We start from the raw sequence: 114,289 nt of genomic DNA on the forward strand, positions 1-114,289 counted from the left end.
CCGGCACGCGCGGGAGCGAGGGGACGCTGTCCACGCGGTGTTCCAGGACGGCAGCCGTTGGACCTACGCCGAAACCTGGCGTGCGGCGAACGCGGTGGCCCGCCGGCTGGCCGCACTCGGCGTCCAGCCCGGCGACCGGGTGTTGTCCTGGCTCCCGAACGGCCCGGACGCGCTGCGCGTCTGGTACGGCGCCAACCTGCTCGGCGCGATCTACATGCCGCTCAACCCCGCCTACCGCGGCGGCCTGCTCCAGCACGCGATCCGGTTGTCCGGGGCCCGCGTGATGGTCGCCCACCCCGACCTGGTCCCGCGTCTGGCCACGCTGGACGGTGGTCAGCTGGACCACGTCGTACCGCTGACCAGTCGCGAATGGACGGACGACGGGCCGGAGGTGGTCCCCGAAGCGCCGGTCCAGCCGTGGGATCCCTACGCGATCATCCTGACGTCGGGCACCACCGGCCCGTCGAAGGGTGTGGTGTGTTCCTACACGCACGTCGCGACGACCGCGGCCGCGGCGTTCGACGAGCGGTTCGGCGAGCAAGACCGCTACATGATCAACCTGCCGCTGTTCCACGCCGGCGGCACGATCGGCTGCTACGCCGCGCTGCTGAAGGGCGCGTCGATCGCGGTCGTCGACCGGTTCGACACCGCCCGGTTCTGGGACGTGGTGCGCACCACCGGGACCACGCACGTGACCCTGCTCGGCGTGATGGCGACGTTCCTCGCCAAACAGCCGTCCGCCCCCGGCGACCGGGACCACCCGCTGCGGCACGTGTTCATGGTGCCGCTCAACGACGACGTGGCCGGTTTCGCCGCTCGCTTCGGGGTGCGCGTGACCGCCCTGTTCAACATGACCGAGACCTCGATCCCGATCATCTCCGAGGACGATCCGAAGACCCCGGCGACCTGTGGCCGGGTCCGCCGGGGCGTGCAGGCGCGGCTCGTCGACCAGTTCGACCGCGAGGTCCCCGACGGCGAGACCGGCGAGCTGGTGCTGCGCACCGACCGGCCCTGGGCGATGAACTCCGGCTACTGGGGCATGCCGGAGGCGACGGCTCGGGCCTGGCGGAACGGGTGGTTCCACACCGGCGACGCCTTCCGCCGCAGCCCCGACGGCGAGTACTTCTTCGTCGACCGGGTCAAGGACGCGATCCGGAGGCGTGGAGAGAACATCTCCTCCTTCGACGTGGAGGCGGAGATCGTGGCTCATCCGGCGGTGCGGGAGGCGGCGGTCGTCGCGGTGCCCAGCCCGCACGGGGAGGACGACGTGCTGGCCGTGGTGGCGCCGGTGGACGGGGCCACCATTGATCCGGCCGAGCTGCTGGGGTTCCTGTCCGACCGGATGGCGCACTTCATGGTGCCGCGCTACATCCGGCTGCTCGACGAGCTGCCCAAGACGCCGACGAGCAAGATCGAGAAGCACCGCCTGCGAGCGGCCGGAGTCACTGCCGACACCTGGGACCGGGAAGCGGCCGGAGTGCGTGTCAGGCAGGAGCGAATCGGGGGGCATCAGACCGCGGCCTCGTGAGCGCTTCGGGGCGGTACTCCATGACCTCGAGGCCGTGTCCGTTCGACCGGGAGTTCCCCGGCCGCGGTCAGTGTCGCGCCCTGCGAACCGCATTTCGGTTCCTTGACGGGCGTCATCGCTGCGATATTCTGGCCCGGAGGTCCGTGGAGGGAGTTCCGGGTGAGCGGCTTCCGGCTCAGTGGCGAGCAGCGCGAGTACGTGCGCTGGGTGCGCGAAGTCGCCGGGGGGCTGCCCTCGGCGGGGGGCCGGCCCGGCCGGGTGGACCGGGCCCTCATCCGATCCCTCGGGGAGCGCGGCCTGCTCCGCGGGCTGTTCGGGCCCGGTGAGCCGCCGGCCGATGCCGCGGCCATGCGGTTGTGCCTGCTGCGCGAGACGATCGCCCAGCTCAGCACCGACGCGGAGACCGCGCTCGCGCTGCAGGGGCTCGGCAGCTACCCGATCCTGCAGTCCGGGTCACCCGAACTGGTGCGCCGCTGGATCCCCGCGGTGATCTCCGGGGAGGCGGTCGCCGCGTTCGCCCTCACCGAGGCGGGCGCCGGATCGGACGCCGCGGCGCTTCAGCTGCGTGCCGAGCGCGACGGCGACGCGTGGGTGCTCACCGGCGAGAAGCTGTGGATCTCCAACGCCCCGGACGCCGACATCTACACCGTGTTCGCGCGCACCACGCCCGACGCCGGCGCGCGCGGCGTCACCGCGTTCGCTGTCGCGGGTGCGAGCGCTGGGCTGTCCGGGGAACCGCTGGACATGCTGTCCCCGCACCCGATCGGGCGCCTGGTGTTCGACGGGGTGCGCGTCGGCGCGGAGGCGGTGCTGGGCGAGGTCGACCGCGGGTTCGCCGTCGCCATGCGCACGCTCGACCTGTTCCGCCCCAGCGTCGGCGCCTTCGCCGTGGGCATGGCCCAGGCCGCGCTCGACGCGACGCTGACCCACGTGCGCGAACGTCAGGTGTACGGGGCGCCGCTGGCAGCACAGCAAGCCGTGGCACACCGCGTCGCCGACATGGCGACCGAGCTGGAAGCGGCCCGGCTGCTCGTCTACACCGCGGCCACCGCCTACGACGACGGCGCCGAACCGGACCAGCAGCCGCGGCGCTCAGCGATGGCGAAGCTGTACGCCACCGAAGCCGCGCAGAGGATCATCGACGGGTGCGTCCAGCTGCACGGCGCGGCGGCCCTGCGGCGGGGACATCCGCTGGAACACCTCTACCGCGACGTGCGGGCGCTGCGCATCTACGAAGGCGCCTCCGAAGTGCAGCGTTCCATCATCGCCCGCAACCTGATCGGCAGGGAGTACACCCGATGACCTACCGCTTCCACGCCTCCCCGCGGCTCACCGAGCACTGGCGGCACTTCCGGTTCGCCAAGGCCGACGGTGTGGCCACCGTGACCCTGGACCGGCCGGAAAAGCTCAACCCGCTGACCTTCGAAAGCTACGCCGACCTGCGCGACCTGCTCGCCGAGCTGCCGCACCACCAGGACGTGCGCGCGCTGGTCATCCGCGGTGAGGGCAAGGGGTTCTGCGGCGGTGGCGACGTCAACGAGATCATCGGCGAACTGATCAAAATGGAGCCGCGTGACCTGATGCGGTTCACGAAGATGACCGGCGCGGTCATCCGCGCGATGCGGGAGTGCCCGATTCCGATCATCACCGCGATCCACGGCATCGCGGCCGGCGCGGGCGCGGTGGTGGCACTGGCGTCGGACTTCCGGATCGTGAGCCGCTCCGGGCGCTTCGCCTTCCTGTTCACCAAGGTCGGCCTGTCCGGCGGGGACATGGGCGCGGCGTACCTGCTCCCGCGCGTGGTCGGGCTCGGGCGGGCCACGGAGCTGCTCATGCTCGGCGACACGATCGACGCCGAAACCGCGGACCGCTACGGGCTGGTGTCGCGGCTGGTCGCCGACGACGAGCTGGACACCACGGTCGCCGACCTGGCCCGCCGGCTCGCCGACGGCCCCACGCTCGCTCTCGCCCAGACGAAGTCGTTGCTCACGGCCGAACTGGACATGTCCATGCCGGCGTCGATGGAACTGGACGCGATGACCCAGGCCCTGCTCATGACCACGCGCGACCACGCCGAGTTCCACGCCGCGTTCACCGAACGCCGCGCGCCGCGCTGGGAGGGCCGTTGACCGCGCGGGTCGCGCTGGTGACCGGAGCGGGCCGCGGCATCGGCCGCGAGATCGCCCGGCGGCTCAGCGGCGAGGGTATGCGTGTGGCCCTGGTGGCCCGCGACCGCGACCAGCTCGACGAGACGGCGAGCGGCTGCGCCGGGGCGACGATGGTGCTGCCGGCCGACGTCACCGAGCCGGAGGCGGCCGAGCGCGTGCACACCGAGATCGAGCGGACGTGGGGGCCGGTCGAGGTCCTCGTCGCGAACGCCGGCGCCGGCCATTCGGCGCGCCTGGAGCGCACGACCGACGCGGACTGGCAGCGCATGCTCGACCTGAACCTGACCGCGCCGTTCCGTTTCGTGCGGCGCGCGGTGCCGGCGATGCGGGACGCCGGCTGGGGACGGATCGTGGTGACGGCGTCCAGCGCCGCGCACATCGGCGATCCCTACATCGCCGCCTACACCGCGAGCAAGCACGGGGTGCTGGGCCTGGTCCGGTCCGCGGCGGCGGAGCTGGCGCGCACCGGCGTGACGGTCAACGCGGTGTGCCCGGGCTATGTGGACACCCCGATGACGGAGGCCACGATCGCGAACATCGTCGCCACCTCGGGGCGCAGCCCGGAACAGGCCCGGGAGGCGCTGGAACGCAAGCAGCCGATTGGCCGGCTGATCACGCCCGCCGAGGTCGCCGACGCGGTGTGGTTCTGCGTCGTCAACGGCGCGGTGACCGGGCAGGCGATCAATGTGGACGGAGGTGCCGTGCAGTGAGCGTCGAACGGGTCAACCCGCCGGAACTGGCTCAGCCACGGGGTTTCTCGCACGCGGTGGTCGGCACCGGGACGACGATCTTCCTGGCCGGGCAGACCGCGTTGGACCACAGTGGACGGATCGTCGGCGGGGACGTCGTGGCGCAGTTCGAGCAGGCGTTGTCCAACCTGCTCACCGCGCTGCGAGCGGCCGGCGGCGAGCCGCGGCAGCTGGCGAGCCTGACGGTGTACGTCACCGACATGGACGAATACCGGGCGCACGCGGCGGAGATCGGCCGCGTCTGGAGGCGCCTGGCCGGCCGCGACTACCCGGCGATGGCCGGCATCGGCGTGGCGCGGCTGTGGGATGCCGAGGCGCTGGTCGAGGTGCAGGGTTTCGCCGTGGTGTGACCACCCGGCGGCGCGGCGGGCCACGTGCAGCCGGTCCGGTCTGCCACGATGACTCCGTGGACGAAGAAGTCATTCCCATTCTGCGCGTCGAGGACGCCGCGGCGGCGGTCGCCTGGTATGAGCGGCTGGGCTTCGCCAAGCAGTGGGAACACCGCTTCGAGCCGGGACTTCCGGCGTTCGTCGAGGTCGCCCGCGGCGGAATGCGGTTGTTCTTGTCCGAGCACACGGGCGATGCCCGTCCGGACACGCTGGTCTACCTGCGCGTCCGGGATGTCGACGCCATCGCCGCCGAGTTCGGCGTGCGGGCGGAGGACGTTCCGTGGGCGCGGGAAATCGAGCTGCGCGACCCGGACGGCAACCGGCTGCGGATCGGCACCCCGGTGGAGTGACCGGAGAAGAACCGCCCCGGCTCACCACGACTACCGCGCGAGCAGGGGCTCCACGTAGTCGTGCGCCGGTCCGGCTAGCCGGCGTCGTAGCTCGAAGAACGTGTCCGCCGCGCGGAGGCCGATCCAGCCGGCCGGAAGCACCTCCAGCGGGAGCCCCGGCTCGAGGTAGGGCAGCCGCCGCCAGTCGGTCAGCGCGTGGACGTAGTCGGCGAACGCCTGGGCCCCGTCGAGGCGGCGGCGTCGCCGGTAGCGGGCCAGCACCGGCTCGTGGCGGGCCAGGAACGTCTCGTACAGCTCGTGCAGCCGCCGCAGGTCCCACCACTCCCGCACCCGCTCCGCGGTCCCGGCGAACCCCACGTGGTCGGCGTGGAACAGCTCGACGTAGGGATCCAGGCCCTGCCGCACCAGCGCCTCCCGCGTCTCGCCGAGCAGGTGCGCCGGCGCGATCCACACCCCCGACGACACCGTGCCGAACCCGAGCCAGGACAGCCGCGAGCGCAGCTGGTGCCGTTTGTCGCGCTCGGACTCCGGCACGCTGAACACCGCCATCAGCCAGCCCTCACCGGCGTCGGCCCGGCGGCGCTCGAAGATGCGGCGGTCGCCCTCGTCCAGGATCTCGCGCGCGGTGGCGGACAGCTCGTACCCGGCGGCCCCGCCGACCTTCGCCGCCGTCAGCAGCCCGCGCCGCTTGAGCCGGAAGACCGCGGACCGCACGGCCGGCTCGTCCACCCCGCAGTGCGCCAGCAGCTGGATCAGCGCGGCGACGCTCATCCAGCCGCCCGCCTCGCGGGCGTAGAGCCCGTAGACGGTGACGATCAGCGCGCGCGGCTGCTGCCCACGCCCGTTGTTCTCGTCCGCACCGGTGGCCACGGCAGTCACTTTAACCTGCACCGCGGCGGCCTCCCCGGCTACATCATTTCTATCGCTGTCTTGACTACCGTCACCAAAAGAGAATGATTGGGGTATGACTCTCCAGGGTTCCGCGCACGCCGACACGTTCTGCCGGGACAACCTGCCGCCCCGGCACCTGTGGCCGGAGTTCCTGGAGGAACTGCCCGAGCTGCGTTACCCGCCGCGGCTCAACTGCGGCGTCGAACTCCTCGACGCGGTCATCGAGCGGTTCGGGCCGGACCGCCCGTGCCTGCTCACGCCGGACGGCGAAACCTGGACCTACGGCCAGTTGCGGGACCAGGTCGATCGCCTCGCGTGGGTGCTCACCGAGCAGCTCGGCGTGATCCCCGGGCACCGGGTCCTGCTGCGCGGCCCGAACACCCCTGCGCTGGCCGCCTGCTGGCTGGCCGTGATGAAGGCCGGCGCCGTCGCGGTGGCGACGATGCCCCTGCTGCGGGCCGGGGAGCTGACCGCGATCGCCCGGATCGGCGCGATCAACCTCGCGCTGTGCGACGCGCGGTTCGACGACGAACTCGCCGCGGCCGACCTGGGTGGCGCGCCGGTGGTCCGCTACGGGGGAGCGGGACCGGACGACCTGATGGCCCGCGCGCGGGCCGTGCCGGGCGGGTTCACCGCGGTCGACACCGCCGCCGACGACGTCGCGCTGCTGGCGTTCACGTCGGGCACCACGGGACGGCCGAAGGCGACCATGCATTTCCACCGCGACGTCCTCGCCATCACCGACACCTTCTCCCGGCACGTCCTGCGGCCGCGCCCGGACGACGTCTTCACCGGAACCCCGCCGCTGGCCTTCACCTTCGGCCTCGGCGGCCTGCTGGTGTTCCCGCTGCGCGCCGGCGCCGCCACGCTCCTGATCGAAAAGGCGACCCCGGACCAGCTCGCCGACGCCATCGAGGCCCACGACGTGTCCGTGTGCTTCACCGCCCCCACCGCTTACCGCGCGATGCTGCGGTCGAACCGGGTCCGCGCACTGGGCAAGCTGCGCCGCGCGGTGTCGGCGGGGGAGCACCTGCCGGAGGCGACGTGGCGCGCGGTGCACGAGGCGACCGGCCTGCGCCTGATCGACGGCATCGGTTCGACCGAGATGCTGCACATCTTCGTCTCCGCCGCCGACGACGACATCCGGCCCGGCGCCACCGGCCGCGCCGTGCCCGGATACCGCGCCGCCGTGCTCGGCGAACACGGCGAACCGCTGCCGCCCGGCACCCCGGGGCGGCTGGCGGTGAAAGGACCCACCGGCTGCCGGTACCTCGCCGACGACCGCCAGGCCGCCTACGTCCACGACGGCTGGAACATCACCGGCGACACCTTCGTCGCCGACGAGGACGGCTACCTCTACTTCGTGGCCCGCAACGACGACATGATCGTCTCCTCCGGCTACAACATCGCCGGGCCGGAGGTCGAAGAAGCCCTGCTCGCGCACGAGGCCGTCCTCGAATGCGGCGTCGTCGGCGTGCCCGACCCCGAACGCGGCCAGCTCGTCAAGGCCTTCGTCGTGCCGGCGCCCGGGTTCGAGGCGGACGAGGCCCTGGCCGCCGAGCTGCAGAGCTTCGTTAAGGCGCGGATCGCGCCGTACAAGTACCCGCGCGCGGTCGAGTTCGTCCCGGATCTGCCACGCAGCAACACCGGAAAGCTGCAGCGCTACAAGCTGCGCGAGCGGGACCGGGCGGAGGCGCGCTGATGCGGATCGCGGTGATCGGCGGCGGGCCGGGCGGGCTGTACTTCGCCGCGCTGGCCAAACAGCTGGCCCCGGGCGACGAGATCGACGTGTGGGAACGCAACGCCGCCGACGACACCTTCGGGTTCGGGGTGGTGTTCTCGGACGAGACGCTCGGCGGCATCGAGCACGCCGACGAGGCGGTTTACCGGCGGATGGCGCGCGAATTCGCCCGCTGGGACGACATCGACGTGCACTTCCGCGGCCAGGTGCTCACCAGCGGCGGCCACGGCTTCGCCGCGATGAGCCGCAAACGGCTGCTGCAGATCCTGCAGCAGCGGTGCGCCGGGCTGGGCGTGCGGCTGCACTTCGCCACGCACGCCCCGGATGTGGACCGCCTCGCGGCCGAATACGACCTCGTCGTCGCCGCCGACGGGGTGAACTCGGCGGTGCGCGCCCGCCACGCCGAGGTGTTCGGTCCGTCCCTGGACGTCCGCTCGTGCCGCTACATGTGGCTGGGCACGGACAAGGTGTTCGACGCGTTCAAGTTCTACATCGAACAGACGCCCTACGGCGTGATGCAGATCCACGGCTACCCGTTCGACGCGCACGGCAGCACCTTCATCGTGGAGATGGCCGAGGAGGTGTGGCAGCGGGCCGGCTTCGCCGCGTTCGCCGACCGCGAGTTCGCGCCGGGGGAGTCGGACGAGAAGTCGATCGAGCTGGTGCGGGAACTGTTCGCCGACGTGCTGGACGGCGCGGCGCTGCTGGCGAACAATTCCCGGTGGATCACCTTCACCACGGTGCGCAACGAGCGGTGGCGGCACGGGAACGTCATCCTCCTCGGGGATGCCGCGCACACCGCGCACTTCTCGATCGGCTCGGGCACCAAGCTCGCGATGGAGGACGCGCTGGCGCTCGCCGCGTCCCTGCACGAGCAGTCCGATGTGGAGCGGGCGCTGATCGCCTACGAGGCGGAGCGCAAGCCGGTCGTCGAGTCGACCCAGCGCGCCGCGCAGGCCAGCCTGGAGTGGTTCGAGAACCTGGGCCAGTACGTGCACCAGGAGCCGGTGCAGTTCGCGTTCAACATCATGACCCGCAGCCGCCGCGTCACCTACGACAACCTCCGCGTCCGCGACCCCGGGTTCGTCGACCGCGCCGACCACTGGTTCGCCGGGCACGAGCAGCGGCGCGGCCACGGCGACGGCGACGTGCGGCCGCCGATGTTCCAGCCGTTCCGGCTGCGCGGGCTGGAGCTGCGCAACCGCGTGGTGGTGTCCCCGATGGACATGTACCGCGCGTGCGACGGGATGCCCGGCGACTTCCACCTGGTGCACCTCGGCGGCAAGGCGCTCGGCGGCGCGGGCCTGGTGATGACCGAGATGGTGTGCGTGTCCGACACCGGCCGGATCACGCCCGGCTGCACCGGGATCTACACCGGCGAGCAGGCCAGGGCGTGGCGGCGGATCACCGAGTTCGTGCACACCGAGACCACCGCGAAGATCGGCATCCAGATCGGGCACTCCGGGCGCAAGGGCTCCACCCGGCTGATGTGGGAGGGCATCGACCAGCCGCTGCCGGAGGGCAACTGGCCGGTCGTCGCCCCGTCGCCCCTGCCCTACCGGGAGGGCGTGAACCAGGTGCCGCGCGAACTGGACTCCGACGATCTCGCCGTGATCCGGCGGCAGTTCACCGACGCCGCGGCGCGGGCCGCCGACGCCGGGTTCGACCTGCTCGAACTGCACTGCGCGCACGGGTACCTGTTGTCGTCGTTCATCTCGCCGCTGACCAACCACCGCACCGACGGCTACGGCGGGTCGTTGGAGGCACGGCTGCGGTTCCCGCTCGAGGTGTTCCGCGCGATGCGGCGGGTGTGGCCGGCGGACCGGCCGATGAGCGTCCGGATCTCGGCCACCGACTGGTGCGACGACGGCATCACCGCCGAGGATTCGGTGCGGATCGCCCGCGCGTTCGCCGCCGCCGGGGCGGACGTGATCGACGTGTCCACCGGGCAGGTGGATCCCGCCGAGAAGCCCGCGTTCGGCCGGTCCTACCAGACGCCGTTCGCCGACCGCATCCGCAACGAAACCGGCATCGCGACCATGGCGGTCGGCGTCATCTCCTCCTACGACGACGTGAACTCCATCCTGCTCGCCGGCCGCGCTGACCTGTGCCTGCTGGGCCGCGCGCACCTGTACGACCCGAACTGGACCCTGCACGCCGCCGCGGAGCAGGGGTACACCGGCCCGGGGGCCGAGTGGCCGCTGCCGTGGCGGGCCGGGTCGCGGCGCCCGCAGACCGGCCGCACCGAGGGCCCCAAGCCGCGGCTGGAGCTGATCCGCCACGGGGAGCGGGGGACCGCGCACCGGCGCTGGCGGCCGTAACGGAAACCGATGAGGTCACTGGTGTTCGAGTGCTGGAACTCGACCTGCTCACCGGCTCCCGCGGATTGGCTGCGGTCGTGTCCGTCAGGAGCGGCCGCGTGGCCCGGTCCGTCGCCCCGGGGGCATGCTGGCCGCATGGATGTCTCGCCCAGCGACGACGCGGCGCGGCTGTTCGCGGCCCTGCCGGGGCAGTGGACGATCACCAGGAACCTCCCCGGCGTGGGACGGATGACCGGATCGGCCCGCTTCCACGCGGCCGGGCCGGATCTGCTGCACTACCGGGAGGACGGGCGGCTCACCCTGGACGGCGGGCAGACGCTCGAGGTCTACCGCGAGTACCACTACCGGCTGGAGCCGGGGTTGATCCGCATCTGCTTCGCCGAGCCCGGGCCGCCTCGGACGTTGCACGTGCTCCGGTTCGACGGAGTCGCCGCGTCCGATGTGCACCTCTGCGGCCAGGACACCTACGCCGGCCACTACGAGTTCCCTGAGGACAACCGCTTCACCGTGGGCATGCGGGTCACCGGGCCGCAGAAGGACTACGTCATCGAGACCACCTACGAGCGCGTGTGCTGACGGTTCCCGCGTACCGGCAGCATCGTGCGTCGACGCCTGCCGCGCCGATGTGCCTCCGGGGCCCTCGATCAGCAGTCATGAGGCGTCCGTTTCACGCGCCTTCCAGCGTGGTCAGTGCAGTGCAAGAGGTGCCTTCGGCGCGGGGGGAGGGGCGCTGCGCCGAAGGCGCGAACGCGGTGCTCCATCGCGCTATGAGGTGGACTGCTCACCGGCGGCGAGTCGGAGCGCGCGGGTCGGATCTGGCTGGCCGATCAGTTCCTGCACTACGCGGCCATCGTCGCAATCCGCAGACCATCGACCAGCTTCACCCAATGCTGGTGAACGAGCCTTGTGTCTTCGGCGACGAGTGGAGCCTGGCGCTCTCGAAGAGCGGGGTGACCTGCGTCGTGCGCACGCTGAGCACCGAACGCGGCGACGTGGAGTTCGCCTCGAACCCGTTGACGCTCCGGCAAGCGGGGCTGGGTGGACAGAGTGTTCTCCCGCCCTGCCCGAGACCGAACGTACCCGGCACCTCGTCGTCGAGCTCAAGCGCCCGATGCGACTCACTATGAGCGAGTTCGGGCAGGTCAACAACTACGCGTTCGCCATCCGGAGGTCGGGCGCGCCGCACGACTGGGACTTCTGGCTGATCGGTACCGAGGTCGTGACATGAGGATGTTGCGTCGGGCGCCTCTGGGGCGATTGGGCGACGCCCGCGACGAGTCAGGCGCGCTCCGTCGGCGGGTCGACATATACGTCGTACTCGAGCTCGCCGTTGCCGCCGTACGGCGTGAGGTCGGTGATCCCTGCCGACCGGAGCACGTCGACGTCGATGAAGCTGTTGCCCGTGCAGGAACGCGAGTTCTGGACCAGCACCTCGACGGCGGCATCGCCCATGATCTCGGGTTTCCGTGACTTCTCCATCGCGGCGTCGCCGCCGAGGAGGTTCTGCACCGCCGCGGTCGCGATCAGCGTCTCGGGCCAGAGCGTGTTCGAGGCAACGCCCTCTGCGCGGTACTCCTCCGCCCAGCAGAGGCCGAGCAGCGACATGCCGTACTTCGCCAGCGTGTAGCCGGGGTGCGCGGCGAGCCACTTCGGCTTCATGTTGAGCGGCGGCGACAGGGTCAGGATGTGCGGGTTGGTGCCCTTGACCAGGTGGGGGAGCGCCTTGGAGGTCAGCAGGAACGTGCCGCGGTGCTCGATCGACATCATCAGGTCGAATCGCTTCACCGGCAGCTCGGTGGTCTTGGCCAGGTTGATGGCCGAGGCGTTGTTGATCACGATGTCGATGCCGCCGAAGCGCTCGACGGTCGCGGCGACGGCGCTTTCCACGGAGGTCTCATCGCGCACGTCGCCCACGATCGGCAGGGCCTGGCCCCCGGCCGCCTCGATGTCTGCAGCAGCGGTGTGGATGGTGCCGGGAAGGCGCGGGTCGGGGGTGTCGGTCTTCGCGAGGAGGGCCACGTTCGCCCCTTCGCGCGCGGCGGCGATGGCGATAGCCAGACCGATGCCCCGGCTGCCGCCGGACATCAGGATGGTGCGGCCCTCGAGACGCTTCCGGGTGGTCATGCGGTTGCCTCCATGGTGGTGAGCTTGTCGCTGCGGTGCAGGGCCTCGACAACCCCGGCGTACCGCGTGTTCTTGATGGCGCCGAGGACGGGGCCACGCAGCGGCGCCAGTTCGGCTGCACGCGCGACGGCGGTGTCGAGGAGCTCCTCGACCGGCACAATGGCGTCGACGAGGCCGGCCTCGAGCGCCGACTCGGCGTCGAACCGGTGCGCGAGGATCATCGCGCGGTGGGCGACCTGCGGCGCGAGACGCGCCATGGCGAGCGCGGCGAGGCCGGGTGTGAACGGGACCTTGATCGCGGCCTCGGGCAGGCACAGGAATCCGCGCTCGGTGCGCGCGATCCGCTCGTCGAACGCGAGCGCGAAGAGCAGCGCACCGGCGTAGCAGTGGCCGTTGAGCGCGCCGACGGTGGGCACCTCGGAGACCAGGAAGCGCGCGACGAGCCGCTGGTACGCCGGGGTGTACTCCGCCTCGCCGAAGAGCTCGGGCACGAGGCCGTTGGAGAAGAACTTCCCCTGTGCGGTGATGACGAGAGCGGCGGCGCCGTCGCTGCTCTCCACCTCGGTCAGTGCGGCGTCGAGGGCCGCGATCCGCTCGAAGGTGAAGCGGTGGTCGTCGTCGGGTGTGTCACTGATGTCGAGGACGAAGACGTCCCCACGGCGGGTCAGCTCGGTCACGCCGCCGAGCATTGCATCTTTTCGACAGTCGCGCCAGATGTGTAATGATGGTGACATGGCCGAGCTTCTCCTGCGCCCCGTGTCCGCCCGCTCCGCGGTGCTGACGACGCTGCTGGCGCTGCATCCGCCACGGCTCACCGCGGCCGAGCTGGTCGCGAACATGGAACGTCTCGGGTTCACCGAGACGGCGACGCGCGCCGCCCTCTCCCGGATGGTCGCGCGCGGGGACCTGGTGCGCGACGCCACGGCGTACACGTTGAGCGAGCGTCTGCTGGAGCGTCAGCGCGAGGTCGACGCGGTCCACCATCCCCAGACCCGGGAATGGCGTGGCAGCTGGGAGATGGCGATCGTGACCACCGCGGGACGCAGTGCCGCCGACCGCGCCGCCCTGCGCACCCAGCTGCAGTCGCTGCGGGTGGCCGAGCTGCGCGAGGGCGTGTGGACCCGGCCGGCCAACCTGCTCCGCGGGTGGCCGGAGGAGCTGACCGCGATCTCGGAGTGCTTCGAGGCCCGTCCCCTCGGCGACCCCGCCGCCTTGGCCGCTGATCTCTGGGACCTCGAGAGCTGGGCGGCCCACGGCCATCGGCTGCTCAAGGCCCTGCCGGGCACGTCCGATCCCGCCGATCGCTTCACGCTCGTCGCAGCGATGGTGCGCCACCTGCAGTCCGACCCACTGCTCCCCCCGGAGCTGTCCCCCGCCGACTGGCCGGGCGACGCTCTCCGCGCGGCGTACGACGAGTACCGGACGCAAACCTGGGGCCCAGTGCCTGGCGGGACGGGAGTCACGTGAGTGAGCTCGCACGGCTCGTCGTGGTGGACGTCGATCGCGGCGTTGATCAGGTGAGACCGACGGCGAAGTTGTCCTCCGCGGGATGTGCGGTGCCACCGGCCCGGCGCTCATGATCCGCGATCCTCGCCCACTGCGCGGCTGTTCGCGCCCACCGCGCCCACCACGCCGCCCGTGACGGCCACGACCGCGGCCAGGGCGATCAGTCCGCCGCCGAGTGAGGACGCCACGGCCACGGCCCCGACCAGGAGCGGGGCGCCCGCGTCGCCGAGTTCGCGGCCGACCTCGGCGGCGCCCATGGTCTGGCCGAGTCGTTCCGGTGGGGTGGTGGCGGCCAGGTGCGCGAACCCGAGTGGGGTGGCGAGCCCGACGCCGGTGCCGATGACCACCGCCGCGCCGAGCACACCGCCCAGGCCGGGTACCAGTGCCGCGACGGTCAGGCCCGCCGCCGTCGCCCCGAGACCGAGGGCCATGCCCGTCCGGTCGCGGAGGCGGCCGGCGTCCCGGGCGCGTCCGGCCCAGGGCTGCACCAGCGCCGAGCACACCGCCAGCACCGACACCGCCGCCCCGGTCGCCAGCGGGCCGAGCCCGGCCGCCGCCCCGGTCACCGGCAGGAAACCGACACCCACGGCCAGCGCCCCGGTCGCCGCGGCCAGCGTCGCGGTCGGGCCGAGGAAACTGGCCCGGCCCAGCCGCCGCGCCAGGTCGACCACCGTCTGGCGCTCTCGCGGCAACGGCGGCACCGCCGGAACGGCCAGCGCCGCCCAGAGCGCGGCCAGCGCCGCGAGCCCGGCGAGCACCCCGAACAGCAGCCCGAACCCGCCGACCGTGATCAGCACCCCACCCAGCACCGGTCCGAGGGTGTAGCCCAGGCCCTTCCAGGCGCCGTATCCGCCGAACGCCCGGCCCTGCCGCGCCGCCGGGGACAGCCGGGCGACCAGCGCCCCGGCGGCGGGGGAGAAGGCCGCCGCGGCGGCGCCCTGCCCACAACGCCCCGACCCGCCGCAACTCCCGCCACACCGCGACGCGGTGCCGCGAGGGCGAGGCCGGGATCCGCACCACCAACACCACCCAGCGACCCGGCTGCGAGCCCGTCACACGCACGAATGTAGCACCTGTTACAAGGTCCTCGGCAGTGCGCAGGCCCGGTCACCGCTCGCCGAGGTCCTGCTCCCCGCGGGTGGCGTTCGTGGTGGTGCGGCTGCCGGACAGGTGCCGTGCGCTGTTGACGAGCCCGACCATGCTGAACGCCTGCGGCGTGTTGCCCAGCTGCCGCGCGTGGGTGGTGTCGTACTCCTCGCTGAGCAGGCCCACGTCGTTGCGGAGCTCGAGCAGCCGCTCGAACAGCTCCTCGGCCGCGGCGGTCTCGCCCGCGCCGTGCAGGGCGTCGGCGAGCCAGAAGCTGCAGGCGAGGAAGCTGCCCTCGCCGCCGGGCAGGCCGTCCACCCGGCCGTCGGCGTCCGGGTCGTACCGCAGCAGCAGCCCGTCGCGGCACAGTTCCCGGCGCACGGCCGCCACGGTGCCGCGCACGCGCGGATCGGTCCAGGGCAGGAAACCCACGCGCGGGATCAGCAGAAGCGCCGCGTCCAGCCCGCGGGAGCCGTAGAACTGGGTGAAGGTCGCGCGCTCGCGGTCGTAGCCGTGCTCGCACACCTCGGCGTGGATCCGGTCGCGCAGCGCCCGCCACCGGCGCACCGGGCCGTCGAGGTGGTGCCGTTCCACGGTGCGCACGGCCCGGTCGACCCCGGCCCAGGCCATCACCTTGGAGTGCACGAAGTGCCGCCGCGGACCCCGCACCTCCCACAGGCTGTTGTCGGGCCGGTCCCAGTGCCCTTCCAGGAAATCCAGCAGGGCGCGCTGCACGTCCCACGCGACGTGCTCGGTCGGCAGGCCCGCTTCCCGGGCCAGGTGCAGTCCGTCGAGCACCTCGCCCCACACATCGAGCTGGAACTGGCCCGCGGCCGCGTTGCCCGCGCGCACCGGTGCCGACTTCGCGTACCCGGACAGCCAGTCCAGCTCGGTCTCCGGGAGCCGTCGTGTGCCGTCCAGCCCGTACATGATCTGCAGTTTGGCCGGATCGCCCGCGATGGCGCGGACGAGCCATTCCCGCCAGGCGCGCGCCTCCGCGGTGAACCCGGTGCCCAGCAGCGCCTGCAGGGTGAACGTCGCGTCGCGCAGCCAGCAGTAGCGGTAGTCCCAGTTGCGGGGCCCGCCGAGCTGTTCGGGCAGGGACGTGGTCGCGGCCGCCACGATCCCGCCGGTGGGGTCGTAGGTGAGCGCCTTGAGCGTGAGCAGGGCGCGCCGGACGGCCGGCGCCCATCGGCCCCGGTAGGTGCAGCGGGAGATCCAGCCCGCCCAGAACCGCTCGGTGCCGGCCAGCGCGGTGTCCGGGTCCACGCGCCGCGGGGCGGGCAGGTGCGAGGGCCGGTGGGTGAGCACGAACGGCACCCGCTCCCCGGCGGTGACCGTGAACTCGCCGCTGATCACACCGTCGCGTTCGGACACCGGCGCGGGGGTGCGCACCCAGACCGCGTCCGGTCCGGCGACCGCGGCCAGCCGGTCCTGATCGCGGCGCACCCACGGCGTGATCGAGCCGTAGTCGAACCGCAGGCGCAGCGTCGAGCGCATCGGCACGCGCCCGGACACGCCCTCCACGATCCGGACCACGTCCGGTGCTTCGGCGCGCGGCGGCATGAAGTCGGTGACCCGGACCGTGCCGTCCGGGGTGTCCCACTCACTGTCCAGCACCAGGGAGTCGCCGCGGTAGGCGCGCCGGGTCGCCTCGACGGCCGACGCGGGGCCGAGCTGCCACTGCCCGGCGCGTTCGTCGTCGAGCAGGGCGGCGAAACAGGCGGGGGAGTCGAAGCGGGGCAGGCACAGCCAGTCGATGCCGCCGTGGCGGGACACCAGTGCGGCGGTGTGCAGGTCCCCGAGCAGGGCGTAGTCCTCGATCGGTGCCATCGCGCTCACCCCTCGCCGGTGAGGGTGACGACCACCTTCACGTCGTCCTCGCCGCCGGTGAACGCCTCGGGCGCGCGGGCCAGCGGCACCCGGCGCGTGATCAGGCCGTCCAGCCAGTCCGAGTCCGCCTTGGCCAGCGCGTCCGCGGCCTGGTGGTAGTGGCGCAGGTTGGCGTTGACCGAACCGAGGACGACGTCGTTCTCCAGCACGATCTCGCGGTTGACCGCGCCCGCGTCCACCGCCAGCGTCCGGCCGGCGGCGGACACCCCGGTCAGGCACACGATCCCGTAGGCGGCGGTGTGCCGCATGACGTCGAACACGACAGTGCCCGCTCCGGTCGCCTCGATCACGACGTCCGGTTCGAGGCGCTCGGCGACCTGGTCGGCGGGGTCGGCGTGGTAGGTCGCGCCCAGCGCCTCGGCCAGCCGCGGTTTCGGACCCGTGGTGAGGCGGTCCAGGACGTGCACGTCGAGCCCGCGCTGCACCCCGAGCAGGGCGGCTAGCAGCCCGATCGGCCCGGCGCCGGTCACCAGCGCCCGCCTCGGCGCGAACCAGGCGCGGGCGCCCACGCGCTCGACCTGTTCCCACGCCTTGGCGACGACCGTCGTCGGTTCCATCAGCATCCCGGACCGTTCCAGGCGCGCGTCCACCGGCACCGCGTAGTCCTCTTCGACCGTCCACAGTTCACTGCCGTAGCCGTGTCGTTGCTTGATGCCGCGTTCGGTGTAGCGGCCGTTGCGGCACATGTCGAACTCGCCGCGCGCGCACGCGCCGCACGGCACCGGATCGGGCCGGCGCACCACACCGGCCACGAGGTCGCCGGGCTGGAACCGGCTGCCGGGCGGCGCCTGCCGCACCTGGCCGAGCGATTCGTGGCCGAGCACCAGCCGGTCGGTTCCTTCGGGCGGCCGGCCGTAGGAGCCGCGCGCGATCTCCTTGTCGGTTCCGCACACGCCCAGTGCCAGACCCTGGACGAGCAGGTCGCCGGGTCCGGGTTCGGGGTCGGGCACGTCCGCCACCCGCAGGGAGCCGGGACGGCTGGGCACGACGGTGAGGGCACGCACGGGTCAGTCCTTTCGGTAGGGTTGCAGGTCCGCGGTCCGCAGGGCCATCCCGTGCCCCGGAACTCCCGGGTCGGGCCGCACCCGGCCGCCGGCGGGGTCGAGGGCGCCGTCGAGGAAGGCCGATTCGATGCGGTCGTGGTCGGCGAACCACTCCAGGTGGCGCACGTTCGGGGTGGCGACCGCGACGTGGGCGGAGAGGTTCGGTGCGCAGTGCGCCGACACCTCCAGCCCGGCCGCCGCGGCCACCGCGGCGGCTCGCCGCCATTCGGTGTAGCCGCCGCAGCGGGTGACGTCGATCTGCAGGCAGTCCACCGCGCCGGCGGCCACCATCCGTCCGAAGTAGACGAGGTCGTAGCCGTACTCGCCGGCGGCGATGTCCGCCGTGGCCGTGCGCCGCAGTTCGGCGAGCCCGTCCAGGTCGTCGCTGGACACCGGCTCTTCGAACCAGAGCACGTCGTGCTCGGTCAGCATGCGCGCCACCCGCCGGGCCTGCCCACGGGTGTAGCCGCCGTTGGCGTCGACGTAGAGCTCGGCGCCGCCGATCACCTCGCGGGCCGAGGCGACCCGGGCGAGGTCGCGCTCGATCGTGTGGCCCCGGTCCTGCCCGATCTTGATCTTCGCCCGCGGGATGCGCCGCTGGTGCACCCACTGCCGCAGCTGGTCGCGCAGCTCGCCGGTGCTCTGGTTGGTGAAGCCGCCGCTGCCGTAGAGGGCCGCCTCCTCGTGCGCGCGCCCGAGGAGGCGGCTCACCGCGACGCCGAGCACGCGGGCGGCGGCGTCCCACAGGGCGATGTCGACCGCGGACAGGGCGCACGACACCAGCCCGGGACGGCCGAGGTTGCGGATCCGCCGCTGCATCGCCGACCAGCGCGCCGGCACGTCGAGCACGTCCTGGCCGAGGATCGCCGGGGCGAGCGTGTGGTGGATCAGCGGCACGCAGGAGGCGTCGGCGTAGGTCCAGCCGAGCCCGGTGGCGCCCGCCGCGGTGACGTGCACGGCCACCATCGTCGTGCTGTCCCAGGTCAGCGTTCCGTCGGATTCCGGGGCGGGGGTGGGGATCCGGAAGGCCCGCGCCTGGACGGACTCGATCGGGGTGGTGGTCACGGCCGCAGTTCCTGTGCCTTGGTCTTCACGCCCTGGGCGATCAGGTGGAACGCCTCGGGATCGCCCTTGAGCACCGCCTCGGTGACGGAGCGGACCTGCTCGAGCGTCGCGTGCGGCGGGATCGGCGGCACCTCGGGATCGCAGCGCACGTCGAGCAGGACCGGGCCCTGGGCGGCCAGCGCGTGGTCCCACGCGGGGCCGAGCCGTTCCGGGTCGTCGACCGGGACGCCGTCCAGGCCCAGGCCGCGGGCGAACGCCGCGTAGTCGACGTCGGGCAGCGACTGGGACTCCTCGAACTTCGGCGCGCCGCCCATCGCGCGCAGCTCCCACGTGACCTGGTTGAGGTCGTTGTTGTGGAACACGCACACGACCAGCCGCGGATCCGGCCACAACTGCCGGTAGCGGGAGATGGTGATGAGCTCGGCCAAGCCGTTCATCTGCATGGCGCCGTCCCCGACCAGCGCGATCACCGGCCGGTCCGGGCAGGCGAACTTGGCGCCGATCGCGTACGGCACGCCCGGCCCCATCGTCGCCAGGGTGCCCGACAGCGAGCCGCGCATCTCCTCCCGCATCCGCAGGTTGCGCGCGTACCAGTTGGCGGCGGAGCCGGAGTCAGACGTGACGATGGCGTTGCCCGGGATGCGCTGCGACAGCTCGCTGACCACCCGCATCGGGTTCACTGGCCGGGCCGCCACCCGAGCCTGCCGCTCGACGGTCTCCCACCAGGACCGCACGTTGTTCTCGATCGTCTCGCGCCAGGAGCGGCCGGTCTGGCGGTGCACCAGGGGGAGCAGGGCCTGCAGGGTGGCACGGGCATCGCCGACCAGGTTGACCTCGGTGGGGTAGCGCAGGCCGATGAACCGGCCGTCGATGTCGATCTGCACCGCCCGCGCCTGCCCGAACTCCGGCAGGAACTGGGTGTAGGGGAAGTTGGAGCCGACGATCAGCAGCGTGTCGCAGTCCCGCATCATCTCGTAGCTCGGGCGCGTGCCCAGCAGCCCGATCGACCCGGTCACGTACGGCAGGTCGTCGGGCAGGACGTCCTTGCCCAGCAACGCCTTCGCCACGCCGGCGCCGGTCAGCTCGGCGATCTCGCGGACCTCGGCGGCGGCGTTGCGCGCGCCCTGCCCGGCCAGGATCGCCACACGCTGCCCCGAGTTGATCACGTCGGCGGCCCGGCGCACCTCGTCCTCGTCGGGCAGCGGAGCGCTGCGCGGCAGGCCCGGCGGGCTGGACGGGACCTGCTTGAACGCGTGCTTCGGCGGCGTGTAGGGCTCTTCCTGCAGATCCGCGGGAACGATCAGCGCGGTCGGGCAGCGCTGGGCGTGGGCGGTGCGGATGGCGCGGTCGAGCGCGTTGGGCAGCTGCTCGGCGACGTTGACCTCGACCAGGTACTCGCCGGCGACGTCCTTGAACAACGATTGCAGGTCCACTTCCTGCTGGTAGGACCCGCCCATCGCGCTGCGCGCGGTCTGCCCGACGATCGCCACCACCGGGACGTGGTCGAGCTTGGCGTCGTACAGCCCGTTGAGGAGGTGGATGGCGCCCGGCCCCGAGGTCGCCATGCACACCCCGACGTGCCCGCTGAACTTGGCGTACCCCACCGCCTCGAACGCGGCCATCTCCTCGTGACGGGCCTGGACGAAGCGAGGCTTGTTGTCCGCCTTGCCGAACGCGGCGACGATGCCGTTGATCCCGTCGCCGGGGTAGGCGAACACCTGCTCGACGTCCCACTCCCGCAGGCGCTGCAGCAGGTAGTCGCCGACCGTTCCGGACATGCTGTCCTCCTCACCGCACGGGCGCGCCGCCCGTGCCTCGCCGGTGCGCGGCGGCGAGCAGCTCAGCCAGGTGCACGCCCTCGTGACCGCCGCTGTCGAGTTGGTGGATCTGGGTGCGGCAGCTGAAACCGTCGGCGAGCACGACGGCACGGGGGTCCGCTGCCCGCAGCGCGGGCAGTAGCACCCGCTCGGCGCACGCCTCGCTCACCTCGAGGTGCCCCCGCTCGAACCCGAAGTTGCCGGCCAGCCCGCAGCAGCCCGAGTCCAGGCGCCGCACGGTCGCGCCGGAGCGGCGCAGCAGCTCCTCGTCGGCGTCCCAGCCCAGCACCGCGTGCTGGTGGCAGTGCACCTGCGCCAGCGCCTCCGTCCCGGCCAGCGACGGGGGCCGGTAGCCGGGGGAGTGCGCGGTGAGCAGTTCGGCGAGAGTCACGGTCTGCCCGCGCAGGCGGCGCACATCGTGGTCGCCGGGGAACAGTTCCGGCGCGTCCCCGCGGAACACTGCGGTGCAGCTGGGTTCCAGGCCCAGCACGAGCCCGCCCCGGCGCAGGTGCGGCGCGAGCGCGCGCACCGTGCGGCGCAGCACCCGTTTCGCCGTGGCCAGCTGACCGGTGGAGATCCAGGTCAGGCCGCAGCACAGCGCCTCCTGCGGCACCTCCACCCGCCAGCCAGCCGCTTCGGCCAGCTCCACGGCGGCGCGCCCGGCGGCGGGGTGGAAGTGGTTGGTGAACGTGTCCGGCCACAGCAGCACCGTGCCGCGCGCACCGCTGCCCCGCGGGCCGCGGCGGGCGAACCACCGTTGAAGGCTCTCCGCGGCGAACCGGGGCAGTTCCCGGTTCTCGACACCGGCCGCGGCGGTGGCCAGCCGGGACAGCCCCGGAGTGTGCGTCACCGCGTTGACCACCGGGGCCAGCCGGGCGCGGGAGACCGCCTGGGCGAGCAGCGGCAGCCAGCCCAGGGAGAAGTCCGAGCGGGGCCGCCGCCACGGGCGGTGCTGGTAGTGGTGGGCGAGGAATTCCGCCTTGTAGGTCGCCATGTCGACGTTGGCCGGGCAGTCGGTCTTGCACCCCTTGCAGGCCAGGCACAGGTCGAGCGCCTGCCGGACCTCCGCCGAGCGCCAGCCGCCGGTGAGCGGGCCGTCGCCGTGACCGTCGAGCATTTCGAACAGCAGCCGGGTCCGGCCGCGCGTCGAGTGCTCCTCCTCGCCGGTGACCTGGTAGGACGGGCACATCACCTGGCCGCCCTCGGTGACCCGCTGCCGGCACCGGCCGACACCCACGCAGCGGTTGGCGGCCTCGGCGAACGAGCCCCCGTCGTGGGGGTAGCGGAAGTACAGGTGCTGCGGATCGGCGGGTGACCAGTCGCCGCCCAGCCGCAGGTCGGCGTCCAGCGGGCGCGGCGCGACCACCTTGCCGGGGTTCATCCGGTCGTCCGGATCGAAGATCGCCTTGAGCTGCCCGAACGCGCGCACCAGGTCCGCGCCGAACATGCGCGGCAGCAGTTCGCCGCGCGTCTGCCCGTCGCCGTGCTCGCCGGACAGCGAGCCGCCGAACTCGGCCACCAGATCGGCGGCGCGTTCCAGGAACTTCCGGTAGGTCGCGACCCCGCCCGCGCTGTAGAGGTCGAAGGGGATGCGGGTGTGCACGCACCCCTGACCGAAGTGGCCGTAGAGACTGGGCCCGGTGTCGCTCGCGTATCCGAACTCCTGGTAAAGAGCGGACAGGCGGCGCAGGTAGTCGCCGAGCCGGCCGGGCGCGACGGCGGAGTCCTCCCAGCCCTCGAACGTGTCGGGCCTGCCGGGCAGGTGCGCGGTGGCGCCCAGGCCTGCCTCGCGGACCCGCCACAGCTCGGCTTCGCGGTCCGGGTCGTCCAGGACGGCGACGTCTGCGTGGTGGTCGGAGTCGCGCAGGGCGTCGAGCAGGCCGTGCGCATCGGCCTCGGCCTTCTCGGGGGTGTCCGCGGCGAACTGCACCATCAGGAAGGCGCGGCCGCCGGGCAGGTGCGTGAGCGCCTCGGGGTTGAGGTGCTTGATCCGTTCGTCGCGGATGAGCTTGGCGTCCAGGCCCTCCAGGGCGACTGGCTGGTGCGGCAGGATCGCGGGCACGGCGTCGGCGGCCTTGTCCACGGTGGGGTAGCCGAGCACGACCAGGGTGCGGTGGCCCAGGACGGGCACCAGTTCCAGTTTCGCGCGCAGCACGGTCACCAGAGTGGATTCGCTGCCGACCAGCAGCCCGGCGACGTCGAAACCGTGTTCGGGCAGCAGGGAGTCGAGGTTGTACCCGGAGACCCGGCGCGGGATGTCCGGGAATCCGGCGCGGATGCGGTCCTGGTAGGTGTCGCGCAGCCGCCGGAGCAGGCGGTGGATCTCGGCGCGCCGGTCGCCCCGGCGCTCGATGCGGCGGTACTCCTCGTCGCTGGTGGGCCCGCACCAGAAGCGCGTGCCGTCGTAGCAGAGCACTTCCAGCGCGGCGATGTTGTCGACGACCTTGCCGGTGCGCTGCGCGGTGGCGCCGCAGGAGTTGTTGCCGATCATCCCGCCGATCGTGCAGTTCATGTGCGTCGCCGGCTCGGGGCCGAACCGCAGTCCGGTGGGGGCGAGCCGGCGGTTGAGCTCGTCGAGCACGATGCCCGGCTCGACCACGCACGTGCGGGCCGCGGTGTCGACGGACTCGACGCGGTGGCAGTACTTGGACCAGTCGAGCACGACGGCGGTGTTGGTGCATTGCCCGGCCAGGCTCGTGCCCCCGCCGCGGGAGAGCACCGGCGCGCCGTGGTCGCGCGCCACCGCGACCGCCTCGGCCGCGTCCTCCGGCGTGCGGGGCACGACGACACCGATGGGCACCTGCCGGAAGTTGGACGCGTCGGTCGAGTAGGCCGCCCTGGTGCCCGCGTCGAAGCGCACCTCGCCGTCGACGCGGGCGCGCAGCGCGCTCTCCAGGCCGGCGACGTCCACCTCGGCCGGAGCCGGCCGGAGCACCGGGTCCGGGAGGTCTGTGGTCATGGCCCCTCCCCGTGGCGGGCGATTGGTGTCACCTGTCCCTGGGGTTAGCCTGGTTTGCGTGACGCAAACGTCGATCGGCAAGATTGCGTCGGCTCAACAGCGGTTCACCGCGCTCGGACCAGAATCGATCACATGCTTGACGCAAACGATGTGGGCGATCACCGGGCGAGACCGGAGGTGGCAGCGGTGGCGTCGGGTCCGGAGAGCGTCTCCGGTTTCGAGATCGAGGCGCTGCGCCGTGCGGGCGCGGTGGTGGTCCGGGTCGCCGGCGAGGTGGACCTGGCGGCCGTGCCGTGGTTGCGGCGCTTCCTCGCACGAGCCCTCGCGGACCGGCCCGCGCTACTGGTCGTCGATCTCAGCGGAGTCGAGTTCCTCGGCATCCGGGCGGTTTCCGAACTGGTGCGGGCCCGCCGTGCGGCGGGCGAGGCCACGCAGGTGCGCGTCGTGGCGCCCGGTGGTGCCAGCCTCCGGCCGCTGACGCTGGCCGGGGTGACGCGGGAGGTGTCGGTGACGGCGACGCTGGCACAGGCGCTCGCGGATCGGTGACGCGGTTTGCGGGGACAGTGGCCGACCCGGCCCGTACGCTGGTTGCGTGACGCAAACGAACGCGGCGGTGACGGAGACCGAGACCGCCCTCGCCGTTCTGCGGTCGATGGTCGGCATCGCCGACACGACCGTCGAGCGGGGGACCGCGGGGCTGACCCTCACGCAGTTCCGGGCACTGCGCGTGATCGCCGAGCGCACCCCGGTCACGATGGGCCGGGTGGCCGCCGAACTCGGCATGAACCCGTCGTCGGTGACCCGCGCGTGTGACCGCCTCGAGGCGTCGAAGCTGCTGCACCGGGCCCCGAACCCGCTGAACAAGCGGGAAACCCTGCTCGCGCCGACGGCGCGCGGCCGCCGGCTGGTCGACCGCGTCGACCACGACCGCAGGTCCGTTCTGAGCGAGGTGCTCGACCGCATGGAGCCCCGGGCGCGCGAGCGGCTGGCGCTGGTGTTCGGCGCCTTCGCCGACGCGGCCGAGGCCGTCCTCCATTCCGGGGACAACGCCGACCGCGGCTGATTGCGCTGTGCAAACGAAGTGTTTCCCCGCGGGGCGGCGGGGGTAACCGCCTGCGGTGCGACGAGACGCGATCGCCGATCCGTGGGGTGCCCGCACGCCCTACGGACCGGGACAGTCCTGGCCCGTGCGGGTGGACTCCCACCTCGCCGACGGCCTGACCGAGGACGACGTCGACCGGTGGGTCCCGACGGCGGCGGTCCTGCACTCCAACGGTGACGGCCTCGAACTGGCCGTCAAGGACGGGCGCCTCGTCGGCGTCCGCGGGCGCGCCGGGGACCGGGTCAACCACGGTCGCGTCGATCCCAAGGACCTCTACGGCTGGCAGGCCAACGCCTCGCCGGACCGGCTCACCACGCCGCTGGTCCGCCGCGACGGCCGGCTCGTCGAGGCGAGCTGGGACGAGGCGATGAAGCTGGTCACCGACCGCAGCCGCGCCCTGCTGGACGAGCACGGCCCCAGCTCGATCGGCTTCTACACCAGCGGCCAGCTCTTCTGCGAGGAGTACTACACCCTCGCCGCCATCGCCCACGGCGCGATCGGCACCAACCACCTCGACGGCAACACCCGGCTGTGCACCGCCACCGCCGCCGCCGCGCTCAAGGAAACCTTCGGCTGCGACGGCCAGCCCGGCTCCTACACCGACGTCGACCACGCCGACGTCATCGCCCTCTACGGCCACAACGTCGCCGAGACGCAGAGCGTGCTGTGGACCCGCATGCTCGACCGGCTCGCCGGGCCCAACCCGCCGTCGCTGGTGTGCGTCGACCCGCGGGACACCCCGGTCGCCCGCGCGGCCACGGTGCACCTGGCGCCGTTGCCGGGCACCAACGTCGCCCTGATGAACGCGTTGCTGCACGAGATCATCGCCCGCGACTGGGTCGACCACGACTACGTCGACCGGTGCACCGTGGGCTTCGACCAGCTCGCCGCGCTCGTCGCGGACTACCCGCCCGAACGCGCGGCCGAGATCTGTCGCGTCCCCGCCGCGCGCATCCGCGAGGCCGCCGCTCTGCTGGGCGGGGCGCAGCGGCTGCTGTCCACCGTGCTGCAGGGCTTCTACCAGTCCCACCAGGCCACCGCCGCGGCCGTGCAGGTGAACAACGTCAACCTCGTCCGCGGCATGCTCGGCCGTCCCGGGTGCGGGGTCCTGCAGATGAACGGGCAGCCCACGGCCGAGAACACCCGCGAGTGCGGCGCCGACGGCGACCTCACCGGGTTCCGCAACTGGGCCAACGACGCGCACGTGGCGGAACTGGCGAACCTGTGGAACCTCGAGGTGAAGCAGATCCCGCACTACGCCCCGCCCACCCACGCGATGCAGATCTTCCGCTACGCCGAAAACGGCAGCCTGCGCCTGCTGTGGGTGTCGGCCACCAACCCCGCGGTCTCCCTGCCCGACCTCGCGCGCATCCGCTCCATCCTGTCCCAGGACCGGTTGTTCCTCGTGGTCCAGGACGCGTTCCTCACGGAGACCGCGGCGCTGGCCGATGTGGTGCTGCCCGCGGCGATGTGGGGCGAGAAGACGGGCGTGTTCACCAACGCCGACCGCACCGTGCACCTGTCGGAGAAGGCCGTCGACCCGCCCGGGCAGGCGCGGCCGGACCTCGAGGTCTTCCTCGACTACGCCCGGCGCATGGACTTCCGCGACCGCGACGGGCAGCCGTTCCCGCCGTGGCACGACGCGGAGTCGGCGTTCGAGGCGTGGAAGCGGGCCAGCGCCGGCCGGCCCTGCGACTACACCGGGCTCAGCTACGGCAAGCTGCGTGAGCGCGCGATCCAATGGCCGTGCGACGCCGAGCACCCCGACGGCACCGAACGGCTCTACGCCGACGGGAAGTTCTTCGCCGAGGCCGGCTACTGCGAGGACTACGGGCGCGACCTGGTCACCGGCGCCCCCGCCGATGAGAGCGAGTACCGGGCGTTCAACCCGGACGGCAAGGCCATGCTCAAGGCGGCGGAGTACCTGCCGCCGCACGAGAAGCCGTCCGCCGAGCACCCGTTCGCGTTGATCACCGGGCGGACGATCTACCAGTTCCACACCCGCACCAAGACCGGCCGCGTGCCCGAGCTGCGCGACGCGGCTCCCGAGGTGTGGGTCGAGATGTCCGAACAGGACGCGAAGGCCCACGATCTGTCCGAAGGGGACCTCGCCGAGATCACGACTCCGCGGGGCGCGGTCCATGCCCGGGTGCGGATCGGCGGCATCCGCGACGGTGTGCTCTTCCTGCCGTTCCACTACGGGTACTGGGACACCGGCGACCCGTCCGGACGCGACGGGCACCGGGCGGCCAACGAGCTCACCGTCACCGACTGGGACCCGGTGTCCAAGCAGCCGCTGTTCAAGACCGCGGCCGCCGCGATCAGCCGCGCGAAGGGGGACCGGTGAAGATCGCCCTCGCCCTGCGCGAACTGCACCGCTCCGAGAAAGCGCTGGCGCGTGACCTGCTCAAGGTGTCCGACCGGCACCACGCCGAACCCGAGATCCACCACGTCGCCCGCGACCTGGCCGGCTGGTCCCGTGACCACGTCCGGGCACTCGCCGACGCCGGCCGCGCCTACGACCTGGACCTGGACGCCGACGTCGCCGAGCGGTCGGGCCCGCTCGCGCCCGTGCGCACCGCCGTGAGCGAGTTGCTCAGCTCCCGTCCCGAGCCGGGTGTGCTGTTGCTGGCCGACCTGCGCCGGTTGCACCGCGCGTGCGCCGGGGTGTCGCTGGACTGGGAACTGCTGGCGCAGGGAGCGCAGGCCGTCAAGGACGACGAGCTGCTGTCCCTGGCGAGCCGCTGCCACCCCCACACGCTGCGCCAGCTGAAGTGGACCAACGCGATGCTCAAGCAGCTCGCGCCGCAGGTACTGGCCGGCTGACACTCCAGCGACCCGGCCGACCTCTGGCAGGACGGGCGCAGCCGGGGTTCGGCGTTGGGCGATGGACCATGATCGCGGACTGGCGGGCCGGTGGGTGACGAGGACCAGCGGGTGTTCGCGGACGCGACCTACGGCCCCCCCCGGACGTCACTGCCCCTGGCAGGCCGCACCGATGTCGCCGGCGGCAAGGGCCGCCCGGCGTGCTCGGCCCAGCCGTCGATGGCGCTCGACGCCCGCACCGTCAGCGTCGAGGCCTTCCGCGGCGGCACCAGCTCGTCGAGCTCGCCGGCGGTGAACCCGGCACCGCCCTCGGCCTGTGGCTCGAGACCCCGGTCATTCGTCCACCCTCCCGATCATGCCGGGGAGGGTGCCCCGCGGCCGGGACCGGCCGCGTCCGTACTACTACGCATCCGCGGTACCCATCGTCGTCAGCTGGACGTTGTCGTGGCCGTCGGCGGCCGGTCCGGCGCACGGCGGAGCGCTCCGTACCGGGTGTGCGTACTTGCACGGACGCGGTCGTGGCAGGTGCGGGTCATCGTGACCGGCATGACGAAACAGGTTGTGGTGACCGAGCGGCGCAGGCTCACGGCGATCCGGGCGGCGTGGTTGTTCGACGGTGTGGGTTCGGCGCTGGTGGCGAATCCGATGGTGGTGCTCGACGGCGCCGCGATCGTGGGGGTGGAGTTCGGCGGGACGGCGCCGGCGGGGGCCGATGTCGTGGACCTGGCGGGCGCGACGCTGCTGCCGGGGCTGGTCGACACGCACGTTCACCTGGCGTTCGACGCGAGCCTCGATCCGGTCGCGCGGTTGGCCGCGCGGGACGACGAGGCGGCACTGGCCGCGATGGCCGAGGCCGGGCGCGCGTCGCTGCGCGCGGGGGTGACGACCGTCCGGGACCTGGGCGACCGGAACTACCTGTCGCTGCTGCTGCGGGATCGGGCGGACCAGCCGACGCTGGTCGCCGCGGGGCCGCCGATCACCAGCCCCAGCGGGCATTGCCATTTCCTCGGCGGCGTCGCTGAGGCGAGCGCGGCCGGGGTGCGGGCGGCGGTGCGCCGGCACGCCGAGCGCGGCGTCGACGTCATCAAGATCATGGCCAGTGGCGGGACGATGACGCCGGGCACGCGCCAGGAGTGCGCGCAGTTCGATCGGGAGGTGCTGCGGGCGGCGGTTGACGAGGCGCACCGGCACGGGCTGCCGGTGACGGCCCACGCGCACGGCACGCCCGCGATCGCGGACGCCCTCGCCGCGGGAGTGGACGGCATGGAGCACGTGACGTTCTGGTCCGCCGAGGGCATCGATCACCGCGACGACTTGCTGCGCGCGATCGTCGATCAGGGGGTGGCCGTCGGCGCGACGGTCGGGATGGTGCCGGTCGAGGGCGTGGCCGCGCCCGCCCAGGTTGCCCAGCGTCTGCCGGGCATCATCGAAAACCACCGGCGTCTGCACCATCTGGGTGCGCGGTTCGTCGCGGGCACCGACGCCGGGATCGGGCCGGTGAAGCCGCACGGGGTGCTGTCGTGGGCGCCGCCGATGCTGCGCCAGGTCGGTCTGTCGGCCGCCGAGTCGCTGCGTGCGATCACCTCGGTCGCGGCGGGAGTCTGCGGTCTGGCCCACCGCAAGGGCCGGATCGCGCCGGGCTACGACGCCGACCTGCTGGTCGTCGACGGCGACCCGCTCGCCGACCCTGCCGCGCTGCGCCGGGTGCGTGCTGTGTGCGCACGTGGCAGGTGGGTCGTGTGAGCTTCTGACCAGGTCTTGCGCTGATCCGGTCTTGCGCTGATCCGGCCGCCGGCCCGTATCGTTGCCGGTTATGCAGCTCGGGGAGGGCTTCGTCGGCCGCGGCGAGGAGTTGACCTTTCTGCGCGCCCGCCTGACCGAAGCACGGGCCGGGCACGGCCGGCTCGTGCTCGTGACCGGCGAGCCGGGCATCGGCAAGACCAGTCTGGCCCGGCGGCTCGCCGACGAGGCGGGCGTGCCGGTCGGCTGGGGGCGCGCCAGCGAGGACGAGGGGAGCCCCCCGTACTGGATCTTCCAGCAGCTGACCCGTTCGCTTCACCGCCGGTTCCCGATCGGCGGCACGGACGGGTCCGCGGAGGTGCGGTTCGCCGCGTTCGAGGCCTTCAGCGACGACCTGCGGGAGGTCGCCGCGCCGCGTGGCCTGCTGGCGGTGCTGGACGACCTGCAGTGGGCCGATGCGGCGTCACTGGCGTTGCTCGTGCACCTGGCTCGCGCTCTCGAGCGGGTGCCGCTGATGATCGTGGCGACCTACCGCGACACCGAGACGACCGGCCGCACCGCGTTGACCGCGGCACTCTCGGCGCTGGCACGTGAACCGGTCCTGAGCAGGATCCGGCTGGTCGGCCTGACCGAGCCCGAGGTCGCCGAGCAGCTCGCCCAGGTGCGCGACAGGCCGGTCACGGCCGAGATCGCGGCGCTGGTCAGCCGCCGGTCGGGTGGCAACCCCTTCTTCGTGGCCGAACTGGCCCGGCTGGTGGACACCGCCGGGAGCACGTTGCCCGACGGGGTGGTCGACACGGTCCGCGCGCGGCTGGCCCGGCTGAGCGAGCCGTGCCGCGAGCTCGTCGCGACCGCGGCGGTGCTCGGCAGCCAAATCGACCCGGCCGCACTGGCCGACGTGCTCGGCCGGCCGGTCGGCGACATCCTCACCGACCTCGACGAGGCCACGAACGCCGGCGTCATGACGGCGGGCCGGTTCGGGCACGACCTGATCCGCGAGTCCGCGCGGCTGAGCCTGCCCACCGCGGCGCGGCTCACCGCGCACGCCCGGATGGCGGCGTGGCTGGAGCGGCGCGACGGCACCCGGGTGTCGGAGATCGCCCACCACTGGCTGGAATCGCTGCCCGTCGGCGATCCGGTGCGGGCCGCTGACTGGGCGGAGCGGGCCGCCGACCAGGCAATGTCCCAGCTCGCGTGGGAGCGCGCGGTGGACCTCTACCGGCGCGCCCTCGACGCCGCGCCCGCATCCGCGGCCGACCGGGCGCGCCTGCGACGCCAGGAAGGGATCGCGCACCTGCGCGGCGGCGATATCAAGCACGGTTCCCAGGCTCTGGCGGCCGCCGCCGACGCGGCACGGGAAACCGGTGACACGGCCGCGCTGGGCGAGGTGGCGCTCGCCATCGAAGGTTTGTCCGACCCGTGGGGGACCTTCAGCGGCGCGAAGATCGCCGGCGAGGTGCTCGCGGCGACGCCACCCGGGGACGATCCGCTGCGGGCGCGACTGCTCGCGCTGCGTGCCGGGGAGGCGGGATTCCTCGGCGGCGACGACGCCGAGAGAGAATCCGCCGAGGCGCTGGCGATCGCGGAACGGCTGGGCGATCGCGAGGTTCTGCGTTCGGCGTTGCGCGCCCGCCAGATGGTCCGATCCTCGCCCGACGGTGTCCACGAGCGGTACGACCTCGCGCAGCGCATGCTCGCGCTCGGCGAGGAAGACGACGACCCGGACGCCATGCTGTGGGGCCGGTTGTGGCGGTTCGACGCGCTGCTGATGCTCGGCCGTCTCGACGAAGCCGAAGGCGAACTCCCGCCGATCCGGGCACTGGCCGAACGCCTCAACCGTCCGGTCGCGCGCTGGCACGCGCTGCGCAGCACCGGCGCGCTCGCCGTGGCCCGGGGCCGGTTCGCCGAGGCGATCGAGGTGACCAGGCAGAGCATCGCGATCGTCGCGGGTCGGGCACAGGTCTCGCTGGAGGGTGTGCCCTACACCGTGCTGGCCGCCATCGAGGCGCTCACCGGGCGCACGGATCTGGTGACACGGCCCATGCTGGAGGTGTTCACCCGCAGCGCGCCCCGGTTCACCGTGCACATCCAGGCCTCCTACCTGCTGCTGGCCGGGGAACGGGAACGGGCACGCGAGCTCTACGCCGCCGTTCCGTGTGCCGACCCGGTGCCGGTGCCCGCGACGCTGCCCGCGGCCGCCGTCGCCATCGAGCTGGGCGCGGAGTTCGGCCCCCCGGCGTCGGTTGCGAAGGCCGCGGCGATCCTGCGTCCGCACGCCGGCCTGTTCGTCACCGGCGGTGCGGGCACGATCCTGGTGACCGGCTCGGTCCGCAGGTACCTCGGGCTCGCCGCCGCGGCCACGGGACAGCTCGACGACGCGGTCCGCGAACTCCGCCTCGCCGTGGCGGCCAACGACGAGGCGGGCACGCCGCCATTCGCCGCGCTGGCACGCTTCCAGCTGGCCGACGCCCTCGCGCGCCGTCGCCGGCCCGGCGACGCCGACGAAGCCCAAGCCCTCGCCATGTCCGCGTCGTCGGCGGCGGCCCGGCTCGGGATGTCCCCGTTGCGGCGCGATGCGGACGCGCTGGCGGCCTCACTGCGCGGCGACACACCGGGCCCGCTCACGCCCCGTGAGCGCGAAGTCGCCGCACATCTCGCCGACGGCCTGACGAACAAGCAGATCGCCGCCCTCCTCCACATTTCCGAGCGCACCGCGGAAAGCCACGTCCAGCACATCCTCACCAAGCTCGGATTCACCAACCGAGCCCAGATCGCCGCCTGGGCGGCCACGAAACGCTAGCCGGATGAAGCGTCCAGGTCGAGCGGTAGGTCGGGCGAGGACGGCGTCACCCTGCAGGTGATGTGCTCCAGCACGTGCGTTCCACCCCAGGAACGGGGTTGGCGTGCAGCATGAAGGCGCTGTCGACGTGGTCCTCGCGCGGTTCGCCGATCCAGTGGTCCCGGTCCCGGCCGGGTGGCTGCACGTCGAACGGTTCGCCCCGACACCTGGGGAAATCCTGCAGCCGCGCTCACAGCGACCGACTCGTCCTGGACCTGTAATTCGCTTGTCCTCGTCGGGCCGGCGGAACTCGGTTGCACCGCCTGTTGCAGGACTCGGCGATCGGATCGGTCCGATCACCCTCTACGACGTCGGCGGCAGTGGCCGCTGCCTCGGCGCGCCGGTGAGCACCGAGGCTGCCTTCAGGATCTGGTTCGCCAGCCGCAACTCACGCACCTCGCGTGCCCGCTCAGCGATCGGCGCGAACCTGCGATGCGGGTCCGGTTCGCGTCTGCGGGTTGTCGCGACGGGCACACCTCGGCGGGTTCTCGAACTGAGCGGTCTCGCCGACACGCTGCCGGTCTTTCACGACCTGCGGCACGCGCTACCGCCTGGCACCTGATGTGCGAGATCTTGCGCACGCCCTGCGCTGCCTGGCGTTGAGTTGCGGTTTCGGCGGTTGGCCAGCAGGGTAGTCGCGAACGGCCGCCTTGAGCAGACAGGGCGGAGTTGGGATGACGACGTGCCTATGACTGTTGAGCCACCGCTGACGTTGGACCTCGAACCCGGCCCTGTGCCGCCGCTGGTGGCGGTGCGGCAGTGGGCGGCGAGAGCGTTGTCCGACCTGGGGGAGGATCACCTGGTCGCGGTGCAGTTGATCGCTACCGAGTTGCTGACCAATGCCTACGAGCACGCCGGCGGCGCTCACCAGCTGCGGCTCCGGCGGGACCGGGAGCCCTGCCGGATCGTGATCGAGGTGGACGACGGCAGCACCGTGCAACCCGCCGTCGTGCGGGAGGCTGATCCGCGGGCGCCGGGTGGGCGTGGGCTGGCGATCATGGACAAGCTGACCGGCGACTGGGGCAGCCGGCCCCGCCCAGGCGGAGGCAAGACGGTGTGGGCGACGATCGACTGCACCAGCTACCCCTGGGAGCCCTGCCCCTGACCTGATACTCGGCAGCCTCGGGAGCCACGCGATCAGCGTCGCCGGCTCGTGGTGAGCCGTCGCTGCCCATTTTGGCGGTTCGCACGTCTTGTCTTTTTCGCCCCTTGCGGTCGTCGTTGCCGCTGCCCGGATCAGGTGCGCAGGGTCTGGGACGGCAGTTGTCCGTAGCGTTCCCGGTAGGCCGCCGCGAAGCGGGGCACGTGCCCGAATCCCCACCGGAAGGCGATGTCGGCGACCGAGAGGCCGTCGCCGGGGACTGCCTTTTGCAGGTCTTGGTGCGCGCGAGAGAGCCGAACCCGGCGGAGGTACTCCATCGGGGTGAGCCCGAGGTGTTCAGAGAAGGCCGCCTGGAGGGACCGGACGCTGGTTCCGGCGACCCGGGCAAGGTCGGAGACGGTGTGGGCGGCGGCCGGGTCGGCGTCGATCACGTCGATCACCCGCGACAGCATGCGGGGCCGGGCTGGGCGGGCGGCGTCGTGGAGCAGGCGGTCGGAGAAGTTGTTGGGCTGGGCGGTGAGCAGCTGGCCGACGACCAGCTCTTCCAGCGGGCGCAGGACGAGGTCGGGGGCGCCGGAGTCGACGGCGTCGCGCAGGAGCAGCACCGCCCGAAGCCAGTTGCGGCCGGGGGAGCCGGTGAGATCGAATCCGACGGCGAAGTGCACCGCCTCGTCGGGCGGGACGCCGAGCGCCGCTTCGACGGTGCGCTCGACCACGTGCCGGCTGACCTTGACCGCGAGCTGGGCGCAGTCGGCGCTCCATTGCATGCTCGATTCCTCCGTGGGGGTGAGTACCGCCGCCCGCCCGGAGCTGGACTCGATTTCGTCGGGTCCGCACTGCGACCGGGTGTGGCCGCGGAGCGGGACGTTGATCTCGTAGTAGGAGCGCAGCCGGCCGGGGCGGACGACGACCTCGGTGCCGTGCCGGATGTCGGCGACGGTGATCGAGTCGGTGCGGCGCGCCCGGAGCGCGACGTCGAGGTCCTGGCCCGGGCCGACGACCTGGAGGGTGTGCGGGCTGAACACCTGCGAGATCTCCTGCTGGGCCTCTTCCCGGTCCGCGGTGCGCACGACGTCGGTCGACCACCTCGGCGAAGTGCCGGGCAGCGGTCGGTTCGGTGTCGCAGTCATGGTGATCACCTGACGCAGTCGTCGTTGTCCACGTGGTGACGGGGCGTGGTTCAGAGTGCCCCGGAGAGGAAGGCGTCCGCAAGCGCGGCGAAGGCGGCGGCGTGTTCGATTTGGACCCAGTGCCCGCAGCGCGCGAACACGTGCAGCTGGCTGTTCGGGATCAGGTCCAGCAGCCGATGGCTGGTGGAGAGCGGGATGACCTGGTCGTCCCGGCCGTGCACGAGGAGCGTTTCGTGCGGGAGCGCGGCGATGGCGTCCTCCGGGACGGCCATGGCCGCCACCTTGTCCTGCCGCGGCGGCGGGAACATGGCCGCGTACGCTTCGTGCACGCCGGGGCGGGTCGCGGCGCGGTAGCGCAGTTCGGCGAGTTCGTCGGTGGCGAACCGCGGGTCGTGGGCGAACACGTCGAGCAGGCGCCGCATGTTCTCCACGGACGGCTCGAAGCCCCAGACCGCCTCCAGTCCCGGGGTGATCGGAAAGTGCACGCCGACGCTGCCCATCAGCACGAGCCGGTGCACGCGGTCCGGATACCGGGTGGCCAGCCGCAGCGCCAGCGAGCCGCCGAAGCTGTTGCCGACCACCGACACCCGGTCGAGACCGAGCGCGTCGAGGAAGCCGACCAGGTGATCCAGCCAGCTCTCGGCGTCGTAGACGGCCGCTTCGGGTCGTTCGGTATAGCCGAAGCCGAGGACGTCCGGGGCGAGCACGCGGTGCCGCTTCGCGAGTTCGGGAAGGACTAGCCGCCAGTTCGCCCACGCGGAGACACCGGGGCCGGAGCCGTGGATCAGCAGCACCGGATCGCCGGATCCCTGGTCGTGGTAGTTCGTCGCGACGCCGCGGACGTCGATCGTCAGGCCGAGCTCGGGTGATTCTCCTGTCATCGCAACTCCCTCGTCGCTTCACCAGCGGTCGCTTGCTGCGAATCTGACACGCACGCGAACCGCCGGGCAACGGGTCGCGTGCTGTTCGACACAAATGCTTGCGCGAACCGGATGGGCCTCGCGCGCAACGGATCGAATCCGGCCTGGGCACCCGCTTACAGTCCGTCGGACAGTGCGAACGAATCGACTCGACGACGAGGCGGCGGTGCCGATGAACGACCAACCTGAGGTTTCCGGCGCGGTGCGGATCCTTCCCGCCGACGTGCGGCTCACCGTCCGCAACGGAGAAACGATCGTCGATGCGGTCCGCCGGGCCGGGTACCGGACGCGTTACTGCTGCCGGCGAGGCGGCTGCCGGGCGTGCAAGGCCGATCTGGTCGAGGGGCAGGTCCGCTATCCCGTCCCGATCGCCGAGTCCGTACTGAGCGCGGAAGAGCGCGCCGCGGGCAAATGCCTACCCTGCCGGGCACAGCCCGCTGGTGAGGTGGTCATCCGACTGTCCGAAAAGGACACCTTGACGCGGGTCTTTGGAACTTTCCGGCCCGCCAGCTGAAACCGGGAGCGAATATGGGTGTGATCAGACTCGGGTACGTCCACGTGCGAGTCACCGACTTGGCGGGCTCGGCCGAGCACTACCGCGAGACCCTCGGCATGGACCAGGTCGCCGAACAGGACGGGCGGCTCTACCTCAAGTCCTGGGACGAGCACGACCACCATTCGGTCGTGCTCGAGGAAGGCGGTGTCGGCCTGGTCAAACTGGGCTACAAGGTCGAGAAATCCAGCGACCTCGACGAATTCGAACGCCGGGCGGCGTCGTTCGGCGTCCGGGTGGAACGAATGAGCAAGGGGGACAACGAGGGCGTCGGCGACGGGCTGCGCCTGACCTTGCCCTCGGACCACACCCTGGAGCTGTACAGCGACGTCGAGTACCTCGGCAACGCGACCGGGAACTGGAATCCCGACCCCTGGCCGCGTTCGGGATTGCGCGGCATCGGCGTGCCGCGGCTGGACCACACGCTGATCACGACCGAAGACCCGGCTTTGCTGGAGCGGTTCTTTTCCGAGGTGCTCGGGTTCCGGGCCGCGGAACGGCTGGTCGCCGGCCCGGACGACGACCAGCTGGTCGGATCGTGGATGTTCTGCGGCGAACAACCCCACGACATCGCGTTCGTCAAGGGGGAGCAGGGAAAACTGCACCACTTCGCGTACCACGTCGACGACTGGAGCACCCTGCTGCGCGCCGGTGACCTGTTCTCGATGCACGACGTGCCTGTGGATTTCGGCCCGGCCCGGCACGGCATCACCCGCGGCGAAACGATCTACTTCTTCGACCCGTCGGGCAACCGAAACGAGGTTTTCGCCGGCGGCTACCGCACCGGCCCGGACTTCCGCACGATCACTTGGACGATGGACAACGCCGCGAGGGGGATCAACTACACCCATCGCGAACTCGACCCCGACTTCCTCAACGTTGTCACGTGACCGGCGACCGGACGGGAGAAACGACATGACCACCATGCGCGCTCCGGACAAAACCCGTCGGCTCCGGACGGTTCTCGGCGAGTTTTCCACCGGAGTCACTGTCGTCACCTACCGCGACGCCGACGGTCAACCTCGAGGCGCGACCATGAACTCGTTCACGTCGGTGTCGATGGATCCGCCCTTGGTGCTCGTGTCCGTGGCGCGCCAGGCCCGGGCGTGCGCAGGCCTGGCGGACAACGAGTTCACCGTCAATGTCCTCGCCGCCAACCAGCTCGACGTCGCCCTGCACTTCGCCGGAAAACCGCGGAACGGCCCGATTTCCTGGCACGAACCCGAATCCGGCCCGCCGCGGCTGACCGGCGTCGCGGCATGGCTGCAATGCCGGCCGTGGCGCACCTACGACGGAGGCGACCACGTGCTGGTGCTCGGCCGGGTCGAATGCCACGACGCGCGCCGGCTGGAACCGCTGATCTTCCATCGCGGCGAGTTCCGCCGCTCCGGCCTCAAACTGCTGCAGTTGCCGCGAACTGTGAACTTCGACGGCACCGCGGCCGGCGTGTGGGTCGGCCGGGTGCATGAGCTGCATGCCTTGTCCGACGCGGGAAACAGCGGCGAGCCGCTCGACATCTGATTTTCGAAAGAACTGGAGAACACCGTGAAAGTCACGTACTTCCAGCAGGTTCCCTACCGCCATCTGGCCGACGACTTCGAGCAACGGTTCGAATCCGTCATCACCACTCCGTATCACGAAGTCACCGAGCCGCAGCACGTCGCCGCGGCGTTCCGCGAGGCGATGGACGAGCTGATGCACGCCGCCCGCGCGGGATTCGACGGGCTGGCGGTCACCGAGCACGGCCAGAGTTCCTACGACATGGCACCCAACCCGGACATCATCGAATCCGCTCTCGCCTACGCCACGGAAGTCGAGAACATCGACACCGCGATCTACCCGGTCGGCCGATCGCTGGGCAAGAGCCGGGAACCGCTGCGCGCCGCCGAGGAACTGGCCATGATCGACTGCCTGTCGAACGGCCGCCTGGTCAGCGGGTTTCCCGTCGGCCTCGCCTACGACGCCAACCTCAACAACGGCGTGCCACCGGCGCAGACCCGGCAGCGGTTCGACGAAAACCTCGAGCTGGTGCTGAAAGCGTGGACCCACCGCGGCGGCGCTTTCCCGTGGAACGGCAAATTCGGGCAGTATCCGGGAGTCAACATCTGGCCGCGGCCGCTGCAGCAGGCGCCGCACCCGCCGGTGTGGATCACCGGGATCGGCAACCCGCGCACCATGCAGATGACGCTCGAGCGGGAATTCGGCTTCAACTACTTCGGCTGGTTCGGCCTGAAGGTCACCGGCCGGCGGATCTTCGACCGGTTCTGGGAAATCGCCGACCGGCTCGGCAAGGACGCCAACCCGTACCGGCTCGGCTTCATGCAGACGATCTGCGTCGCCGACACCGACGCGAAGGCCGAAGCCCGTTACGCCAAGCACGCCGAGTACTTCTTCCGCAAGGGCATCGGTTCCATCCCCATGGAGCGCCTCGCGCTGCCCGGCGGCATCGACATCCGCGGGGTGGAAGCGATCATGCGCGACCCGGGCGACTTCGGCATCTACGGCAAGATGCGCACCGCGAGTTTCGCCGAGCTGGTCGACGCCGGCTCGGTGATCTGCGGCTCGCCGGACACCGTCGCCGAGCAGTTGCTCGCCTATGCCCGCGAGTACCGCATCGGCAACCTGCACGCGATGCTGCAGTTCGGCTCCATGCCACACGAACTGGCCAAGGACAACATCGACCTGTTCGCCAGCGCGGTCATGCCGCGCCTGCAGCAACTGTGGACCGACGAGCGCTACCAGCACCACTGGTGGCCCGAACGACTCGGCGGCACGCCGCTGGCCGATTCCGCCCGCCTGACAGGAGCCCTCGCATGACCAGCACCCTCGACCTCACCGAGAAGACCGTCGACGTCTGGGACGGCGAGATCAAGCTGCGCGTCAAAGTCGCCGGCCAAGGCCCCGGCCTGGTCTACCTGCACCCGGCCGCGGGGCTGGCATGGGACCCGTTCCTGGACCGCCTCGCCCAGGACTTCACCATCTACGCCCCCGAATTCCCCGGCACCTCGCCCGCCGACCCCTACGCCGTCCACAAGATCGACGACCTGTGGCAAGTCGTGCTCATCTACGAAGAGGCGATCCGCAAACTGGAAATCGGCACCCCTGTCCTCATCGGGCAGTCCTTCGGCGGAATGCTCGCGGCTGAACTGGCCGCCGCCTACCCCGACCGGTTCTCGCGGCTGGTCCTGCTCGACCCGATCGGGCTCTGGCGCGACGAGCACCCGGTCGCGAACTGGATCGCCGCCCCGCCTGCCGCGCTCCCGGAACTGCTGTTCGCCGACCCCGGAGGGGAGGCGGCGAAGGCGATGCTGACGCCGCCGGAAGACCCCGAGGACGCGATCGCCGTGGGCGCGGGTCTGGTCTGGGCGCTGGGCTGCACCGGCAAGTTCGTCTGGCCCATTCCCGACAAGGGCCTGGAACGGCGCCTGCACCGGATCAGCGTGCCCACCCAGATCGTCTGGGGCGAGCACGACAAGCTCGTCCCGGCCGTCTACGCCGACGAATTCGCCGCCCGGATCACCGGAAGCAAGGTCGCGATCGTGCCCGGCGCGGGGCACATCCCCCAAGTCGAAGCCACCGACGCCACCTTCGCGCTAGTCAACGGATTCCTGCATTGACCCAACCGGCGCTCTGAGCGGGGCCGCTGAAGCGCACGGAGCATGGTCCGCGACGACTGTGCTCTGTGCGCCCCCGGGCATGAGGAACCGGCGTTCGGCACCTGATGGAGCACCTAGCCGGTGAGGGTATCCGTCGACGGACACGCAGAGGATCCGTCGGCAGGACGGTCGCCAAGCATCGGGTCAGCTGACCGCGCACGCGACGCCGCGGCGGTTGTCCGATCCGCGCGACCCACATGCACCGAACGAAACGCCCCTGGTCGGAATAGAACAACACCCACCGGGCACAGCACTCTTGACCAGCGGGGTCATGGCTGCACCCGCGTGCGCAAAGACGAACCGTCGGCAGTCACGGCGTCAGGGCAAACGCTGGTCGACGTAGATCACAGCGAGCTCCGCAGGGTCGGCCGCCGACGCAGTAAGATCCGGCCCCTGCGGCAGATCCGCCTTCAGTGTCCGGAATCCCTCGACCGCCACGCTCCAAGGCCTCGCGGCGGCCGGCGAAATGCCGGTACAGCGCCGTCTACGAGACGCGCGCCGGGCTCCGGTATGCATAGCGAAGGTGCTCGCCCTGCTCCAGGTGCCGATCGCCGCTTCCGACCTGCGAATTCGTTTCCGAGTGGCAGCGGATCCGCATCCCGAATGCGACACACAGGATCAGGGCGTGTCTGACAAATGTTGTGCTTGGCGGCTGGGATGCTGCTGGTTGTGTCGCGGTTTCGGTTGCTGTCGGATGAGCAGTGGGCGTTGATCGAGGACTCGCTGCCGGTGCGGACTGGTAAGCCGGGCAGGCCGTTTGCGGACGCGCGGGCGATGGTCGAGGGCATCATCGTCCGGTATCGGTGCGGGATCGCGTGGCTGGATGTGCCGCCGGTGTTCGGGCCGTGGCAGACAATCTGGACCTGGCACCGCCGGCTGGCCGGTGAGGGCACCTGGGATGTGGTTCTGCAGCGGTTGCTCGCGGCGGCGGACGCAGCGGGCGAGATCAACTGGGGCATCTCGGTGGATTCCACCATCGCTCGAGCGCATCAGCACGCCACCAACATCACCCGCCACGCTCCCGGGCTTCGTCGAATGACACGAAACCCGGGAGCGAGCCGCCTGACCATGCGCTGGGCCGCTCACGGGGTTTCGCGCGCGAGGAATACGCTGTGTCACCGCGGACCCGAATCGGCCGTGTCCGCGCTGGTCCTCCGGTCACACGGGGCACGGACAGACGGTGCATCGGGGGCAGGAACATCGGTGAATCCCCGGCCTGCCTCACCGTCAGCAACACCACCAGTGGCCGCCCGTTCCCATCGACGAGTTCATGAATCGTGGTCGACAGCCCACCGGGTGTGACGTCGAGGCGGCACCAGCGGCAGACCGGGCAGGGGCCGCTGCCCTCCAGTTGGCAACAACAATCCGGCGGTAAGAAGCTGGCCTCACCATCCGTTAAGCATGAGTGCAGCTTGCACCGTCGAGCAGGCATCGACGACATCGCCAAGTCCGAACAAGTCAAGGACCCCGCGCACGGCACGGCTTGGCACCACGCCCACACGCACGCCCCGAACATCGCCTTCCCGACGGGCTTCGAGCAGGGCGGTCAAGCCCGCGGCGCCGAAGAACCGCACCCCTGACAGGTCGAGCACCACCGCCTCGCGGCCCAGCCGCAGGGCCCGCCGCAGGTGAGCGGTGAGTGCCGGCACGGTGGCGACGTCGATCTCACCGGCGATTCCCAGCATGATGAGCCCGGATGCTCGGGATTCCTCGATCGTCAGCGCCGGCTCCCCGGGCGCAGCGCTCACGTCGCTGTCAGACATGCTCACCTCGCCCTCGGTCGCCAGCACCACACCGTGCGCAACGCTCCTCGCCGGTGCATCGTAGACGCATCGGGGCGATTCGGACCCAGTCCGCCCGAACGGATGCGTGTTGGGGCCGAGAAGCCGCGCCAGAACGGCTGCCCGCTCCGTTCCGGAAGCGCGGCTTCCGGTGCGATTGGGGGGCGCTCGCACCGGAAGCCGCTCTCGCCACCGCGCCGAGGGGGAGGTGCGCAGTGGTGAGTCTGATCCGTTCCCTCCGATGAGCACAGGGAACAGCCTGTGACCTTGGATCGGGCCGGCAGACCGGTCCGTTACAGCGCCGCCAAGCACTGCCCACGGCGGACCAGGCTCACCCTGGCCGCGCGGGGTCCCGAGACTCCCCGCCCGGGGACTGGGGCTTGCCGACATCGGCTCGTGCTGCGCATCCGCACGATGTCGTGAGCGTGGATCGCGGGGCCTGCTCAGCAGTGCCGGCCCGCCCCAGGGTCAGCAGGGTCACCGGCGCAGTGCGCGGATGATCAAGTGGCCGACGACCGCGTACACCAGGGCGGCGAGACCGTAGTTCATGATCACCCCGATCAGAGCGTCGTCGGGCGTGAACACGTCTCCCAGGCCCAGCACCAGAGTTTTCGCGAGAACGTAGACGGCATGGACGAAACCGTTGTGGTGGTTGGCATCCAGGATGACGAACAGCACGTGCAGGGCGAACACCGTCGTCACGAGCCCGACAACGACTCGAATGATATTCGCAATCGTGTCAGCGCTGCGCTCACCGCGGCGATCCCGATCGCGATACTCCTGTCCCTCCGGATAGTGCTTGTTGTGCGTATCGTGGGCGGCCGTCGTAGTCCCCGTGCGGCTGGTAACTCATGGGCGCGAAGTCTCGCAAGCAGATTGGGAAAAAACAACCCTCTCGTCCGTCCGAACAGGAGGCTGAAGGCTGTACAAGGCATCCGGCCAGGCATAACGGAAGCAATCCGACCTGCAAGCGAGGAACGATCTTTGTGTCCTCCCGCACAACGAGACAACTGCCGGCGTCACCGGTCCAGGTGCAGGTTGGACAGTTTCACGAGGGCGGCTCGGCCGGGTAGGATCCGGGCGCACGCGACGGCCATTCGCTGCACGAGAATCCAGGCGACGATCCCTGCGCCGAGGCACGCGGCGAGTACGGCGGGGGGCGCGAAGTGCGGCAGGAGGGCCGGGAAGACGGCGTAGTGCGTGAGGTAGATGTAGAGGGACGAGGCGGCAAGCAAACCGGCGGCGCGGGCGGCCGGGCGGGGCAGGCGGATGCTGGGCAGGAACATGAGCAGTGCGAGCCCGCCGTACACGACGAGGTTGCGCCCGGGTTCGCCGAAGTAGCCGGGGACGAGCAAGGTCATCACCGCCAGGACGGTGAGTTTGCGGCTCGAGGTGCTCGCGCGTTGCGCGAGCCAGCCGAGAGCGAAGAACCACGCCGCACCGTGGGTGGTGAAGGCGCTTTCGGGGAAGCCATGAGCGTCGTCGGCGAACAGGCGTGCCAGCAGGGCGACACCCAGTACCGCTGCCGCGGCGCCGAACCGGTGCCGTTGCTCGAACCGTCGGACCGCCGGGATCGTGAACAGGAGCGCGAGCAGGAGCAGGGTCTGGACGAGGACTTCGATGAACCAGTACCCGGTGGCGCCGCCGCGCACGTAGTTGTTGATCAACAGCACATTGGACAGCCGGACGTCGTCGCTTGCCTGGGTGCGCCAGAGCAGCCACAGCACCGCGGGGACGGCGATGCGAGCCGCGCTGCGGGCGATCCGCGCTCCGCCGGCCGGCGCTGACAGGAGGAACCGGGCGAAGGTCCACCCGGCGACGGCCAGCAGGAGGTGGGCGCCGCCGCGGAGGTGCAAGGCTCCGATGTGGGTTCCGACGACCAGGGTGATCGAGACCGCGCGCAGCAGGATCTCCGTGTCGATCGGGGTGAGGCGGCGCCGCCGGGGCTGCCGGGCCGACAGGGCGCCGACGGAGGTGGTGGGCCAGTCCGGCGGGAGGTGGCCGAGCACGCGTTCGAGCGCGAGGGCGGTCGGGATGTAGGTCAGGGAGTCGCCGCCCAGGCCGACGAAGGTGTCGCCATCGGTGATCCGCGTGCCGGGGAACGCCGCGGTGAAGACCGCGCGCACGGACCGCGGTGTGCGCTCCGACGAGTCCGCCCGGTCCGCGTGGAGGCTTTTCAGCAGCTGTGGGTAGTCGACTTTGCCGTTGCCGAGCCGGGGAATTTCGCCGAACTCGCGCACCTGCAGGCAGTGGACGGGAAGCCGGAGGTGATCCGCCATCAGGTCGCGGACGGCGGTGGTGTCCTGGCCCGCGAGGACCGCGACGATCAGCGTCTCGTCGGTTCCGGCGCACGCCGCCTGGTATCCCTTGTCCCGCAGCAGATCCTCGGCGCGGTCGAGGTCGACCCGATGCCCGTACGGCTTGATGATCCTGCTGCGGCGGCCGATGACCTCGTACAGCCCGTCCGGCGTCCGCCGGGCGAGGTCTCCGGTGGACAGTGCGGTGGTCGTGCGGCCCAGCGCGAGGTCGGCCGGGCTCTCGGCGTACCCCAGCATCACGTTGGGGCCGTGGTAGATCAGCTCGCCCTCGTCGGGGTGATCGGAGGGGGCGAGGTCGAACGAGCCGCCGGGGACCGGGATCCCGATCGCCGCGGGATGCGAGGTGGCGAATTCCGGTGGCAGGTAGGCCATCCGGGCGGTCGCCTCGGTCTGGCCGTACATGACGAAGAATCGCCAGCCGCGCCCTTCGCCCAGCTCGGCGTAGGCCCGGACCCGCTCGGGTGCCAGCTTCCCGCCGGCCTGGGTGACGTAGCGCAGACTCGGCAGGGTCATCCGGTCGAACCCGACCCGGTCCAGCAAGTCGAAGGTGTGTGGCACACCGTGCAGGCTCGTGCCCTCGTGCCGGCGGAAGAACGTCCAGAACTCCGGCTCTGCCACCGAATGCGGGTTGAGCAGGATCGCCGCGCCTCGCGTCAGGTTGCTGTTGACGACGGAAAGGCCGTAGCAGTAGTGCATCGGCAGGGACAGGACGGCGCGGTCGGTGTCGCGGATGTCGAGGTAGCTTGCGATGGCGTCGGCATTGGACTGCAGGTTGGCCGACGAGAGCCGGACCAGCTTGGGGGAACCGGTGGAGCCCGAAGTGGACAGCAGCAGGGCGAGATCCGGGTGGAGCACGTGTGCCGCACCGGACCGCCGTTCCCGCAACCGCCACCCCTGAGGGGTCGGGCCGGCGACGACGTCCGGGTCGTAGCGATCGATCAGGGTGTCGAGGTGGTGCTGGTTCTCGCCGTCGGCGAGCAGGACCGGGTGGCCCCCGTGCAGAGCGGCGAGGTAGGTCACGAGCGTGTCGAGGTCGCCTGAGGTGGCAACGAGAACAAGGCGGCGAACGGGTCCCAGCCGGGCGGCCGCCGCGGAAACGCGCGCCGCCAGGTCCAAATAGGTCAGCCTCGAGCCGTCCGGCGCGACGACGGCGATCTTCTCGCCGTGGGATCGAAGGCTGTGCACGAAACGCAAGCTCTCGCCGGTGAGGAGCTGACCGTCCATCGCACTGTCCACCTTGGAGCGTTGATCATCGAGAGCCGGCCATGGGCGCGAGCCAGGGAAGCATAGGCTTATCAAACTCGAAAACTGAAGTGTGATGTGTCGCGTGAGGCGGCAACGTGAACGGCGGTCAATGTGTGAACCGCTGCCGTGCTCGCCCTCACTACGCCATCCGTGCCCGCGTGACCTAAGGTATAGCTTGCCTAATTTGGCCGCAGTGGGAATGAGGGATGCATGCGCAGGTCGAGGCGTGCCGTGGCGACCATGCTCGGCGTCGTGGTCGCATTGCTGGCGACAGCATGCGGGGCCAGTGGCGGATCGGGCGCGGCGGGCGTTGTGACGCTGTACAACGCCCAGCACGACGACCTCGTCAAGGCCCTGGTGGACGGGTTCACCAAGGAGACCGGCATCAAGGTCAACATCCGCTCCGGCAAGGACTTCGAGCTGGCCAACCAGCTCGTCCAGGAAGGCGGCGCCTCCCCGGCCGACGTGTTCCTCACCGAGAACTCGCCGGCCATGAGCCTGGTCGACAGCAAGAACCTGTTCGCGAAGGTCGACGACGCGACGCTGGCCCAGGTGCCGGCGCAGTTCGTGCCCTCCAGCCGGAACTGGACGGGCTTCGCGGCGCGGTCCACTGTGCTGGCCTACAACACCCAGGCGCTCACGCCCACGCAGCTGCCCGGATCGCTGCTGGACCTGGCGCAACCGCAGTGGCAGGGCAAGATCGGCATCGCCCCGGCCGGGGCGGACTTCCAGGCGATCGTGAGCGCGGTGCTCGAGCTCAAGGGTGAGGCCGCCACCGCGCAGTGGCTCGCCGGGCTCAAGGCCAACGCCAAGATCTACCAGGGCAACATCCCGGTCCTGCGCGCCGTGAACTCGGGGGAGATCCAGGCCGGGGTCATCTACCACTACTACTGGTACAAGGACCGGGCGGAGTCCGGCGCCGGGAGCGCCAACACCGAGCTGAAGTTCTTCGGCGGCAAGGATCCCGGCGGGTTCGTCAGCGTGTCCGGAGCCGGGGTGCTCAAGTCCGGCAAGAACCAGGCGCAGGCACAACAGTTCGTGCGATACCTGACCGGGCCCGGCGGTCAGCGGATCCTCGCCGACAGCAAGGCGCTCGAATACTCGATCGCGAGCGGGGTACCGTCGAATCCCCGTCTCAAGCCCCTGGCCGAGCTCGATCCGCCCGCCGTCGACGTCAGCAAGCTGAACGGCCCGAAGGTCGTCGAGCTCATGCAGAAGGCAGGTCTGATCTGATCGGCGCGCCAACCGCGACGCCGCTGCCGCCTCGGCGGGCCAAGCGGCGCCCGTCCTATCCGGTCGGACTGCTCGTGGCAGCCGTGGTGGTGGCCGTTCTGGCGTTGCTGCCGCTCGGGTTCGTCACCGGCTACACGATCAGTGTCGGGTGGACGGAGGTTCAGCGCCTGGTGTTGCGTCCCCGCACGGGGGAACTGCTGTGGAACACCGTGCGCCTCACCGGCGGGTGTGTCCTGCTCTGTGCGGCCATCGGCACCGGTGCCGCGTGGCTGATCGAGCGGTCGGCCCTGCCCGGCCGGCGGTTCTGGCACGTCGTGCTCGTCGCGCCGTTGGCGATCCCGGCCTTCGTCAACAGCTACGGCTGGGTTTCCCTGCTGCCCCAGGCCACCGGCTACACCGGCGCGTTGCTGATCGTCACCTTGTCGTACTTCCCGTTCGTGTACCTGCCGGTGGCGGCGTCCCTGCGGGGTCTCGACCCGGCGCTGGAGGAGGTCTCCTACGCGCTGGGACACGGTGCCTGGCGGACGTTCTGGCGAGTGGTGCTGCCCCAGCTCAAGCCCGCGCTGCTCGGCGGCTGCCTGCTCGTCGCGCTGCACCTGCTCGCCGAGTTCGGGGCGCTGCAGATGTTGCGGTTTCCGACGTTCACCACCGCGATCTACGACCAGTACCAGTCCTCCTACAACGGGCCGGCCGCCAACATGCTCGCGACGGTGCTCGTGTTGTGCTGCCTGCTGCTGCTCGTCGCCGAGCTGCGGCTGCGGGGCCGGGCTCGCTACGCCCGGATCGGCACCGGCGTGGCCAGGCCGGTACCCCGGGTCCGGCTGGGGTGGTGGACGTCACCGGTGCTGCTCGGTCTGGGTCTGCTCGCCGCGCTCGCGCTCGCGGTGCCCGTGGGCTCACTCGGGTACTGGCTGGTGACCGGCGCCTCCACCGATTTCGACCCCGGTGCGCTGGTGACCGCGGCGGCGAGTTCGCTGAGCCTGTCGGCGATCGCCGCGGTGAGCACGGTGGTGCTGGCGGTGCCCGTCGGGTGGCTGGCGGTGCGCCACCGCGGCTGGTTGTCCACGATCGTGGAGCGCAGCACCTACTTCGGCAACGCGCTGCCCGGGATCGTGGTCGCGCTGGCCCTGGTGACGATCGGGATCCGCGCCGCGCCCGGGCTCTACCAGACGACCGCGATGCTGGTGGCCGGGTACGTGATCCTGTTCCTGCCCCGTGCCGTGGTGAACGTGCGGGCCGCCCTCGCCCAGGCCCCGCCGGTGCTGGACGACGTGGCCCACAGCCTCGGCCTGTCCCGGCTCGCGACACTGCGGCGGGTCACCCTGCCCTTGATCGCGCCGGGTCTGGGAGCGGGCGCCGCGCTGGTGTTCATCGCCACGGTCACCGAGTTGACCGCGACACTGTTGCTCGCCCCCACCGGCACCCAGACCCTGGCCACGCAGTTCTGGAGCCACAGCGACAGCATCGCCTACGGGGCCGCCGCCCCGTACGCCGCGGCCATGGTGCTGCTGTCGGCGCCGGCCGCGCTCCTGCTCACCCGCGACGCTTCGAGGAGCACGCACCCATGACTTCACTGACCCTCAGCGGCATCGCCAAGTCGTTCGGGTCCACCCGGGTGCTCGATGGCATCGACCTGCACGTGCCGGAGCACAGCCTCACCGCGGTTCTCGGCCCGTCGGGCTGCGGCAAGACCACGCTCCTGCGCCTGATCGCGGGGTTCGCCGACCCGGACCGCGGAACCATCACCTTCGGCGACCGGATCGTGGCCGGGCAGGGCCGCCCGGTGCCGGCCCGGCGGCGCCGGGTCGGCTACGTGCCCCAGGAAGGCGCCCTGTTCCCGCACCGGACCGTCGGCGCGAACATCACCTTCGGCCTCCCGCGCCGAGCCCGCCGGGCCGGCCGGCGGCTGCACGAACTGCTCGACCTGGTCGGCCTCGACCGGGGGCTGGCCGCTCGCTACCCCCACGAACTGTCCGGCGGCCAGCAGCAACGCGTCGCCCTGGCCCGGGCGCTCGCCCCGGAACCATCGGTCGTGCTGCTCGACGAGCCGTTCTCCTCGCTCGATGCCGGCCTGCGCGAGGGAACCGGGCGCGCCGTCGCCGCCGCCCTCCAGGCCAGCGGAGCCACCGCCGTGCTGGTCACCCACGATCAGGCCGAGGCCCTCTCCCTGGCCGATCAGGTGGCGGTGATGCGCGAGGGCCGCCTCGTCCAGCTCGACACCCCGCGCGGCGTCTACACGCGGCCACACGACGTCGAGGTCGCGCGGTTCGTCGGGGACGCGGTCCTCCTGCCCGCGCGGATCCGGGACGGCCGGGCGGAGTGCGCCCTCGGTGTGCTTCCCGTCCGCGAGGGTGACGACGGGCATTCAGCCCAGGTGCTCGTCCGGCCCGAGCAGATCCGGCTGCACCGCGTTCCGGCCGGCGGGGTCCCGGCGCGGGTCGATGAGGTGAGCTACTACGGGCACGACGCCGCCGTGCGCCTCACCGTGCTTCCGGACGGGCCGAAGATGACCGCCCGTGTTCCCGGCGACGAGCTCCCCACTCCGGGCACCACCGTTCACGCCGCCGTCGAGGGCGAAGCCCTGGCTTTTCCGTCGGAGGCCGCAGGTTCTCCAGCTGAGACAGCGACGGTGTGAGACCGCTACCGGTCCGCCGTACCGGTCAGTGCGGAGGGTCCGGGGCGAGGGTGCCGTCCGGGGCGATGTGGTCGAAGATCTCCTCGACCAGCTTGACGATGTGCGGGTCGTCGACGGTGTAGAGGTGACGGCGTCCCTCGCGGTGGGCGGTGACGACGCCGGCCAGGCGTAGTTTGGCCAGGTGCTGGCTGGCGGTCGCGATGCTGATGCCGGCCCGGTCGGCGAGCGTGCCCACGTCGTAGGCGCCGTGTGTGATCAACCACACCAGGTGCAGGCGTGGCGGACTGGACAACAGGGCGAAGGTCGCCGCGGCGGCTGCGATCTGGGGTCCCGACGGCTCCGCCGCCGCGCTGGTGGCGGCCGCTTCTACGGTGGCCCGGCGGGCAGAGTTCGGCATGGCGATCTCGAGTCTTCCGCATTCACCAACCGATGTCACGCCCCGCCGAGATCAACTCAAACGGTTGCGAAAACAACGAAACCGGGCGCAGGGTGGAGGCGTTCCGGAGGGGAGTAGCCCGCAAGCCCGCACGTCGACACGCTGAGACCCGCCTGGTCTCCGGCGGCGGGGCCCAGCGCTGGAGCGCGCTGCGGTGGGCGAGACCTTCGGCCAGCTGCTGGTGCCGACTGGCCGAGACCCCGTTCCGCGTCCCGGTCAGCGCGGCTGCGATCGGGAGGACCTCGTGATGGTGAGCAAGTTGGTGCGCCCGCTGGCGTTGTGCGTGGCGCTCACTGTTCCCGCGCTGGTGCTGCGGTTCTCCGGGCTGGCGCCGGCGCCGGTGGTGTCGCTGCTGCTGTTCGGCATGGCGGTGGTCGCGGCCTCGTTCGTGCTCGCCTGGGCCGCCGAGGCCGCGCAGGTCGACATCTCCGGTGGGCTGGCGATCGCGATCCTGGCCGTGATCGCGGTGCTGCCGGAGTACGCCGTGGACCTGTATTTCGCCTACACCGCCGGGTCCAACCCGGATTACGTGGCCTACGCCGCGGCGAACATGACCGGTTCGAACCGGCTGCTGCTCGGTCTGGGCTGGTCCGTGGTCGTGCTCATCACGCTGGCCCTGGCCAAGCGGCGCAGCGGCAAGACCGTGCGTGCTCTGGTGCTGGACTCCGGCTACCGGGTCGAGCTGGGGTTCCTGGCGATCGCGTCGGTGGTGGCGTTCCTGATCCCGGCCACCGGGCAGATCCCGCTGTTGCTCGGGTTCGCGCTGCTCGGGTTCTTCGTGTTCTACCTGTGGAAGGTCTCCCGCGCCGAGGCCGGTGAACCGCATCTGGTCGGCCCCGCCGCCACCATCGCGCAACTGCCGAAACGGGGCCGCCGCACCCTCGTGGTCGGGTTGTTCGTCTTCGCCGCCGTGGTGATCGTCGCCTGTGCCGAACCGTTCGCCCACGCCCTGATCGCCACCGGAACCCAGCTCGGCATCGACCAGTTCCTGCTCGTGCAGTGGCTGGCGCCGCTGGCCTCGGAAGCGCCCGAGTTCATCGTGGCGATCCTGTTCGCGGTGCGCGGCAAGGGCGCCGATGCGATCGGCACCCTGATCTCCAGCAAGGTCAACCAGTGGACTCTGCTGGTGGGCAGCCTGCCGCTGGCCTACCTCGCCGGTGGCGGGGGAGCGGCCCTGCACCTGGACGCCCGCCAGGTCGAGGAGTTCCTGCTCACCGCCACCCAGACCCTGCTCGGCGTCGCGGCACTGCTGGCACTGCGGTTCCCGCGCTGGGCCGCCTGGACCCTGCTCGCGTTGTTCGCCGCCCAGTTCGCCCTGCCCGGCCACACCGCCCGCTACGTCCTGTGCGGCATCTACGCCGTCCTCGCCCTGGCCGCGCTCGTCCGCAACCGCCGGCACATCCTGCCCACCCTCGCCGCTCCCTTCCGCCGCCCTCCCGACCGCACGCGCGGCGACGAGCACGAGCAGATGCTCACCTCATCTCGATGACGGCTGCGCCGAGCCAGAACCGGGAGCACCCCATGTCCGGCACTCTCAGGCGGAGGTAGGTACCAACTCGTTGAGGAGTGCCCGCACCCGCCGGTCGATGTCGTCGCGGATGGGGCGTACCGCGTCGACGCCCTTGCCGGCGGGGTCGTCGAGTTGCCAGTCGAGATAGCGCTTGCCGGGGAAGACCGGGCAGGCGTCGCCGCAGCCCATGGTGATCACGACATCGGCCGCCTGCACGGCCTCGGTGGTCAGCGGTTTGGGGAATTCCTTGGACAGGTCGAGGCCGATCTCGTTCATGGCTTCGACGACGGCGGGGTTGATGGTGTCGGCGGGGGCGGAGCCGGCGGAGCGGACGGTGACGCGTCCGGCGGCGTGGTGTTCGAGCAGGGCGGCGGCCATCTGGGAGCGGCCGGCGTTGTGGACGCAGACGAAGAGGACTTCGGGTGTGGTCATCGGGCGATCTCCGTTGTGGTGAATCGGCGGCGCAGGGCGAGTGAGACGTAGACGAGCGCGACGAGCACGGGCACTTCGATGAGCGGGCCGACGACCCCGGCGAGGGCTTGGCCGCTGGTGGCGCCGAAGGTCGCGATGGCGACGGCGATGGCGAGTTCGAAGTTGTTGCCGGCGGCGGTGAAGGCGAGCGTGGTGGTGCGCTCGTAGTTCAGGCCGATGGTTTTGCCGAGGGCGTAGGAGCCGGCCCACATGAGTCCGAAGTAGACCAACAGAGGCAGTGCGATGCGGGCGACGTCGAGCGGGCGGCTGATGATCTGGCCGCCCTGCAGGGCGAACAGGACGACGATCGTGAACAGCAGCCCGTAGAGGGCGATCGGCCCGATGCGCGGCAGGAACCGGGTTTCGTACCAGTCGCGGCCCTTGGCGTGTTCGCCGAGGCGGCGGGTGAGGTAGCCGGCGACGAGCGGGATGCCGAGGAAGATCAGTGTGGACTTCGCGATCTGCCAGCCGGACACGCTCAGCGTGGCGGTGTCCAGGCCGAGCCACCCTGGTAGCACCGACAGGTAGAACCAGCCGAGCACGCCGAACATGATCACCTGGAACACCGAGTTGAGCGCGACGAGCACCGCGGCGGCTTCGCGGTCGCCGCAGGCGAGGTCGTTCCAGATGATGACCATGGCGATGCACCGCGCGAGACCGACGATGATCAGGCCAGTGCGGTACTCGGGCAGGTCCGGCAGCAGCAGCCAGGCCAGCGCGAACATCAGCGCCGGGCCGACCAGCCAGTTCAGCAGCAGCGAGAGCCAGAGCAGTTTCCGGTCGCGGGTGACCGAGTCCAGCCGGTCGTAGCGGACCTTGGCCAGCACCGGGTACATCATCGCCAGCAGCCCGAGCGCGATCGGCAGCGAGATCCCGTCGACGGCCACGGCGTTGAGTCCGGTCTCCAGGCCCGGGATCCAGCGCCCGGCCAGCAACCCGAAGACCATCGCCGCGCCGATCCACACCGGCAGGAACCGGTCCAGCGTGGACAGCTTCCCGACGACACCGGCCGACGTCGCGGTGGTGGTCACGCGGTCACCACCGAGCCTTCGGCGGGGGTGAGGACGGCGGACAGGCGGGCCAGCGTCTCGGGCTGCACGCGGTAGTAGATCCAGGTGCCGCGCCGCTCGCCGGTGATCAGGCCGGACTCGCGCAGCACCTTGAGGTGGTGCGAGATCGTCGGGCCGGTCAGCTCGAACGCGTCGGTCAGGTCGCAGACGCAGGCTTCGCCGCCGTCGTGGGAGGCGATCAGCGACAACAGGCGCAGCCGCACCGGGTCGCCCACGGCCTTGAACACCTTCGCCAGGTCCGCGGCCTGCGACTCGGACAACGGCTCGCGCACCAGTGGCGAGCAGCACTCGGTCCCAGTGTCGACGAGCGGCAGCTGTTTCGACATGTCCCTATCTAAACAAACTTCTATCTTGACGTCCATCGATCCAAGGCGCAGGGTGTTCATCGGTATGCATCGATCCTCGGGCGTGGAGGTGTTCCAGATGAGCGAGCAGGCACGGGAGCTGCGTGAACAAGTGCGTGAGCGCTACGCGCAGGCCGCGGTGCGGGTGAGTACGGGAGCGGTGGCGTCGTGTTGCGGCGGCGGATGCTCCAGCGAGGTGCCTGACCTGACTGGCGGCTTGTACGACGAGGGGGAGCGGTCGTCGTTGCCGGCGGAGGCGGTGCTGGCCAGTCTCGGCTGCGGCAATCCGCTGGCCGTGGCGGAGCTGCGCGAGGGTGAGACCGTGCTCGACCTGGGCTCCGGCGGTGGCATCGACGTGCTGCTGTCGGCGCGGCGCGTCGGCCCGGCGGGCAAGGTGTACGGACTGGACATGACCGAGGAAATGCTCGCGCTCGCGCAGGCCAACGCCGAAAAGGCCGGCGCGACGAACGTGGACTTCCTCAAGGGGCACATCGAGGCGATCCCCCTCCCGGCGAACCGGGTCGACGTGATCATCTCCAACTGCGTGATCAACCTGTCGGTGGACAAGCCCGCGGTGTTCGCCGAGATGTTCCGGGTGCTCAAGCCCGGCGGGCGCCTCGGCATCTCCGACGTGGTGGCCGAGGACCAGCTGACCGCCGCCGAGCGGGCCGAGCGCGGCGAGTACACCGGCTGCATCGCCGGGGCGCTGTCGTTCGCGGAGTACCGGGCGGGTCTGGCCGAGGCCGGGTTCACCGGCATCGAGATCACCCCGACGCACGAAGCGGCCGAGAACATGCACTCGGCGATCGTCCGCGCGACCAAGCCGGAGGATGCGGTCGTGAGGAGGGAGCTGCCGCTGGTCAGTTCCACCGAGGGCGGGTGCTGCGGCTGAGACGGCCTCCGGCTGGCGGTGTCACGCAGGCCATGGACCGGCGAGCCGTGAACGAGCAGTGGGAACGCGGCTGTGCCACCTTCCACACACCGCTGGCCGCCATGACGGTCGACTACTTGCGCCGGCCGTCCCGCGGCACCCGGTCGACTAACCGTCAACTGGTGTTCCACATGCTGTCCGGCCACCAGGTGGCGCGGGCTCTGCACCGCAGTCTCGACTGCGCCGCCGACGCTGAGCTCGCAGCCGGGATGCATCTCACCGCCGGGCAGGCCGGGGCGGAACCCGATGGCCAGGATGATGGTGTCCACCCGCTCGCGGGTGCCGTCGGGCCAAGTCAGTGTGCCGCCGTCGATAGTGGTGAACATGCAGCGCTGGTCGGGCTTGCCGGCGTCGATCGCGGCCCGGTGGCCGCTTCCGTCGAGGACGAGCATGCTCGGCGTGGTGCCCAGCCACGGGCCGATGGACAGGACGTCGAACCCGGTGACGGTGAACCGGAAGTGCACGTCCGGCCCAGCGGTTTCTGGGTGCCCACCGGATCGGCTTGCGCGCGGTGAGGGTGGCATGTCCGGGCGCTCAAAGGCGGCCGGTAACCGGGCCGAGCCTGGTCGACCGAACTCGCGCTGGCTACAAACGCAGGTGATCACCGAAGCCGGCGGCATCCCACCGACGGTAACGCTGCCCGGCGGCAACCACTGCTCCTAACCGCGTCAGAGGCGTCGGGCGGCGCGGAGGGCTTGGGAGTAGTAGCCGCCGTCGTCGAGGAGGGAGGTGCCTCCTAGGTCGCCGAGGGTGGGGCCGTTGGCTTTCGCGCGGCTGGACATGAAGCGGTGGTGCCCGGTGGAGTCGAGGCCGAGGTAGATGCCGGTGTGGTCGATCTGGTCGCCGAGGTAGGGGTCGATGTTGAAGAAGACCAGGTCTCCTGGCTGGAGTGCGTTGTAGTCGGTGGCGCGTTGGTTGGTGTTGGGGATGACGACGGTGCCCTGGCCGTATTCGGCGATGGCCCAGGCACGGCGGGGAAGGCCGACGCCGGGGGTGTTGGTGCCGCGCAGCGGGATGCCGGATCGGTAGCCGTAGACGAGGCGGACGAAGCCGGAGCAGTCGACCATGCGGTAGCGGCTGGGGTCGGCGTGCTGGGTCGAGGTGTCGGGGAAGTCCCAGTCCTGACCGAGGTAGTCGTAGAAGTCGGAGCGTTCGTCACGGCCTTTGCCGGTGCCGATTTCGGGGCCGAAGGCGGCGTCGCCCGCGTAGGCGACGTTCTTGGCGTCGGTGCGGGTGGGGGCGCCGTCGAGGTAGTCGGTGGCGATGGCGAGGACGTCGGGCCGGCTGTTGCTCAGTGCGGTGTCGAACCAGGTGCCGAACCACGGGGCGTGCACGGATTCGGCGGTCCAGGCTTGGGGCAGGAGGCGGACCCACGCGGTGGTGGTGACGGTGGCGGTGGAGAAGCGGGGGTCGGCGAACGTGCGCTGGGGTCCCTTGAGGACGGCGGTTTGGGAGCCGTCGGTGAAGGTGGCCAGGACGTTGCCGCCGGCATCGGTGATGACGGTGCGGGCCGGCTGTTCCCGCCGGACGATGGTGAACTCGCTGCCCTGGGCCGCGGGCTGGCTGACGACGGAGATGCGTGCGGCGTCGCTGCTTCGGGCGAAGTAGACGGCCGACGCGCTGGATACGGCGATGACGACGGCGAGGACGGCGACGCGGATGGGTGTGGAGGCGCGGCGGTTGGCTCGGGAGAGGGGCATGGCTTTCCGTTACAGGAGAGGGACGAGGCCGGAGAGCACGCCGCTGGCGAGGACTCCGTAACTGGCTGCGGACACCGAGGTGGTGGCGATGACGGTGGCGCCCACGGGCTGGCGCACGAGCTGATAGGCGATGAGGCCGGGGACGACGAACCCGAGCGTCTGGTGCGCGAACAGCAGGGGATAGTCGCGAAGGATGACCAGGAAGAGCGTGGTTTGCACCAAGACGCCGAGCAGGACGACGGCGGCGAAGAGGCGTTTGCCATAGAGGATGGTGACGCGTTGCAGGAGAAGGGTTCCGCCGTAGGCGATGGCGGTGCTGAGGACGACGATCGCGGCGCGACGGTAGTCCTCGAGGATGGTCAGCGCGAGCCAGCCGGGGGTGATCATGCCGCCGGGGGACAGGTTGGAGACGAGGTAGCAGCCCAGGGAGAACAGCAGGCCGACGGCCAGGCCGAGCGCCGCGGCCTGCGGGAGCAGCTGTCCTTCGATCATCGTTGTCTCCGTGGTGGTGGTACGGGTCGCTGCAGGCGCCGAGTGGGCTGGTCGGACAGTGGCAGCCGCCGGGTGGGCTGGTCGGACAGTGGCAGCCGGGCCGGCGGGCGGGGGCGTTGCGGCGGTTCGTGACGCCGCGTGCCCCCTGGACGCTGGGGTTCGGCACGCTGGGGTCCGGCGCTGGGGAGCAGTTCGTAGTCGGCGAGGTGCTCGAGCAGGAGTTCGCCTTGGCCGTGGATGTTGCCGATGGCCACGAGTGACACCGGGCCGGTGGTGCCGTCGGTGATGGCGGCGAGGACCTCCTCCGGAGAGCGTTTGCCGCCGACGTCGCGGACGCGGTCGGCATGGCTGTCGGCGATGGTGACGCGGGCGCTTCGAGTGGGTTCGCCGATGAGCACCACGCGGTCGGGATCAATGCGTTCGATCAGGGCGCCCATCTGGCCGTTGCGTTCGACGCGGTCGGGCCGGCAGTTGATGACGACGTGCAGCGGCCGCCCGATCGCGCCTTGATCGAGCAGCCGCTCGATGTTCATCAGGGTGGATTCGGGGTCGTTGGCGGCGAACACGTTCGCGACCTGCACCCGCTGCCCGTCGACGAGGCGGTGTTCGACCGACAGCACGCCGGGGTCCGGGGGTGCGGCCCACATGCCCTCGAGCGCGAGGCGCCGGTTCACGCCGAGCAGGTCGGCGACGGCCAGTGCGATGGCGACGTTCTCCTTGAACGTGATCCAGGTGAACCCGGCCATCTCTTCGTCGGTGACCGACTCGGGGTCGACGAGGATGAGCTCGCAGTCGCGGCGCGCGGCTTCCTCTTCGAGGATGTCGAAGCGGTCGCGCTCGGCGGTGACACAAATCCCGCCGACCGGCATGGACCGGGACAGGGAGCGGGCGACGTCGTCGAGGGTGGGTCCCATCTCGGCGAGGTGGTCCTCGCGGACGTTGCACAGCACGCCGATGGTGGAGCGGATCAGCTTGGTCTGGTTGATCTCCTGCAGGTCGGGCATGACGGCCATGCATTCGATGACGAGCACGTCCGGGCGGTAGGCGGCGGCGCGGCGGACGATGCCGATCTGCTCGACGACGTTCGCGATGCCGAACTTGCGGAACACCGGCTCTTCGGAGGCGTCGGGGTGGATGAACCGGGCGGCGGTGCCGGTGGTCTTGGCGACCGTGACGAGCCCGCCGCCGCGCAGCGCACCGGCGATGAGCCGGGTGATGGAGCTCTTGCCGCGGATGCCGTTGACCAGCACCCGTTCTCCGATGGCGTGCAGGGTGCGCAGGTGCCGCTTCTGCTCGATGATGCCGGCGGTCAGGAGTGCGAGGCAGCCCAGGACGTACACGCAGTACAGGAAGATCAACGCTTCAGAGTCCTTGTCCGGCAGTCGTTTCCTGGCGGCGGGGGCGCTGGGCGGGTTTCATCCGGCGCGTGGCGTCGGTGGCGGCGCCGCGGGGGCGGCGGTCACGGCCCAGGCGCCGGTTGTCGTCGAGGGCTTGGCGGCAGATTTCCAGGCAGCTGGCGATCGTGCCGATCTGGTCCGCGCGTTCGGGGTAGACGACCTCGCCGCGCCCGTGCTCGCCGGCCACGCGGGTGGAGATACGCGCGACCCGGCGCAGCGGCGCGACGACCACGAAGTAGTGCCAGCCGAACGACAGTGCGGCGATCCCGATGCCCAGGAGGGCGACGAGCTGAGCTCCGCGCCGGATGTCGTTGCCCGCCAGCGACAGGTCGCCGGCCCGTTGGTGTTGCACGACCGTCCAGTTCAGGCTGCTGGAGTAGTCGCCGGTGACGGGTTCGACGGTGGCTACGGCGCGTGATCCCCCGACTTCGCCGATCGTGCTGACGGCGCGGCCACGGGTCCGCCCGGCGGCTTCGCTCAGGACCGGTTCGTCCACGGTCTCGAACGCCAGGTAGCCGCGGGTGGAGGCGATCGTGCGCCAGGCCTCGTCGACCAGCCGCACTTGCCCGGTTCCCCGGTGCAGCAACGTGATCAGATGATCCACATCGAGTTCGGCGACCAGCGTGGTGTCGCGGCCGGTGATCGGGGCGCTGGCGTAGACGATCGGGAGCCTCCCGCTCGTGTTCTGCTGCGTGAGGCTCGGCTCGCTGGGCGTGGGGCCGGTGCCGCGCATCGGCTCGCGGCCTGCCCGGGCGAGGACGTTGCCGGAGGCGTCGGCCAGGTAGGCGCTGCGGTAGCGGGGATGCCCGGTGACCATCGCGTCGAGCATCGGCTTCACCGCCGCGGGATCGCCGGTCGCCACAGCGGCGACGCCGCGGATGTCGGTGACGGCGTCGTTCAGGCTGCGCTGAACTCCCTGGGTGGTGATGGCGGTTTGCAGGCGTTCGGCGCGCAGCACGGATTCGGGCACCTCCGCGTCCGCGCCGCCGAACGCGGCCAGCAGCCACGCCGACCAGCCCAGGACCACCACGCTGGCGAGCGCGACCGCCACGGTCGCCGGGATACCCTTTCCCGGCTCGGCCTGGCGGGTCCCGTCGCGGCCGCGCAGGAGAGTGCGCAGTTGTCGCAGCGATGTGGTGATGGTGCGGATCTCGCGGGGCCCGCCGTCGCGGATTTCCGCGTTCAGCGAGCCCGAGGCGACCGCGAGCGCGCTGCCCCGCAGCCGGCGCACGGGAAGCACGAGCGCACCGACCAACAGCGCGGCCACCAGCAGTGTCACGCCCGCCAGCACGACGGCCGCCAGGAGACCGGTCCACCGGGAAGGGACTGCCTCGTCGGGCACGTGCATCAGCGTCGCGACGCCGATGCCCAGCGGCGCCGAGAAACGGTCGGAGTTGACGGGGGCGTAGGCGAGGAGCATGTCCGTGCCCACCTGCGTCGTGCCTTGGTGGTTCGTCGCCGCGGACCGGAGAGCCGTTTGCAGGGCCGATCGGTTCGTCTCGCTCAGCTCTGATGACGCGGCGCCTCGCGACAGCAGAACCGTGCCACTGGTGTTGCCGAACGTCAGCGTCTCGCCCGCCGTCGGGTCGAGGTCCACGTCCAGCGGCCGCAGGTCCACCGCTGCGGCCAGCACACGACCTTCCCCGGCGGGAACGGCCAGCAGCACCGGCAGCCGGCCGTCCGCGGCGAGCGGCACCAGCACGGGCCCGGTGAGGACCTGGGGGAGGGCTGCCAGCTGCAGTGGGCGTCCGGCGGAGGCCACCGCGGCACGATCCGGGCCGAGAACAGCCAACCCGCGCCAGGACGCATGTGTGTCCAGGACGCTGGGAAGATCCTGGTCGAGATCAGTGCCGCGCGCCGCGAGCGTGCGCAGATCCCCCGAAGCTTCCGCCGCCGAGGCGGCGATCGCGGTCGCGACCGATGTGGTCAGACGCTGTTGCGCATCGACGGCCGCCGCGGGTGGGCCGGGGTCCGCCGGCACCCGCATGAGGAACGCGGTCAGCATGGTCAAGACCACGAGCAACGCGATCACCACGATGCTCGGCGCCGCCACACCCGAGGGAAACCGTCCTTCGGGCAGCCGGCGCGCCAGGCGCACCGCAGCGGCGTTCTTGAGTTTTGTGCCCACCCTGTTCCGGATCCCTAAAATGATGTGCTTCGGCGGCCTCACCTCGGGGACCGTCACAACCAAAATCGAGGGTGTTACGTCACCCGTTACACGAACGAGTGTGACTAGGGTCACTCTTGCGTCCCGCTAGGATCCGTGCGGTGGCCCCGAAAATGACCCGTCGCGCTCTGCTCATCGCCGGTGCGGCCGCTTCACTCGCCGCTTGCGGAGGCCAAAACTCCGCTCCGAGCACGGAACCCGACCTGCTCACCCGCGTGAGTGAGTTAGCCGCAGGTCTGTCGCCGAGGGCGCCCTACCGCGCCCCGACCACTGCCGAGCGTGACGACGCTGCGACAGGAATCCTCGCGGTACTGGAAAATCACCACCCAGGAGCCGATGGGGAAAAACTCGGCCGCCTGGGGTTCGCCACCACACGAGGAACAGATCTCGTGACCAATCGTCGTTACACACTCGTGGCGAGCCGGCCCGGCGACGAACGTGGCTGGGGCTTCTACCTCGCCGACGAGGACACCCCGCGACTGGTGGTCGAAGTACCGCACCCGAACTCCGACCTGCACACCGAGAACACCGGCATCGCCCTCTACCGGCAACAACCCGGATCGGTCCTCCTCATGGCCGGCGCGCACCGCCGAGCGGGCGGCCGTGCCGCCGACGTGGCTCACCGCGAAGATTCCGTCTTTCATGCGCTGGCCGCGGAACTCATGCGCAAAAACCTGCCGCAGCTGCAAATCCACGGCTTCGACGACGCATCGTTGCCCGACAAAGACATCATCATCTCCCCTGGCGCGGGGAAAGCCACCGATGCGCACCGTGCAACCGCGACCGCACTGGAAGACGCAGGCTTCACGATCTGTCGCTCGTGGACAGACTCCTGCAGTGACCTCGAGGGAAAGACGAACGTCCAGGGACGCCTCGCGGCTGAACTTCAGACGCCATTTCTGCACCTGGAAACCAACCGCACGGTCCGGGAAAGCGCCGAGCGTCAAGCCGCGCTCGTCAAGGCATTGGGCGCGTTCCGCTAGTGTCGTGAGCCGCTGGGGAAGTTCCTCGGGCGTCACCGCCACAGGGCGAAGGAGAGGAGCTCATCGACTTCGTCGGAGGTGGCGATGATGTCCACGCCGCGGGCGGAGGTCTGGCGTGAGCCGATCACGGACACTCTGATCTCGCCGGGGGACGAGGCTGCCTTGGTGCAAGTGCACTGGCGGGATCTCGTGGATCTCCCGTCGCTGGGCGGGGTACTCCTGGTCGACGAAGTCATGGATCCCAACTGCGACTCTCGCCACACGGCGAGGCCCTGCTCGGCCTCGGCGGTATTCCCCAGTGGGCGATGGGGTGGTACCGCAGCAGCTCCTCGACGGCGGGCGCGATGACCTTCGGATCTTCCGCCTTGCGCAGCAGAGCGAGCTGCTTGGGGCGCTGGACGAAGGAGGCCGCCGACAGCGCGATTCTGTTGGCCGTCGACTCGTGGCCACCGATGATCAGGACTCGCGCCGTCACGGCGGCTTCGCGCGCCAAGATCTGTCCGGTCGCCACGGCAGCATCGTCGGCTCTGCAACCGGATCCTGGCCGAAGAGTTCCTCTACGCCCGGGTCTGGCCCAACGAGCGCGAACGCACCGAGGCGCTAGCGGTCGGGAACATCCACTACAACTACCATCGACCACACACTGCTGCCGGAGATCAGCCACCGGTCACCCGGCTCCACCGGCGTCACAGCCTCATGCAGCTAGTCCTGCGGTGGGCGCTTTTCGGTCTTGAACTCGCCGCGGTCCGCGCGCTCGCGTACGCGGCGCCAGAACTCGAGGGCGGCGTACTCCATGCCCAACCCGAGTTCCAGGGTGATCATCCGGCCGGCGACCTCTTCAATGTGGCCGAAGCGGCGCTGCATCTCCTCGTACTCGGCGATTCTGCGCTCGTGCTGCAAGACCTGCTCCTTCGCCAGCCGCGCGACGTCGTCGGGTCCGGCCAGCTCGCTGAAGAAGAGCTTGATCTCCGCGACGTCACGCAGCTCGAAGTGCTCGTTGACCGGCTCGGCCATCCAGTCGCGCAGCGCCTTGCGGCCGGCATCGGTGATCGAGAACGTCTTGCGCCGGCGCCCCGAGTCCTCCTCGTCGAGTTCCAGCAGGCCGGCCTCCTCGAGGCGCTTGGGCTCCGAGTACAGCTGCGCGTGCGGGAAGTTCCAGAAGTACCCCACTGACCGGCCGATCGCGCGCTTGAGGTCGTAGGACGTGGACGGACCGCGCAGCGCGATCATGCCGAGCACCACGTACGACGTCGTCGACAGCCGAACCGTTGACATGCTCCGAACCATACCGTAGGTTCTCAACCGTCCGAAACAGATGGTCGGTCTCATATCGTTTGTTACGGACGGTTAGCTCTGCTCGGCACGCTCACGGTCGCGATGGAGGGACGGTCATGGATCTGGGCACGGTTCTGCGCTGGACGGCGGAGCGTTATCCCGGGCGCCGCGCGGTGGGTGGCCGAACCCCCATGACCTACGCCGAATGGGACGCGCACACCGACCGCCTGGCACGCGCGCTGGTCGCGCTCGGTGTCCGGCCCGGCCAGCGCGTGGTGCTCTCGCTCGCCGGCGGCGAACCGCTGGCCAGCCTGCACCTGGCCGCGCAGAAACTCGGTGCCGTCTCGGTGCCGCTGTCCTTCCGGTTCGCGCCGCCCGAATTCGCCTACTGCGTCGCCGACGCCGAGCCCGCCCTCGTGATCACTGACGCCTCGACCGCCGCTCTCGCGGACGAGGCGCTGGCCGAGCTGCCCCCGGTGCCCCGGATCGCCTCCGGCCCGCCGGACGAGGACACCGTCGAGCGCCTCGCCCTGCGCCAGCCGAGCGGCTCCCCGAACGTCCGGGTGTCCGGCCAGGACATCAGCGTCATGCTCTACACCTCGGGCACCACCGGGAAGCCGAAGGGCGTACCGCGCACGCACTCCGCGGAGCACTACGCGGCGGTCGCGCACCTGATCCAGAGTGGACAGTCCCGCTTCGACGCGACGCTGGGCGTGATGCCGCTGTTCCACACCATGGGGTTGCGTACCCTGCTGGCCACCCTGGTCGGCGCGGGAACCTGGGTACCGCAGGTGAGGTTCGACGCGGACGAGGCGCTCGAGCTCATCACCGGCGAGAAGATCGGTTCCCTGTACCTGGTGCCGACGATCTACTGGTCGCTGGTGCGCACCGGCCGGCTGCCCGAGGCGCGGACCGTGCGCAGACTGGCCTACGCGGGCTCGTCGATGACCCCGGCACTGGCCGAGCAACTCGCCGGCGCGCTGGAACCGGAGTCCTTCGTCAACCACTTCGGCAGCACCGAGATCTACACCTTCACCGTCGGTCCGGACGTGATCGCGAAGCCGGGGTCGGCGGGCCGCGCGGGTGTGTTCTCCCGGGTCCGGCTGGTGGACCCGGATCCCGCCGCGACGCCGGATGCGGAGGTCGGGCCGGGGGAGCAGGGCCAGATCGCCATCTCGATGTCCAGCCCCGAGGCGTTCGCCGGGTACTGGCACCGCCCCGACGCCGACGCCAGGTCCATCCGCGACGGCTGGTACTTCCCGGGCGACCTGGCGATCGCCGACGAGGACGGGGACCTCTGGGTGGCGGGCCGGGTCGACGACATGATCAACTCCGGTGGCGAGAACATCTACCCGGACGAGATCGAGGACGCGCTGATCCGCTGCGCGGCGGTGCGCGAACTGGTCGTGGTCGGCATGGCCGACGACAGGTGGGGTCAGGCCGCCACCGCGTTCTTCGTCCCGGGTGAGGGCATGACCCCCGAGCACGCGACGGAGGTGCTGGAAGCCTTCGCCCGCGAGCAGTCCGGACTGCCGTCGCTGAAGCGCCCCAAACGGTTCGTCGCCGTGGAGACCATTCCCAAATCAGCGGTGGGCAAAGTCCTCCGCCGCGAACTGAGCTCCGGTAACTACCGCGCGTTGTCCGACAGCGCCGCAGAAACAGGCAGGTGAGCCGAATGACCGCAGTCGCCGGCACGCCGGGCAGGAGGACGGCGCGGGTCGAGGACCCCGCGCTGCTCACCGGCCGCGGCAGGTTCCTCGACGACATGGACCCGCTGCCGGGCACGCTGACCGCGGCGGTGGTGCGCAGCCCGCACCCGCACGCCCGGATCCGCCGGGTCGACCTCGAGCGCGCGCGACGGCATCCCGGGGTCGCTGCGGTGATCGGCCCCGAGGAGGTCAAGGCGACCCTGCGCCCGTTCCCGCTGGCGCTCAAAGCGCCCATGCCGTACTACCCGACGGCGACGGACAAGGTGCGTTTCGTGGGCGAACCGGTCGCGGTCGTGGTCGCCGCCGACCGGTATCTCGCCGAGGACGCCGCGGAACTCGTCGAGATCGACTACGAGCCGCTGCCGCCGGTGGTCGACGTGGAGAAGGCGCTCCTGCCGGACGCGCCGCGGCTGCACGACGACGCGGACGGCAACGTCGCGACCGACCGGACCTTCACCTTCGGCGACGTGGACGGCGCGTTCGCCAAGGCCGATCACGTGGTGAAGGGCGAGTACCACTTCCCGCGTTACTCGTCCACGCCGATGGAGTGCTACGCGGTCGTCGCCGAGTGGCAGGACGAAGTGGACGGACCGGCCATCCAGGCCTGGGCGAACTTCCACGGCCCGTTCTCGATGGTGGCGGTGCTGGCCGGCGCCTTCGGCCTGCCCGCGTCGCGGATCCGGCTGATGATCCCGGCCGACAACGGTGGCAGCTTCGGCATCAAGGCGGGCATCTACCCCTACGTCGCGCTGATGGCGCTGGCGAGCAAGTACGCGGGCAGGCCGGTGCGCTGGACCGAGGATCGCATCGAGCACATGCTGGCGAGCTCCGCCGGATCCGACCGGGCCATGTGGTTCGAGGCCGCCGTCTCGGCCGACGGCACGGTGCAGGCGTTGCGCGCCGACCTGGTGGACAACGTGGGTGCCTACCTGCGCCCGCCGGAACCCAGCACGCTGTACCGCTGCTTCGGCAACATCACCGGCGCCTACAAGATCGACGCCGTCCAGATCCGTTCGCGTGCCGTCGTCACGAACAAGACGCCCACCGGGCTCAACCGCGGCTTCGGCGGGCAGCAGCTGTACTTCGGCCTGGAGCGGCTGATGGACAAGGTCGCCCAGACCTGCGGCCTGGACCCGGTCGAGCTCCGCAAGCGGAACTTCGTGCGGCACGAGGACTTCCCGTACGCCACGCCGAGCGGCGGCATCTACGATTCCGGCGACTACCACCGCGCGCTGGACATGGTCGTGAAGAACGCGGACTACCAGGCCCTGCGTGAGAAGCAGCGGGAAGCGCGGGCGCGCGGCGAGTACCTCGGTGTCGGCGTGGCCACCATCGTCGACCCGTCCGCGACCAACATCGGCTACGTCGGCCTGGCCACTCCGGCCGAGCAGCGGGCGGCCGGGCGCGGCAAGTCCGGTTCCACCGAGCACGTCCGGATCAGCGTGGATCCCAGCGGGCTGGTCTCGGTGCTGCTGGGTACCGTGCCGCAGGGGCAGGGCCACGCCACCGTCGCGCAGCAGGTGGTCGCCGACCAGCTCGGGCTTCCGCTGGAACAGGTGCGCCCGATCGTCGAGATGGACACCGCCACCACGCCGTGGACGATCAGCTCGGGCAGCTACTCCTCGCGCTTCGCGCCACTGCTGACCAGCGCGCTCGTGGAGGCCGCGGAGAAGCTGGCGGAGACCATCAAGATCGCCGGCGCCGCCCTGCTCGGTGTCACGGCCGAGGAGGTGGAACTCGCTGAGGGCCAGGTCCGGCTGCGGGCCGAACCCGGTAGGGCGGTCCCGTTCAAGCACGCGGCCGGCCTCGTGCACTGGGACCCCGGTGCGCTGCCGGCGGGCACCTCCGCGCGGCTGTACGAGGAGGCCGCGTTCACCCCTCCGCAGTCGAAGGCGGCGAGCCGCACCGACCAGATCAACTCCAGCCTGTGCTACGGCTTCGTCGCCGAACTGGCCGTCGTCCGGATCGACCCGGAGACCCGCGAGGTCGACCTCGAGCAGGTGGTGACCGTGCACGACGCCGGCACCATCCTCAACCCGACCCTGCTCGAGGGCCAGGTGCACGGCGCTCTCGCACACGCACTGGGCGGCGCGCTGTACGAGGAAATGCGCTACACCGAGGCCGGGCAGCCCACCGCCACCTTCATGGACTACCTGTGCCCGACCAGCGCCGAGACCACCTTCGAGCTCGACAGCGACCACCTGGAAACGCCGTCCCCGCTGACCAGGCTCGGCGCGAAGGGCTGCGGTGAAGGCAGCTGCATGAGCCTGCCGGTCGCGATCGCCAACGCGGTCGCGGACGCGCTCGCCCCGGCCGGCGTGGACATCACGAGCCTGCCCCTGCACGGAAACGTGCTCCACGAGCTGCTGAGCGGCAGCACATCGGAAAACGGAAGGAACCACTGACCATGGCACTCACCGGAGGCGAGATCAGGTTCGACCGCGGTCACGACGGCCGGGTCGCCTACCTGACCCTCGATCACGGCAAGTACAACATCATCACCTGGGAGACCCGTCAGGTGATGGCCGACCGGTTCGCCGAGATCGACGCCGACGACGACATCAAGGTCGTGGTGATCCAGGCTGCCGGGGAGCACTTCTCCTCCGGCGGCGACATCGCCGGGTTCATGGAGGTCGACCCGATCGACTTCACCGACCTGGGACACAACGTCACCGCCCCGGCGCGCAGCCCGAAGCCGGTGATCACCGCGGTCGACGGCTACTGCTTCGGCGTCGGGCTCGAACTCGCGCTGTCCAGCGACATCCGGGTGGCGACCAAGCGCGCCGAGTTCGCGCTGCCGGAAATGCGGCTGGGCATGATCCCCGGCTCCGGCGGCACGCAGCGCCTCGCCCGGCTGATCGGCCTCGCCCGGGCGAAGTACCACGTGATGACCGCGTCGCGGATCAACGCGCAGCAGGCCGGGGACTGGGGCCTGGTGGCGAACGTGGTCGAGGACCGTGCCGCGCTGGACGCCGAGGTGGAGCGGATCGTGGGCGTGCTGCTCGGGTTCTCCCCGCTGGCCGCCCGCACTGCCAAGGAGGTGCTCGACAAGGGCGTGGACGCGCCGCTGTACTCCGGCATCGAGCTGGAGCGCAAGGCGTACTCGATGCTGCGCTCCAGCAACGACTTCGCCGAGGGTGTCGCCGCGTTCACCGAGAAGCGGGCGCCGAAGTTCCAGGGCCGGTGACCTGAGCCATGAAAGCCGCACCATTCGCCTACGTCCGGCCGTCGAGTCTGTCCGACGCGATCGCCGAACTCGTGAGCACGGGCGGCGGCGGCAAGGTCATCGCGGGTGGGCAGTCGCTGGTGCCTGTTCTGGCGATGCGGCTCGCCCGCCCCGCGACCTTGGTGGACATCAATTCCGTGACCGAGCTCGATCGGTTCGGCATCGCGGACGGGTACCTGGAGATCGGCGCCACGGTACGCCAGCGCCGGGTCGAGCGCGACCCGGTGAGCGCCGCGGTTCCCTTGCTGGGCATGGCGCTGCCGTGGGTCGGTCACCGGGAACTGCGCAGCCGCGGCACCGTGTGCGGGAGCCTCGCGCACGCCGACCCGGCCGCCGAGCTGCCTGCCGTGGCGTGCTGCCTGAACGCCGAGCTGACCGTGACCGGCACCGGCGGCGCCCGCCAGGTGCCGGCCAGGGAGTTCTTCTCCGGCGCGATGACGACCGCGCTCGGGCCCGAGGACATCCTGACCGCGGTGCGCTTCCCGGTCGCCGGGAAGGGTGAGGGTTTCGGGTTCGCCGAGATCGCGCGCAGGCACGGGGACTTCGCACTGGCCGGGGTCGTCGCCCGGGTTCGCGTGCGCGGCACGGAGACCGACGCGGAACTGACCGGGTTCGGCGTGTCCGACCGGCCGGTCACCCGCTCGGCCGCCGGTGAGCTCGCCGCGGCACTGCGCGAAAGCGGCGGTGATGTGACCAGCCTGCCGGGCGCACTGTCCGGTCCGCTCACCGCCGTGGCGGAGGAGCTGGTCGACACCGATGGCGACGCTCACGCGTCACGCGACTACCGCCGCCGCCTGTTCCGCACGCTGGCGAGCCGGGAACTGAGCAAGGCATACGAACGCGCTCGCACGAGCGCCGGTGAGGTGGACTCGTGACCGAAGTGTTGGCACAGAACGGAAAACCCCGCACCGTGAAGGCGGCGGCGGACGACCTCGTCGAAGTCAGGATGACGGTGAACGGCACACCCGCCGTGCTCAGCCTGCCCGCGCGCGTCACGCTCGCCGACGCGCTGCGCGACCACCTCGGGCTCACCGGCACGCACGTGGGCTGCGAACACGGGGTGTGCGGGATGTGCACGGTGCTCGTGGACGGGGAGGCGGCCCGGGCCTGTCTGCTGTTCGCGGTCCAGCTCGACGGGGCCGACGTCGTCACCGTGGAGGGTTTGGGTAGACCGGACGACCTGCACCCGCTGCAGGAGGCCTTCGGCCGCAACCACGCGCTGCAGTGTGGTTTCTGCACCCCGGGCTTCTTGATGAGTTCCTACGACCTGCTCAGCAACCAGCCTGAGGTGACCGAGGAGGAACTGCCGGAGGAGCTGTCCGGGGTCATCTGCCGCTGCACCGGGTACCGCAACATCCTCACCGCGGTCAGGGAAACCCAGGAGGCACACCCCGGCGGCATCCCGGCCCCGGGCAACTGCGCGCAGCGCGCGCTCGTGGGCCGGGCCACCGGCCAGGCGGGCGGCAGCACCGACGGCCGTGAGGTCACCGAGGAAACCGAGAGCAGCCGTCGGATCGACATCGTGCTCCCGGACGGCGATCCGACGATCGCGGTCGACATCGGGACCGAGATCGGCGTGCCCGTGGACGCGGTGTGGCGCGTGTTCGACGACGTGTCCCTGCTCGCCCGCTGCCTGCCCGGCGCGGAGCTCACCGAGGACCTCGGCGAGGACCACTACGCCGGCCGCGCGCGCGTGTCGGTGGGCCCGATCAAGCTCGCGTTCAAGGGCGTCGCGCACGTCGTCGAGCACGACCGCGCCGGTCAGCGCCTGCGCGTGCTCGCACAGGGGCAGGACACCGGTGGCGCGCAGACCCAGGCCGACATCGTGCTGCGCACCGAGGCCACGGCCAGCGGCACGGTGATGCGGGCCAAGGCCGAGGTGTACCTCACCGGGCGCATCGCGCAGTTCGGCCGCGCGCTCGCCGGTGACGTCAGCCGGCGCATGTTCGAGCAGTTCGCGGACGCCCTGCGCGAAGCCGCGACCTCCGGGCAGGCTCCCAGCGGTCCGGTGGAAGCGCCGAGCGCGCTGAAGCTCCTGTTCGCCCCGCTGTTCGACCGGATCCGGACAGCCCTGCGCCGCAAGTCCCGCTGATCCGGTTCCCGGTCCCTATCCCGTGAGGGGAAAACTGTGACACCTGATATCGCACCACGGTCAAAGTCGCCTCGTGCCGCGGTATTCGCTTCCGTCGCCGGCTGGTCCTTCGACCTGTTCGACCTGTTCCTGCTGCTCTACGTGGCCGGACCGATCAGCAAGAACATCTTCCCGAGCACCAGCCCCACCCTGGGGATCGCCGCGGTGTTCGGTTCGTTCGCGGTCACCGTCGTGATGCGCCCGGCGGGCGCGGCGATCTTCGGAGAGCTGGCCGACCGCAAGGGGCGCAAGGCGGTCATGGTTCTGGTGATGGGCGGCGTGGGCCTCACCACGGCGGCGATGGGCTTGGTGCCGACCCACGCCGCGGTCGGGGTGCTCGCCCCGATCCTGTTCCTGGCACTGCGGATCGCGCAGGGACTGTTCGTCGGCGGCGTCACCGCGACCACGCACACGCTCGGCACGGAGAGCATCGGTCCCCGCTGGCGTGGGCTGATGAGCGGGCTGATCGGGGCCGGGGGAGCGGGCCTCGGCGCCGCGCTGGCCAGCCTGGCCTACATCGTGGTCACGGCGCTCTTCCCCGGCCCGGCGTTCGACCAGTGGGGCTGGCGGGTGCTGTTCTTCTGCGGGCTGCTCAGCGCACTGCTGAGCCTGTTCGTGCTGCGCAAGGTCGACGAATCCCCGGAGTTCCAGGCCAAGCGGCAGGCACCGGTGCCGTTCCGGGAGCTGCTCCGGGGGCGCGGCAAGAAGATCCTCGCGTTGAACATCGCGGTGGCCGCCGGGGGTGGCGCGCAGTACTACCTGACCTCCGGGTACCTGCCCACCCTGCTCAGCGAAGTGGTCGGGGTCCCGGCCGCCCAGCGCGGCATCGTCCTGCTGCTCAGCAGTGTCGTGGTCGTTGGGGCCGCGATCGGCGCGGGCGAGCTGAGTGAACGCCTCGGCCGCCGCCGGACCATGCTCGGGTTCGGTCTGTGCAACCTCGTCGCGTTGCCCGTGCTCACCGGGGGCATCACCTCCGCGGGAGGCGATCGCGGGACGGTCGTGGCGCTGCTGTGCGTGGTCATGGTGATGCTGTCCAACGCCGCGTACTCGCCGCTGATGATCTTCCTCAACGAGCGGTATCCGACCGGGCTGCGGGCCAGGGGTACGGCGGTGAGCTGGAACCTGGGCTTCATGCTCGGCGGGCTGATGCCGACCCTGGTGAGTCTCCTCAGCCCGGAGCTGGCGGACGTTCCCTCGCGGCTCGCGATGTTTCTGGTGGGCGCGACCGTGGTGTTCGTCCTCGCGGTCCTCGCGAGCCCGGAAACCCGGGGCGCCCTCGACCGCGAGCGCGATGCGCGGCCAACCGTCGCCGACGACGTCACGCCCGCCTGAGGGCTGGCCGCCGAGGTTCGTTGGCCGGCCCCGCCCACGCGGAGCGGGGCCGGCCACAGCTCACTCCAGCATGAATCCCGCGTCGATCTGCTGGGTGGTGCCAGTGAGCCACTTGCTCGCGTCGGACACCAGGAACAAGACGACATCGGACACGTCGCGTACTGGCATCGCGTCGACCGGCATCAGGTTGTACCGCATCGCGTCACCGAGTTCCATGTGTGCGTCGAGCCACCGGGGAAAAACTCGTTGTCGGACATGGGGGAGTCGACCCGGTGGGGTGGATGGTGTTGACGCGGATCGACTCCGGTGCCGGCTCGCGCGCGAGAGTCGCATGGGACCGACGATGCCGCCGCGTGGTGCGTGCAGCCCGCGACCCCCTTGAGCCCGGCGGTCGACGACGTGAAGACGAGGGAACTGCGGCCGCCCGCGTGGATGTGCGGGATCACCGTCCGGGAGGCCTTGAACACGCCGGGCAGGTTGATGTCGGCTTCGACGAGAACGGCCTTGACCCGGTCTACGGGCTGGCGTCGTCCGGCCAGGTCAACCCAGGTGGCCTGAAGATCGCGGGGTCGGTCGGCTACGAGGCACCCGGAACCGGGTATCTGCGCAATATGGCCACTGGTGCCAAAACCACCTACACCTACTACGGCGACACCGAGACCAGGGCCAACCCCGCGTCGCTGGCAGCCCCGTGGTCAACCAGGGCGGCATGCCCAAGCTGACCACCTCCACCACCGCGGCAGCCGGCCCCGCCCGGGTCGACGAGCAGGTTTATGACGCCTCCGGGCGGGTGATCGCCGAAGCCACCGGCGGCGCCTGGACCTGCACCACCTACGACGTCCGCGACCGGCCGCTGGAAGAGCGCGTCCCCGCCTCAGCGGACGCGCCCGCCCGGACGGTGACGCACAACTACGCCGTCGGCGGCGACCCCCTCACCACGTCGGTGTCGGACGACAAGGGCACCATCACCCCGCCGGACCCGGCCGACGCACCTCGGACGTTGTCGTTCACCAATGACGACGCCGGGCGGGTGCTCACCCAGAAGCTGGACAGCACCACCGTCGCCACGGTCACGAAGGATTACGCCGCCCGGCTGACCAGCCTGGGGTGGAAGACCAGCGACGGGAAGGACATCGTCAGCCAGGTCGGCCGCACCTCGGCCGGCACGATCATCGACGAATCCCTCGCCGGCGTGGCTGCCAGACCGAACGCACCCAACTACATCTACGACGGCGTCGGACGCCTGACCGAGGCCTACGTCGCCGGACACCACTACACCCCCGACTACACCTCGACCGCCTCGGCGACCTGCCCGACCGGCACCCAGAGCAACGCGGGCCTCAACACCAACCGCATGCGGCTGCTCGACCAGACCGCATCCGGCACCGCCCGGACCCGTTACTGCTACGGCGCCGCCGACCGGCTCCTGGCCACCGAAGGCGCCACCGCACTGACCAACGTCGTCTACGACGCCGACGGCAACACCACCAGCTGGAGGGCCGCGGACGGCACCGTCACCACGCTGAAGTGGGACGGCTCCGACCGCAACATCAGCGCCCAGACCGTCAGCCCCACCCCAGTGCTGAACGCCAACGTCGTCTACACCCGCGACGCGACCAACCGCATCATCCGGCGCGACCCGCTCAACTGCGACAACAACACCGTCGCCCGCTACGGCTACACCGGCGACAGCGACACCGCCGACCTCACCCTCGACGGCAACAACCGGCTCACCTCCGTGTCGCTGTCCCTGCCCGGCGGGGTGCTGTTCACCAGCAAGGTCGGCAGCGACGGCGCCTTCACACCCACCTACGACCACCCCACCGTCCGCGGCGACCTGGTCCTCACCACCGACGCGGCCGGTCACCAGGTCGGCGACCTGCGCACCTACGACCCCTACGGCCAGCCGCTGACGGCTGCCGGGGCCGTTACCAGCGCCCCTACGAACACACCGGCGCACTGTCCCTCGTCCAGATGGGAGCCCGGCCCTACATCCCGCTCCTCGGCCGGTTCCTCTCCGTCGATCCCCAGGAGGGCGGCTCCGCCAACGACTACGTCGCCGGCGGCCCGATCAACACCGTCGACCTCGACGGCCATATGTAGGGGTTGGCTTAAGTCGGCTGTGAACGTGGTGACGAAGGTTGCAGAGTATGCCGCGTACATTCCTGGACCGATCGGGGCTGTAGCCAACGGAGTCGCTGCAGTCGGCAACGCCATCCGGGGAAACTGGGGCAAAGTCGCGGTTTACGCTGCTGGGGGCGATTACTGGAGGAGCTGCAACTTTCATCTACAAGGCGGCTAAAGTGGCCACTGTGGCTAGGTATGCGATGAAGGTGGGTAACAAGTTGCCCAGTATCCGAGCGTCACGCCTGACGTCGAGGATCGCAGGTCGAATGTGGACGATGGGTCGGCGTGCGACGCGCGGGACAGCACGTAACGGTGCGCCGATGCGTTCTACGCCCACCACCATTGGCGAGCGCCCGCGCGGAAGGGACGAGGTTGGTCTTCCAACCTGGAATTCATCGACAAGGGGCGCCATGACTACTTCAACTTCCACGTTGAGCATCGTCGCCCAATTTTCCGACGTAGGTGAACAAATGAGGTGGCTTTTTCCTGGCCGATCATTCGACAACCCTGTGCCGCTGGATCCAGCGTTGAAGCAGTTTGCGGGAAGAGTGGCTGCGCTGCGTCGCGACGATAAGGACATCGGCTACATCTACCTGGTTTTGGACGTGTTTTTGATCAAGAAGAGGTGGTTCAACAGGGCATCGTCGGGCACGCCTCCCCGCGAAGTGCTCGAGTTGAATCTGGTGACCTTGAAGGGTGGCCGTTTCGAGGACTACATCCAAGGAATATATGACGAGGACGAAGCCCGCCAAGAGTTACTGGGGAATCAGAGGGTTTGTAAGCGTTCTCATGACGATCCTGAGCCCTCTGAAAACGCTCGTAGTTCCCGCTGCCGGGTCGGCGCTGGGGTTCCTGCTGGTGGCAGAGGGTGCGGCCGCCGGGGCGACGGACATGCGCTGTGTTGTTCGATGCTCACGCGGGGAGCACGGTGGGGAGAGGTCCTATCAGCTTGAGTGCGTCTTGAATCGGCCGTACCAGCTCATCTACCGGGCCTACCACTCCGCCTGCGGCTTCGTGAACATGGCCGACGAACTGCGCAGCCTCGGCGACGGCCGCTACCTGCTGATCGGCACCGCCGGGTTCACCGAGAAGCAGCGCTACTTAGACAGCTTCCTGCTCGAGCGCACTGAGTGCTCCTACCGCGGCGACATCGGCCGGTCCCGCAAGCACTGGTCGCCGGAGAACGAGATCCCCAACCTGCGCAACCCTGCCTGGGGCTCAACGGATTACCCTCCGGAGCCACGCGTGGACATCGGCCCAGACGATCTCCCAGCCGTCGTCCTGCATCATGTTGTGACCGATTCGGTCGAACTGGTGCAGGGCGGCGCCGTATCTGCGGGCGGTGTCCTTGACGTCGGTCAACGGCACTAGCCGGTCTGCGGTGGCCGCCACGCACAGGATGCGCGGATCGCCCAGCGGTGCCTTCGGCGGGCGGTGGAAGATGATCTGGTGCTGGGCCAGTGGTGCCTCCTTGCCGGCCTCGGCGATCCAGCGCCGGGCGCTCGCCCGGTCGAGGGCCTCGTAGAGGTACTCCGGCCGCATCGGCAGCGTGCGGCCCACAACCATCTGTATGGCGTCGCCGGGGTGCTGGCGCGCCACCGACAAGAACGAGCCGACGCCGGGGCGGGCGGCGACCGAGGCGACCAGCACTAGTCCGCGCACCCGGTGCCGGGCGGCGGCCATCAGCGACACCAGGCCGCCCATCGAGTGGCCGACGAGCACCGGCTGTGCCGGCAGCTGTGCGGCCACCCGGATGACGTCGTCGCGATACTGCCCCAGTCGGGACGTGAGGAGTGGGCCCGTGCTGGCACCGTGGCCGCGCAGCGACATCGCGTACGCCAGGTAGCCGGCCTGGTTCGCCGCCATACGCCAGTTGTCCCAGCACCGCGCGCTGTGACCGAGCCCGGGCACGAACAGGAGCGGAGGAAGTCCCGACCCGGACGCCGCCGAGGTGTCCGGGCCGAGCACCTCCAGCTCCGGAAGCCTCCGGGTCACGCCGAAGCCGTCTGGGCGACCGCGGCCGTCCGGGCCGGGGTGAACTCGAGGATGCCGTCGTCGATCGGGTCCTCCAGCAGCACCTTCCGGTCGTGCTTGTAGTCCATCACCATCCGCCACGGGAAGCCGCGGCCCTGGCGCGGCAGCTCCCCGGCAGCGCGGAGGATGTAGCCGGCCGTGAGCTCCCCGTCGGCGACGCTGGCGTCGGTCGCGTTGTCGCCTCGGTCGACAGGCGTGACGACCTCCGTGTGCGTCGCATCCATCTCCTTCAACAGTCGCACCAGATAGGAGCTCGCCAGGTCGACCTTGAGCGTCCACGAGATATTCGTGTATCCGAAGACCCAGGCCAGGTTAGGTACGTCCTCGAGCATCACGCTCTTGTAGGTCATGCCGTCCTTGAGCTGCCGCGCGACGCCGTCGACGCTCAACACGGCGCCACCGAGCGGCTGCATCGACAGGCCGGTGGCGGAGACGATGATGTCGGCCTCGAGCTCCTGGCCGGAGGTGAGCAGGATGCCCTTCGGGGTGAACGCCTCGATCGTGTCGGTGACGACCGACGCCTTGCCACTCGTGATCGCGGTGAAGAGGTCGCCGTCCGGTACGGCGCACAGACGCTGGTCCCACGGATTGTACGTCGGCGAAAAGTGCGTCATGTCGTAGTCATCGCCCACGTGCTTGCGGACACCGCGCAGCAGCAGCGCCCGACTCAGTGCGGGGAAACGCCGCGAGCCGAAATACGTCGCCCGCCATACCGCGATGTTGCGCGCGCGGGTGAGGCGGTCGGACAGGTGGCGGGGTAGGAACCGGCGCTGGACCGCGGTCATCTTGTCGACTGACGGCAGCGACATCACGTAGGTAGGGGACCGCTGCAGCATCGTGACGTGCCCGGCACCGCCCTTGGCCATCGCCGGGACGAGGGTGATCGCGGTGGCCCCGGAGCCGATCACGACCACCTTCTTGCCGGAATAGTCCAGACCCTCGGGCCAGTGCTGCGGGTGGACGAGCTGGCCCTGGAACTGGTCGGCACCAGGGAAGTCGGGCTGGTAGCCGTTGTCGTAGTCGTAGTAGCCCGTCGCGGTGACAAGGAAGTCGCACGTGCGCGTCTCGGTCTCGCCGGTCGCCTCGATCAGCGAGGTGACGGTCCAGCGGCGCTCGGTGCTCGACCAGTCGGCGCCGACCACCTTGCGTCCGTAGCTGATCAACTGCTCGACGCCGAACTGCTTCGCCGTCGCTACGACGTAGTTGCGGATCGAGGTGCCGTCCGCGAGGACCTTGAGCTCGTTCCACGGGCGCAACTCGTAGCCGAAGGTGAACATGTCCGAGTCCGAGCGCACTCCGGGATAGCGGAAGAGATCCCAGGTCCCGCCGATGCGCTCACGGCGCTCGAGGACCGCCAGCGTGCGCTCGGGGAACTCCTTGCGGAGGCGGCTGGCGACGCCGATGCCCGAGACGCCGGCGCCGATCACGAGGACGTTCGTGTGGGTGTTCATGCCAAGAGCGTGACGTAACACAGGTCACAAAGTATTGTCGGATCGCGACAGCTTTTAAGCATTTCGCGACAGGTGGAGGTGGAGGTGGGCAGCCTCATCCGGGCGACCAACTTGCTCGGGTTCGCCGAGCTGGTGCGCGAGCTCGGCGGTGACCCGGAGGCGCTGCTCACCCGGCATCGGATCCCCCCGGGGGTCGCGTCGGTCGAGGACGCCTTCATCCCCTACGCCAGCCTCGCCTACCTCCTCGACGAGACCGCCCGTGAGCTCGGGTGTCCCGACTTCGGGCTGCGGCTCTCGGGCTGGCAGGGGATCGACATCCTCGGGCCGGTCGCGGTCATGGCGCGACACGCCTCGACGGTGGCCGACGGATTCGCGCAGATCGCCCGCTACCTCCACATCCACTCGCCTGCGCTGCACCTCTCGGTCGCCCGGCCCGGCGAGGTCGGATACCGGGACGGCGCGGTGACCTTCCTTTTTGACATCCAGGAACGCGGCCTGCCCTACCTCGCCCAGCCCTACGAGCTGAGCCTCGCCAACGGCGAGCGGATCGCCCGGCTCCTCGGCGGCGCCGACTTGGTGTTCGAGGCGGTCGCATTCCGCCACGCCGCCCAGAGCGACCCGGCGACGTACGAGGAGTTCTTCGGCGCGCCGGTCCTCTTCGGCCAGGAGTGGTGCGGCATCCGCATCAGCCTCGCGGCGGCACAGCGGCCGATCGACACCGCCGACCCGGCGACGCTCCGGCTCGTGTCGCGGTACCTCGACGCGTCGTACACGCCCGGTCAGGACCTCGTGCCCCGAGTCGCAGAGCTGGTACGACGGCTCCTTCCAACCGGCACCTGCACCACGACGACCGTCGCCCGCCACCTCGGCCTGCATCCGCGCACGCTGCAGCGGCAGCTGGCCGCCGAAGGCACCACCTTCGCGACGATCCTCGACGAGGAGCGCAAGGAACAGGCGGCCCGGCTGCTCGCCACGCCCGGACTGCAGCTTCGCCAACTCGCCGGCATGCTCGGCTACGTCGAGCAGAGCACCTTCAACCGCTCGTTTCGACGGTGGTACGGCACCACCCCGACCAGGTACCTCGCTGGGCGCTGACCGGTGTTCGATTTACGCAAGCGCGGGGCGCCCCGGTGTGTGGGACGGGGCTCAGGCGTCCTTGAGAATCATCGAGGCACGGGGCGCAGGCCCGTTTCGGCGCAGAGCGCAGCGAGGCCTCCCAAACCGAAGGCGTCCAGTGGGCGGACGTCTGCGGTGGTTGCCTCGCCATCGACGAGCCGCGCCGCCGCAGCAGCCAGCAGCCCGCCGGTGAGGGAGTAGATGCTCGGTCCCCCGACGTGGGCCTGGGCGATGACGTGCCCTGACGCGTCGGACGCTCGGGCGACCACGTGAATCGGTGTCTTGGCCCGCTCGGATGTGTCGGGCCCGCCTGCCGGTCCGATTGCCGCTTTGCTGACATGAGCGACGATGCGTTCGCCGAGTGGCCGGCGCGCGATGAGGTTCGCCACCGGCGAGATGGCGGTGATCGGCCCGCAGTCGTAGCCGAAGGCGGGGAGCATCGTCGAGCCGGTCGCTCGGGCGGCTTGATAGTGGCGCGTGCGGAGGTCGCGCGCGAACCCGACCTCGCCGGTCGAGTCGACGTAGTGCGCGCCGACCGAAGCGGCCGCTGCGGCGACGGGGTGTCCGAAGCGTTCGACCGGCCCGACCGTGGTGACGAGCACGTCGCCGGGCCCATCGAGGGCCCGCACCGAGGCACGGTTGGTGACGCCGACGCGCGCCAGTCGACGCCTCTGGTGGACCGACGCCTCGGCTGCCGGGCGACCAGTGAACCCGGTCGCGCCTGAGCCAACGATGGTGCCCGTCGTCGTCAGGCCGCGGCCCGCTCGGCCACGAACGCCGAGATGGCGGCAACCATCTGGTCGAGGGCAGGCTGCTCCAGCGGGTAGTGGCCCCCGTTGTCGAGCATGACGGTCTTGACCGGGACCTTGGTGATCCGGTTGAGAAACGGCTTTGAGAGATGTAGCGGAGTCCACGCGTCGGCGGCCGGCTGGGTGAGCAGGACGGGGCACACGTCGAACTCCTCGGCAGCGACGACCGGACGGTAGCTGAGCCACGAGTCCAGGAACGCGATGGAGACGCTGTTGCCTGCCGACGTCTTGTCCTTGTAGGTGACATTCTTGGCAGCCCGGTTGTTGACGAGCGCGCGCATCTTGGACACGTAGCGCATCGGCACGCGCACCCGTCCCAGGCCGATCTTGTTGAGCAGCCGCATGGTCGGGGCGCCCAGGATGCCGCTGATCGGGTCGAAGCCGGTCTCCTTGCGCACCTGGAAGACCGCGGTGTCGAGGAAGGTCATGCCGACGATGCCCTTGACCTTCTTGTTCAGCGCGGCCACGTGGTAGGTCTCCATACCGCCGGCCGAGAGGCCGTAGAGGATGATCGGGCGATCGTCCTTGGCCAGCTCGGCGTCGACCAGGTCGGAGCCGATCTGGACCCAGTCGTCGTAGGTCACCGGGGCGCCCTCGGCGACCTGGGTGATGCCGTAGGTGGGCATGTCGATCGCGATCGTCTCGTAGCCCATGTCCGCCAGGGGGCGGCCCAGGATCGTGGTCATCTGGCGGCCGTTGGTGCCTACCCCGTGGAACAGGATCACCTTCGCCGGTGCCTGGGGATTGCGGTACGTGTCGAGGTGGATGCGGTGTCCGCGATGGTCCCACCACTCTTCCACGGGTTCCGTCTCGGGTGTCAGTCGGTACTTGGCGGGCAGGAATTCTTGGATCGCACGCCACTCGGGCTGCTGGCTGTAGGTCGTCATGACTCGATGGTGACTCCAGGCGACTCTTAATGCAAGTCGTACTTGCGTTTATGCTGGTGTGGTGAGCACGACATCGAAGCCATCCCCGCACCACAGCCGACCAGGCGGACGCACCGCCCGCACTCGCCGGGCGGTACTCGACGCAGCGGCGGCACTCTTGGCCGAGTTCTCACCGGCCGAGGTCACGGTCGCGCAGATCGCAATGCGCGCCGGCGTCAACGAGACGACGATCTACCGGAAGTGGGGCAGCAAGGACGCGCTCTACAGAGACGTCCTGTTGACGCTCTCCAGCGAACAGCTCGAGATGACGGACACCGGGTCTCTTCGTGGTGATCTATTGCAGGTGGTCTCCGGCGTGGCTACGTTCCTGCGCACTCCGGCCGGCTACTCGCTGGCCTACCTGGGCGCCACGGGCGAGGACGCAACCACCGCGGCTCTCCGGGATGCATTCTGGGCGGACCGCTTCGCGAAGGCCCAAGTCATCTTTGACCGTGCCGTAGAGCGCGGCGAGATCGCTGATGCTTCCGTTGCGGAGCTTGCCTACGAGGCGTTGATCGGCACCATGCACTTCCGCATCCTCGCCCGCCGCCGGCCCTTGGCTGACGACATCGCTGAGCGCCTCGTTGATCTTGTCCTCGATGGCGTTCTCTCGGCCTCAACGGAGAGTCGCACACCAGGATGAGCCGTGGGGAGCCACGCGTTGCTTCGCCGATGGCTCCTCCGCCACCAGGTCGATGCCGCACTTGCCGCGAGCTTCTGGACCCGCCCGGCCCCGCGTCGAGGATCGCCAGGTCGGCAGGAGGGGCACAGGAGCTGCGTCCGTCGACGCCGATGGCGGCGGTGCACATTGCCTGCGCCCACGTTGGTAGCGTCCACCCGCCGGCGGGCCGCGGCTCCGGTTCGTGACCGGGTGCTCGAACATCCGCTCCGACCGAATGGCGTGCCACCTGGTCCGCGGTAACGCTGGCACTTTCACCCGCCGAGGGTTCGGCGCACCCGGTGATCGCTATGGAATCGCCGATCACTGCCACGTGAAGACGGGCGACGCGACGTTGTGCTCAGCAGCGGCTACTGGCTCATTCCGTCGGGAGCGGCGCGGGCGGCGGCGATCAAGCCGTAGAGGTAGTGCGGGTAGGGCAGCGGGCCGCGCCCGCGCTTTTCCATGCGGTGCAGGCGGCCCTCACGGATGAAGTAAGGAAGAACGCTGCCTGCCCGTCAGAAACGTCCAGGCGTTGATCTTGGCACTCTTGTTGTCCTGGATGCCCCGGGGAAGTCTAGGCGGAGCCGCTCGCTGGCGAATCGACCGGAGCGGTTCGCAGCTTCGTCAAGTAGCGCGGCGAGATCGGTGCCCTTGATCCACCGGTGGCTGAGCGCTCGACCGGCCGGTCGTGGACGCCGGTCCACATCCTGTGATTCCTCGCGCCCTGGCCTGAGCATCCGTGCCTGCTGCCTCCTTTCGGGTTCGGTCGTACGCCCCGTTTTCAAAAGTGGTGATCCAGAGCTACCCGCCGAGACGCTGATGGCCGGCGACGTCGTCGTCCGGCCACCAGCTGGCGGGATGCCCCCGACGCGGTTCAGTCGTCCAGGGCGCGGCCTGCCTCGGCGTACATGTCCTCGCGCGTGATCGGCGTGATGTTGGAGTTTAGGCGGGACACGCCCGGGATCTCGCCGTAGTCGGGGCCGCAGTGCGGTGCCAGGTACTCGGCGAAGACGGAGTCGCCGTACTGGCGCTCGCTCTTGACCTTCTTCTCGACCGGGTCGAACTCGATGACGGCGAGGTACTGGCCGGTCACCCGCTCGCCGTCCTCCCGGTTGAAGGAGAAGGACGCCTCGCGGAACAGGGTGTTCGGGCCGACGCCGTGAACTCGCATCTTCGAGGCCGGGTCGCCGCGGTCGATGTCGGCGAGCGCGCGGCGGTAGTGCTCGCGGACGGCCTCCGGACCGTCCGCGGCCCAGCCCCACGACGGAAACTCGTAGTGCGGGTTGGCGACGACAGTCGCCATCGTCGCGTCGAGATCCTTGGACAGCTCGGCCATTTCGTGGCGGTAGAGGATCTGCTCCATCTCCTCCAGGGTCAGGTCGGCCATGTCATCTCCAGTTCTTGTCCAGGCCCCCGCTCCGCGGATCGGCCTTGTGGGTTCGGCGGGTGTCGGTTCGGATCTCACGCCATGGTTTCGCCACCGTCGACGGTGATGATCTGGCCGGTGACGTAGTTGTTGGCCATGAGGAAGAGCGCCGCCGCGGCGGCCTCCTCCGCGGTGCCGAAGCGCCGAGCGGCCAGGTCGAGCCGGCAGCCGCGATCGCCTCGTCGGACTCGAAGCCGGGGTAGCCGCGCAGCAGTGGCGTGACAGTCCGGCCGAAGCGCACGGTGTTCACGCGGATCCGCGAGGCGGCGAGCTCCACGCCGATGGACCTGGTCATCACCTCGACGGCACCTGCCATCGCGTTCCCGACAGCTGTGCCCGGCACCGGCTTGCGGGACATCGTGCCCGAGCTGAGCGTGAGCGACCCACCCGCGGGGAGCCGCGCCCCGGCCACCCTGGCCGCGACGAAGGCGGCGGGAACCCTGGACTCGAACGTACTCCGCAGGACATCGAGCGACAGATCGCCGAGCAACCCCATGCCTTGGGAGGTGCCCGCGGTGACGAGGAGGTGATCGACGTGGCCACCCAGGTCGAAGGCCGCGTTCAGGACACTCTCGTCGCCGCCGTCGCCGGCCACGCCCTGGACGGCTTCGTCGTCACCTGGATACTCGGCGCGCAGCTGTTTGACGGCGGACTCGAGGCGGCCGGGGTCGCGGCCGATGAGCACCACCCGGGCGCCGACCGAGCGGAGCAGCGATCCGGCGGCCAGGCCGATCCCGGACGTGCCGCCGACGATGACGACGGTCTCACCGGCGAGCGCACTCGGAAGCGGCGTGCGAGTGGGGATGGGTGCATTCACGACAAGACCTTCACTGATCGTTTGTGGTGGTTGGATGGATGATGCGTCGTCAGGCCGCCGCAGGGCAGGCCCCGGGGACCATGGCCACGTCGTGCTCGGTGAGCAGGAGTCCCGCGGACGGCTCGTCATGCCGTGCTTGCGGACTCATGGCAGGGAGTGGCACTGCCGGGACCGCTGGTGTGCCCAGTGCCGCCGCGGCCCGAGGTGCGGCGGCACTGACTCTCCTCGAATCGTGTCCTGGCGATTCGGTTCGATGGCGCACGGCGTCCGGACGAGCCCAAATCCAGCGGGATCGCCCGGCACCGAGTCGCCGAGGAGCGGCCCTCAGACGTCGACGGTCGGGCGGTTGATGGTCTTGCCCTTGCGCTCGGCCACGGCGAAGGCGTCGTGCCGCTCGATGTTCGGCAGGACATCGCCCAGAGCCGTCACGCCGGGCACGTCGGCGAAGTCGTCGCCGAGCTGCTCGGTCATGTAGGCGGCGAAATTCGTGTCCATGTACATCCGCTCGCCGGTGATCTTCTTCTTCTCGGCGTCGAACGACATGATGACGCTGTAGGTACCGGTGACCCGGCGGCCGTCGGCGAGGTTGAACGAGACGCAGGCCTCGCGGATCAGGGTGTTGGCGGCGATGGCGTGCACCCGCATCTCGGCGGCGACGTCGCGGGACACGACCCTCCGCATGATCCGGCGGTAGGTTTCCCGGACCGCGTCGGCCCCACGGATCGCGAAACCCAGGGTGGGGAGCTCGTACTGCGGTTCATCGACCAGCGTGGCCATGGTGCGCTCGACGTCCTCCTCCAGCTCGGCGATCTCGTGCTCGAGCAGGATCTCCTCCATCTCCTTCTTGCTCAGCTCACCCATTGTCGTACCTCCAAGAAGTTTGACGGCGTTGTCAATAGAACAATCTATCTAGAGCGTAGAGGTGTAGCGGCCGTCACGTCAACGCCTTCGGCACGTCTGTGCTGACCACGGAGCAGGCCCTGGGCGCTGTGCGTCATCGGCGTGCGCAGGTCGTCCGAGGTGCGCATCGCCGGTCACGTGCGACGGGCCGGCCGCTACGCGAGCGGGGCTGCTCGCGGCGGTCAGGTGCCGGCGGACGGGCTGTCGGCGTCGAGCAGGTTGCGTTCCACGCGCCGCAGCAAGCGCAGCAGGTCCGTTTGCTGACGGTCGGACAGCCCGGCGGTCGTGACGGCGTCCAGCGTGGTCCACATCCGTTCGATGGCCGGGCGCAGCTCCCGGCCTGCCGGTGTGAGCGAGACGATCACCGACCGCCGATCGGTCGTCGACGAGCCGCGGACGACGAAGCCGTTGCGCTCCAGTGCCTGCACGGTCCGGCTCACGGTGGACAGGTCGAGGTCGAGCGCCCGGGCGAGGTCGGTCTGCGATCGGTGGTCGTTCTCCCACAGCCGCATCAGCAGCAGCTCCTGCCCCGGATAGAGGCCGCACTCCCGGAGGAGCCGCCCGGCCACCGCCAGATGTGCACGGGCAACGGCCGCGATGCCGCGGCTGATTTCGCCTTGTTCGACCACGCGCAACTCCCGATTCCCGCGTTACTTGGCACGACAACCGTACCGGTCGGAGTCGGTGGTTCGTCACACCCGCTCGTAAACTTGGTATGACAAGCAATATACTTGCCATGCCAAGCAACTTCGAGGAGGCGTGTGATGGCGGAAAACAGCGAGCCAGTCCTGGTGATCGGCGGCACCGGCCGGCAAGGCGGTGCCGTGGCGCGGGAGCTGCTGCGGCGGGGGCGCACCGTGCGCGCACTGGTGCGCGATGCGGAGGCTCCCGCGGCACGGGAACTGGCCGCCGCGGGTGCGTGGCTGGTCCGCGGGGATCTGGACGATCCGGAGTCGCTGGAAGCGGCCATGCGCGGGGTGCGGGGCGTGTTCAGCGTGCAGACGTTCGAGGGACCCGGTGGTGTCGCGGCAGAGGAGCGGCAGGGCAAGGCGGTGGCCGACGCCGCGGCGCGAGCGCAGGTGGCGCACCTGGTGTACAGCTCGGTGGGGGGAGCGGAGCGGGACAGCGGAGTGCCGCATTTCAACAGCAAGTGGCAGGTTGAGCAACACATCGAGGCGCTCGGCCTGCCGGTGACGGTGTTGCGGCCGGCCATGTTCTACGACGGCTTCCACCACGTCGGACCTCGTCTCGTGGACGGCGAGCTCGTGCTGGGCCTGTGGCTGCGGCCCGAGGTTCCGCTGCAGTTGATCGCCACCGCCGACATCGGGGTGTTCGCCGCAGACGCCTTCGACGACCCCGCGCACTGGATCGGGCGTCGGATCGAGCTCGCCGGGGACGAACTCACCGGGCCGCAGATGGCCGAGGTCTTCGCCAGGGTGACCGGTATCCCCGCCCGGTACGAGCAGCAGCCGATCGAGCAGTTGCAGGCGATCAGCGCGGAGATGGCCGCGATGTTCGGCTGGTTCGACCGCGAGGGCTACCGCGCCGATCTGCCGGCGCTGCGCCGCCTCCATCCCGCCCTCACCAGCCTGGAATCCTGGCTCCGCACCAGCGGCTGGCGGCCGGGCGCCCGCTGACCTCCGACGGCGGCGCCGCGGGCCCCTATGGCGCTGTGCACGATCGACGTGGTTGCGGGGTTTCATGCCGCCGGCGTTGCTGGCCCCGCAGTTCGCCACGCTCGAACCCCTGGCGGGGGAGGAGCGCGGGTTCGCCGTCGAGAACGAGGACGCTCACGCGCGCGGTGCGCGCTTGACCGTGACGGAGCTGATCCGGGTTTGCAGGCCCTCGGGCACCGGCCATTCGGCGGGGTCGCCGCTGGGGCAGGTGTCGTGGGCGCGCGCTGCTTCGAGGATCGCCTCGGCGTCTCCGGCCGTCAGCCCGGCGAAGCGGACGCGGGTCTTGCCCGGTCCGTCGACGGCGACCACCCCGTCGCGGGGGCAGCCGCCGAGGCACTGGACACTTCGGACGGTGATTCCATCCGCGCCGGGGTGTGTGGCGAGGGCGGCGAGCAGTGCGTGGCCGAACTGGCCGGTGCGGTGGGTGTCGTAGCGGGGGCAGGTGCGGCAGACGAGCAGGGGCATGGTGTTCCTCGGGGTGCGGTAGCGGCCGCCCGGCGGGGTGCCGGGCGGCCGCGGGGTGATCACCGCTGGTCGGGGGTTTCCTTGTGGAACTTGCCGTCCTTCATGATGTAGTGCAGTTTGTCGTGGTCCTGCAGGACGGTGATGTCGGCGAGCGGGTCCCCGTCGACGAGGAGCAGGTCGGCCAGGTAGCCGGGCTGGACCTTGCCGAGCTCGTGCGGGCGCAGCATGATCTCCCCGCCGAGCGCGGTGGCGGCCAGGATCGCCTCCATCGGCGTGTATTCGAAGCGCTCGACGAAGTGCTGCAGGTCGCGGGCGTAGGTGCCGTGCGGCGTCCAGGCGAAGCCGTAGTCGCCACCGGGCAGGACCCGGATGCCCCGCTTGTGCATCTCGATCATCGCGGCGGTGGCCATCTCCAGTTCGCGCTTGTAGCCCGCGGCTTCGGCGGCTTCCTGCGGGTAGCCGAAGTCGGCCGCCTCGTACAGGGTGGCCACCAGCCAGTTCACCCCGGGTGCGACGAAGATCCAGTCCTTGGCGGACTCCAGCAGGTCCATGCCTTCTTCGTCGGTGAAGCTGGCGTGGTAGACGATGTCGACCCCGTGCCGCACGCACATCTTCACGCTCTCCGCACTGCGGGCGTGGGCACAGACCCGCTTGCCGCGCCGGTGCGCTTCGGTGACGGCTGCGGCGACCTCTTCGTCGGACATGTAGGTGTCCTCGGCGCGCTGGGTGCCGGTGATCTCCTCGCCGGTCATGGACAGCTTGATCTGGTCGACGCCGATCTCGATGAGTTTGCGCACGGTCTTGCGCATCTCCTCGGGGCCGTCGGCGAACCAGGTGATGCCCTTGACGAGCTCGCCGCCGGTGACCGCGATTTCCGGTCCGTTGGCCAGGTAGCGGGGGCCGGGGATGCGGCCGGCGTTGATGGCGTCGCGGCACACGACGTCGAGCCGGTCCTTGGCGGAGGCGGCGCCCAGGCACATGGTGTAGCCGGAGTCGATGTAGGAGCGGGCGGACTCGATCGCGAACAGCAGGTGCTCCTCGACCGGCAGGGCCGCCAGTCCGTCGAGGTCCCCGCTGTTGTTCCAGGTGAAGTGGGTGTGCGCGTCGCACAGCCCGGACATGAGGGTGCGGCCGCGGCCCTCGATCACGCGGGCGCCGTCCGCGGCGCCCGGCGCGGTCGCGCCGACCGAGACGATGCGGTCGTGGTCGACCAGGACGTCGCCCCGGTAGGGTTCGGCGCCGGTCGAGTCCAGAATGGACACGTCGCGGAACAGGGTCTTGTTCGCCGGGATGGACATGGGCTCTCCTCGCCGTTGAGGGTTGGTGTCAGAGGAACTTGAGCAGCAGCTCGGTGGTTTCGCGTGCGGCTTCCAGCGGCGTCCAGTGGCCTACGCCGGGCAGGACGTCGAGTGTGGCGTTCCCGTGCGCCGCGGCCAGCGCCTCGCTGACCGACGGGGGACCGACCTTGTCGTCGGCGCCGGTGACCAGCAGCAGAGGCAGCTGAGCGGGCACCGGTCCCGGGTCCTCCGCCGCGGCCAGCGCCTCGCAGTTGCGGGCGTAGCCTTCCGGGTCCTGGCGCATGACCAGCTCGCGCACGAACGCGGCGACCTCGGGCTTGTCGCGGCGGGTCGCCTCGGACAGGGCGTTCGCGACGACACCGGGCGCCACGGCCGCGGTGCCCTGGGCGCGCAGGAGGGCGGCCCGATCGCGCTGGGCCTGCCGTCCGGCTTCGGCGGGTTCGGCGACCGCGCCGAGCAGCGCCAGCGTGGACACCTTCGCGGGGTAACGCCTGGCGAAGTCGCGCGCCACCAAGGTGCCCATCGAATGGCCCACAACCGCGGCCGTGTCGACGCCGAGCGTGCCAAGGACGGCGGCGAGGTCGTCGGCGTGCGTGGTGATGCTGATGCCCTCCCGCAGGCCGGAGCGACCGGCGCCGGCCGAGTCGACGCGGATCACCCGGAAGCGTTCGGCCAGGGAGTCGGCCTGAACCTGGTAGAGGTTGGACGTGCCGCCCAGGCCGTGCACCATCAGCACTGCGGGGCCGTCACCGTGGACCTCCACGGCGAGGTCCGCACCGTTGACGTTCATGTTGGTCTCCTTCACACGATCCGGTTGCGCAGCACACCGAGGCCGGTGATGGCGACCTCGACGACGTCGCCGTGGGACAGGAACTTCGGTGGCTCGAAGCCGATGCCGACCCCGGCCGGGGTGCCGGTGGCGATGATGTCGCCGGGCAGCAGCGTGATTCCCGCCGACAGGGTGGCGATCAGGTCCGGGATGTCGAAGATCAGGTCCTTGACCAGCGCCAGCTGGCGGTTCTCGCCGTTGACCGTGGTCTCCAGCTCCAGTGCGGTCACGTCCGGCACCTCATCGGCGCTGACCGCGTAGGGGCCCATCGGGCAGTGCGTGTCCAGCGACTTGCCCAGCAGCCACTGCTTGTGGTCGCGCTGCAGGTCCCGCGCGGTCACGTCGTTGACGATGGTGTAACCCCACACGTGCTCGAAGGCCCGCTCCCGGCTGATGCCGCGGCCGCCCCGGCCGATGATGACCCCGAGCTCACCCTCGTAGTCCAGTTCGGAGGTGACCCCGGGATGCGACTGGACGTCGTCGTAGGGGCCGGTCACTGACGTGGTGGCCTTGGAGAACACGATGGGTTTGTCCGGCAGCGCCTCGGAGCGGCCCGGCGTGTCGTACCCGCTGCGGCCGAACTCCGCGACGTGTTCGCGGTAGTTCTTCCCGACGCAGAACACGTTGCGGCGGGGCACCGGAATCGGCGCGCGCAGCCGCACCGAGTCCAGCGGCACCCCGGGCAGCTCGGGGATGCGCTCGGTCAGGGCGGGGCCGAGCGCATCCCAGTTCTCGACGACTTCGAGCACCCCGGCCCCGTCGGGCAACACCGCGCTGACATCGCGGACCAGTCCGGCCCCGGGGTCGGCGACCCCGACCCGGTCCGCCGCTTCCGCGGTGAACGTCACCAGTTTCATGTGTGACCAATCTGAACCAATAGCAGACCAATTCTTGCTGCGACAGACCCTACGTGCTCGCAACCGTGCTGTCGAGGGTGTACAAATTGGTCTCAATTGGTCAGACGATGGTAGCCTTGGGTCATGAGGACGGTGGAGCAGTCCCTGCGTGCGCTGGTCGCGGAAGGCGCCCGCGACGGCACGCTCGGCCCCGGCGCGAAACTGCCAACCGAGCGGGATCTGGTGGCGCGGCTGTCGGCCCCGCGCAGCGCGATCCGGCGCGCGCTGGACGCGCTCGAACGCGACGGGCTGGTGATCCGGGAGGTCGGGCGCGGCACCTTCCTCACCGAGGCCGTCCGCGCGGAGGCCGACGCGCCGGCGGACACCAGCCCAGCCGAGATCATGCAGGTCCGGCAGTTGCTGGAACCGCAGGTCGCCATGCTCGCCGCCCGGGTGGCCACCCAGGCCGACCTCGCCCGCATCGGTGAGGCCCTGGACGCCGGTGGCGCGGCGGAAGACTTCGAGGGTTTCGAACGCTCCGACGCGCTCCTGCACCGCTCCATCGCCGTGGCCGCCCACAACGGCCTGCTGATGACGATGTTCGACGTGATGAACACCGCCCGGTCACTGCCGGTGTGGGGAAGCCTCAAGCGCCGCACCTCGACGCCCGAACTGCGTCGCTGTTACCACCGGGAACACAGCGACATCGTGGAAGCCTTGCGTGACCGCGATCCCGGCGGGGCCGGGGAGGCGATGCGCGCCCACCTCCAGCACGTCAGCGACACCCTCCTCGGCCGCGGGTGAGCGCCGCCTCGTTCCGGCGTTCACCCGCGGCCGAGGAGGTCACTCCTCGATGACGAGTCCCTTGGCTTCGAGGACGCCGGCGAGGCTGCTGACCTCGATGACGCTGCGGCCCGACCGGTACGCGGCGATGTAGGCGGCTTCCGCCTCTTCGCGCTTGCGGGCCCGCTCGATCGCGTACGCCAGGTCCTCGCGGCGCACCACGACTAAGCCGTCGGCGTCACCGCGGATCACGTCGCCGGGGCGGACCAGTTCGCCGCCGATCTGGATCGGCTCCGCCATGGGGCCGACGGTCTCCTTGACCGTGCCTTTGATGGACACGCTGTAGGAGAAGACCGGGAACCCCAGCTTGCGCAGCTCGGCCGTGTCCCGCACGCCGGTGTCGGTCACCAGTCCGGCGAGGCCCTTGGCCTGGCAGGCGTTGGCCAGCACGTCCCCGAAGGAACCGGCCTCGGCGTACTCACCCGCCGACACCACGACGACGTCACCCGGTTGTGCGTGGGCGATCGCCACCTGGAGCATCAGGTTGTCGCGCGGCGCGCAGCGAACGGTGAACGCCGGGCCGCACAACGACATGCCCGGGTCGACCGGTTTGAGGGCCGAGCTCAGCGCGCCGAGCCGCCCCTGAGCTTCGTGGATCGTGGCAGTCGAGAAGCGGGCCAGCTCCTCGACGAGCGCCCGGTCCGGCCGGTCGAACTTCGTGTTGACGCGCAAGGGAAATCCTTTCAGGACAGGCGGGCGCAGGCGCGGGCGATGGCCTCGCACGCCTCGTCCAGGACGGCGGTGGAGGTGGCGAAGGACACCCGGAAGTAGCCGGGTGTTCCGTAGGCGGCGCCGTGGATCACCGCCACCCGCTCGGACTCCAGTAGGTAGCGGGAGAACTCCTCGTCGGTGCGCAGCGCGTCCCCGGCGGGAGTGTGCTTGCCGAGCAGCCCGCCGCAGTTGACGAAGAGGTAGAACCCGCCGCTGGGTGCGGTGACCGACAGCCCGGGAACGTCGGCCAGCAGCTTGGCGACCCGGTCCCGGCGGCCGCGGTAGGTGGCGACCGCCGTGGCCACGAAGTCCTGCGGACCGGTCAGCGCCGCGACCGCCGCCGCCTGGCTGACCGAGGAGGGGCAGGACGACATCTGGGACTGCAGCTTGTTGATCGCGCCCACCAGCTCACGCGGGCCGGCGCCGTAGCCGATGCGCCACCCGGTCATCGCGTAGGTCTTCGACACGCCGTTGGTGAGGAACACCCGGTCCCGCAGCCGCGGTTCCACGGCCGCGAGCGTGGGCACGTTCTCCGGCTCGTACCAGATTTCATCGTAGATCTCGTCGGTGAGCACGTGCACCTGCGGGTGAGCGAGCAGCACGCCGGCCAGCCCGCGTAACTCCTCCGCCGAGTAGGCGGCGCCGGTCGGGTTGCCGGGGGAATTGAGCACCAACCAGCGCGTCCGCGGCGTGATCGCCGCCTCCAGCCGCGCGGGGGTGAGCTTGAACACGTCGTACTCGGGGCAGTCGACGATGACCGGTGTCCCGTCGTTGGCCAGCACCATGTCCGGGTAGGACACCCAGTACGGCGCGGGGATGACCACTTCGTCGCCGTGGTCGACCGTGGCCATCAGCGCGAGGAAGATGACCTGCTTGGCGCCACCGCCGACGGTGATCTCCTCGTCCGGGTAGTGCAGGCCGTGGCGGTGGCCGAGCTTGGCCCGGATCGCCGCACGCAGTTCGGGCGTGCCGTTGACGGGCGTGTACTTGGTCTCGCCCCGTTCGACGGCGGCGATCGCGGCGGCCTTGACGTGGTCCGGTGTGTCGAAGTCCGGTTCGCCGACGGTCAGGTCGAGGATCCGCTGCCCCTGGGCCGTCAGTTCACGTACCCGTTGCGCCGCCGCCGAGCTGGGCGAGGGCTTGATCCGGGCTACTCGTGCGGCCGTGGTCATGTCAGTCCGCCCGCCTCTCGAAGTTCAGCCCGCCGGGCACCTGGAAGGTCGGCAGGATCTCGATGTGGCCGACGTTGACGTGGCGCGGCGAGGTGATGGCGAACTCGATCGCGTCGGCGATGTCCTCCGGTTTCAGCGACTCGTACCCGTCGTAGTACTCCCGCTGGGCGCGGTCCATGTCGCCGAGCAGACGCCCGAAGATCTCGGTCTCGACCCGGCCCGGGCAGATCTCGGTGACGCGGACGCGCCGGCCGAAGGCGTCGACGCGGAGCTGGCGGGACAGCGTGTGCACGGCGGACTTCGTGGCGTGGTAGATGGTGTTGCCGCGGAAGTTGTAGACCCCGGCGATCGAGCTGATGTTGACGATGTGCCCGAGGTCCCGCTCGACCATGCCGGGCATGACCAGCCGCACGAGGTGCAGGACGGCCTGGATGTTCACGGCGACCTGCTCGTCGACGGCGAACTCGTCGGCGGTGAGGATGTTCCCGGTGCGGGAGACACCGGCGTTGTTGACCAGGACGTCGATCTCGAGACCGTCGACGAGCTCGGTCAGGGCCGCGGTGGAGGTGACGTCGACGGCGTGCGGTACGCACCCGGTGCGCCGGGCCAGCTCGTCGAGCCGTTCGGCGTTGCGGGCGACAGCGTGGACCCGCAGGCCCTGTTTGGCCAGTCGTTCCACGACCTCGGCGCCGATGCCGGTCGAGGCGCCGGTGACCAGGGCGGTCTTGTAGTCGGAAAACGGCATTTTTCCAGTGCTCCTTGGTGGGGTTGGGTCAGGCGTCGCGCAGGGGCTCGTGGGCCCGGTCGCGCACCCGGGACACCGCGATGAGCGTGCCCAGCGCGGTGAGGACGGCGTAGTAGGCGGGAATGTGGACGTCGCCGGTCTGTCCGATGAGGAACGTCATCAGCAGTGGCGCGGTGCCGCCGAAGACGGCGGAGGAGATGTTGTAGCCCAGCCCGTAGGCGGAGTAGCGCACCCGGGTGGGGAACAGCTCGACGAGCAGGATGTGTATGACGCCGGTGTGCCCGGCGAAGATGACCGCCATGATGCTGGCGCCCAGGATCGCGAGTGCGACGTTGCCGGTGCCGATGAGCAGGTAGCAGGGGACACCCGCGAGGGCCATCGCGATGGCGGCGCCGGCGATGACCTTCTTGCGGCCGACCTTGTCCGAGAGGGCTCCCATGAACGGGATCGCCACGGAGATCGCCACGAGGCTCACCGCGGTCACCAGGAGGCCTTCGACCTTGCCGAAGTGCAGCTCCTTGCTCATGAAGGTGGGCATGTAGGTGAACAGGACGTAGTAGCCGGAGCCGTTCATGAGCGGGATGAACAGGGCCAGCAGCATCGCGCGCCGGTGCCGGGGCGAGGAAAACGCCTCCTTCAGCGGGTTGCGTGCCAGGCCGCCTTCCTCCTGGAGCCGCGTGAAGTTGGGGGTGTCGGAGATGCGGCGGCGGATGTAGAGGCCGGTGATACCCAGCGGGATGGCGAGCAGGAACGGGATCCGCCAGCCGAAGGACTGCATCCGGTCGGCCCCGAGGCCGCTGGTCATCGCGGCGGCGATCAGTGTGCCGGTCAGCAGCGACAGGAACGACGCGATCTGAGCGTAGCTGGTGTAGAGGCCGCGTTTGCCCGGTGGGGCGTGCTCGGCGAGGAACGTCATGGCTCCCGCGGCTTCACCGCCGACCGAGAACCCCTGCAGGACCCGCAGCAGGATCAGCAGGATCGGCGCCGCGATCCCGATCGCCGCGTAGGTGGGCAGGAGGCCGATGGCGGCGGTGGCGACGCTGATCAGCATGATGACGAACACGAGCATCCGCTGACGGCCGATCCGGTCGCCGAGGTGGCCGCAGATGATCCCGCCGAGCGGGCGGAAGAAGAACGAGATCGCGTAGCCGACGAAGACCAGCATCACGGCGTTGGCCGAGTCCGGGAAGAACACCGCGGCGAGCGTGCCCGCCATGAACCCGAAGATGCCGTTGTCGTAGAGCTCGGCGAAGATGCCGACACAGCCGGCCAGGGTGACCTTGCGGGCGGTCCTGGGATCGACCACGTTCGACTGGGATGACGCCACGGTACTCATGGTGGACTCCTTCATCGGCGGGTAAGGACGGGGAGGTCGAGGGACTGCAGCACCGCGGCGGCGCGGTGCCGGACCGAACGGATGACGGCGCGTTCGGTCCGGTGGGCGGCGACCGCCTCGGCGACCGTGCGGTGGCGGAAGCGGATGGTGTGCCCGGGTCTGGCCTGTCCGAGCGGGGAGAGACTGGTCGAGGTGACCACGGCGAGCACCGGATAACCGGCGGTGACGCCCCGGCCGCGGTGCAGGACCAGGAGTTGATCGCCGGCGGGGACTTCCACGGCGCCGACGGGCACACCGCGGGAGAGAACCTCACCCGAGGCGACCCGCTGGGGCACCGGGCCGCTCATCCGCAGTCCGATGTGGTTGCTCGACGGTGTCACGACGTAGGCGGAGGACAGCAGGCGCCCGGCCGAGTCGCCGAACTCGGCGATGTCGGGGCCGTCGGTCACATCGATCGTCCAGCTCTCGCCGAACCGGGGCCGGGGCGGCCGGATGCGGAACAGCGGGTGCCGGAACTCCGGGTGCCCGATCGGCGGGCACTGCGCCCCGAGCGCGAGGTCGTCCCCGGGCCGCAGGAAGCGGCCGAATCCCAGGATGGTGTCGGGCGCGCAGCTGCCGAGCAGGGACTCGGCGTGGACGGAGCCGTAGACCGCCAGGTACACGCGCAGGCCCAGCCGGATCCCCCGGACGGCCAATGTCTGGCCGCCGCGGACTGCGAGCGGCTCCCATTGGGGCTGCGGGATCCCGTCGACCGTGAGGTCGGCGGGGGCCCCGGTGACGGCGACGAGCACGTCGGTGGACGGTGTGCAGCTGAAGTCGAGGGCGGTGATCTCGATGAGCGGATCGGTGTCGTCGTTGCCGCACAGGGCGTTGGCGACACGTGCGGAGTACTGGTCGAGCGCGCCGTTGACGGGCAGGCCGTAGCGCGAGCGGCCGGGCCGGCCGAGGTCCTGGACGGTGGCGTGGCCGCTCTGCCGGACGGTCAGGGTGTCAGCCATGGCCGGCCGCCAGGGCAGAGCCGGCGTAGTCGTCCCACTGGCCGGGCTCGATCGGCACGAACCGGAACTCGTCCCCCGGCTGGTAGGGGGTGAGCTGTTCGGATCCCAGGTCGAGGATCCGCAGCGGGGTCCGGCCCAGCAGCGGCCAGCCGCCGGGGGAGCGCAGCGGGCAGATCACGGCCTGCCGCCCGGCGACGGCGATCGATCCGGGCGGGACGCTGGTGCGTGGCGAGGCCAGGCGGGGCACCGGGCGGGGGAACGGCGGGCCGTCCATCATGGGAGCGCCGACGGGGGCGCCCAGGCACCGCACGGTCAGGACGGCGCCGGAGTGGATCTCCACGACCTCCCGCTCGGTGATGCCCAGCTGCCGCGCTACCTCGGGCAGATCCGGCCCGTGCTCGCCGCCGTACACGACCGGCACGACGAACCGCTTCGGCGCGGGGCGGCGGCCCGAACCGGGCTGTGCGCCCGCCGCCCGCCGGACCATCCGCCGCACGGCTTCGTGATCGGTGAGGCCGGGGTCGAACTCCACGAGAAGCGAGTCGTAGGTCGGCACGACCCCGTGGACACCGGCCAGGCCGGCGTCTTCGATCGCGTCGGCGAGGCTGTGCACGACCCGCCACCGGTGCTCGGCGTCCCCGTCCAGGGCCTTCACCACGATCGCGGAGTCGCCGCAGTCGGCGATCAGGGCGCCCTCAGCCATGACACCACCCCGCGCCGGTCCGGGAAGCCAGGACCTCGGTCAGCGCCGCGATGACCACGCCGGCGCGGGTCAGCTCGTCCCGGATCCGGTGGGCCAGTGAAATCGCGCCGGCGGTGTCGCCGTGCACGAGCACGGTGTCGCACTCGACGGGCAGATCGGTGTCGTCGACGGTCCGGATCACCCCTTCGGTCACCATGCGCACGGTGCGCCGGGCGATCTCGTCCGGGTCGTGGATCACCGCGCCCGGTGCGGCGCGCGGAACCAGGGTGCCGTCCGCGCGGTAAGCGCGGTCGGCGATACCCACGATCGCGACGGCCAGGCCGCGGGTGCGGGCGGCGACGGCGAGCTCACCCTGCTGCGCCAGCACGATCAGCGAGGGATCCACGGTGGCCACGGCGTCGGCGACCGCGGCGGCGTAGTCGCTCCGGGTCGCGACGAGGTTGCCGAGCCGGCCGTGCGGCGCGACGTGGCGCACGCGGGTTCCGTGGGCGGTGGCGAAGGCCTGCAACGCGCCGATCTGGTACAGCACGTCGGTCCGCACCTCGTCGGGTGTCAGGTCCATCGCGCGGCGGCCGAACCCCACCAGATCGGGGAAGCTCGGGTGCGCGCCCACGGCGACGCCGCGGCGAACGCACGACGAGACGGTCGCGTCCATGATCCGCGGGTCGCCGGCGTGGAAACCGCAGGCGACGTTTGCCGACGTCAGGAGGTCCAGCAGGGCCTTGTCGTCGCCCATCCGGTAGGCGCCGAACCCTTCGCCGAGATCGGCGACGAGATCCACCATCCGGGTCATTCTCACCCTCCGGAAAAAGTGCGCGGAAACGTGCTCGGAAAACTGATTCAATCTGCTCGAAACATCCTGTCCGAGCCCCGGGAATCCGGTGTTTCGCTGACTTTAAGCTCGGGGCCGCAGGCGGACAAATACGCGATCCGCGTGATGTGATCGGGATCCGTTATGGCAGCGGATCCCGGGCGGGCGGCGGCGGTGGCGTTACGATGGGTCACCATTCGACCGGGAAGGGGCACGCATGGACACCCGGCGTCTGTACTCGTTCGTCAAGATCGTCGACGCCGGCAGCATCACCCGCGCCGCCGACATCCTGCGCATCGCCCAGCCCGCGCTGAGCCAGCACGTGTCCATGCTGGAGCGGGACTTCAAGCAGCAGTTGCTGATCCGCAGCAAGCGCGGCGTCGCCCCGACCGAGGCCGGCCGGGCGCTGTACCGGCACGCGCAGCTGATCCTGCGTCAGGTCGAACAGGCTCAGGCCGCGGTCAGCGTCTCCGGCCGCGCCCCGGCCGGCAGCGTGTCGGTCGGCCTCGCCCCCTACAGCACCGGTGCGGCGCTGGCGCTGCCGCTGCTGCGGGCCGTCCGCGAGCGCTATCCGGACATCGTGCTGCACATCAACGAGAACTTCGGCGGCGTGATCAGCGAGGCGATCATGACCGGGCGCATGGACATGGCCTTCATCTACGACGCCGGACCGATCCGGGGCGTGCAGTTCGAACCGATGCGCACCGAGGAGCTGTTCCTGGTCGCGGGGCCGGGCTGCGCGGGGCTGGTGCCGGGCGGTGACGAGGTCGCGGTCGGCGACCTGGCCGAGGTCGGCCTGCTGCTGCCCAGCCGCATCCACACCATCCGGCGCGTGGTGGAGGCGGCCTTCGCCCGGGCGGAGGTGGAGCCGCGGGTGGTCGGCGAGATCGAGTCGGTGCTCACGCTGGTGAGCGCGGTCGGCGCCGACCTCGGCGCGACGGTCCTGCCGTGGTCGGCGGCGCGCGCGATCCTGGACACCGAGCACCTGGTGGTGCGCCGGATCGTCGATCCGGTGATCGAGGTGAAGCTGTCGCTGTGCACCTCCGATCACCAGCCGTTGTCGGAGGCGGCGCTGGCCGTCCACGACCTCTTCCACGAGCTGATCGCCACTTTCCGGCCATGACCCATCAGCAGATCCGATAACGTCAGCCGGAATCGCTATTTGTACCGCCGCGGAATCGCTCGATAACGTCGGGAGAACAATTTGTTTCGCGAGGAGTGCGGTATGAAACAGCGTGTCCTGAGCACCCGCGGGCACCTGCCCGGAACGGGGCTGGAGCGCCTGGCCGGGCGGGTCGAGCTCGTGCGCGGGCCGGGTGACAAGCCGGGGGCCGGCGAGCTGGCGGACCTCGCGCGCGGCGTCGACGGCATCCTGTGCCTGGGCAACGACCGGATCGACGCCGCGCTGCTGGACGCCGCCGGTCCCGGACTGAAGGTCGTGAGCCTGGCCAGCATGGGCTTCGACGCCGTCGACCAGCGTGCCGCTGCCGATCGGGGCGTCGTGGTGACCCACACCCCGGGGGTGCTCGCCGAGACCACCGCGGACCTGGCCTGGGCTCTGATCCTGATGGCCCGTCGCCGTCTGGGCTCGGCCCGCGACCGGCTGCACGCCGGCGACTGGACCGTCTTCCGCATGGACGACTTCCTCGGATTGGACGTGCACGGCGCCACCCTCGGCCTGGTCGGCTACGGCCAGATCGGCCGCGCGGTCGCCCGCCGCGCTGTCGGTTTCGGCATGCGCGTGCTGCACCTCGACCCGTTCAGCACCGCCGGCGACGAGCTGTCACAGCCGGCGGACCTGCCCACCCTGCTGGCCGAATCCGACATCGTGTCGCTGCACGTGCCGCTGACCGAGGCGACGCGCCATCTCATCGGCCCGGCCGAGCTGGGCAGCATGAAGACCACCGCGACCTTGATCAACACCTCGCGGGGTGGTGTCGTGGACGAGGCCGCGCTGCTGCACGCCCTGCGCGAGGGCGTCATCCACTCCGCCGGGCTCGACGTGTTCGAACACGAGCCGCGCGGAGCGGACGTCGCCGACCTGGTCGCGCAGTCGAAGCTGGTGGCTCTCCCGCACGTCGGATCGGCCACCGAGGCGACCCGCGCGGCGATGGTGGACCTGGCCGTCGACAACCTCCTCGACGTCCTGTCCGGCCGGCCGGCGCGCACGCCGATCCCCGGCGCCGTGGCGGTGCCGCGGTGAGCCACCCGCTGTTCGACATCCGCGGCCGCGTCGCTCTGGTCACCGGTTCCAGCCGCGGCATCGGGCGCGCGCTGGCCCAGGGGCTGGCCGAAGCCGGTTGTGCGGTCGTCCTCAATGGACGCGACCGGCACGCGCTCGAACGGACCCGCGCCGAACTGGCCGACCGCACCGGGGCCACGGTTCACGCGCAGGCGTTCGACGTCACCGACCCCGGCGCGGTCGCCGAGGCGATCCCGCGCCTGGAAGACCTCGCCGGCCCGCTGGACATCCTCGTCAACAACGCCGGAATGCAGCACCGCGCGCCGTTCACCGAGTTCCTGACCGAGGACTGGCATCGGCTGCTGGAGACCAACCTCAGCAGCGCGTTTCTCGTCGGCCGCGAGGTCGCGCGGCGGATGACCGCGCGCGGCTCGGGCAAGATCGTCAACATCTGCTCGGTGCAGAGCGAGGTGGTCCGCCCCGGCATCGCGCCCTATTCGGCCACCAAGGGCGGGCTGAAGATGCTCACCAAGGGCATGTGCGCCGACCTCGGCCCGTCCGGGATCCAGGTCAACGGGCTCGCCCCGGGCTATTTCGACACCGAGCTCACCGCGGCGCTCGTCGCGGACGAGACGTTCACCGCTTGGGTGCGCGGCCGCACCCCGGCGGGACGGTGGGGCCAGGTGGGCGACCTGGTCGGCGCGCTGATCTTCCTGTGCTCACCGGCGTCGGATTTCGTCAACGGACAGCTGCTCTACGTCGACGGCGGCATGACCTCCGTCCTGTGAAGCGAGGAGTATCCATGCTTGCGTGTGTCGTGCACGGCGCGGGGGACCTTCGGGTCGAGAACCGTGCGCTGGTGGAACCGGGCGAGGGCGAGATCGCGGTGGACGTCGCCCTGGGCGGCATCTGCGGATCGGACCTGCACTACTACCACCGTGGCGCGGTCGGCGACTTCCACGTGCGGGAACCGCTGGTGCTCGGTCACGAGGTCGTCGGGCACGTCGCGGCCCTCGGCTCCGATGTGGATGGTCCGGCGGCCGGTACCCCGGTGGCCGTCCACCCAGCCACGCCCTGTGACGACTGTCCGGAATGCACGGGGGACCACCGGAACGTCTGCGGCGACACACGGTACCTCGGCAGCGCGGCCCGCATGCCTCACGTGCATGGTGGGTTCGCGCAGCGCATCACGGTGCCGGCGGCACAGGTGCGAGCGCTGCCGCCCGGGGTCGAACTCGAGCGGGCCGTGCTCGCGGAACCGTTGTCGGTGGCGCTGCACGCGGTGCGCCGAGCCGGTGACGTCACCGGTCGGCGCGTCCTGGTCACCGGTGCCGGGCCGATCGGTTGCCTCCTGGTGGCGGCGCTGCGCCGGGCGGGTGCGGCCGAGGTCGTGGTCAGCGACCTGCTGGACGCTCCACTGGCCCTGGCGTCGAAGGTGGGCGCGACCTCGGTCGTCAGGGCGGACGATCCGGCGGGCCCGGGGGAGACGGACATCGCCATCGAGGCGTCCGGGTCTCCGGCCGGCCTGCGCACCTGTCTGGAACGGGTGCGCCGCGCCGGCCGGGTCGTCCTGCTCGGGCTGCTGCCGCCCGGTGAGGTCGGATTCCTCGGCAACGTGGTCGTCACGCGGGAACTGACGCTTGCCGGAGCGTTCCGGTTCGACCGCGAATTCGACGAGGCGCTCACCCTGCTCGCCGACGGACTGCCCGTCGATCCCGTTGTCACCCACACCTTCCCCCTAGAGCGGGCCACGGAGGCCTTCGAGGTGGCCGGCAACCGCGCGATCGCGTCCAAGGTTCTGCTCGATCTGCGCTGATCAATCACAGACGTCGTGGAACGGCTCGGGAAACCGCAGCCGCTCGACACCATCGCCATGCTCGAAGCGGTCTGGCGCCACGTACCCTGAGCAGCCCCGGGCGGCAGCGGATGGGCCCGCTGTTCAGTGCGTGGCACGGGCGGGCGCTGCCTCGGAAGGTGTCCCGTCGGCGGGATCGGCGGGCTCCGGCTGGGTGGTCGCCGGTTCGAGGGCGCGTTCTGCGGAGGCGGGGTCGTTGAGGACCTCGCGGGCGCGGGCCAGGTCCAGGTTACGGTCCCACTTGGCGATGACCAGGGTGGCCACCGCGTTGCCGTAGAAGTTCACCAGGGCCCGGCATTCGGACATGAACTTGTCGATGCCGAAGATCAGCATGATGCCGGCGGCGGGGACGGTGCCGATGGTCGACAGTGTCGCCGTGAGGGCGATGAACCCGCCGCCGGCGACGCCTGCCGCGCCCTTGGAGGTGAGCAGCATGACCGCGAGGAGTCCGAGTTGCTGGGGGAGGGTCAGTGGGGTGTTGGTGGCCTGGGCGATGTAGAGCGCGGCCAGCGACAGGTAGATCGCCGCGCCGTCGAGGTTGAAGCTGTACCCGGTCGGCACCACGAGGCCGACGGTGGAACGGTCCGCGCCGAGGAAGGTCAGTTTGCGCATCAGGCCGGGCAGTGCCGGTTCCGCGGTCGAGGTGCCCAGGACGAGGAAGAACTCTTCCCGCAGGTAGCGGAACAGCCGGAAGATGCTCAACCCGACGTAGGCGCGCAGCAGACCGCCGAGCACGACGACCACGAACAGGATCGAGGTGACGTAGAACAGCAGGATCAGCGACACGAGACTGGACAGTGTGGACAGTCCGAACGCGCCGACCGCATAGGCCATGGCGCCGAAGGCACCGAGCGGGGCGGCCTTCATCACGAAGCTCAGCACCTTGAATACGACTTCGGTGATCCGCTTCACGCCCGTGACGATCGGGTCACCGAGCGGGCCGATCGCCTTGATCGCGATGCCGAACAGCACGGCCAGGAAGATGATCTGCAGGATGTCGCCTTCGGTGAAGGCGCCGAAGAAGCTGTCCGGCACCAGGTGGGTGAAGAACTCCCACCAGTGCTGGGTTTCGCCGGTTTCGATGTAGCGCTCGGCGTTGCCGGTGGGGTGCAGGGCGGACGGGTCGGCGTCGACGCCGTCGCCGAGCCGCACGATGTTGATCGCGACCAGCCCGAAGACCAGCGCGACGATCGTGCCGACCTGGAAGTAGGTCAGCGCTTTCAGCCCGGTGAGGCCGACCTTCTTCAGATCCGCCACGCCGGCGATGCCACCGATGATGGTGAGGAACACGATGGGGCCGATGAGCATCTTCATCGCGGCGATGAAGGTGGTGCCGATGGGCTGCATCGCCTCGCCCAGGCCGGGCGCGCGCCAGCCGAGGACGATGCCGATGACGATGGCGATCAGGACCTGCACGTAGAGCTGCCGGTACCAGGGCTTGCGGCGGCGCGGCGGGGCCGCGGGGGTGTGCGTCATTGCATCCTCCTGCGCATCAGTGTGGGGAGTCAGCCGAACACGTGCCGGGCGATGCGTTCGCCCAGGCGTTCCAGCAGCGGGACGGCCTCGGTCATGCACCGGCCGGGGTCCGGTTCGAGGTCGGTGAGGGTGAACGCGCCGGCGAACCCGGCGGCGGTGACTTCGGCGGGGGTGAGCCGGCTGCGCCCGGCCACGACGTAGGCGGGCACCCCCGCCTGCCGAGCGGCGGTTGCGACGCCCAGCGGTGCTTTGCCGCGCAGGCTCTGCCTGTCCAGCGATCCCTCGCCGGTGATCACGAGATCGGTCCGGAGCAGCCGCGCGGGCAAGCCGGTCAGGCGCAGGACGAGTTCGATTCCGGGCACGCGGCGAGCTCCCAGGGTGAACAGGGCGAAACCCGCACCACCGGCGGCACCCGCGCCCGGCGCGAATGCCGCGGCGGTCCCGGTGGCCGCTTCCAGGACCGGCGCCCAGGCGCTCAGCGCCCGCTCCAGGGTGGCGACTGTCGCCTCGTCGGCGCCCTTCTGGGGGCCGAACACGGCTGCCGCGCCGTCGGGCCCGAGCAGGGCGTTGTCGACGTCGCAGGCCACCACCAGCTCGGCGTTGCGAAGCCCTCGGTGCAGACCGGTCAGGTCGACCGCCGCCACCGCGGGCAGGGCGGAGGTGCGGCCGGTCAGTTCGCGTCCCGCCGCGTCGAGCAACCGGGCGCCGAGCGCGGCGAGGAGCCCGGTTCCGCCGTCGGTCGTCGCGCTGCCGCCGAGTCCGACGACCACCTGCCGGTGGCCCGCGTCGAGAGCCGCCGCGATCAGCTCGCCGGTGCCGAACGTGGAGGCGGCGAGCGCCGTCGTGGGATCGGGTGCGGCCGGCAGTCCCGACGCCTGCGCCAGTTCGACCACCGCGACCCCGCCGCGGTGCGCGTAGCGAGCGGCGACCGGCCGGCCGAGGGGACCGGTGACGGTGAGCCCGACCGGGGTGAAACCGGCGGCGACCGCGGCGTCGACGGTGCCCTCGCCGCCATCGGCGACGGGGTGTTCGTGCACCAGCGGCCGCGCGGCGTGCCGGCGCAGCCCGCGAGCGAGCGCGGCCGTGGCCTGCGCCGCCCCCAGCGACCCCTTGAACGAATCGAGGGCCACGACGACCTCGCCCATCCCGTCCTCCTCGACTCGCTGATCAACCGCGCACCACCTTGACCCTTGGCAGGCCGGCGCGTCCAAGAGAACCTTGCTACCCGACTGATAGGCTCAGCCGATGGCAAGGCCCTGAGCTGGGAGGTTGGGATGGACGCCCGGCAGCTGGAGTACTTCCTGGCGATCGTCGACCACGACGGGTTCGGCCGCGCCGCGCAGGCCCTGCACATCGCGCAGCCCTCGCTGTCCCAGGCCATCGCCGGTCTCGAGCGCGAGGTGGGCGTCAAGCTGTTCCACCGCGTCGGGCGGCGGGTGGTGCTCAGCGACGCCGGCCGCGAGCTGATCGGACCGGCCCGGCAGGTGCTGCGTGACCTGCGCACGGCGAAGGCGACCCTGGAGTCGATGAAGGGTGTCCAGCGCGGCCGCGTCGAGCTGGTCACGATGCCCTCGCCCGGCATCGAGCCGTTGAGCACCCTGACCCGCGTGTTCACCGAGCGGCACCCGGGGATCACCGTGGAGGCGGGCGCGGCCTTCACCGTCGACGAGGTCGTGCAGCAGGTTCGCCAGGGCGCCTGCGAACTCGGCCTCGTCGGGGCGCCCGGTGTGTTGCGCCCGCCGGGCCTGGAGGTCCTGCCGTTGCAGGAGCAGGACTTCGTGCTCGTCGGCGCCGGCATCCCGGCAGGTGATCCGGTGCCGGTCGACGCGCTGGCCGGGGTGGACCTGATCGCCTCACCGCCCGGCAGCCTCATGCGCCAGGTCGTCGACGACATCCGCGCGGCGCACCCGGACGCGCGGATCGTCGCGGAGGTCGCCCACCGCGCGTCGATCCTGCCGCTCGTGCTCGCCGGCGCCGGAGTGGCGGTGCTGCCCTCAGCCTGGGCCACGCTCGCCCGCCGCGCCGGGGCCCGGGTCGCGCGCCTGGACCACCCGGCCCGCCTGCACGTCGCCCTGCTGAGCCGGTCCGCCCCGCTGACCCCGGCCGCGCAAACCTTCCGGGCGCTGGCTCACCGGCTCGTCGAGCAGGCCGGATAGGTCGGGCCTATGAATCGAATCGGCAGCGCGTCTTGGACGCCCAGCCGGTCCCGGGGCTTCACTCGGGGTTGTCAGCGCAGCCGACCCGCCAGGGAGCCCTCGATGTCAGCAACCAGCACCTTCACGATCGCCGCGGTCCCGGCGGACGGCGTGGGCGCCGAAGTCGTCGCCGCCGGGCGCGCCGTCCTCGACGCGCTGGCTGAGAACTCCGGGGGCGCGTTCGCGTTCGACTGGACTGAGTTCCCCTGGGGGTGCGGCTACTACGAGCGCACCGGCCGCATGATGGACGAGGACGGCCTGGAGGTGCTGCGCGACTTCGACGCCATCTACTTCGGCGCGGTCGGCTGGCCGTCGGTGCCCGACCACGTCAGCCTGTGGGGCCTGCGGCTGCGGATCTGCCAGAACTTCGACCAGTGGGCCAACGTCCGGCCCGTGCACTTCCACCCGGGCATCACCTCGCCGCTGCGCAAGGCCGACCACACGCCGCTGGACTGGGTCGTGGTGCGGGAGAACAGCGAAGGCGAGTACGCCGGGCTCGGCGGTCGTAACCTCGCCGGGCGCGGCCCCGGCAACGAGGTCGCGCTGCAGACCGCGCTGTTCACCGAGAAGGGCTGCGAGCGGATCATGCGGTTCGCCTTCGACCTCGCCCGCGGCCGCGACCGCAAGAAGGTGTCGTCGGTGACCAAGAGCAACGCCCAGCAGTACGGAATGGTGCTGTGGGACGAGACCTTCGCCCGCGTCGCCCGCGACTACCCGGACGTGGAAACCGAGAGCGTGCTGGTCGACGCCATGTCGGCGAAGTTCGTGCTCAAGCCCGAAGACCTCTCGGTGGTCGTGGCGTCCAACCTCAACGCCGACATCCTCTCCGACCTCGGCTCGGCGCTTGCCGGCAGCCTCGGCCTCGCGGCCAGCGCGAACCTCAACCCCGAGCGCCGGTTCCCGTCGATGTTCGAGCCGGTGCACGGGTCCGCCCCCGACATCGCCGGACAGGGCCTGGCCAACCCCATCGGCGCCATCGGCAGCGCCGCGCTGATGCTGGACCACTTCGGACTGTCCACAGAGGCGGCCCGCGTGCGCGCGGCGATCGAGGCCACCACCGCCGCCGGGATCCTCACGCCCGACGTCGGCGGCACTGCCAAGACCGGCGACGTGGTCGCCGCGGTGATCGACAACCTCGGCAACTGATCGACGCGGGAGGCCTCGGCCGCGTCACCCCCGGTGACGTGGGAGCCTCCGGTCGTCGTGCTGCCGGCGTTTCGGTGATCCTCCGGTTGAGCCCCCGGGCGCGGCGAGGTCACCGCGCGCCAGGACGGTCATCCCGGGCGCCTCTCGGCGGATAACCGCGCCCGACCAGTCGGCCTTGTCGGGTTGGCGCTGGTAGATCGTCATCGTGGCCGTCCCGGGCCGGCAACCGCTTCGATGGACAGCTGCTCGTACCCGACCTCGGTGAGCCGCGACAGGGCGCGTCGAGGATGGCCAGGTCGCGGCTCGTGTCAAAGTGTCGGCCGCCGGACAGTGCCCCGCTCGTTCCACCAGTCGACCCGAGGCGGCGTGCGCAGCACTTCCCGCATCACCACTCGCGCGCCCACCTCGGCGCCAGGGCCGCCGACCTCTTGGGAACACCAGCCGACGCGGGTGTTGACGTTGGCGTTGTTGATCCTGGCGGCGCTACCAGGATCAGCACCTCGTCGCCGGCGTGTGGGTCACTTCCACCGTCGGGAGTCGCCCGGCTCGTTGACCGTGCGGGGCAGTTCCAGTGGGTTCGCCTCCCGCAGTGCGGGCGGCAGCAGGTCGTCGGGCGCGTTCTGGTAGGTCACCGGCCGCAGGAACCGTTCGATCGCGGCGGTGCCGACCGAGGTGGTGGTGACGGCCGTGGTGGCCGGGTAGGGGCCACCGTGCTGCTGGGCCGCGGTGACGGCGACGCCGGTCGGCCACTCGTTGAACACGATGCGCCCGCTGCACCGGGCCGCGTGTTCCAGCAGCGGGGCCAGGCGCGCCCGCTCGGCGTCGTCCGGCCGTTGTGCCGTGTGCACGGTGAAGGTCAGGCTTCCCGTGATGCTGCCGAGGGTCGCGGGCAGGTCGTCGTCCGCGTCGTACTCGGCGATCACCGCCGAGGGGCCGAAGTTCTCTTCGAGGAGGACATCGCGGTGCTCGCGCAGGTTGCTCACGGAGCCGGCGTGGAACAGCGAGGGGCCCACGGCCGGAACGCCCGAGGGGTCGGCGCGGACGACGCCGCTCGCCAGAACCTTCGTGCCCGGCACGTTCGCGATCTCGTCGTTGCGTTCCCGGTGCCGCTCCGCGATGGCGGCGGTGAGCATCCTGGCCGGGGCCACGCGTTCGGCCAGTGCGGCCACTCGCTCGGGCAGATCCGTCCCGCGGGGGAGCAGCAGCACACCGGGCTTGGTGCAGAACTGGCCGGTCCCGAGTGTGAAGGAGCCGACGAAGCCCTCCGCGATCAGGTTCGCGCGTTCGCGCACCGCGTCGGCGGTGACCACGGCCGGGTTGATGCTGCCGAGCTCGCCGTAGAACGGGATCGGCGACGGGCGGGACGCGGCGATGTCGAACAGGGCCCGGCCGCCCGCGACCGATCCGGTGAAGGCGGCCGCGGCCGTGCGCGGGTCCCGCAGCACCCGCACCCCGGCGTCACGGCCGACGAGCAGGTCGAAGGTGCCTTCCGGGGCGCCGGCGTGCAGCAGGGCCGAACGCACGATGTCCGCTGTCCGCCGTGACGTGTCCGGGTGGCCGGGGTGCGCCTTCACCAGCACCGGACAGCCCGCGGCGAGCGCGGAGGCGGTGTCCCCGCCGGCGACCGAGAACGCGAACGGGAAGTTGCTCGCCGCGAACACCAGCACGGGGCCGAGCGGGACCAGCCACCGGCGCAGGTCCGGCCGGACGCCGAGCGCGAACTCGTCGTCGCCGCGGTCGATCACGATCCGCAGGTAAGAGCCCTCCCGCAGCACGTCGGCGAACATGCGCAGCTGGACCGTGGTCCGCTTGACCTCCCCGGTGAGCCGCGCTTCCGGCAGACCGGTTTCGCGGGCCGCGTCGGTGACGAGGGCGGCGGTGTCGGCGTCGAGCGCGTCGGCGACGGCCGAGAGCGCGTCGGCCCGCAGCTTCGGCGCCCATTGCCCCCACGCCGCGGCGGCGCCCGCCGCAGCGCCCACGAGACGGTCAGCTTCGTCCAGTGTGGTCATTGTCAATCCCTTTCGTCAGGAGCGGATCTGGCCGAGGCGGCCACGGTGGAAGACGAGAGGCTCGCCGTCACCCGCTTCGAGGTGGCGGACGCGGGCGACCACGATCGTGTGGTCGCCGCCTTCCAGCTCGTGCTCGACCTCTCCGTCGATCCAGGCGTGCGCGCCCGAGATCCGCGGGTTGCCGTCGGGCGAGTCGAACCAGTCGACGGCGGTGAACTTGTCCTCGCGCTTGCCGGACAACGCCTGGCACACGCCGTCCTGCCCGGCGGCGAGCACGCTGGCGCTGAACCGCCCGGCCGGGCGGATCTTCGGCCAGCTGGTCGAGGTCAGGGCCACGCTGAAGCTGACCAGCGGGGGATCCAGCGACAGCGACTGGAACGTGCCGACGACGAGTCCCGCCGGGGATCCACTGTGGACCTCGCGGCCGGCTACGACGACGACACCGGTGGGCAGGTGCCCCATCACGTCGCGGAACTGCCGGGGCTGGATGGTCGAGGTGAGCATGGTCGGTTCCTCCAAGCGGTCGGGCTAGCGCGAGGCGCCGAGTTCGGTGGTGAGTTCGCGTGCGACGCGCAGGCCGCTTTCGATGGCTCCGTCGATGAAGCCGGCCCAGACGTTGGCGTGGTCACTGCTGGCGAAGTGCAGAACGCCTTCCGGGCGCTGCTGGGCACGGTGGTAACGGGTGAGCTGGTTCGGGCGTTGCATCAGCCACGTTTCGCGCGAGTGCGGGTCGGCCATCCAGTCGTGGCCGGTGACCTCGAGGACTTCGAGGTCGTCTCGCCACACCCGCAGGGCCGCGGCGACGGCCTCGCGGTCGTCCGGCGAGATCCGCCGCGCGTCCGCGCCGAAGGCGACGAGCACGGCGTCGTCGTCCCCGAGGTACTCGGTGCGCACCACCGACAGCGGATGGTCGGCCGAGGAGTAGGCGAAGAACGGCTTGATCGGTCCCCGAACCCGGATCCACGCCTTGACGCCTTGCGACGCCGTCTTCTCCTGGCTCGCGGCGCGTTTCTCCGCGCACAGCGGGGGTGAGACGTCCAGGTCGCCGATGATGTTCTGGGGCAGCGTCACGACGATGCGCCGGGCGGAGATCCGCTCGCCGCCCGCGGTGGTGACCACGGCGCCCTCGGCGGTGTGCTCGATCCGCCGGACCTCGGTGGACGTGCGGATCTCGGCGCGGGTGTCGGCGACGATGGCCGACACCAGAGACCGGGTGCCGTGGGTGAGCCTGAAGACCGCGGACGCCTCGTGCATGAGGTGCCACGATCCGGCGGTGGCGGCGGTCCAGCGCAGGGCGCCGGTGAAGGCGCCCTCCTGCAGCGGTGCGTTGAAGTGCCCCACCCAGGCGGCTTCGTTGGCGCGGTACTCCTCTTCGGACAGGCCTAGTTCGTCGAGCTTGTCCTGCACGCTGAACCGGTCGACCTCGGCGAGGTCCGGAGCGGACAGCGGGTCGTCCGGACGCGGGATCCAGCGCATGGTCCCGGCCAGCAGCCGCCGCATGCCGGGGTCGATGAGGTCCATGAAGCTCTCGAGCGTGCCGCGCCGGAGGTCGTCACCGGCCAGCCAGTAGGCCTCCTCCGGGCGGGGGCCGCGGGTCACGGCGAGGCCGTAGCGGGTGATCTCGGCCCACACGTGCGGCTGGACCCAGTGCAGCCAGGTGCCGCCGATCTCCAGGTCGCGGCCCATCCGGTGGTCGGTCCACACGCGGCCGCCGAGCCGGTCCCGGGCTTCGAGGACGAGGACGCGCAGGGAGCCCCGGCCCAGTTCACGGGCGGTGATCAGGCCGGCGATCCCGCCGCCGATCACGACGACGTCGGCTTCCTCGGGCACTGTGACACTCCCTCGTGTTCGTGTTTGAACTAATCGTTCAGAAAATGAACGCTCCTGCATTGTGGCCTCTCGTGACTCCTGTCGTCAAGACTTCGCATAACCGCTGATGAACTCGGTTTTCTCTGGAGGGGGTTGACGGTCGCGGGTGGCTCGTGTCACCTTGTTCGAACACAAAGACCACTATGTGAACGTCGCCTAGTTCAGGAGTAGCTCATGCCCACGTCGAGCGTTCCCGAAGCTCTCGCCGCACTCGCCGCAGGCGGGAAGGTGCTCGTCGTCGACGACGAGGACCGGGAGAACGAGGGCGACCTGATCATGGCCGCCGAGCACGCGACGACCGACGACGTCGCGTTCTTCCTGGAGCACACCTCGGGTTTCCTGTGCGTGGCGATCGACGAGGACCGCGCCGACGCCCTCGGGCTGGACCTGATGGTCGCGGACAACACCGAGAGCCGCCGCACCGCGTTCCTGGTCAGTGTCGACTACCGGCACGGGACCACCACGGGGATCAGCGCGGAGGACCGGGGCAGGACCATCCGGGCGCTCGCCGACCCGCGGCTCGACCCGGCGGATCTGGCCCGGCCCGGCCACATCATGCCGCTGCTGGCCAAGCCAGGCGGGGTGCGGCAGCGCCGCGGGCACACCGAAGCGGGTGTGGACCTGTGCCGGCGAGCCGGGCTCAGCGGAGCCGCCCTGCTGTGCGAGGTCGTGACTCCGGACCGGCGCGGGATGATGCGCGGACCGGACCTGGTGGAGTTCGCCGCGCGGCACGGCATCCCGATGATCTCCATCGAGGACCTGGTCCGGTGGCTGGACGGCGGCGATCCCGGGGTGCGCCGCACCGGGCAGGCCGCCATCCCCACCGGTCTGGGCACCTTCCAGGCCCGCACGTACCGTTCCGGCGACGTCGAGCACGTGGCGCTGACCATGGGTGACGTCGATGGCGGGGACGTGCTCGTCCGTCTGCACAGCGAGTGCCTCACCGGGGACCTCCTCGGCTCACTGCGCTGCGACTGCGGCGCCCAGCTGCGCATGGCCCTCGAGGCGATCGCGGCTGAGGGCCGCGGCGTCGTCGTCTACATGCGCGGGCACGAAGGCCGGGGGATCGGCCTGGGGCACAAGCTCCGTGCCTACCAGTTGCAGCAGTACCAGGGACTGGACACGCTGGAAGCGAACATCGCGCTCGGCTTCCCGGTCGACAGCCGCGACTACACCGCGGCCGCGCGGATCCTCGCCGACCTCGGCGTCTCCTCGGTCCGGCTGATGACCAACAACCCGGACAAGTGCCGCGCACTCACCGACTGCGGCCTGACCATCAGCGAGCGCCTCACCCTCGAAGCCCCGCCGAACGAGCACAACACGGCTTACCTCGCCGCCAAACGGCACCGCATGGGCCACCGGCTCGAACAGATCGCCTGATCTCACCACCCAGAAGAAGGAGCACGACGATGACGTCTCGGCGGATGCGCTTGTTCGCCTTTGATTTCCAGGGGCCCGCCCACCTCTCGGCCGGGTTGTGGCGGCACCCGAACGACCAGGGCAGCCGGTACACCGACCTCCGCTACTGGACGGACTACGCGAAGCTGCTGGAAGAAGGCCGCTTCGACGGGATCTTCTTCGCCGACAACGTCGGCTACCACGACGTGTACCAGGGTAGCGTCGCCGGCGCGCTGGCCGACGCGGCGCAGATCCCGGCCAACGACCCGTTCCTCGTGGTCTCCGCGATGGCCGGCGTCACCGAGCACATCGGCTTCGGCCTCACCGGCTCCACCTCCTACGAGCACCCCTACGCGCTGGCCCGCCGGTTCACCACCCTGGACCACCTCACCCGCGGCCGGGTCGGGTGGAACCTGGTGACCTCCTACTCCGACAGCGCCGCACGCAACCTCGGCACCGGGCAGCAGGTCCCGCACGACGAGCGCTACGACATGGCCGCCGAGTACCTCGAAGTCTGCTACAAGCTGTGGGAGGGTTCCTGGCAGGACGACGCGGTCGTGCGCGACCGGGCGAGCGGTGTGTACGCCGATCCCGCCCGGGTGCACGAGATCGCCCACTCCGGCAAGTACTTCACGGTCCCCGGTATCGCGCTGTGCGAACCCTCGCCCCAGCGCACCCCGGTGATCTTCCAGGCCGGCGGCTCGTCCAAGGGGCAGGCACTCGCCGCGGCGCACGCCGAAGCGGTCTTCGTCAATGCCGTGTCCATGCCCGCCCTCAAGCGGCAGGTCGACGCGATCCGCGGCCGCGCCGCCGAAACCGGCCGGGACCCGGGCGGTGTCAAGGTGCTGCAGATGCTCAACGTCGTGGTCGCGCCCACCGATGAAGCCGCGCACGCGAAGCACGAATCCTACCGTCGCCTGGTGAGCTACTCCGGCGCGATGGCGCGATACAGCGGCTGGACCGGGCTCGACATGTCCCAGTTCGACCCGGACGTGCCGCTCGAGCACGTCAAGACCAACGCCGGCCAGACCATGGTGGACCTGTTCTCCAAGATGGACCCGGACAAGAAGTGGACGCCGCGGGACATCGCGGAGTTCCTCGGGATCGGCGGCACCGGTCCCACCGTCGTCGGATCGCCGTCGACGGTCGCCGATGAGCTCATCCGGTGGATGGATGCGACCGGCATCGACGGGTTCAACCTCGCCCACGCGGTGAAGTACTCCGACATCGCCGATTTCATCGAGCTCGTGGTCCCCGAACTGCAGCGGCGCGGTGTGGTGTGGACCGACTACGAGGGCTCGACCCTCCGGGAGAAGCTCTATGGCCCCGGTACGGTCCGGCTCCGCGACGACCACCCCGGCCGTGCCTACGCGCGCCGGCCGAGCGCCCTGGAGCTGAGCGTCTGATGACGGGCCGCGAACTCCGCGAGATCGCCACCGCGCTGCGCGCCGCGCGACTGCACCGCGAGCCGATTCCCGCACCGACGAAGACTTGGCCCGGTCTGGACGCGGACGAGGGCTTCGAGGTCCAGCGGATCAATGTCGAGGCAGCCGTCGCAGAGGGCGATCGCGTCGTCGGGTACAAGCTCGGCAACATCGCGAAGGCCATGCAGGACGCGTTCGGCCTCGACCAGCCCGACTACGGGTACCTGCTGGCGTCCACGTTCGCCTACGAAGGCACCACTGTGGACCGTGGGCGGTTCATCGCCCCGTTCGTCGAGCTGGAGCCGGCCTTCGTGCTGCGTGGCCACCTCGGCGGCCCGAACACGACGGTGGCCGACGTCATCCGCGCCGTCGACTACGTGGTGCCCGCGATCGAGATCATCGACTCCCGCGTCGAGAACTGGGCGATCGACCTGCCGGACACCCTGGCGGACAACGGATCCACCGGGGCCGTCATCCTGGGTGGCACCCCCCGGCGCCTCGCCGAGCTCACGCTGCGGGACACGCCGGGTGCCCTGCACTTCGACGGACGCCCGGTGATGTCCGGCAACACCGGGAACATCCTGGGCAATCCGCTGTCGGCCACCGCATGGCTGTGCAACCGGCTCGCCGCCTACGACATCGAGTTCGCCCCGGGGCAGGTCATCCTGCCCGGCAGCTGCCTGGAGGCTGTGCCGATGCGCGAAGCCGGCCACTGGTCGGGCACCTTCCAGGGGCTCGGCACGGTCGAATTCGACGTGCGCACCGCCTGAACCACCCCGTCCCCGTCGGTGGTGCCCGGCAGGCCGACTGCCGGGCACCCGAAATTCGAACGGTGTTCAACGATGAACAGATCGTACGAACCGCAAGTCACTCCTGTCGCCGCCGCCGAGATGGGGTCCTGGGGGCCTGCCCGCCCCCTCGGCCCGCGGCATCGGTGGAGACCCGCTTCCGCTTTCCACCGTGCCCGGACGAACCGCACCCACCAGGAAGGACTGAAGCGGTGACCACCACCAGCGATCCCGGCGCCGTCGGCGAGAACGCGCGCATCCGGATGGACAAACGCCGGTTCCTCACCAAACTCACGGTCGCATCCGTCGGCGGCATGTTCATCGACGGCTACATCCTCGGCATCATCGGCAACGCCATCGGCGCGGTCAACGACGAGCTCGGGATGTCGTTGTTCATGGAGGGCCTGACCGGGGCGGCCGCCCTGATCGGCATCTTCTTCGGCGGGCCGCTCGGCGGGTGGCTCGCCGACAAGCTCGGGCGCAAGCCGCTGTTCACCATCGACCTGGGCTTGTTCATCGTCGGCTCGGTGCTCCAGTTCTTCGTCGACTCGGCGTGGCACCTGTTCTTCGTGAGGTTGCTGATGGGCGTCGCGATCGGCGCCGAGTATTCCGTCGGCTGGCCCCTGCTCGCCGAGTTCGCCCCGGCGCGGCTGCGCGGACGGCTGATGTCGCTGTCGGAGGTGTTCTGGTACCTCGGGTTCATGCTCGCCTCGGCCGTTGCCTACGTCCTGGTCGCGGTGGCCGACGTGGACTGGCGGATCGTGCTCGGCACGAGCACGGTGCCGGCCGTGGTCCTGTTCGTGATCCGCTTCGGCCTCCCCGAATCGCCGCGCTGGCTGATGAACAAGGGCCGCACAGCGGAAGCTCGCCGGGTCGCGCACGCCTACCTGGAGGAGCCGGAGGACGCGCTCGACCCGGGCGGTGTAGGCGTCCGCAAGGGCACGTTCGGCATGTTGTTCTCCCGCGACTACTGGCGTGCGACGACGTTCACGTCGGTGTTCTGGTTCTGCGCCGTCACGCCGTACTTCGCGATCGCCACCTTCGCCGCCAGCGTGCTCGCCGACTACGGCCTTGGCGACGGGCTCGTGGGCGCTCTCGGCATCAATGGGCTGGCGCTCGCCGGTGTCGTGATTTCCCTGCTGCTGATCGACCGCATCGGCCGCCGCAAGCTCACCATCCCCCAGCAGTGGGTGTCCGCCGCGGTTCTCGTGGTGATCGGGCTGTGGCCGGGCGCGCCGTCGTCGGTGGTGCTGATCTGCTTCCTGGTCTTCGCCTTCGCCAACGCCATGTGCACCGCTTTGACCGGGGTCTACCCGGGCGAAATCTTCCCGACGGAGATCCGCGGTCTCGGCACCGGGTTCGCCACCGCGATCAGCCGGATCGGCGCCGGCATCGGCACCTTCCTCCTGCCCTGGTCGATGCACGCCCTCGGCGGAGGGACGACGATGCTCATCGCCGCCGCGGTCTGCGTGGCCGGCGCGCTCGTCTCGCAGGTCCTCGCGCCGGAGACGATGGGCCGCACCCTGAGTGAGACCTCGGCCCCGCACCGCGCCTGACCCTGACCGTCCCCTCCTCGCCCGCGTTCGTATGATGAACACCGCAGTGGCATCGTGGACGTGGGGCGAGGAGGGGACGATGGCCGAGGGCTCCGAGCCGGCGGAGCTGGCGAACAAGTCCGTCACCAAGGCGGTGCGCCTGCTGCGGGAGCTCGCCGCGCAGCCGCGGACCGGCGCCACCGTCACCACCCTGGCCAAGGCCGCCCGCCTGAGCAGGCCCACCGCCTTCCGGCTCCTCCTCACCCTGGAGCAGGAGGGGTTCGTCGACCGGATCGACAACAACTACGTCCTCGGCTGGGAACTGGCCCGCCTCGGCCGCCGTGCCGATCCCCACGCGGGCCTCGTCGCACGGGCCCAGCCGCTGTTGCAGGACCTGGCCGACAAGTTCAACGAATCGGTCACCCTGTCCGTGCCGAATGCCGAGGGTGGACTCGACCTGGTGGCCGAGGCCGCCGGGTCCCACGTGCTGGGCGTCCTCGGCCGCAACATGATCGGACAACGCTACCCGCTGCACGCCAGTTCCACCGGCAAGGTTCTGCTGGCCGAACAGCCGGCCGAGCGACTGCCCGCGCTGCTGCCGGAGAAGCTCGAGGCCTACACCCCGCACACCATCACCGACCACGCCGCCCTGTTGCGCGAGCTGGAACAGGTCCGGGAACAGGGCTTCGCCATCATCGACAACGAGCTCGAACCCGAGTTGCTGTCGGTGTCCCGCCCGATCCGCGACGCCGCCGGGACGCTGGTGGCCATCCTCACGCTCAACGGCCCCCGGAACCGGTTCGGCCGGGACAAGATCCCCGAGGCGCTGCACCAGATGCAGGGCACCGTCGACCACTTGGTCGAGGTCTTCTGGCGGGACGCGGCCACCGAGTGAGCCACGGCCGGCACCGGGTGCCGACCCGTCCTATTCGGACAACGGAAGCGCCGGCTTGAGATTCCGCGGGGACTCAAGGTATCCGATGGTCTCGTTCGTGCTCACCACGTCTGCGTCCTTCAGGTCGATGTCGAAAAGGTATCTCGCTCCGTTGCGCGCAGCACTCGAACGGCATGACGACGTGGAAGTGGCACTGGAACGCGTCGGACGGGCGTCAGTGGAGCACCTCGGCGAGGGTCTGGATGCCGGTTCGCGGAGCCGTCCCACGAGGTGCAATCCCGCGGTCGAGGCGGACAGCCAGAGGAGGCCGCCAACGACGGCCTGGTCGATCACGGGAGCGTGCATGCCCGACGACAGATGCGCGGCGACGAACCCGTCCACCAGGTCGGGTGGGGCGATGAGGTAGCCGTGCAAGGCGGCGTTCCAGAGACATCAGCGATCCGAGCGGGAACTGTTGGGACGGAGTGACCACCGCGAGCCGGGCGGCCGCTCGCGCGCGACACCGGCGGCGACGTCGAGTCCATCGGGGTCTACCGGTACCGGAATGATGCCGGATCGCCGGGATCAAGAAGGATTTTCGCGCAGAACTCGAGGGCTTGTTGTGATCCGCTGGTGATGATCACCTGGTCGGCGGTGCAATGGATGCCACGGGCGGCGCTGATGTAGCTCGCGATGGCCTCGCGCAGCGGCCGGTAGCCGGTGGGGTTGCCGTAGGGCACAAGCTGGGCGGCGGATCTCCGCACACGGGCGGCGCGCAGTCTGGCCCAGGTGGTGAAGGGAAACGCGTCGAGCGCTGGCAGTCCAATGAGGAATGACGTAAGTCCCGGTACCCGCGCGACCATCGAGGGCAACGGAGTCCTTCCTGTCGACGTGGTCATCCCGCGTTCGGGCAGGACGCGGGCCACGTAGGTGCCCGATCCTCGCCGGCCGACGATGTACCCCT

At 70.7% G+C, this 114,289-nt stretch carries 106 protein-coding genes and 1 pseudogene (2 of these 107 cut by a window edge); 55 read left to right on the forward strand and 52 right to left on the reverse strand.

Annotated features, from left to right (window positions below; translation table 11 throughout):
• The 6 genes from IE290_RS00280 to IE290_RS00305 all read left to right on the forward strand — a co-directional run.
• A protein-coding gene (locus tag IE290_RS00280) for an AMP-binding protein (RefSeq protein WP_191242454.1) crosses the window boundary here: on the forward strand, positions 1-1,528 show its 3' portion. 62 nt of this gene lie to the left of the window's left edge; only the last 1,528 of its 1,590 coding nucleotides appear in the window; the start codon falls outside the window, past its left edge; the stop codon is at positions 1,526-1,528.
• 159 nt (positions 1,529-1,687) lie between these two features.
• Positions 1,688-2,830, forward strand: a complete 1,143-nt coding sequence (locus tag IE290_RS00285) for an acyl-CoA dehydrogenase family protein (protein ID WP_191242455.1) — start codon at positions 1,688-1,690, stop codon at positions 2,828-2,830.
• Complete coding sequence (locus IE290_RS00290; RefSeq protein WP_191242456.1) at positions 2,827-3,657, forward strand: enoyl-CoA hydratase family protein; 831 nt, start codon at positions 2,827-2,829, stop codon at positions 3,655-3,657. The genes IE290_RS00285 and IE290_RS00290 overlap by 4 nt, the downstream gene beginning before the upstream one ends.
• Positions 3,654-4,406: an SDR family NAD(P)-dependent oxidoreductase gene (locus tag IE290_RS00295; protein WP_191242457.1), complete on the forward strand. Its 753-nt coding sequence runs from the start codon at positions 3,654-3,656 to the stop codon at positions 4,404-4,406. The genes IE290_RS00290 and IE290_RS00295 overlap by 4 nt, the downstream gene beginning before the upstream one ends.
• Positions 4,403-4,795, forward strand: a complete 393-nt coding sequence (locus IE290_RS00300; protein WP_191242458.1) for a RidA family protein — start codon at positions 4,403-4,405, stop codon at positions 4,793-4,795. The genes IE290_RS00295 and IE290_RS00300 overlap by 4 nt, the downstream gene beginning before the upstream one ends.
• Before the next feature lie 56 nt (positions 4,796-4,851).
• Positions 4,852-5,184, forward strand: coding sequence for a glyoxalase superfamily protein (locus IE290_RS00305; RefSeq protein ID WP_191242459.1), 333 nt, complete (start codon positions 4,852-4,854; stop codon positions 5,182-5,184).
• Positions 5,185-5,214: 30 nt separating this feature from the next.
• On the opposite strand, the gene IE290_RS00310 is transcribed toward IE290_RS00305, so the two are convergent.
• Positions 5,215-6,063 (reverse strand): PaaX family transcriptional regulator, encoded by an 849-nt coding sequence (locus IE290_RS00310; protein WP_191242460.1) that lies wholly within the window; start codon positions 6,061-6,063, stop codon positions 5,215-5,217.
• Between the two features lie 85 nt (positions 6,064-6,148).
• On the opposite strand from IE290_RS00310, the gene IE290_RS00315 reads away from it, so the two are divergent.
• The 3 genes from IE290_RS00315 (at position 6,149) to IE290_RS00325 (ending at position 10,713) form a co-directional block, all read left to right on the forward strand.
• Complete coding sequence (locus tag IE290_RS00315) at positions 6,149-7,777, forward strand: AMP-binding protein (protein WP_191242461.1); 1,629 nt, start codon at positions 6,149-6,151, stop codon at positions 7,775-7,777.
• Positions 7,777-10,137, forward strand: a complete 2,361-nt coding sequence (locus IE290_RS00320; RefSeq protein WP_191242462.1) for a bifunctional salicylyl-CoA 5-hydroxylase/oxidoreductase — start codon at positions 7,777-7,779, stop codon at positions 10,135-10,137. The genes IE290_RS00315 and IE290_RS00320 overlap by 1 nt, the downstream gene beginning before the upstream one ends.
• 135 nt (positions 10,138-10,272) lie before the next feature.
• A complete protein-coding gene (locus IE290_RS00325) occupies positions 10,273-10,713 on the forward strand; it encodes a DUF6314 family protein (RefSeq protein WP_191242463.1) in 441 nt (146 codons plus the stop codon).
• A gap of 702 nt (positions 10,714-11,415) precedes the next feature.
• On the opposite strand, the gene IE290_RS00330 is transcribed toward IE290_RS00325, so the two are convergent.
• Together IE290_RS00330 and IE290_RS00335 are read right to left on the reverse strand one after the other, a co-directional pair.
• Entirely contained in the window at positions 11,416-12,261 is an 846-nt protein-coding gene (locus tag IE290_RS00330; protein ID WP_191242464.1) for an SDR family oxidoreductase, read from the reverse strand.
• Positions 12,258-12,938, reverse strand: a complete 681-nt coding sequence (locus IE290_RS00335) for an enoyl-CoA hydratase/isomerase family protein (protein ID WP_191242465.1) — start codon at positions 12,936-12,938, stop codon at positions 12,258-12,260. Before IE290_RS00335 ends, IE290_RS00330 begins: the two co-directional genes overlap by 4 nt.
• A 55-nt stretch (positions 12,939-12,993) precedes the next feature.
• Between IE290_RS00335 and IE290_RS00340 the strand changes: the two genes are divergently transcribed.
• Entirely contained in the window at positions 12,994-13,728 is a 735-nt protein-coding gene (locus IE290_RS00340) for a PaaX family transcriptional regulator C-terminal domain-containing protein (protein ID WP_191242466.1), read from the forward strand.
• Positions 13,729-13,835: 107 nt separating this feature from the next.
• On the opposite strand, the gene IE290_RS00345 is transcribed toward IE290_RS00340, so the two are convergent.
• From IE290_RS00345 to IE290_RS00370, 6 genes are all read right to left on the reverse strand, one after another.
• On the reverse strand, positions 13,836-14,666 hold the full coding sequence (locus IE290_RS00345) for an MFS transporter (RefSeq protein ID WP_229874312.1): 831 nt from the start codon (positions 14,664-14,666) through the stop codon (positions 13,836-13,838).
• A gap of 208 nt (positions 14,667-14,874) precedes the next feature.
• Positions 14,875-16,686, reverse strand: a complete 1,812-nt coding sequence (locus IE290_RS00350; RefSeq protein ID WP_191242467.1) for a glycoside hydrolase family 15 protein — start codon at positions 16,684-16,686, stop codon at positions 14,875-14,877.
• 5 nt (positions 16,687-16,691) lie between these two features.
• Positions 16,692-17,750 (reverse strand): glucose 1-dehydrogenase, encoded by a 1,059-nt coding sequence (locus IE290_RS00355; protein WP_191242468.1) that lies wholly within the window; start codon positions 17,748-17,750, stop codon positions 16,692-16,694.
• Between the two features lie 3 nt (positions 17,751-17,753).
• On the reverse strand, positions 17,754-18,854 hold the full coding sequence (locus tag IE290_RS00360; RefSeq protein WP_191242469.1) for an enolase C-terminal domain-like protein: 1,101 nt from the start codon (positions 18,852-18,854) through the stop codon (positions 17,754-17,756).
• A complete protein-coding gene (locus tag IE290_RS00365) occupies positions 18,851-20,632 on the reverse strand; it encodes a thiamine pyrophosphate-requiring protein (RefSeq protein WP_191242470.1) in 1,782 nt (593 codons plus the stop codon). The genes IE290_RS00360 and IE290_RS00365 overlap by 4 nt, the downstream gene beginning before the upstream one ends.
• A gap of 10 nt (positions 20,633-20,642) precedes the next feature.
• On the reverse strand, positions 20,643-23,630 hold the full coding sequence (locus tag IE290_RS00370; protein WP_191242471.1) for an FAD-binding and (Fe-S)-binding domain-containing protein: 2,988 nt from the start codon (positions 23,628-23,630) through the stop codon (positions 20,643-20,645).
• A 186-nt stretch (positions 23,631-23,816) separates the two neighbouring features.
• On the opposite strand from IE290_RS00370, the gene IE290_RS00375 reads away from it, so the two are divergent.
• From IE290_RS00375 to IE290_RS00405, 7 genes are all read left to right on the forward strand, one after another.
• Positions 23,817-24,176, forward strand: coding sequence for an STAS domain-containing protein (locus IE290_RS00375; protein ID WP_191242472.1), 360 nt, complete (start codon positions 23,817-23,819; stop codon positions 24,174-24,176).
• Between the two features lie 46 nt (positions 24,177-24,222).
• A complete protein-coding gene (locus IE290_RS00380; RefSeq protein ID WP_229873975.1) occupies positions 24,223-24,693 on the forward strand; it encodes a MarR family winged helix-turn-helix transcriptional regulator in 471 nt (156 codons plus the stop codon).
• Positions 24,694-24,748: 55 nt separating this feature from the next.
• Positions 24,749-27,079, forward strand: a complete 2,331-nt coding sequence (locus IE290_RS00385) for a molybdopterin oxidoreductase family protein (RefSeq protein ID WP_191242473.1) — start codon at positions 24,749-24,751, stop codon at positions 27,077-27,079.
• Entirely contained in the window at positions 27,076-27,558 is a 483-nt protein-coding gene (locus IE290_RS00390; RefSeq protein WP_191242474.1) for a hypothetical protein, read from the forward strand. The genes IE290_RS00385 and IE290_RS00390 overlap by 4 nt, the downstream gene beginning before the upstream one ends.
• A 546-nt stretch (positions 27,559-28,104) precedes the next feature.
• Entirely contained in the window at positions 28,105-29,301 is a 1,197-nt protein-coding gene (locus IE290_RS00395; RefSeq protein WP_191242475.1) for a metal-dependent hydrolase family protein, read from the forward strand.
• Between the two features lie 70 nt (positions 29,302-29,371).
• Positions 29,372-32,098, forward strand: a complete 2,727-nt coding sequence (locus IE290_RS00400) for an ATP-binding protein (RefSeq protein ID WP_191242476.1) — start codon at positions 29,372-29,374, stop codon at positions 32,096-32,098.
• A 727-nt stretch (positions 32,099-32,825) separates the two neighbouring features.
• Positions 32,826-33,242 carry an ATP-binding protein gene (locus IE290_RS00405; protein WP_191242477.1) on the forward strand — a complete coding sequence of 139 codons (417 nt, stop codon included), beginning with the start codon at positions 32,826-32,828 and terminating at the stop codon, positions 33,240-33,242.
• Between the two features lie 131 nt (positions 33,243-33,373).
• On the opposite strand, the gene IE290_RS00410 is transcribed toward IE290_RS00405, so the two are convergent.
• Both IE290_RS00410 and IE290_RS00415 read right to left on the reverse strand, forming a co-directional pair.
• Positions 33,374-34,369 carry an AraC family transcriptional regulator gene (locus IE290_RS00410; RefSeq protein ID WP_191242478.1) on the reverse strand — a complete coding sequence of 332 codons (996 nt, stop codon included), beginning with the start codon at positions 34,367-34,369 and terminating at the stop codon, positions 33,374-33,376.
• Positions 34,370-34,419: 50 nt separating this feature from the next.
• On the reverse strand, positions 34,420-35,250 hold the full coding sequence (locus IE290_RS00415; RefSeq protein WP_191242479.1) for an alpha/beta fold hydrolase: 831 nt from the start codon (positions 35,248-35,250) through the stop codon (positions 34,420-34,422).
• A gap of 172 nt (positions 35,251-35,422) precedes the next feature.
• Between IE290_RS00415 and IE290_RS00420 the strand changes: the two genes are divergently transcribed.
• The 6 genes from IE290_RS00420 to IE290_RS00445 all read left to right on the forward strand — a co-directional run bounded on the left by IE290_RS00420 (position 35,423) and on the right by IE290_RS00445 (position 40,800).
• Positions 35,423-35,803: a 2Fe-2S iron-sulfur cluster-binding protein gene (locus IE290_RS00420; protein ID WP_229873976.1), complete on the forward strand. Its 381-nt coding sequence runs from the start codon at positions 35,423-35,425 to the stop codon at positions 35,801-35,803.
• Positions 35,804-35,817: 14 nt separating this feature from the next.
• Positions 35,818-36,732 (forward strand): catechol 2,3-dioxygenase, encoded by a 915-nt coding sequence (locus IE290_RS00425; protein ID WP_191242480.1) that lies wholly within the window; start codon positions 35,818-35,820, stop codon positions 36,730-36,732.
• Between the two features lie 25 nt (positions 36,733-36,757).
• Positions 36,758-37,363: a flavin reductase family protein gene (locus IE290_RS00430; protein WP_229873978.1), complete on the forward strand. Its 606-nt coding sequence runs from the start codon at positions 36,758-36,760 to the stop codon at positions 37,361-37,363.
• A gap of 24 nt (positions 37,364-37,387) precedes the next feature.
• Positions 37,388-38,659: an LLM class flavin-dependent oxidoreductase gene (locus IE290_RS00435; RefSeq protein WP_191242481.1), complete on the forward strand. Its 1,272-nt coding sequence runs from the start codon at positions 37,388-37,390 to the stop codon at positions 38,657-38,659.
• The gene (locus IE290_RS00440) at positions 38,656-39,459 is read left to right on the forward strand and encodes an alpha/beta fold hydrolase (RefSeq protein ID WP_191242482.1); all 804 of its coding nucleotides are present in this window, start codon (positions 38,656-38,658) and stop codon (positions 39,457-39,459) included. Before IE290_RS00435 ends, IE290_RS00440 begins: the two co-directional genes overlap by 4 nt.
• Positions 39,460-40,155: 696 nt before the next feature.
• Positions 40,156-40,800, forward strand: coding sequence for a transposase (locus IE290_RS00445; RefSeq protein ID WP_191242483.1), 645 nt, complete (start codon positions 40,156-40,158; stop codon positions 40,798-40,800).
• 83 nt (positions 40,801-40,883) lie between these two features.
• On the opposite strand, the gene IE290_RS00450 is transcribed toward IE290_RS00445, so the two are convergent.
• The 3 genes from IE290_RS00450 to IE290_RS00460 form a co-directional block, all read right to left on the reverse strand.
• Positions 40,884-41,291, reverse strand: coding sequence for an STAS domain-containing protein (locus tag IE290_RS00450; RefSeq protein ID WP_191242484.1), 408 nt, complete (start codon positions 41,289-41,291; stop codon positions 40,884-40,886).
• Between the two features lie 465 nt (positions 41,292-41,756).
• Positions 41,757-41,981 carry a hypothetical protein gene (locus tag IE290_RS00455; RefSeq protein ID WP_229873980.1) on the reverse strand — a complete coding sequence of 75 codons (225 nt, stop codon included), beginning with the start codon at positions 41,979-41,981 and terminating at the stop codon, positions 41,757-41,759.
• Positions 41,982-42,298: 317 nt separating this feature from the next.
• On the reverse strand, positions 42,299-44,821 hold the full coding sequence (locus tag IE290_RS00460; protein ID WP_191242485.1) for an AMP-binding protein: 2,523 nt from the start codon (positions 44,819-44,821) through the stop codon (positions 42,299-42,301).
• Positions 44,822-45,052: 231 nt separating this feature from the next.
• On the opposite strand from IE290_RS00460, the gene IE290_RS00465 reads away from it, so the two are divergent.
• The 3 genes from IE290_RS00465 to IE290_RS00475 all read left to right on the forward strand — a co-directional run bounded on the left by IE290_RS00465 (position 45,053) and on the right by IE290_RS00475 (position 48,710).
• Positions 45,053-46,075, forward strand: a complete 1,023-nt coding sequence (locus tag IE290_RS00465; protein ID WP_191242486.1) for an iron ABC transporter substrate-binding protein — start codon at positions 45,053-45,055, stop codon at positions 46,073-46,075.
• Between the two features lie 74 nt (positions 46,076-46,149).
• Positions 46,150-47,643, forward strand: coding sequence for an ABC transporter permease (locus IE290_RS00470; protein WP_229873983.1), 1,494 nt, complete (start codon positions 46,150-46,152; stop codon positions 47,641-47,643).
• Positions 47,640-48,710, forward strand: a complete 1,071-nt coding sequence (locus tag IE290_RS00475; RefSeq protein WP_191242487.1) for an ABC transporter ATP-binding protein — start codon at positions 47,640-47,642, stop codon at positions 48,708-48,710. Before IE290_RS00470 ends, IE290_RS00475 begins: the two co-directional genes overlap by 4 nt.
• Before the next feature lie 25 nt (positions 48,711-48,735).
• On the opposite strand, the gene IE290_RS00480 is transcribed toward IE290_RS00475, so the two are convergent.
• The gene (locus IE290_RS00480; protein ID WP_191242488.1) at positions 48,736-49,107 is read right to left on the reverse strand and encodes an ArsR/SmtB family transcription factor; all 372 of its coding nucleotides are present in this window, start codon (positions 49,105-49,107) and stop codon (positions 48,736-48,738) included.
• Positions 49,108-49,393: 286 nt separating this feature from the next.
• On the opposite strand from IE290_RS00480, the gene IE290_RS00485 reads away from it, so the two are divergent.
• Positions 49,394-50,635 (forward strand): calcium:cation antiporter family protein, encoded by a 1,242-nt coding sequence (locus tag IE290_RS00485; RefSeq protein WP_191242489.1) that lies wholly within the window; start codon positions 49,394-49,396, stop codon positions 50,633-50,635.
• 45 nt (positions 50,636-50,680) lie between these two features.
• On the opposite strand, the gene IE290_RS00490 is transcribed toward IE290_RS00485, so the two are convergent.
• The 3 genes from IE290_RS00490 to IE290_RS00500 are packed head-to-tail and all read right to left on the reverse strand — an operon-like array spanning position 50,681 to position 52,523.
• Positions 50,681-51,088: an arsenate reductase ArsC gene (locus IE290_RS00490; RefSeq protein ID WP_191242490.1), complete on the reverse strand. Its 408-nt coding sequence runs from the start codon at positions 51,086-51,088 to the stop codon at positions 50,681-50,683.
• Entirely contained in the window at positions 51,085-52,158 is a 1,074-nt protein-coding gene (gene arsB, locus IE290_RS00495) for an ACR3 family arsenite efflux transporter (protein ID WP_191242491.1), read from the reverse strand. Before arsB ends, IE290_RS00490 begins: the two co-directional genes overlap by 4 nt.
• The gene (locus tag IE290_RS00500) at positions 52,155-52,523 is read right to left on the reverse strand and encodes an ArsR/SmtB family transcription factor (protein WP_191243885.1); all 369 of its coding nucleotides are present in this window, start codon (positions 52,521-52,523) and stop codon (positions 52,155-52,157) included. The genes arsB and IE290_RS00500 overlap by 4 nt, the downstream gene beginning before the upstream one ends.
• A 97-nt stretch (positions 52,524-52,620) precedes the next feature.
• On the opposite strand from IE290_RS00500, the gene arsM reads away from it, so the two are divergent.
• Positions 52,621-53,433 carry an arsenite methyltransferase gene (arsM, locus tag IE290_RS00505; protein WP_191242492.1) on the forward strand — a complete coding sequence of 271 codons (813 nt, stop codon included), beginning with the start codon at positions 52,621-52,623 and terminating at the stop codon, positions 53,431-53,433.
• A 47-nt stretch (positions 53,434-53,480) separates the two neighbouring features.
• Positions 53,481-53,987: a hypothetical protein gene (locus IE290_RS00510; RefSeq protein WP_191242493.1), complete on the forward strand. Its 507-nt coding sequence runs from the start codon at positions 53,481-53,483 to the stop codon at positions 53,985-53,987.
• Positions 53,988-54,140: 153 nt separating this feature from the next.
• Here the strand turns inward: IE290_RS00510 and IE290_RS00515 are convergent, their stop codons facing one another.
• The 4 genes from IE290_RS00515 to IE290_RS00530 are packed head-to-tail and all read right to left on the reverse strand — an operon-like array spanning position 54,141 to position 59,246.
• On the reverse strand, positions 54,141-55,172 hold the full coding sequence (locus IE290_RS00515) for an NlpC/P60 family protein (RefSeq protein ID WP_191242494.1): 1,032 nt from the start codon (positions 55,170-55,172) through the stop codon (positions 54,141-54,143).
• A 9-nt stretch (positions 55,173-55,181) separates the two neighbouring features.
• On the reverse strand, positions 55,182-55,664 hold the full coding sequence (locus tag IE290_RS00520) for a poly-gamma-glutamate biosynthesis protein PgsC/CapC (protein WP_191242495.1): 483 nt from the start codon (positions 55,662-55,664) through the stop codon (positions 55,182-55,184).
• Positions 55,661-57,022: a poly-gamma-glutamate synthase PgsB gene (gene pgsB / locus IE290_RS00525; RefSeq protein WP_191242496.1), complete on the reverse strand. Its 1,362-nt coding sequence runs from the start codon at positions 57,020-57,022 to the stop codon at positions 55,661-55,663. The genes IE290_RS00520 and pgsB overlap by 4 nt, the downstream gene beginning before the upstream one ends.
• A 4-nt stretch (positions 57,023-57,026) precedes the next feature.
• Positions 57,027-59,246 (reverse strand): cache domain-containing protein, encoded by a 2,220-nt coding sequence (locus IE290_RS00530; RefSeq protein ID WP_191242497.1) that lies wholly within the window; start codon positions 59,244-59,246, stop codon positions 57,027-57,029.
• An 83-nt stretch (positions 59,247-59,329) separates the two neighbouring features.
• Between IE290_RS00530 and IE290_RS00535 the strand changes: the two genes are divergently transcribed.
• The gene (locus tag IE290_RS00535; RefSeq protein ID WP_229873984.1) at positions 59,330-60,211 is read left to right on the forward strand and encodes a hypothetical protein; all 882 of its coding nucleotides are present in this window, start codon (positions 59,330-59,332) and stop codon (positions 60,209-60,211) included.
• A gap of 232 nt (positions 60,212-60,443) precedes the next feature.
• Here IE290_RS00535 and IE290_RS00540 read toward each other — a convergent pair whose 3' ends face one another.
• The gene (locus IE290_RS00540) at positions 60,444-60,722 is read right to left on the reverse strand and encodes a hypothetical protein (RefSeq protein ID WP_191242498.1); all 279 of its coding nucleotides are present in this window, start codon (positions 60,720-60,722) and stop codon (positions 60,444-60,446) included.
• 20 nt (positions 60,723-60,742) lie between these two features.
• Here IE290_RS00540 and IE290_RS38455 point away from each other — a divergent pair.
• A pseudogene (locus IE290_RS38455) lies at positions 60,743-60,892 on the forward strand (IS481 family transposase); the annotation flags it as partial.
• A 21-nt stretch (positions 60,893-60,913) separates the two neighbouring features.
• On the opposite strand, the gene IE290_RS00545 reads toward IE290_RS38455, so the two are convergent.
• A complete protein-coding gene (locus IE290_RS00545) occupies positions 60,914-61,486 on the reverse strand; it encodes a PadR family transcriptional regulator (protein ID WP_191242499.1) in 573 nt (190 codons plus the stop codon).
• A gap of 116 nt (positions 61,487-61,602) precedes the next feature.
• On the opposite strand from IE290_RS00545, the gene IE290_RS00550 reads away from it, so the two are divergent.
• Genes IE290_RS00550 through IE290_RS00575 form a run of 6 tightly spaced genes read left to right on the forward strand, consistent with a single transcriptional unit; the run spans position 61,603 to position 69,884 of the window.
• Positions 61,603-63,156: a class I adenylate-forming enzyme family protein gene (locus tag IE290_RS00550; RefSeq protein WP_191242500.1), complete on the forward strand. Its 1,554-nt coding sequence runs from the start codon at positions 61,603-61,605 to the stop codon at positions 63,154-63,156.
• A 5-nt stretch (positions 63,157-63,161) separates the two neighbouring features.
• Entirely contained in the window at positions 63,162-65,600 is a 2,439-nt protein-coding gene (locus IE290_RS00555; protein ID WP_191242501.1) for a xanthine dehydrogenase family protein molybdopterin-binding subunit, read from the forward strand.
• A gap of 2 nt (positions 65,601-65,602) precedes the next feature.
• On the forward strand, positions 65,603-66,382 hold the full coding sequence (locus tag IE290_RS00560; RefSeq protein ID WP_191242502.1) for an enoyl-CoA hydratase/isomerase family protein: 780 nt from the start codon (positions 65,603-65,605) through the stop codon (positions 66,380-66,382).
• Positions 66,383-66,390: 8 nt separating this feature from the next.
• The gene (locus tag IE290_RS00565; RefSeq protein WP_191242503.1) at positions 66,391-67,296 is read left to right on the forward strand and encodes an FAD binding domain-containing protein; all 906 of its coding nucleotides are present in this window, start codon (positions 66,391-66,393) and stop codon (positions 67,294-67,296) included.
• Positions 67,293-68,513, forward strand: a complete 1,221-nt coding sequence (locus IE290_RS00570; protein ID WP_229873986.1) for a xanthine dehydrogenase family Fe-S subunit — start codon at positions 67,293-67,295, stop codon at positions 68,511-68,513. The genes IE290_RS00565 and IE290_RS00570 overlap by 4 nt, the downstream gene beginning before the upstream one ends.
• 36 nt (positions 68,514-68,549) lie before the next feature.
• A complete protein-coding gene (locus IE290_RS00575) occupies positions 68,550-69,884 on the forward strand; it encodes an MFS transporter (protein WP_191242504.1) in 1,335 nt (444 codons plus the stop codon).
• Positions 69,885-69,944: 60 nt separating this feature from the next.
• On the opposite strand, the gene IE290_RS00580 is transcribed toward IE290_RS00575, so the two are convergent.
• Positions 69,945-70,100: a hypothetical protein gene (locus IE290_RS00580; protein ID WP_191242505.1), complete on the reverse strand. Its 156-nt coding sequence runs from the start codon at positions 70,098-70,100 to the stop codon at positions 69,945-69,947.
• A 137-nt stretch (positions 70,101-70,237) separates the two neighbouring features.
• Here IE290_RS00580 and IE290_RS00585 point away from each other — a divergent pair, with 137 nt between their 5' ends.
• On the forward strand, positions 70,238-70,606 hold the full coding sequence (locus IE290_RS00585) for a hypothetical protein (protein ID WP_191242506.1): 369 nt from the start codon (positions 70,238-70,240) through the stop codon (positions 70,604-70,606).
• 187 nt (positions 70,607-70,793) lie between these two features.
• Here the strand turns inward: IE290_RS00585 and IE290_RS38630 are convergent, their stop codons facing one another.
• Together IE290_RS38630 and IE290_RS38635 are read right to left on the reverse strand one after the other, a co-directional pair.
• Positions 70,794-70,958, reverse strand: a complete 165-nt coding sequence (locus IE290_RS38630) for a hypothetical protein (RefSeq protein WP_444541883.1) — start codon at positions 70,956-70,958, stop codon at positions 70,794-70,796.
• 390 nt (positions 70,959-71,348) lie between these two features.
• Positions 71,349-71,477 carry a hypothetical protein gene (locus IE290_RS38635; protein ID WP_444541884.1) on the reverse strand — a complete coding sequence of 43 codons (129 nt, stop codon included), beginning with the start codon at positions 71,475-71,477 and terminating at the stop codon, positions 71,349-71,351.
• Between the two features lie 381 nt (positions 71,478-71,858).
• Between IE290_RS38635 and IE290_RS00590 the strand changes: the two genes are divergently transcribed.
• Together IE290_RS00590 and IE290_RS00595 are read left to right on the forward strand one after the other, a co-directional pair.
• A complete protein-coding gene (locus IE290_RS00590; RefSeq protein ID WP_191243888.1) occupies positions 71,859-71,987 on the forward strand; it encodes an RHS repeat-associated core domain-containing protein in 129 nt (42 codons plus the stop codon).
• A 455-nt stretch (positions 71,988-72,442) separates the two neighbouring features.
• The gene (locus tag IE290_RS00595) at positions 72,443-72,964 is read left to right on the forward strand and encodes a hypothetical protein (protein ID WP_191242507.1); all 522 of its coding nucleotides are present in this window, start codon (positions 72,443-72,445) and stop codon (positions 72,962-72,964) included.
• 265 nt (positions 72,965-73,229) lie between these two features.
• Here the strand turns inward: IE290_RS00595 and IE290_RS00600 are convergent, their stop codons facing one another.
• On the reverse strand, positions 73,230-74,006 hold the full coding sequence (locus IE290_RS00600) for an alpha/beta hydrolase (RefSeq protein ID WP_191242508.1): 777 nt from the start codon (positions 74,004-74,006) through the stop codon (positions 73,230-73,232).
• Positions 74,003-75,496, reverse strand: coding sequence for a flavin-containing monooxygenase (locus IE290_RS00605; RefSeq protein WP_191242509.1), 1,494 nt, complete (start codon positions 75,494-75,496; stop codon positions 74,003-74,005). The genes IE290_RS00600 and IE290_RS00605 overlap by 4 nt, the downstream gene beginning before the upstream one ends.
• A gap of 84 nt (positions 75,497-75,580) precedes the next feature.
• Between IE290_RS00605 and IE290_RS00610 the strand changes: the two genes are divergently transcribed.
• The gene (locus IE290_RS00610) at positions 75,581-76,591 is read left to right on the forward strand and encodes an AraC family transcriptional regulator (protein ID WP_191242510.1); all 1,011 of its coding nucleotides are present in this window, start codon (positions 75,581-75,583) and stop codon (positions 76,589-76,591) included.
• A gap of 68 nt (positions 76,592-76,659) precedes the next feature.
• On the opposite strand, the gene IE290_RS00615 is transcribed toward IE290_RS00610, so the two are convergent.
• Positions 76,660-77,241: a saccharopine dehydrogenase family protein gene (locus tag IE290_RS00615; protein WP_229873990.1), complete on the reverse strand. Its 582-nt coding sequence runs from the start codon at positions 77,239-77,241 to the stop codon at positions 76,660-76,662.
• 119 nt (positions 77,242-77,360) lie between these two features.
• The gene (locus IE290_RS00620; RefSeq protein WP_191242511.1) at positions 77,361-78,308 is read right to left on the reverse strand and encodes an alpha/beta hydrolase; all 948 of its coding nucleotides are present in this window, start codon (positions 78,306-78,308) and stop codon (positions 77,361-77,363) included.
• 61 nt (positions 78,309-78,369) lie between these two features.
• Here IE290_RS00620 and IE290_RS00625 point away from each other — a divergent pair, with 61 nt between their 5' ends.
• A complete protein-coding gene (locus IE290_RS00625) occupies positions 78,370-78,990 on the forward strand; it encodes a TetR/AcrR family transcriptional regulator (protein WP_191242512.1) in 621 nt (206 codons plus the stop codon).
• An 892-nt stretch (positions 78,991-79,882) separates the two neighbouring features.
• On the opposite strand, the gene IE290_RS00630 is transcribed toward IE290_RS00625, so the two are convergent.
• The 4 genes from IE290_RS00630 to IE290_RS00645 form a co-directional block, all read right to left on the reverse strand.
• Positions 79,883-80,395, reverse strand: coding sequence for a hypothetical protein (locus IE290_RS00630; protein WP_191242513.1), 513 nt, complete (start codon positions 80,393-80,395; stop codon positions 79,883-79,885).
• A gap of 1 nt (position 80,396) precedes the next feature.
• Complete coding sequence (locus tag IE290_RS00635) at positions 80,397-81,251, reverse strand: SDR family oxidoreductase (RefSeq protein ID WP_229873995.1); 855 nt, start codon at positions 81,249-81,251, stop codon at positions 80,397-80,399.
• Between the two features lie 324 nt (positions 81,252-81,575).
• The gene (locus IE290_RS00640; RefSeq protein ID WP_191242514.1) at positions 81,576-82,112 is read right to left on the reverse strand and encodes a limonene-1,2-epoxide hydrolase family protein; all 537 of its coding nucleotides are present in this window, start codon (positions 82,110-82,112) and stop codon (positions 81,576-81,578) included.
• 221 nt (positions 82,113-82,333) lie between these two features.
• A complete protein-coding gene (locus IE290_RS00645; protein ID WP_229874314.1) occupies positions 82,334-82,780 on the reverse strand; it encodes a MarR family winged helix-turn-helix transcriptional regulator in 447 nt (148 codons plus the stop codon).
• 135 nt (positions 82,781-82,915) lie between these two features.
• Here IE290_RS00645 and IE290_RS00650 point away from each other — a divergent pair, with 135 nt between their 5' ends.
• Positions 82,916-83,788, forward strand: coding sequence for an NmrA/HSCARG family protein (locus IE290_RS00650; RefSeq protein ID WP_191242516.1), 873 nt, complete (start codon positions 82,916-82,918; stop codon positions 83,786-83,788).
• A 153-nt stretch (positions 83,789-83,941) separates the two neighbouring features.
• Here the strand turns inward: IE290_RS00650 and IE290_RS00655 are convergent, their stop codons facing one another.
• The 4 genes from IE290_RS00655 to IE290_RS00670 are packed head-to-tail and all read right to left on the reverse strand — an operon-like array spanning position 83,942 to position 87,276.
• On the reverse strand, positions 83,942-84,355 hold the full coding sequence (locus IE290_RS00655) for a DUF1636 family protein (RefSeq protein ID WP_191242517.1): 414 nt from the start codon (positions 84,353-84,355) through the stop codon (positions 83,942-83,944).
• Positions 84,352-85,590, reverse strand: coding sequence for a metal-dependent hydrolase family protein (locus IE290_RS00660; RefSeq protein WP_191242518.1), 1,239 nt, complete (start codon positions 85,588-85,590; stop codon positions 84,352-84,354). Before IE290_RS00660 ends, IE290_RS00655 begins: the two co-directional genes overlap by 4 nt.
• 28 nt (positions 85,591-85,618) lie before the next feature.
• Positions 85,619-86,380 (reverse strand): alpha/beta fold hydrolase, encoded by a 762-nt coding sequence (locus IE290_RS00665; RefSeq protein ID WP_191242519.1) that lies wholly within the window; start codon positions 86,378-86,380, stop codon positions 85,619-85,621.
• An 11-nt stretch (positions 86,381-86,391) separates the two neighbouring features.
• Entirely contained in the window at positions 86,392-87,276 is an 885-nt protein-coding gene (locus IE290_RS00670) for a fumarylacetoacetate hydrolase family protein (RefSeq protein WP_191242520.1), read from the reverse strand.
• A 123-nt stretch (positions 87,277-87,399) separates the two neighbouring features.
• Here IE290_RS00670 and IE290_RS00675 point away from each other — a divergent pair, with 123 nt between their 5' ends.
• Positions 87,400-88,059: a FadR/GntR family transcriptional regulator gene (locus IE290_RS00675; protein WP_191242521.1), complete on the forward strand. Its 660-nt coding sequence runs from the start codon at positions 87,400-87,402 to the stop codon at positions 88,057-88,059.
• A gap of 39 nt (positions 88,060-88,098) precedes the next feature.
• Here the strand turns inward: IE290_RS00675 and IE290_RS00680 are convergent, their stop codons facing one another.
• Genes IE290_RS00680 through IE290_RS00710 form a run of 7 tightly spaced genes read right to left on the reverse strand, consistent with a single transcriptional unit; the run spans position 88,099 to position 94,547 of the window.
• On the reverse strand, positions 88,099-88,770 hold the full coding sequence (locus IE290_RS00680; protein WP_191242522.1) for a 4-carboxy-4-hydroxy-2-oxoadipate aldolase/oxaloacetate decarboxylase: 672 nt from the start codon (positions 88,768-88,770) through the stop codon (positions 88,099-88,101).
• An 11-nt stretch (positions 88,771-88,781) separates the two neighbouring features.
• The gene (locus tag IE290_RS00685) at positions 88,782-89,981 is read right to left on the reverse strand and encodes an aspartate transaminase (RefSeq protein WP_191242523.1); all 1,200 of its coding nucleotides are present in this window, start codon (positions 89,979-89,981) and stop codon (positions 88,782-88,784) included.
• A 1-nt stretch (position 89,982) separates the two neighbouring features.
• The gene (locus IE290_RS00690) at positions 89,983-90,726 is read right to left on the reverse strand and encodes an SDR family oxidoreductase (protein WP_191242524.1); all 744 of its coding nucleotides are present in this window, start codon (positions 90,724-90,726) and stop codon (positions 89,983-89,985) included.
• Positions 90,727-90,754: 28 nt separating this feature from the next.
• On the reverse strand, positions 90,755-92,062 hold the full coding sequence (locus IE290_RS00695; RefSeq protein WP_191242525.1) for an MFS transporter: 1,308 nt from the start codon (positions 92,060-92,062) through the stop codon (positions 90,755-90,757).
• Positions 92,063-92,073: 11 nt separating this feature from the next.
• The gene (locus tag IE290_RS00700; protein WP_191242526.1) at positions 92,074-93,060 is read right to left on the reverse strand and encodes a 5-oxoprolinase subunit C family protein; all 987 of its coding nucleotides are present in this window, start codon (positions 93,058-93,060) and stop codon (positions 92,074-92,076) included.
• Positions 93,053-93,763 (reverse strand): 5-oxoprolinase subunit B family protein, encoded by a 711-nt coding sequence (locus IE290_RS00705; protein ID WP_191242527.1) that lies wholly within the window; start codon positions 93,761-93,763, stop codon positions 93,053-93,055. The genes IE290_RS00700 and IE290_RS00705 overlap by 8 nt, the downstream gene beginning before the upstream one ends.
• Positions 93,756-94,547 carry a LamB/YcsF family protein gene (locus tag IE290_RS00710; protein ID WP_308431316.1) on the reverse strand — a complete coding sequence of 264 codons (792 nt, stop codon included), beginning with the start codon at positions 94,545-94,547 and terminating at the stop codon, positions 93,756-93,758. Before IE290_RS00710 ends, IE290_RS00705 begins: the two co-directional genes overlap by 8 nt.
• A 244-nt stretch (positions 94,548-94,791) precedes the next feature.
• On the opposite strand from IE290_RS00710, the gene nac reads away from it, so the two are divergent.
• The 4 genes from nac to IE290_RS00730 all read left to right on the forward strand — a co-directional run bounded on the left by nac (position 94,792) and on the right by IE290_RS00730 (position 98,572).
• Positions 94,792-95,697: a nitrogen assimilation transcriptional regulator NAC gene (gene nac, locus IE290_RS00715; protein WP_191242529.1), complete on the forward strand. Its 906-nt coding sequence runs from the start codon at positions 94,792-94,794 to the stop codon at positions 95,695-95,697.
• A gap of 102 nt (positions 95,698-95,799) precedes the next feature.
• Entirely contained in the window at positions 95,800-96,777 is a 978-nt protein-coding gene (locus tag IE290_RS00720) for a 2-hydroxyacid dehydrogenase (RefSeq protein WP_191242530.1), read from the forward strand.
• Positions 96,774-97,544, forward strand: a complete 771-nt coding sequence (locus IE290_RS00725; RefSeq protein ID WP_191242531.1) for an SDR family oxidoreductase — start codon at positions 96,774-96,776, stop codon at positions 97,542-97,544. Before IE290_RS00720 ends, IE290_RS00725 begins: the two co-directional genes overlap by 4 nt.
• 14 nt (positions 97,545-97,558) lie before the next feature.
• Complete coding sequence (locus IE290_RS00730; RefSeq protein ID WP_191242532.1) at positions 97,559-98,572, forward strand: L-idonate 5-dehydrogenase; 1,014 nt, start codon at positions 97,559-97,561, stop codon at positions 98,570-98,572.
• Positions 98,573-98,695: 123 nt separating this feature from the next.
• On the opposite strand, the gene dctA is transcribed toward IE290_RS00730, so the two are convergent.
• A complete protein-coding gene (gene dctA, locus IE290_RS00735) occupies positions 98,696-100,087 on the reverse strand; it encodes a C4-dicarboxylate transporter DctA (RefSeq protein WP_191242533.1) in 1,392 nt (463 codons plus the stop codon).
• A 29-nt stretch (positions 100,088-100,116) separates the two neighbouring features.
• Positions 100,117-101,232 (reverse strand): glycerate kinase family protein, encoded by a 1,116-nt coding sequence (locus IE290_RS00740; RefSeq protein ID WP_191242534.1) that lies wholly within the window; start codon positions 101,230-101,232, stop codon positions 100,117-100,119.
• A gap of 129 nt (positions 101,233-101,361) precedes the next feature.
• Here IE290_RS00740 and IE290_RS00745 point away from each other — a divergent pair, with 129 nt between their 5' ends.
• Together IE290_RS00745 and IE290_RS00750 are read left to right on the forward strand one after the other, a co-directional pair.
• Complete coding sequence (locus IE290_RS00745; RefSeq protein ID WP_191242535.1) at positions 101,362-102,243, forward strand: LysR family transcriptional regulator; 882 nt, start codon at positions 101,362-101,364, stop codon at positions 102,241-102,243.
• A gap of 102 nt (positions 102,244-102,345) precedes the next feature.
• Complete coding sequence (locus IE290_RS00750) at positions 102,346-103,428, forward strand: tartrate dehydrogenase (protein ID WP_191242536.1); 1,083 nt, start codon at positions 102,346-102,348, stop codon at positions 103,426-103,428.
• Positions 103,429-103,946: 518 nt separating this feature from the next.
• On the opposite strand, the gene IE290_RS00755 is transcribed toward IE290_RS00750, so the two are convergent.
• From IE290_RS00755 to IE290_RS00765, 3 genes are read right to left on the reverse strand one after another with little or no spacing between them, the layout of a single operon-like run.
• On the reverse strand, positions 103,947-105,437 hold the full coding sequence (locus tag IE290_RS00755; RefSeq protein WP_191242537.1) for an aldehyde dehydrogenase (NADP(+)): 1,491 nt from the start codon (positions 105,435-105,437) through the stop codon (positions 103,947-103,949).
• 15 nt (positions 105,438-105,452) lie between these two features.
• Positions 105,453-105,941 carry a flavin reductase family protein gene (locus IE290_RS00760; protein WP_191242538.1) on the reverse strand — a complete coding sequence of 163 codons (489 nt, stop codon included), beginning with the start codon at positions 105,939-105,941 and terminating at the stop codon, positions 105,453-105,455.
• A 24-nt stretch (positions 105,942-105,965) separates the two neighbouring features.
• Complete coding sequence (locus IE290_RS00765) at positions 105,966-107,267, reverse strand: flavin monoamine oxidase family protein (protein ID WP_229873996.1); 1,302 nt, start codon at positions 107,265-107,267, stop codon at positions 105,966-105,968.
• A 213-nt stretch (positions 107,268-107,480) separates the two neighbouring features.
• Between IE290_RS00765 and ribA the strand changes: the two genes are divergently transcribed.
• The 5 genes from ribA to IE290_RS00790 all read left to right on the forward strand — a co-directional run bounded on the left by ribA (position 107,481) and on the right by IE290_RS00790 (position 113,346).
• Positions 107,481-108,686, forward strand: coding sequence for a GTP cyclohydrolase II (ribA, locus tag IE290_RS00770; protein ID WP_191242540.1), 1,206 nt, complete (start codon positions 107,481-107,483; stop codon positions 108,684-108,686).
• 29 nt (positions 108,687-108,715) lie between these two features.
• Complete coding sequence (locus IE290_RS00775) at positions 108,716-110,110, forward strand: LLM class flavin-dependent oxidoreductase (RefSeq protein ID WP_191242541.1); 1,395 nt, start codon at positions 108,716-108,718, stop codon at positions 110,108-110,110.
• Positions 110,110-110,898 carry a 2-keto-4-pentenoate hydratase gene (locus IE290_RS00780; protein ID WP_191242542.1) on the forward strand — a complete coding sequence of 263 codons (789 nt, stop codon included), beginning with the start codon at positions 110,110-110,112 and terminating at the stop codon, positions 110,896-110,898. Before IE290_RS00775 ends, IE290_RS00780 begins: the two co-directional genes overlap by 1 nt.
• A gap of 230 nt (positions 110,899-111,128) precedes the next feature.
• On the forward strand, positions 111,129-112,472 hold the full coding sequence (locus IE290_RS00785) for an MFS transporter (protein WP_229873999.1): 1,344 nt from the start codon (positions 111,129-111,131) through the stop codon (positions 112,470-112,472).
• A gap of 79 nt (positions 112,473-112,551) precedes the next feature.
• The gene (locus IE290_RS00790; protein ID WP_191242543.1) at positions 112,552-113,346 is read left to right on the forward strand and encodes an IclR family transcriptional regulator; all 795 of its coding nucleotides are present in this window, start codon (positions 112,552-112,554) and stop codon (positions 113,344-113,346) included.
• A gap of 530 nt (positions 113,347-113,876) precedes the next feature.
• Here the strand turns inward: IE290_RS00790 and IE290_RS37585 are convergent.
• A protein-coding gene (locus IE290_RS37585) for an aminotransferase class I/II-fold pyridoxal phosphate-dependent enzyme (RefSeq protein ID WP_229874000.1) crosses the window boundary here: on the reverse strand, positions 113,877-114,289 show its 3' portion. 136 nt of this gene lie beyond the right edge of the window; only the last 413 of its 549 coding nucleotides appear in the window; its start codon lies off the right edge, out of view; its stop codon occupies positions 113,877-113,879.

The sequence above is a fragment of the Amycolatopsis deserti genome (genome assembly GCF_014653945.1).
GTDB lineage: Bacteria > Actinomycetota > Actinomycetes > Mycobacteriales > Pseudonocardiaceae > Amycolatopsis_E > Amycolatopsis_E deserti.

Bases quoted from the DNA above. Each gene is read 5' to 3' on its own strand.
- IE290_RS00440 (WP_191242482.1), top strand. From the start codon at position 38,656: ATGACCAGCACCCTCGACCTCACCGAGAAGACCGTCGACGTCTGGGAC.
- IE290_RS00465 (WP_191242486.1), top strand. From the start codon at position 45,053: ATGCGCAGGTCGAGGCGTGCCGTGGCGACCATGCTCGGCGTCGTGGTC.
- IE290_RS00370 (WP_191242471.1), bottom strand. From the start codon at position 23,630: ATGACCACAGACCTCCCGGACCCGGTGCTCCGGCCGGCTCCGGCCGAG.
- IE290_RS00485 (WP_191242489.1), top strand. From the start codon at position 49,394: ATGGTGAGCAAGTTGGTGCGCCCGCTGGCGTTGTGCGTGGCGCTCACT.
- IE290_RS00475 (WP_191242487.1), top strand. From the start codon at position 47,640: ATGACTTCACTGACCCTCAGCGGCATCGCCAAGTCGTTCGGGTCCACC.
- IE290_RS00545 (WP_191242499.1), bottom strand. From the start codon at position 61,486: ATGTCAACGGTTCGGCTGTCGACGACGTCGTACGTGGTGCTCGGCATG.
- IE290_RS00690 (WP_191242524.1), bottom strand. From the start codon at position 90,726: ATGCCGTTTTCCGACTACAAGACCGCCCTGGTCACCGGCGCCTCGACC.
- IE290_RS00515 (WP_191242494.1), bottom strand. From the start codon at position 55,172: ATGCCCCTCTCCCGAGCCAACCGCCGCGCCTCCACACCCATCCGCGTC.
- IE290_RS00550 (WP_191242500.1), top strand. From the start codon at position 61,603: ATGGATCTGGGCACGGTTCTGCGCTGGACGGCGGAGCGTTATCCCGGG.
- IE290_RS00630 (WP_191242513.1), bottom strand. From the start codon at position 80,395: ATGGCCGACCTGACCCTGGAGGAGATGGAGCAGATCCTCTACCGCCAC.
- IE290_RS00620 (WP_191242511.1), bottom strand. From the start codon at position 78,308: ATGACGACCTACAGCCAGCAGCCCGAGTGGCGTGCGATCCAAGAATTC.
- IE290_RS00555 (WP_191242501.1), top strand. From the start codon at position 63,162: ATGACCGCAGTCGCCGGCACGCCGGGCAGGAGGACGGCGCGGGTCGAG.
- IE290_RS00685 (WP_191242523.1), bottom strand. From the start codon at position 89,981: ATGACCACGGCCGCACGAGTAGCCCGGATCAAGCCCTCGCCCAGCTCG.
- nac (WP_191242529.1), top strand. From the start codon at position 94,792: ATGGACACCCGGCGTCTGTACTCGTTCGTCAAGATCGTCGACGCCGGC.
- IE290_RS00775 (WP_191242541.1), top strand. From the start codon at position 108,716: ATGACGTCTCGGCGGATGCGCTTGTTCGCCTTTGATTTCCAGGGGCCC.
- IE290_RS00730 (WP_191242532.1), top strand. From the start codon at position 97,559: ATGCTTGCGTGTGTCGTGCACGGCGCGGGGGACCTTCGGGTCGAGAAC.
- IE290_RS00415 (WP_191242479.1), bottom strand. From the start codon at position 35,250: ATGACAGGAGAATCACCCGAGCTCGGCCTGACGATCGACGTCCGCGGC.
- IE290_RS00340 (WP_191242466.1), top strand. From the start codon at position 12,994: ATGGCCGAGCTTCTCCTGCGCCCCGTGTCCGCCCGCTCCGCGGTGCTG.
- IE290_RS00720 (WP_191242530.1), top strand. From the start codon at position 95,800: ATGAAACAGCGTGTCCTGAGCACCCGCGGGCACCTGCCCGGAACGGGG.
- IE290_RS00520 (WP_191242495.1), bottom strand. From the start codon at position 55,664: ATGATCGAAGGACAGCTGCTCCCGCAGGCCGCGGCGCTCGGCCTGGCC.
- IE290_RS00460 (WP_191242485.1), bottom strand. From the start codon at position 44,821: ATGGACGGTCAGCTCCTCACCGGCGAGAGCTTGCGTTTCGTGCACAGC.
- IE290_RS00675 (WP_191242521.1), top strand. From the start codon at position 87,400: ATGAGGACGGTGGAGCAGTCCCTGCGTGCGCTGGTCGCGGAAGGCGCC.
- IE290_RS00740 (WP_191242534.1), bottom strand. From the start codon at position 101,232: ATGGGCGAGGTCGTCGTGGCCCTCGATTCGTTCAAGGGGTCGCTGGGG.
- IE290_RS00330 (WP_191242464.1), bottom strand. From the start codon at position 12,261: ATGACCACCCGGAAGCGTCTCGAGGGCCGCACCATCCTGATGTCCGGC.
- IE290_RS00755 (WP_191242537.1), bottom strand. From the start codon at position 105,437: ATGACCACACTGGACGAAGCTGACCGTCTCGTGGGCGCTGCGGCGGGC.
- IE290_RS00780 (WP_191242542.1), top strand. From the start codon at position 110,110: ATGACGGGCCGCGAACTCCGCGAGATCGCCACCGCGCTGCGCGCCGCG.
- arsM (WP_191242492.1), top strand. From the start codon at position 52,621: ATGAGCGAGCAGGCACGGGAGCTGCGTGAACAAGTGCGTGAGCGCTAC.
- IE290_RS00700 (WP_191242526.1), bottom strand. From the start codon at position 93,060: ATGGCTGACACCCTGACCGTCCGGCAGAGCGGCCACGCCACCGTCCAG.
- IE290_RS00395 (WP_191242475.1), top strand. From the start codon at position 28,105: ATGACGAAACAGGTTGTGGTGACCGAGCGGCGCAGGCTCACGGCGATC.
- IE290_RS00320 (WP_191242462.1), top strand. From the start codon at position 7,777: ATGCGGATCGCGGTGATCGGCGGCGGGCCGGGCGGGCTGTACTTCGCC.
- dctA (WP_191242533.1), bottom strand. From the start codon at position 100,087: ATGACGCACACCCCCGCGGCCCCGCCGCGCCGCCGCAAGCCCTGGTAC.
- IE290_RS00350 (WP_191242467.1), bottom strand. From the start codon at position 16,686: ATGGCACCGATCGAGGACTACGCCCTGCTCGGGGACCTGCACACCGCC.
- IE290_RS00480 (WP_191242488.1), bottom strand. From the start codon at position 49,107: ATGCCGAACTCTGCCCGCCGGGCCACCGTAGAAGCGGCCGCCACCAGC.
- IE290_RS00430 (WP_229873978.1), top strand. From the start codon at position 36,758: ATGACCACCATGCGCGCTCCGGACAAAACCCGTCGGCTCCGGACGGTT.
- IE290_RS00665 (WP_191242519.1), bottom strand. From the start codon at position 86,380: ATGAACGTCAACGGTGCGGACCTCGCCGTGGAGGTCCACGGTGACGGC.
- IE290_RS00400 (WP_191242476.1), top strand. From the start codon at position 29,372: ATGCAGCTCGGGGAGGGCTTCGTCGGCCGCGGCGAGGAGTTGACCTTT.
- IE290_RS00650 (WP_191242516.1), top strand. From the start codon at position 82,916: ATGGCGGAAAACAGCGAGCCAGTCCTGGTGATCGGCGGCACCGGCCGG.
- IE290_RS00315 (WP_191242461.1), top strand. From the start codon at position 6,149: ATGACTCTCCAGGGTTCCGCGCACGCCGACACGTTCTGCCGGGACAAC.
- ribA (WP_191242540.1), top strand. From the start codon at position 107,481: ATGCCCACGTCGAGCGTTCCCGAAGCTCTCGCCGCACTCGCCGCAGGC.
- IE290_RS00425 (WP_191242480.1), top strand. From the start codon at position 35,818: ATGGGTGTGATCAGACTCGGGTACGTCCACGTGCGAGTCACCGACTTG.
- IE290_RS00290 (WP_191242456.1), top strand. From the start codon at position 2,827: ATGACCTACCGCTTCCACGCCTCCCCGCGGCTCACCGAGCACTGGCGG.
- IE290_RS00490 (WP_191242490.1), bottom strand. From the start codon at position 51,088: ATGACCACACCCGAAGTCCTCTTCGTCTGCGTCCACAACGCCGGCCGC.
- IE290_RS00745 (WP_191242535.1), top strand. From the start codon at position 101,362: ATGGACGCCCGGCAGCTGGAGTACTTCCTGGCGATCGTCGACCACGAC.
- IE290_RS00790 (WP_191242543.1), top strand. From the start codon at position 112,552: ATGGCCGAGGGCTCCGAGCCGGCGGAGCTGGCGAACAAGTCCGTCACC.
- IE290_RS00500 (WP_191243885.1), bottom strand. From the start codon at position 52,523: ATGTCGAAACAGCTGCCGCTCGTCGACACTGGGACCGAGTGCTGCTCG.
- IE290_RS00325 (WP_191242463.1), top strand. From the start codon at position 10,273: ATGGATGTCTCGCCCAGCGACGACGCGGCGCGGCTGTTCGCGGCCCTG.
- IE290_RS00565 (WP_191242503.1), top strand. From the start codon at position 66,391: ATGAAAGCCGCACCATTCGCCTACGTCCGGCCGTCGAGTCTGTCCGAC.
- IE290_RS00660 (WP_191242518.1), bottom strand. From the start codon at position 85,590: ATGTCCATCCCGGCGAACAAGACCCTGTTCCGCGACGTGTCCATTCTG.
- IE290_RS00410 (WP_191242478.1), bottom strand. From the start codon at position 34,369: ATGACTGCGACACCGAACCGACCGCTGCCCGGCACTTCGCCGAGGTGG.
- IE290_RS00670 (WP_191242520.1), bottom strand. From the start codon at position 87,276: ATGAAACTGGTGACGTTCACCGCGGAAGCGGCGGACCGGGTCGGGGTC.
- IE290_RS00750 (WP_191242536.1), top strand. From the start codon at position 102,346: ATGTCAGCAACCAGCACCTTCACGATCGCCGCGGTCCCGGCGGACGGC.
- IE290_RS00760 (WP_191242538.1), bottom strand. From the start codon at position 105,941: ATGCTCACCTCGACCATCCAGCCCCGGCAGTTCCGCGACGTGATGGGG.
- IE290_RS00705 (WP_191242527.1), bottom strand. From the start codon at position 93,763: ATGGCTGAGGGCGCCCTGATCGCCGACTGCGGCGACTCCGCGATCGTG.
- IE290_RS00365 (WP_191242470.1), bottom strand. From the start codon at position 20,632: ATGTCCGGAACGGTCGGCGACTACCTGCTGCAGCGCCTGCGGGAGTGG.
- IE290_RS00710 (WP_308431316.1), bottom strand. From the start codon at position 94,547: ATGGTGGATCTCGTCGCCGATCTCGGCGAAGGGTTCGGCGCCTACCGG.
- IE290_RS00640 (WP_191242514.1), bottom strand. From the start codon at position 82,112: ATGGGTGAGCTGAGCAAGAAGGAGATGGAGGAGATCCTGCTCGAGCAC.
- IE290_RS00580 (WP_191242505.1), bottom strand. From the start codon at position 70,100: ATGGAACTCGGTGACGCGATGCGGTACAACCTGATGCCGGTCGACGCG.
- IE290_RS00560 (WP_191242502.1), top strand. From the start codon at position 65,603: ATGGCACTCACCGGAGGCGAGATCAGGTTCGACCGCGGTCACGACGGC.
- IE290_RS00445 (WP_191242483.1), top strand. From the start codon at position 40,156: ATGCTGCTGGTTGTGTCGCGGTTTCGGTTGCTGTCGGATGAGCAGTGG.
- IE290_RS00590 (WP_191243888.1), top strand. From the start codon at position 71,859: ATGGGAGCCCGGCCCTACATCCCGCTCCTCGGCCGGTTCCTCTCCGTC.
- IE290_RS00605 (WP_191242509.1), bottom strand. From the start codon at position 75,496: ATGAACACCCACACGAACGTCCTCGTGATCGGCGCCGGCGTCTCGGGC.
- IE290_RS00695 (WP_191242525.1), bottom strand. From the start codon at position 92,062: ATGAGTACCGTGGCGTCATCCCAGTCGAACGTGGTCGATCCCAGGACC.
- IE290_RS00405 (WP_191242477.1), top strand. From the start codon at position 32,826: ATGACTGTTGAGCCACCGCTGACGTTGGACCTCGAACCCGGCCCTGTG.